Source organism: Pseudocolwellia antarctica, from assembly GCF_049933045.1.
Classification (GTDB): domain Bacteria; phylum Pseudomonadota; class Gammaproteobacteria; order Enterobacterales; family Alteromonadaceae; genus Pseudocolwellia.
In genome coordinates this window covers 2,479,868-2,595,210 of record NZ_CP187926.1, presented here as the reverse complement: position 1 = coordinate 2,595,210, position 115,343 = coordinate 2,479,868, and the positions used below count along the sequence as shown (strand labels likewise).

Sequence of the window (115,343 nt, the reverse complement as noted above, 5' to 3'; positions counted from 1 at the left end):
TAAACTACCAGACAGTACTTTGTCCAATATGTTTCCACTTTTTAAAGATACAAAGTCTAAAGATGTAAGTTACGATGCCGTTGTTTTTGATACTTATGACTATTTAGATACAGTAATTTCTTTTTCATTATCTGATGTTTTTATGGGGGCATTTTCAATTTACCATAATGTAACTAGAGATAGTAAAGCAATTAGAATGATTGAGTTATTAAAATATGGAACAAATGATAGTGTACATACATTATTGATTCGTTATGGTTTTCCACCAGATGAAGTTAGCGAAATATCAGAGTACATAGAGCATATTTCAGAAGAGAGTATTTCATTTAAATCTGATATATTCAAAAGCTCAACGCATATTCAAGAGCTGGTTCAATGGTATTTACCTTAGTACAAATCAATCAAGCTAGATAAGTCAAAAACTAGCTTTTAAAATAGGTGTCAAAAATTAAGAGGGTGTTATGGGAAAAACGTATTCCGGTTATATTAGCTAATGGTAAATTTTTCTTTTCAAAACGAAGCATTAGATTTTTTAAAGGTTCATTAAATAGTTTTAACGTAGGTGACGTTATTTCTCGTGAGCATGCTTCTTTCTCAGATATTTATTCCTTATATATGAGATGCCCAGAACTTGTATTAAAATCTGGTTGTATTGAAAATGTTATTTCGTTTAGCGTAGCTAACAGTCGTCAATTTAATTCAAAGTGTTTTCATAGCCATCATAAAGATGGAAGTATTGCTGATTGGAGTAATTCAGCAGCAGTCAAGAGTAAACTAAAGTCTGTATTCGCGTGTTTTTATGATGGTGCGAGGCATAGCTTAGAAAATAAAAATTACCACTTTCGGGATAATGACTTTACAAATAAATGTATACAGTTCGTAGAAATGATGGGTTACCAATTGAAAGACATTCCAGAATAGCCAGTATGAAAGCCTGTATTGCGCATAAACAAATAAGATTTAGCGTGTAAGCGTTCGCTATTGGTGTTGTAACTGAGTTTTACTTCTGTGTTAGGCAGTGATGCTAAAAATTCTACAGCTTTAGCGTCCGTCGCACCCATATACGAGGTGGTAATTATTTTTAATTGTTTACCACTTCGGGTAAAAGATTCTAATTCCTTTTTAAATATACGAATGCCAGCCCACTTAATAAATGACACTAACCAATAGATTTTGTCAGATGGTTGTATTTCTCTCTTAATTTCAGTCTCTAAAGATATGCCCACGTTACTACCACAAAATAACTCACTTTGTGTGAGCCCTGTGATTGGCATGATGGCATCAATGTATTTTGGAAAATCTGCTGAAATAGGGTTAACTTTATCAAATAGAGCAGTAAGTATTTTACCTTGGCTATCCAACAAGTTTTCACTAATTAGTTCTTCATCTTTAATATGGGTACTTAACCATTTGACGATAGTGTTGGCTAAGTTGATTTGATCATGAATTCGAGTATCACTATTGTAATGATTCCATCGCAATTTCAATAATGCGAGTTAAGAATCGAGATAATAATGTAGCTGCTTCTGATGACTCTAATGTGCGTTCGCCAACATAAAAAGAGTCACGATCTAAGTTTTTTTCAACTAACTGAGTTATCAGTTGTTCGTAAATACCAGTTTGATTCATGAAAATCCTTTTTATGACTTAGCTAATGATGAAAACCTTTGTTCGTTTATAAGTAGATTTAAAACCTAATTTTTCTTATAAATCGTCACTTCTATATTTTTACTATTACCAGCAAACCATTTTTGAACATAAATGCTACCAACGATTGGTGGCATTCCATCTTCTGGTACTTCTTTGTAACGAACGCTGTTTTTGTTTTCTTTTTCGAATTCGAATTTTACTGTTTTTTCAGTCATATATTTTCTTGGCGTAGCCATGCTCATAAGGTTTTTTGTATTGTATAGCCGAAGGTAAGTGTGTTCTATATGTTGCTGAATTTTATTTTTATTAATTAGGTATATGAAGTAGAAGAATATTTTTATCGATGAGTATAAGTTTATAGAGTAGGGGATAGCAGAGTTGAACTGGATACTTCTATAAGCGTAGTTATATTTATTTTGTATTAAGGTTTTTTATTTTTGATAATTTTCATACGGAGTGTATAAAGAATTGGTTGCTGGAGCTGTTTATTTTATGAAGAGTGAACTGACGACTTCTATAAATGTAAGTATATTTGTTTTGTATTAATATTGATGTTTTTAATTTTTATACGAGATGTATAAAGAATTAGTTTTGGGAGCCACTTATTTTGTGAAGAGTGAACTGACTATTTCTATAAGTGTAAGTATAATTGTTTATATTAAAGATATTGATTTTTACAAGAATTGGTTGCTGGAGCCACTTATTTTATGAAGAGTGAACTGATGACTTTTATAAACGTAAATACATTTTTTTTGTATTAATATTGATGTTTTTAATTTTTATACGAGATGTATAAAGAATTGGTTGCTGGAGCCACTTATTTTGTGAAGAGTGAACTGACGACTTCTATAAGTGTATTTTTTGTATTAAAGGTGTTGATTTTTACAAGAATTGGTTGCGGGAGCCAGATTTGAACTGACGACCTTCGGGTTATGAGCCCGACGAGCTACCAGGCTGCTCCATCCCGCGTCCGAATGAACTTCTTAAGATATTAAGAAGAAAGCCCTAAAGGTTTTAATTCTCTTTAGAAGAATATGTTATCAATTTATTTTAATTCTAGTTGATATAAAGAATTGGTTGCGGGAGCCAGATTTGAACTGACGACCTTCGGGTTATGAGCCCGACGAGCTACCAGGCTGCTCCATCCCGCGTCCGAATGGTTTAAGTTAAACTTAAACAAGCCAGTAATTATTTATTTCTATTACTAAAGAAAGTTGTCAAAGTTTGGGTTAAGAACCTGTCCCCTGAGAACGAGGCGTATACTAAGGATTGTTAAACTATATTGCAACTAATTTATGTCATTTTTATGATTAAATAATTTCTTCGTACGTTCTTTAAACAAATCGTAGGTTATTTGAATGCTTTATAAATACTATGCTTAAAAATCAAGCATAGTCGCAGTCGTTTCACCGGTTTTAAAAAGTTGGTTATTAGTAAAGTTTATGGCCCCAGCTTAATTTATTTCGCAAAACGTTGAAGTAGTTGTGATCAAGTGGGTGGATAAGCCTAAGACAATTTTCACTCTTTTTGATAATAACTTCGTCTCCTGGCATTACCGCTAGTATTACATGACCATCGCAACTGACTTGTAGGTTTTCATAATTTTCGTTGGCAAGTACGAGTTTTATTTCACTATTACCGTCTACTACAATTGGTCGGCTGGTTAATGTGTGTGGAAACATTGGCACTAAAGACAGTGCATTTAGGTTAGGCGTAAGTATAGGTCCGCCTGCCGACATCGAATAAGCTGTTGAGCCAGTAGGGGTTGATATAATTAAACCGTCGGAACGTTGGCTGAACATGAAGCTGTTATCTATATACACTTCAAATTCTATCATGTTGGCAACTTTACCTGCATGCAGTACAGCTTCGTTTACTGCGCTGTTGCTGCTTTTTAGTTTTCCGTGGCGATACACTTCGGCTTCTATAATAAAGCGTTGCTCTGAACGAGACTCACCTTTTAATATGGCTTCAAGTGGTTCTATTATGTTGTCGGGCGCTAAATCTGTTAAAAAACCTAGGTTGCCACGGTTAACACCAATAACGCCAATGTTGTAACAAGAAAGTACTCTTGCTGCACCTAACATGTATCCATCGCCGCCAACTACAATCGCAAGGTCTGCTAGTTCACCTATTTCTGTTAATGGGTGAACCGACATATTTTTGATATCAACAGATTGGGCTACCGAATGCTCTACTACCACGTGATAATGGTTTAAGCGCAAATATTCGTGTAATGCCTCGATAGTTGCTTTGGCACCTTCATGATTAGGTTTGCCAATCAGTCCTATTGTTTTATATAGTTGAGTCATAATGATTTTATTACGATCTAATGTCGTTATTAGTTATATTAGGTAAAGTTTCGCTGGTATTTATCTCATTGTAAAGACCACTTTTTTATAATTGATTCACATTAGAGCTTGAATAGCAGAAACAAATCCCCATAATTAGCTGTAATTAGATTTAAATCATATTTTTGTAGTTTCTAGAACTAAGTTTACCCTGGAGTTTTTCATGACTAACGAGTCAACAGATAATAAAAGTGCTGAAGAAGTTTTGGCTGATGAAATCGTTCAACAAGCTGAAGCGCAAGTTGAAGAACAACTTGATAATGCGGCTGAGAATATTAGCCCAGAGCAAGAAAAAATTAATGAGCTTGAATTAGCTTTATCTGCTGCGCAAGCAACGGTAGTAGATCAAAAAGATTCAGTTATTCGTGCTAAAGCAGAAGTAGACAATGTTCGTCGTCGTGCAGCACAAGATGTTGAGAAAGCTCGTAAATTTGCTTTAGAGAAGTTTGCATCTGAGTTATTACCTACAGTTGATAACCTAGAACGTGGTTTAGAAAATATTGATGCCGAAGACGAAAAGCAAAAAGTGATTGGCGAAGGTGTTTCTTTAACACTACAAGGCTTAATCGCAGCTTTAGACAAGTTTGGTGTTAAAGCGGTTAATCCACAAGATCAACCTTTTAACCCTGAATTACATCAAGCCATGTCTATGCAAGAAGTTGAGGGTGTAGCACCTAATACGGTTATTGCTGTTATGCAAAAAGGCTATGAGCTAAATGGTCGTTTAGTACGTCCAGCTATGGTTATGGTATCTAAAGCACCAAGTGTTGATACTACTGCTTAATAAATATTAAGTTACAATTAAAAAAGATATAACGATTAAAATTAAACGCAAGTTTGATTTTAATCGTTTTTTTTATCTATTCAATTACGACTTCCTTTTTAGTCTTTTCTTCTCTCTATAGATATTGGTTATTTAAATAGCTGATATATTCTTCAAAAACTCTAGCTCATCACTCTTTCGTTTTATTTTCAGTTAACGTTCGTGCTTTAAAAAAATATAAGTAAATCAATTGGCTTATGCTGCGTGGTTAATCGGTAGGGCTTGTTTTATCTGTTCATTCGGATTTTTATATTACCTTTCTTTGAACTGTGGTTTTGCTTCTTACCTGAAATTTTCATGGTTTGTCCTCAGTATTTTTTGATCTTATTCATTATTTTTATAATACTTTTTATATGCCAGTGCTTAAATCTTATGTGCGATTTTTAAGCTTTTTATTATTGGGTTGATGAATTTATGCTTATTTGTTGATGATGTGAACTTGGCTGAAAACATAAGTGATTGAAATTCAAATCGACTAAAGACAAAATATTAAGATAATAAATGATTGAGATGAATTTTTCTCAACTTACAAACTCATGTTTTATGTGTAAGGTATTCGAATAATTTTACATATATTAATAGTAGTATCCCAAAGGAATTAAGATGGCTCTTTTTTGTTTAAGTAAAGCACGGATTGTTGTTTTGCTCGGTTTTAGTTTAGGTTTTATGGCTTGTTCAGACAATAACGAGGTTGTTAAAAAAGCACCTAAAGCTAAGCCCGCAGCAGCTGTAGTTGTTGGTTATGTTGAACAGCAACGTGTTGCAAACGAAATTGAAGCGGTAGGTACATTAATCGCCAATGAATCTGTTTATATTACGGCGACGGTTACCGACAATATAACCAGCGTTAACTTTGAAGACGGACAAACCGTTAAAAAAGGTGATGTGTTAGTTACGCTAACAAACGATGAACAAAATGCTGAGCTGGCTGAAGCGCAAGCTAATTTAACTGAGTCTATCCGCCAAGTTGAACGTTTAGAAAGTATTGGTGCTTCTTATGCTTCAAAGTCAGGTATTGAAATCGCTAAAGCTAATGTTGAAGTGAACAAAGGGCGATTAGAAATAACTAAAGCACGTTTAACCGACCGTATTATTAGTGCGCCTTTTTCAGGTGTTTTAGGCATAAGAAGAGTAAGTGTTGGTGCGTTAGTTACACCAGGCTCTGAAATTGCACGTCTTGACGATATTAGTGTGCTGAACCTTGATTTTACTGTGCCTGAAATTTTCTCGCATGGGCTTTCAAATAATAGCCGAGTTACTGCGACAAGTTCGTCAATTTCGGGCGAGCAATTTGAAGGTACTGTAAGCTTTTTTGATAAGCGTGTAGATCCTACAACACGCGCTGTTTTAGTTCGTGCAAAAATTCCTAACCCAGATTTAAGTTTATTGCCTGGCATGTTGATGAATGTAACTTTGTATTCAAAAGAATATCTTGCCGCTATTGTTCCTGAAGGCGCATTACAGCAAGTCGGTAATAACTCGGCTGTGTTTGTAGTAAAAGATGATTCAACCGTTGAAAAGCGCAAAGTAATTATTGGCAAACGTTTACCAGGTAAAGTTGTCGTTAACCAAGGTTTAGAGATTGGTGAAACGGTAGTTGTTGATGGCACGTTAACCTTGCGTGATGGCTCTGCTATTAGTATTAAAAATCCTGAGCTTGCGCCTGTCGCTTTATCAAATCTTAATGATGAAAAAACTGCAAAAGATAAGGTTGCTGAACAAGTAACTGCTGAAAGTACTGAGAGGTCTTAACCATGGTACTTTCAGATATATCCATAAAACGTCCTGTTTTTGCTACCGTTATTTCCATTATTATGGCGGTATTTGGTTTATTCGCTTTTCAGGAATTATCAACGCGCGAATATCCTGATATTTCTCCTGCTCAAGTTTCTGTGTCTACAGACTATCCTGGGGCAGCAGCTGATATTGTTGAGAACCGAATAACCCAAGTGCTTGAAGGCGAACTCAGTGGTATTGAAGGCATTAAGTCGATGCGCTCTACTAGTGTTGATGGTCGTTCATCTATCAATATGGAGTTTGTATTAACGCGCGATATTGATGCTGCCGCTAATGATGTACGTGAACGTGTTTCAAGAGTGCGTAGACGTATTCCAGAAGAAGCTTTAGATCCTCGAATTAATAAAGCAGATAGTGATGCTCGTCCTATTATTTATATCAGTTTAGTGTCTGATAGCTGGTCGACAATGGAGCTTACTGATTATGCTGACCGTTATGTAAAAGATCGTTTTGCGGTAATACCAGGTGTGGCGTCAGTAAATGTGCTTGGTGGTGGTGATCCTGCTATGCGTATTTGGCTTGATAAGAAAAAGCTGATTTCGCGAAACCTTACCGTATTAGATGTTCTTACGGCTTTACAGTCTGAAAATATTGAACTGCCTGCAGGTATTATAGAATCTGAAACACGTGAGTTTCCCGTTAGAATATCCAGGGCTTATGGCAGCGCAGAAGACTTTAGAAAACTCGTTATCGCCCAAGGTGATGACGGGCATTTAGTACGCTTGGCTGAAGTGGCTGAGGTGAATGTAGATCGCGCTAATTTCCGTCGAGTATTCCAAGTCAATAATAATGACAGTATGTCGATTGGTATTGTTAAGCAATCAACGGCCAATACGGTAGAAGTGCTTGATGCTATTCATGAAGAAATTAAAGCGCTAGCTGATGCTATGCCGAATGGCGTAAAGGTTACAACATCGGGTGATGCGTCTGAGTTTATTCGTGCGGCCATTGAAAACGTATACGGTACTATTATCGCTACGTTAATTTTAGTGGCGTTAGTGCTGTGGCTATTTTTAGGTAACTGGCGTGCGTTAATTATTCCTATTGTGTGTATTCCTTTATCGTTATTAGGATCTTTTGTTGCCCTGTGGTTTTTTGGTTATTCAGTTAACTTAATTACTTTGCTGGCGATGGTGCTTTCAATTGGTATGGTGGTGGATGATGCCATTGTAGTGCTCGAAAATATTTACCGACGTATTGAAGAAGGTGAGCCTCCGCTGTTAGCTGCATACAATGGTGCTAGGCAAGTTGCCTTTGCTGTTGTTGCAACAACCGTAGTATTGATTGCGGTATTCGTGCCTATTGGTTTGGTAAAAGACAATACGGGGCAAATATTTGCTGAGTTAGCGGTGGCGATTTCTGCTGCTGTTATCTGTTCTACTATCTTAGCCTTAAGTATGGTGCCTATGATGTGCAGTAAGTTATTGCACAAAGGTGATAGCAACAATGTGTTAGTACGTATTGTTGATAAAGGCATGAACGGTTTAAGTCGCTTGTATGAAAGAAGCTTACGCCGTAGCTTGAACTTTTTATTGTTACCTGTATTTCTCGCTATTTTCTCTGGCGGCGGCGCTTATTATATTTTCATGAACTTGAATCAAGAATACGCACCAACTGAAGACCAAGGTACCTTAATGGCACGAATAAGTGCTGAAGAAGGCACGTCTGTTGAGAAAATGCGTAGCCTTATCGAGCAACTTACAACACCTATGTTAGACAAAGTAGAAGATGGCTCGTTAACACGTGTTCTATTTGTCGCGCCTGCTTTTGGTACACAAGCACCAAACTCTGCATTTAGCCGTATTAGTTTTGCTGATTGGGATGAACGCGACATTTCAGTATTTGAGTTGCGTAAAGAGTTGATCACCGAATGGGGTAAAATACCAGGCATACGCACAGGTATATTTATGCCTAACGGTTTAAGCCGAGGTGGTGGTGGCAGCCCAGTTCAATTTGTTATTCAAGGCGATAATTACGAGAACTTATTAGTGTGGCGTGATCTTGTATTGGAAAAAGCCGAAGAGAGTGGTTTATTTACTTCGATCGAGTCTGACTTAAAAGAAACACAGCAACAAATTCATTTAACTATCGATAAAAACCGTGCGGCTTCACTTGGCGTTACCATTAGCGATATTGGTTTAACCTTGCAGGCGTTAATGGCAGAGCAAGAGGTGTCTCAATACATTAATGATGGTTTTGAATATCCAGTAATTCTTGCCCTTGTTGCTGACCAACGTAATACCAGTGAAGATATTCGTAATATTTTTGTGCGCTCACGTTCAAGTGGTGAGTTGGTGTCTTTAGCTAATGTGATCACCGTTGAAGATAAAGCCGATATTGCCTCGTTAGAACGTTACAACCGTTTACGTGCTGTTACTTTAAGTGCAGGTTTGGCTGCTGGCGTGACTTTAGATCAGGCGTTAGATTTTCTCGAAACAACGTCGAAAGAGTTATTACCACAACAAGCTAAAATTGATTACAAAGGCGAGTCGCTTGAGTTCAAAGAATCTTCTGGTGGGTTACTTTTTGTATTTGGCTTTGCGCTTCTCATACTATTTTTAGTGATGGCAGCTCAGTTTGAAAGCTTTGTGCATCCTACGGTTATTCTCTTTACTGTACCCCTTGCTGTTGTAGGTGGGCTTTTAGGTTTATGGCTAACTGACTCTACCTTTAACATATTTAGCCAAATCGGCTTTTTAATGTTGATAGGTATAGCGACTAAAAATGGCATATTGCTCGTTGAGTTTATTAACCAATTACGTGATGAAGGTGTGGAGTTTTCTGAAGCTATTATCGGTGCCTGTAAAATTCGTTTACGCCCAGTGATCATGACAACGGTTTCAACGGTTGTTGGGGCAATTCCTTTAGTATTTGCTGAAGGGCCAGGGCAGGCGAGTAGAAATGTATTAGGTATTGTTATTTTATTTGGTGTAACTATTTCAGCCATATTAACGTTATTTGTTATTCCGGGCTTTTATAAGTTACTTGCCCGTAATACTAAATCGCCAGAAGCCGTGACTAAAGAATTACTTAAATTACAGCAGGCTGTTAAAAAAGATTAAATAACAATATTAGGCATAATTGCTTATCCAGTTTTCAGGTTAAATAATCATTCTTAAATATTTAGGCTTACCTTAACGTTTTAGGGTAAGCCTTTTGTGTTTTTAAGAGAGAGCTTTAGCATTTTTAAGAATTAGCTTTAGCATTTTAAATATGACAGCGTTCTGAGTTTCGTTAAACCTTTACGACGAAATGCCAAATTTATAGGTCAGTTATTCGGGAATTATCAGGAGAATATTAGAAAGTCATGAGAGATTATTAGCAAGTTATGCGGGAATATAGAGAAATCATCCGTAGATTTTATTTGAACGGTACTGATTTCTTGTTTTAAAAACAAAAAAACACGAAAAAAAGTGAATATTATTTCTTAGTCGTACTTTATTTACCTTTGTGACGTTTTTCATCGCAATAATACTGAAACACCTATCTAAAACCCCCATTAATCAACCTACCTTTTATAACGGATTTTCACTTTAAGTTATTGTTAATTAATTGTTATTTGTTTTCTGTTAACTAAATTCAACATCAATAAACCAAACCTAATAGCCTAAATAAACCTGTTTATTGTGTGTGTATTTTTCATTTAGCATAAATTAATGCATTTAAAATATGACTTTTTTTAAATTTTTTGTAAAAAAAACCTTCTTTTTTTACAAATAAGTGTTGAAAACAGTTTTTGCTGCCCCCACTAATTGTTCATCGAAAGATTAAACCATATTTTTTTTATTAGTATTCGGAGATTCCTAAAGATGGGCAAAATAATTGGTATTGACCTAGGGACAACAAACTCTTGTGTTGCTGTACTAGATGGCGACAAAGTTCGCGTAATTGAAAATGCAGAAGGCGATCGTACAACTCCTTCTATTGTTGCTTACACAGAAGAAGGCGAAATTTTAGTAGGTCAGCCTGCTAAGCGTCAATCTGTTACAAACCCTAAAAACACATTATTCGCTATTAAGCGTTTAATCGGTCGTCGTTTTGAAGATAAAGAAGTTCAACGTGACATCGACATCATGCCTTTTGGCATTGTAAAAGCTGACAATGGTGATGCTTGGGTTACAGCGCGTGATAAAAACGTTGCTCCACCACAAGTTTCTGCTGAAGTTTTAAAGAAAATGAAAAAAACTGCAGAAGATTACCTAGGTGAAGAAGTTACAGAAGCAGTAATTACTGTTCCTGCATACTTTAACGATTCACAACGTCAAGCAACTAAAGATGCTGGTCGTATCGCTGGTTTAGAAGTTAAGCGTATTATCAACGAACCAACTGCTGCTGCACTTGCTTACGGCATGGACAAGCAAGAAGGCGATAAAGTTGTAGCTGTTTACGATTTAGGTGGTGGTACATTCGATATCTCAATTATTGAAATTGATGAAGTTGAAGGCGAGCACACATTTGAAGTATTAGCGACTAACGGTGATACACATTTAGGTGGTGAAGATTTTGATAACCGTCTAATCAACTACCTAGTAGCTGAATTCAAGAAAGATTCAGGTATGGATTTAACAAAAGATCCACTAGCTATGCAACGTCTTAAAGAAGGCGCAGAAAAAGCTAAGTGTGAACTTTCTTCAGCACAACAAACTGATGTTAACTTACCTTACATCACTGCTGACGCTTCTGGTCCTAAGCACATGAACATCAAAGTTACTCGTGCTAAGTTAGAATCTTTAGTTGAAGACATGGTTAAAGCAACACTAGAACCTCTTAAGCAAGCGCTTAAAGATGCTGACTTATCAATTAGTGATGTTAACGACGTAATTTTAGTGGGTGGTCAAACACGTATGCCACTAGTTCAAAAAACAGTAACTGAGTTTTTTGGCAAAGAACCTCGTAAAGATGTTAACCCTGATGAAGCAGTAGCCGCTGGAGCAGCGATTCAAGGTGGTGTTTTATCTGGTGATGTAACTGACGTTCTTTTATTAGACGTTACGCCATTATCATTAGGTATTGAGACTATGGGTGGTGTGATGACTAAAGTTATCGACAAAAACACAACTATCCCGACTAAACAATCTCAAACATTCTCAACAGCTGATGATAATCAAGCTGCGGTAACTGTACATGTTGTTCAAGGTGAGCGTAAGCAAGCTGCTGCTAACAAATCTTTAGGTCAATTTAACCTTGAAGGTATTGATGCTGCACCACGTGGTACGCCACAAATCGAAGTTACTTTCGATATCGATGCTGATGGTATTTTACATGTTACAGCTAAAGATAAGAACACAGGTAAAGAGCAGAAAATCACAATCAAAGCTTCTTCTGGTTTATCAGATGAAGAAGTAGATCAAATGGTTCGTGACGCAGAAGCTAACGCTGATGAAGATGCTAAATTTGAAGAATTAGTTCAAGTTCGTAACCAAGCAGACGGTATGGTTCATGCTACTCGTACTCAAATTACTGAAGCAGGTGATGATTTACCAGCTGAAGATAAAGAGAAAATCGAAACTGCATTAACTGAACTTGAAACAGCTATCAAAGGCGACAGCAAAGAAGAGATTGAAGCGAAGCAACAAGCTGCAATCGAAGCTTCAGCTAAGCTAATGGAAATTGCTCAAGCTAAGTCACAAGCTGCAGGCGGCGAAGCTCCTGAAGCAACTGATGCTAACCAAGCTGGTGGCGATGATGTTGTTGACGCTGAGTTTGAAGAAGTTAAAGAAGACAAATAAGTTGATTGATTCAGCTGTCGCTGTTTCATTCTAATTTCTTTGTCGAAGGTACTCACTTAGTAAACTAAGCTCTGTGCCTTCTCCTCGAACTTAAAAGAAACAGCTTAATCTGAATTATCAACAGTATTGTTGAACTTTACTAAATTATAAAGCGCCGACATATCGGCGCTTTGTTATGTTAACCGTTTAATATTAATTCTAATTTTCTTAGCCGAATTTAATCAAAAGGGTACAACGACCCGTTTTATCTTTATAGATAAAAGTTGTTAAGAAAATTGGTATTAACTACAAAGTAAGTAAAAGAATTCACTATGTCAAAACGCGATTACTATGAAGTATTAGGTGTATCAAAAGATGCAGCTGAAAGAGATATTAAAAAAGCTTATAAACGCTTAGCTATGAAACTTCACCCTGATAGAAACCAAGGTGATAAAGGCAAAGAAGAAGAGTTTAAAGAAGTTAAAGAAGCTTATGAAATATTAAACGACGATCAAAAGCGTGCAGCTTACGACCAATACGGTCATGCAGCTTTTGAACAAGGCGGTCACGGCGGCGGAGGCCATGGTGGTTTCGGCGGCGGATTTGGCGGTGGTCAAGATTTCGGCGATATTTTTGGTGATATTTTTGGTGGCGGCCGTGGCGGCGGACGTCAACAACGTCAGCAACGTGGTTCAGATTTACGTTACAACTTAGATCTAACACTTGAAGAAGCTGTTAAAGGTAAAACGTTAGAAATTAAAGTACCAACGTATGTTGCATGTGATCCATGTGACGGAAGTGGTGCTAAGAAAGGTACTAGCGCTAAAACGTGTTCGACTTGTCATGGACATGGTCAAGTACAAATGCGTCAAGGTTTATTTGCTGTTCAGCAAGCTTGTCCTACGTGTAATGGTCAAGGTAAAGTTATTTCAGATCCTTGTACTTCATGTCGTGGTCAAGGTCGTGTACAGAAGAACAAAACATTGTCTGTGAAAATTCCTCCAGGAGTTGATACGGGCGATCGCATTCGCTTAACTGGTGAAGGTGAAGCTGGCGAGAATGGAGCACCAGCAGGTGACTTATACGTTCAAGCAAATGTTAAAGCGCATAAGATCTTTGAACGTGATGAGAACGACTTATACTGCGAAATGCCTATTAGTTTCACAACTGCTGCATTAGGTGGAGAAATTGAAGTACCTACACTTGCAGGCAAAGTTAAGCTGAAAATACCTAAAGAAACACAAACAGGTAAAATGTTCCGCTTACGTGGCAAAGGTGTTAAATCTGTACGTAGCCATGTAACAGGCGACTTAATGTGTAAAGTTGTACTAGAAACACCTGTTAGCCTTTCTGGTGACCAAGCTGACTTGTTAAGACAGCTTGAAACTAAGATGGGCACTCACAGCAAACATAGTCCTAAAGAAACTGGTTTTTTTAATAGCGTAAAAAGCTTCTTTGACGATTTAAAAAGCTAGTTTTACTTAGCGAATAGCTTAGATTTAGTGTTCATCTTGAGTGCAAAAGCTTAAGGTTAACCAATAAAAATCCCACTAACTTTAACAAGTTAGTGGGATTTTTTTATGAGGGTTTTTCTGTCCTATGAAATATTGAAAAGGACTTTAATCCGTTTGGTATAAGGTTAACTAGCTCTTACTTTTCTTACAAACAGCATAGCTAAAGTAAATAATAAGAAGAATGTTGATTGGCTACCACCATGCACAACTATCTCTTCAATATATACTTGGTCGTATTCTGCACTTTCTAAAGGTAATGCATATAACGCGTTGTTGTCGTCAGAGCTATATGTTGCCACAATCTCTGTATATCCCACTTCGTATATATCAATAAGTACATCGTAGTTTTGTGTATTGTAGCCTTCAGCTAAGGTGGTGATTACTTCGAATTGATCGTCAGGGTTGTTACCACTAATTAAAAAGTCGTCAGTGCTGTAATAATGTTCCCAATTAACACCATCAGTGCTTAGGTATAGCTCAGCGTAAATAACGCTTTCTTCATCGCCGTTCGGATTGTAAACATCTACATCAAAAACAACACCAAAGGTTCTGTAATAACCGTCACCGTCTATATCATCTTCAAGGAAAGTGGTTGCATCATAAATATTAAATTCAGGTACATAATAACGTGCGGTGCCTGGTGCTAAGCTTTTTTCAAAGCCTTTAGCGCTTTTATCTGTTATCACTATTTGCTTATCAGCGATAACTTGTTCTCGGGTTTGTCTTTTTGCTTTACCAATAATTTGGTCGTAAACACCTGAGTTACTGTTTTGAGCGATAACTAAATTACGTGTTTGATCGTCAATAAAGTCTTTTTTACCACCATAAGAAACACTGGCTTGGCTGTTTAATTCACTTGCAGACACGTTACTAATAGATAAACCTATAAAGCTTAATACAACCAATAAGAAGGCAATACCTTTAATTGTATTCACGCGCTTTATACGCTGTTGCTGCCTAGAAATTGCTGCTTTGTTTTCTGTCATTGAGTGATTATTCATAATAAACATCCTTAATTTATTTAAAGCTCGTATTCTTGATTGCTACGTAAATGCTAAAAGCCGTTTAAAACTTTTAACCTAAGCTCAGAACTCTTGATGATGCTATTAAAACCCATTCAATCTGAACACAAGCTGAACATTGTGATGTTAGGTTTTATTTCATACCTATTAAGATGAATGTGTTTTTATAATTTATTAATTTACAGTAGGTTATATAACTGAAAGAGAGGCTTTGTTTGAAATGTATTGCTATAATTAATCTGTTAAGTTGTATTTCTCGTTCAGGCTTTGTTCAGTTAAATGAAGCTAATATGGCAGCATATAAATGAGAAAGGTAAGTTATTACTTTTTATCTAAGCCTTAGGTTTATTTAGAAAGAGCATTCTTTTACACTGTGCGTAACAGCATTAATTTTCTTTATATCATCAACTAAAACTTTCTTAATATTTTGAGGGTTGTAATGAAAAACATACTAGCCATTTTATTGGTTATATCTATTACTTTATTGTCTTCTTCTCCTGTGTTCGCACGAGGTGGAGAATTTGTACCTTTGTTAAAAGGTAATGGCACGGCGTCTAAGCAAAATAAAGTTCAAAATTCTAGCCAAGCTGCCCGTATTGTTAAAGAAAGGGTAGGCGGTAAAATATTGAAAGTTAAACATAATGGGCGTTCAGGCTATAAAGTCAAAGTGATCAAAGATAATGGTCACATTATTAATGTTACCGTAGATGCTAAATCAGGCAAGGTGAATTGATATGCGTTTACTCTTAGTAGAAGACGATATAGAACTACAAACCAATTTAAAAAAACAACTCGTGCTTGAAAACTATTCTGTCGATGTTGCCAGCGATGGTGAGTCAGGTTTATTTCAAGGTATGGAACATCCATACGACGCTGCAATTATTGATATTGGTTTACCTATTATTGACGGTATAAGCGTAATTAAAACCTTAAGAGATAAGCAATTTACTTTCCCTATTATTGTTTTAACTGCGCGCGATAGCTGGCAAGACAAAGTCGCTGGTTTAGATGCTGGCGCAGACGATTATATGACTAAACCGTTTCAACCTGAAGAATTAGCGGCGCGTTTAAATGCATTGATTAGACGTTCAGTTGGTCAAGCAAGCCCAGTGATTGAAAATGGTCCTATTAGTATCAACACTAAAAGCATGTCGGTCGCTGTAGATGGGATTGATGTTAGTTTAAGTAGCTACGAATATAAGCTGCTTGAATACCTTATGCTGCATATTAATGAAGTAAAATCTAAGTCGGTATTAACTGAGCATATTTATGATCAAGACTTTGATTTAGATTCTAATGTGATTGAAGTATTTATTAGACGATTACGTAAAAAATTAGATCCTGACAGCCAACATGGTTTTATTGAAACCTTACGTGGCCAAGGTTATAAAATGAAACAGTTTAGTTAAGCATTTGAAAAAAACTCATTCGCTAACGCACTGGATAACTCAATCACTTAAAGCGCGCCTAATGTTAAGCGCAATGTTTATGGTGATGGTTATGCTACCTATTATTGGCATAACCTTAAGTAATGCTTTTAACGAGCAATTACAAAGTGCTTTAGAGAATGAGTTAAGAGCTTACAGTTTTTCAATTTTCTCGGTCGCAGAAGTTGAGAACAACCAGTTACTCATGCCAGAGCAACTATTAGAAAATCAATTCAATGTTATTCAGTCAGGTCTTTACGCCGAAATCACCACAATAAAACCTGTTTTTGCTGAAAACCAAGTCATTCAATATCCTTTAGACTTAAGTACTTTGTGGCAGTCAACATCATTAATGGGCGTTGATTTAACTAAAGACTTACCTTCGCCTAAAATTGGTGAGTCTTTATTTACTGAAGTCATGATAGAAGACAAACCTCATATGGTTTACAGCATTAGTGTGAGCTTTGGCGAGTCGGAAGCCTCATTTCCTGTAACCTTGCATATTTTTAAAGATGAAGCTGAATTTTTAGCTATTACCAATGGCTTTAAACAACAGCTTTGGATATGGCTAGTGCTACTGATCGTTGTGTTTATTATTGCGCAATTTATATGGTTGAAATGGACTTTAAAGCCGTTAAACACCTTAACCCTTGAACTAGAGAATGTTGAGCAGGGCAAGCAGAATTCGTTAGAGCAAACTTATCCTATCGAGCTTGAGCAGGTAACCACGCAACTGAATACGTTACTGAGTACAGAGCAAAATCAGCGTAAACGTTATCGCAATGCTTTGTCAGATCTAGCTCATAGTTTAAAAACACCTTTAGCTGTTATTCAAAGCCAACCCGCTTTAGCACAAGACACAAAAGAGCAAATTACCAATATTAGTAACATGGTTGAGCATCAACTTAAACGCGCTCAAAGTGCTGGCGAATCGTCTTGGCATTTAGGTGTTTCAATTGAAGAAACCGCTAATAAGCTCGTTAATACCTTAAATAAAATTTACAGAGATAAGCTACTTAAGCTTTCTGTTAACATTCAAGAAAAAGCCTTATTCAAAGGTGATGAAGCCGATTTAATGGAAATACTAGGTAACTTGCTCGACAACGCTTGTAAGGCGGCTAAGTCGAAAATTGATTTTAGCGTAAGTTTTAATGCTGACAGCTTACGTATTGCTATTGCTGACGATGGGCAGGGTATTGAGGAGTCGCAAAGAAAAGCTATTTTAGAACGCGGTACTCGTGCTGATACTTACAAAAAAGGTCACGGTATTGGTTTAGCTATTGTTAGAGATTTAGTCAGTAGTTATAACGGCGAGCTTACTATTAAAAACTCATCAAGTTTAGGCGGTGCGCTTTTTGTGCTTACGTTTAACTTAGGTAAAATTAAAACACTCCCCCAGACTTGATCTAATCACCACCTGATTTTTTAGACGGTTATCGAAAAACTGAATATAAAAATCAATCTAAACATGAAATAATTTTATGTTATTAAATTTACTTTTTTGTATGCGGTTCTGTTCTTTTAGAAATAAATATGATTGAACCAGGGGCAGAGTAGTTAGTGTTGACGTGTATCATAATTATATTATTACTTGGTGATAGTTTAATATGCGAACCTGGAAAATAAAACGAATTTGTAATGTTTTTTATTTTAGGAGTTTCAGAATATACTTTTCGTGATGCCCCCGCCATATATAATGTGTTATGAGTTATGTCTAAAGAAAATATTGAGCCCGTATTGTTAAATAATGCTCCCCAATGTGCACCTGCTGTTTGTTGAATTTTATTAAGTTTATCATCTGATACATCATATACGATAACCCCCCCTTGATTACCTGCAACAAAAAGTGTGTTCCCATCAGGAGAAAATATCATTTGTTTAATATCTGCTGATGTTTTCCAGCTTCCACGATTATTGTACGTAGAATAGTCTGAATCGAGTATTTTTACTTTGTACGAGGTTGATAGATTAGCAAGTATGACGCGAGTGCTATCTGTTCCAACATAAGCTATTTTTTTACTGTCTTTTGACAGGACGATACCATGGTTTCCATTTGTTTGTAATTCAGTGAAAAATTTAGGGAAAGGTGATAATTTAAATATAGTAATATAGTCGCAGTTATTATTGTTAATACAACCTGAAGCGAACAATAATTTGTTATCAGTTGATAAAGCAAGGGAACCATTGCCAATTAATTGAATAGTTTCTTTAAATACAATATTATTAAAATTTGAAATATCATAAACCAATAATCTCCCACCTGTTGTAACAAATAATTGCTTTTCATCTTCTGTCACGGCGAAGTCTAGTATGCTGGAACCTGTAGTAAAGTTAATCAACGTTTTCAAAAATATGGGGTTGTTAATGTCAGATATATCAATAGCATCAAGTGTGTAGGTGTCTTTCGAGGAGTCTCTTAGGTTGTCTCTATCTTGGTGCCTATCAACAAATAATACTACATTGTTTTTGGGCAATAAGAGAGGTTCTCCCTGTATGAAATCAATACCAGTATAGGTACTAATCACCTTGAAATGTTTGTTGGTAACTTTAGTTGGCTCAATTTCAGCATCGTTGGCTTGAGCCGAAGAAAATGAAGCTAAACTCATAAAAAACAGTGTAGAGGCTAGTGCGAAAAACAGAGCAGAAAATAAAAAACGATGAGTAAGATTTTTAATCACCTTAAATTCCTTTTAAATGGTGTGTAAAATATAACACTACATTAACACTTTTTAATTAAAATGGAATGTTTTGTTTATATTCTAAACACCTCTATATTTTTCATGAATTAATACCCAAAGGTTAGTGATATAAAATTAAGATCTTATTTGTAACTATCTAATCGAAACCTGTTTGTTTTTATTATTTTTTTACAAAGGAATATATCTGGTATTTCAAAGTTACTTTAATTTTTAGTGATTGTTATTGACACTACCTATCAATGTGAATGTTATTGCATTCAAGTTAAATTTGTTTAATATTTGTTAATAAGTTGTAACTTGGTAAGTGGAATTAATTACGCTTTTAGATAAAAGCTCACGGAAGATAAATGTTTATAACAACTACTCTATACATTAAGAGAAGTGCTTTTTTGCTTTTTTTAAATACACTCTATACAAAATACACTGCCAATGTGTATACAGTATTTTCAGTAATTCTTCTTTTTATAACAATTATACCTTCGGCTTCGGCATTTTCAGGTAGCAAAACAGACAAAGACCATCCTTTAATCTCTCGTTTTGAAGGCGCTATGTATTTTTCAAATCACAGGTTTGATTACATCCCTTCACATATATTAACCGCTCCGTATGATAAAGAGTCTCCTGAAAATAGTGTGTTAAAGGTAGCCGGTAAAGGGTCGTTTATTACTTATATGTTACCTAATTCAATGTCTTTATTTGAAATGAATGAGTCGTTTAAAAATAAATTAAACACATCAATGTTTACTGATTTTTTTGAATGTGAAAAAACAAATAAAATTAACACCTGTGGTAAAAGTATTGGTGCGTTTAGCCATAAATATGATATTGAAAATGGTTTTCAAAGTTCATGTACAAATTCAGAGGGATTATATATTGCTAGCGCTAAAGTGGTTCGAACAGATGGTAAAAATTCATATGTTTTTATTTGTGTTAACAACCGAAAAGTCAACCAAACTATTATTGAAGAAAAAGACTTTACTGCCAATAAAATTAAGGTTGCTACAGAATATTCACCTACCGATGCTTCGCTTTCAGTGCAGATAAAAAATACTCGAAAAGACATTGAAGGCGCTAAAGACCACCCATTACTTAATCGTTTTCCAAACAGTACAATAGCTGCATACAAAGAAATTGATTTTACTAAAGCTCGACTACCTATAAAAACATTTACAGCACAGCAAGCAGGTGAGTTATCTAAGGGCTACACCATTTCACCTTCAGGAAAAGTTACCTTTATACAGTACCGCGGGCAAGCAGGGCTTAGTCAATATCAAGTATATGAAAATTATATAGCAGGGTTAAAAGCCAGTAAGATAGAAATTCTGTTGGCCTGTCGAGGTAATCGAGAATGTAATACAGGAATGGAATATTTTAGCGGCATATCATCAATAGCCCCTGAATTAAAGATAGGTGATTTTTGTAAAAATATTGATGTTGCTGTTATAACCGCGAAAGTAGAAGTGTCTGCCGCACGCAATGCTTATTTATTTATTTGTATATCTAATTCACCTTATTTAACGGTTTCTCAAACCATTGTTGAAGAAAAACCTTTAAAAACGGGAGTTATACAATTATCAACTGATGAAATGGCAAGTGCAATAGCAGCAAAAGGCAAAGTGGCTTTATACGGCATTCACTTTGCCAGTAACAGCGATAAAATAATGAAAACATCGACACCAGCATTTAAACAACTCGCTAACTTATTTTCCAAACAACCTACATTAAACCTTTACGTAGTTGGTCATACCGACAGCCAAGGAGAAGAGGCTTACAACCAAAAGTTAGCCGAAAATAGAGCTAAAGCGGTGATAAAAGAATTAGTGCAACAATATAATGTTGCACCTGAAAGGCTTCAAGCAAGGGGCGTGGGCGAGTTAGTGCCTGTTTCAACAAACCAAGCAAGTGAAGGGCGTCAGCTTAACCGTAGGGTTGAGTTGGTACAAAAGTAATATTTATTAGTATATTAGACTAGGGCCTGTTGATCTTTCAGGGTTAAATTTTATTCAATTTAAAACGGATTTAATCGCGATGTGAGCTTTGTCTAATAGTTATTCTATTAAAAAAGCGAACAGCAATGAGTAAATTCGTTTTAAATGAACCCAAAGGGCAGCATGTGTTTGAAATTTATACCACGTTATCGTCTGTTCGGGTAGCCAGCTACACATCACATACTCTGTCTTGTCTAAATATCAAACACCTTGCTGTAAAAACAATCTCGAAAGATCAACAGACCCTAATAAATATAATTATTAATAGTAGTAAAAAACTCAATAGTATAAAGGACATAACCATGAGAAATTTAAGAAACATTAGAACTGACAAGCGTATTAAAGGCCAAGGTATGGTTGAATACATTATTATTGTAGCGTTAATTGCAATTTCAGCGATTGCTGCGTTTACCTTTTTTGGTGATGTCGTTCGTGGCCAAGTAGGTACTATGGCATCAGAACTAGGTGGTAAAGAAGCTACTGCATCTAGTGCTGTGGTAACAGCTAAAGCTGCTCTCGCAGACACGCAAGGAGCAACAGATTCTTCATTAGCTGATTACTCTCAAAAGCAAGGAGCTAAGAAAGCTGCTGCCGCATCTTCAAGTAACTAAGTTAGTCATAAACTTTAATTATATTAGTTAAAAATACTAGCCGTAATTTAGGAGGTGAAAGTGAATATTATTAAAAAGCAAGGTGGTTACACAATGGTATTGTTTCTTGCCTTTATTACGGCTATTACACTCAGCGGTTTTTCTTTATACGATAACGGTATTGTAGCTACAGAACGCATAAGAATACAAAACACAGCAGATGCTACAGCATATAGCACCATGACTGTGTTAACTCGAGATATGAATTTTATCGCTTACACGAATCGAGCTATGGTAGGAAACCAAGTTGCGATTGCGCAAATGGTAGGTTTAAGTTCATGGATACATATGCTTGACACCGCAGCAGATAACTTAAATACGTTAGCCCAGCTAACATACGCTTTTCCACCTGTAGGTGTGTGGTTAAATCAAGTAACAAGTGCGATTCAACAGGCGACTAGCGCAGGGAAAACAGGTATAGATTATTTCGCAGAATATTTTATTCTCGCTACTGATAATTTAAACTTTGTTTTATCTAAAGCACAAGATGGTTTTCAATTGGTTACCGCTGATATGGCTTTCGCTACTTATAATAAAGTAGCTAAAGCTAATGATAAAGATATAGAAATAGGCTTAGTTGGATCTACTCTTGCTTTTGGTTCATTGATACAAAGCTGGCAAGACGAAATTAATAATAATAATAGCACTTCAACAAAAAGTTCAAATAATGATGAACTTAACCGTTATAAAGAGTTTGCTGGTGTGGTAAATGATTCTCGCGATCCATTTAGTCGTAACAGAAGTCATGATTGGATCAAAAAAACAACGATTATTGAATTTCCAGGCTATTACACAAAAATTTCTTTAGAAAAAAAAAGGCGGTAGCGACTTTATACAAACAAGTGCAGGAAATAATGAGGTTCAGTGGCAGTGGAGTTCAATGGATACCGTAAGTTTTTGGTTACATCTAAAGTGGCAAAAGTGGGGATGGTCAGGTCCAAAGTCAAAATATTCAAGTACTGAGATACTCCCTGTAGGTTGGGGGGCTGGCCATGCATTAAATGATGATGCTAGTAGCTCTACCAACTTTAACTATAGTAGCTATAAAAATAAAGAACAATTAACTTATTATAAAGATGGATTACACGATTCATCGAATAAAAAATCTGATAATGAACATTGGGGAGATGGATCTTGGAAGAACTCTATTTCATCTAGCTTCGCTACTAGCTATGACCAAAATAATAATCTTAATAACACAGGTGGCTTATATTCATTTTATGATCTTAAAGAAGATACTAAAAAAGATACAGGTCCAAGTATTGTTGCGATGTTAACTAAACCTACGAATAAATTACGAGTGCAAGAAACTTTGGATGATGAAAGTAATACTTATAATCGCAGTGATACTATTGCCATTGAAGAGCAAGGGAGTGTAGCTGGAAATAGCTTATATGGTTTGTCAAAAGCGGAAACCTACTTTTCTAGACCAAAAGATTTATGGGCAAGAGCAGATAATATGCGTGAATATGGGAATTTATATAATCCTTTTTGGCAAACAAGATTGATAGATAATAATGCTACAGAACAGGCAACGGCAGCGGTTTTACAAGCAGTGAATTAGCTTCCTAATTTATTGAAAATATTAATTATAAATGAGAGAAAAATGAAAATATTTAGCAAAATAAGTGTTTGTGTTTTTATGTCTTTAGTGGCTCTTGGAAGTTTTAATGTTTCCGCTGACATGTCAGTGCAAGAGCTAAATGAATTTAACAAACAATACAATATTGCATTCGCACAATTTAATAATGAAAGTTCAGCGTTAACCTACATGGACAATCCTTATAATGTTTTTATAAAAAAGATTACAGGAAATAAAAGTGAGTTAAATGATGAAGAAAAATTATTTTTTGCAAAACGTGATCGTTTTAAAAAGTGTCAAAGCATACTGTCTGGTTTCATTCCAATAGCGAGCCGATCAAAGAATTTTACAGAGAATGGTGGAATGACTAAAGATGAATTTTTGGCATCTCTCTCGAAGCAATATGATTTAGATTATCCTTTTTCTGTTAAAGACAGTAAAGACAGAGATAAAGCTCACAGGCAATTATTTTTTAAAAAAGGCTGGGAATATCGAGGTAAAGGAGAAGATGGAATACGTGATTTTTTTGATACCTGTTTAAATCTTCCAGTTGAAATGTATATAAAAACATATGAATAAAGGGATTTCCAATCGATAATTTTTTGATTTCCAGCTTAAGAAAAAACTACAAATAAATATTTTAGGGATAAAAATGAAATGACTTCATTTAAACCAAGGCTAAATGGAATTTTACCAAACCGAATAGCAGTTACCTCTTGTCAAAAAGGAGCTGTATTAGCAGAGTTTATTGTGATTGTTAGTTTGGTTGTTATACCTTTGTATATTGGACTTACCTTGATTGCAAAATATACAGATAATGCCCAGAAAGTTGAACTAGCAGCTAGGTATAGCGCTTGGGAAAGAACAGTTTGGTATCAAAACTTGCCTTCATCATTAGCAGATGCTGATAATGAAATTAATACTGTGAAAAGTGCTACTGAAATAGGCTATGAACTCGAAAATAGAGTTTTTTCAAATAGGGAAGCAAGTGTTTATATTGCACAACAAAGCGATGAAGTGAATGAAAAAGGCAACTCCATGAGTAAATCGTATTGGCTTGATAACAGTGGTAAATCAATATCTATTTATAAGAGTCATCTCGAAAGTGAGGAAGGGGGAGAAAGTGACGAAAATAGTCAAGAATTTATTCAAGTAACTGATGGCCAAGAAAATAAAATGTATGGTTATACGAGCAGTATACTTGATAGCCTTTTTAGCTTTGTAGGAGGGTTAACAGGTTTTGATGTCGATATGAAAGGGGCTATGTCAACTACCGTTAATTTAACTCTAATTCAACCTGAATTTCTTAAAGAATACATTACAAGCGATATGGAGATAAGTCGTTCACAAACCATTTTAGCTGATGGTTGGAATGCCGCAGGCCCTAAACATGCAGAATTACGTGCAAAAGGTTTAGTACTTTCTTCTGTATTAGATTTTGGTGCTTTTGATACGGTTAGGAATGTTATTGGTTGGTTACCTATGGCCAAAGAAATTAAAACAGATTCATTAAAGTTTGGTCATGTAGTCATTGATGCTGTACCAGAGTCTCGATTAGAAGAGTATTAATAAAAAATAAGGATATAAAGTGAAAGGATTCATTTGTAACGTAATAATTTTTTTAGTGCTATATACCGGTAAAAGTCACGCGAAAGGTATTGATATTAATGAACTATTAGTTCCCGATTTTGTTAAAGCGCAGATCGTAACTGATAATATGAATATGAATGGAACTGATATGATAATCATTCAGTTTTATACTCTAGAGTCGTTCGAAAAAATTGAAGACTTTTATCGAAAATCAATAAAAGAAATAAAAATATCTGAAATTGGTGAATGGAAAATTATTTCATGGATGGAAGATAAAAAGCTCAATACAGTGCAAGTTGCATATAATAAACTTGAAAAAGCACATCATGGTTTTATAGCCATATCTAACCTTCCAGAAGCAATAAGTCAAAAGATTGTCCTAGGTAAAAATTTTCCATCACTAAAAAACTCTGTTTTTCAGAACGATATTAAAGCAACAGATCTTAATAAAAAATCCCGTACTATTTGGTTAAAAAATGAAAGTAGTGTGAAAGATAATATTAATTTTTATAAAAACTATTATGTTAAAAAAGGTTGGGAGGTCGAGAAAGTTTCTTTTGATGAGACAAATAGCAATGCAGCTATAATGTTAGGAAAGCGTGGAGATGAAGTTAATTTAACCGTAAGCAGAAAAAATGGACAGAGTGACATAGTTGCTGTTGTGGTAAGTAAATAATATGAAAAAAAAAGCAATTAGGTTATGGGATGGTTGAGTACATTTTAGGTGTGGCAGTACTTTCAAGTATACTTTTTGTACCTGTTGATGGTAAGTCACTCGCTTCACAGTTGGTTTATGCAGTAAAAAAAGAGCATGCAGCGTATATATCTGTTTCGTCTATGTCGAATGTAAGTGCAGTGTTATGTAGTGCAATAAAGAAAAGTAAGAGCAGTGATAAGAATAAAAAGAGTAGCTGTTAATTATTAGAATCATTATATGGAATATAAAGAACTATTATGAATAGGATTAAAAGGAATAATTTTATAAAAAGCTGGGGCTTATTGATAGTAGCTCTTGTTATATCATGTCTAGCTTTTTGGTTAGCTACAAATTACTTAACCGCTAAAGAAGGCTCTTTACGGGATAAGATTTTAAGCGAGAAAAAACAAAAGATTAGAGTTATTGTTGCGTCTAAAAATTTAATGCCAGGAGACTTTGTTAATTTAGATAATATGGCTCTTGCATTTGTTGACAATGAAAACCTTTCTGGTTTTGCTATGGGACCTGAAGATTTCGGTAAAATTGAAGGGACTATTATTGAGTATCCAATGTTTGCAGGTGAACCTTTATTATCTCATTCTATTTCAGGGCAGGGAATTGAACGTTTTTCAGATTTACTTAAAACAGATGAAAGAGCGATTACTTTGGAGATAGATAGCTTGAATTCTGCATCAGGCATGTTAGTCGCAGGAGACTTTGTTGACGGTAATCCCCCCGAAAAATAATCGAAGTCAAAAGTAGAATTTTCTCGTATGCTTAACCGCAGGAGATCATTCATGAAAAAAGCACATTTTAGTGACAGTCAAATTTTAGCCATTTTAAAGCAAGCCGAAAATGGCGTACCTATTCCCGAACTATGTCGTGAACACGGTATGAGTAACTCATCGTTTTATAAATAGCGCTCTAAGTATGGCGGCATGGATGCCTCACTTATGGCAAGAATGAAAGAGCTAGAAGATGAAAATCGGCGCTTAAAAAAGATGTATGCCGAAGAGCGTTTAAAGGCTGAAATCATTACGGAGGCCATGGCAAAAAAGTGGTAAAGGCTTCTGAGCGCAAAGCGATGGCTAAAGTAGCAATTCAAAGCCATGACGTCAGTATTAGCCAAGCATGCCGTGCATTCTTAATCAGCGAAACCTGTTATCGTTATCAGCCTAAACTTAATGACGATAATGAGCTTATCGCCGACTTGCTGTTAGGTTTAGTGCAGAATCAACGAAACTGGGGGTTTGGCTTATGCTTTTTATATTTGAGAAACGTAAAAGGCTATCACTGGAATCATAAGCGCGTTTATCGTATCTATCGTGAACTCGAACTGAATATGCGAATAAAGCCTCATAAACGGCTGAAACGTGAAGTTCCTGAGCCATTAGCAGTGCCCGAAGCGATGAATGAATGTTGGTCGATGGACTTCATGCATGACCAATTATCAGATGGAAGGAGTTGTCGCTTGTTTAATGTGATTGATGACTTTAACCGGGAAGGTTTGGCAATAGATGCTGATATATCATTGCCCGCAGAACGTGTGATCCAATCACTTGATAGGATCATCGAATGGCGTGGTAAACCTAAACGTATACGTTCTGATAACGGACCCGAATATATTAGTCATAAACTTGCAGCTTGGGCATCAAAACACGATATTGAATTATGTTTCATTCAGCCAGGCAACCCACAGCAAAATGCTTACATTGAACGTTTTAATCGAACGGTGAGATATGATTGGCTAAGCCATTATATTTATCGTGATATTGAAGAATTACAGAACAGGGCCACACAATGGTTATGGACTTATAACCATGAGCGACCTAACATGGGAATTGGTGGTATAACACCAATTCAAAAACGCAAACTAACACAGAGAAAAACGTCTACTTTTGAACTCCATTAAAAATGGGGGGATTACCATACCTCGTTTATATAATTTTTTACATTTGAATTAATACGTTCTCTTTTTTAATCCACCAATCCAATATTCACTTGTATATTGTTGAGGTGCTATTATCTAAGATTAATAAACTAGTATTTGGTTTAATTCTTGAACCATCATTATAGAATAAGCCAGTTAATTTTTTATTTAAAATCTACTATAAAAATAGTAAAGTTTATTCTATTCTCTAACCCATTTTTGATGGATATAATTAAACACTTAATACCTTTCAAACAACCTTTTCGATAGATAGAACGCCTCTATTATAAAACGCACTTCTTAACCTTAGTAACATTAGGTTACTTATGTAGAAAGCCTTTTCTGCAATTAATAATTTGTTTGCAAGGTCTGTATTAATAAGCAAATTAAATAAATATAAGTGTTCAGGAAGCGTTCAGTTTACATCCGTTAATATTGCTCCTGTAATGTATTTATACCTAATCGTTAGATAGTTGTTAAATAAATAAGAATTGTTGGTTAGGTATTCTTCAAAAGGAAAGAAAGATGAAAAAATTAATTTTAAGCATCGGACTATTATCTGTTTTAACGTGTAATACGTTATCTGCACAAGAAATCCTTAATCAAAGTAGCAATACTAATAATCAAACGTTTAATGATGTATCTAGCGACGTTGTGTATAGCCAAGAACAGTTAGCTCAGTTACTTGCGCCTGTTGCTTTGTATCCAGACAGTTTATTAACGCATATTCTTATTGCATCAACTTATCCTCTTGAAGTGGTTGAAGCCGAGCGTTGGATAACAAAAAATAAAAGTTTATCGGCAGCTAAAGTTGCGGATAAGTTAGAAGACAAAGATTGGGAGCCATCAGTTAAAGCCTTGGTTATGTTTCCTGATGTGCTTGAACGTTTAGTTGACGACCTAAGTTGGACTCAACAATTAGGCGATGCCTTCTTACAAAACGAAGAAAGTGTTTTAGGTGCTATTCAAGATTTACGTGTTCAAGCCGACACTGCTGGCAGTTTAGCTAAAATGGAAAATGTAGAAGTTAGTCGTGAAGATAACAACATTATTATTGAGCCAGCCGAGAAAGAAATTGTATATGTACCTTATTATGATTCACGTCATGTATACGGACATTGGCATTCATCACTATACCCACCTGTATATTGGGACTGGGGACAAAGAGTAAGTTATTCAAGTCATAGACCTTTTGGATGGCACAGTGGTGTACATATTTCATTGAACTACTTTTTCAGTGGCTTTCATTGGAGTAATAGACATGTAGTGGTGATTAACCATAGAAATACACGTCATTATCAACCTAAAAAAGTAATTGTTCGTAGTGGTTATTCAAACCGTTGGGCACATAAACCGCAACATAGAAAAGGTGTACGCTACAGTAATAAAAATGTGAGCAAACGCTATGGAAATAATCGCGCTACGGCACATAAAACAGTTGTTAAACGTAATAATCATGCGACAGTTAATGCCAGATTGAATAATAACAAAGCCGTTATTCGTAGTAATAATAGCAATAGAGTTCAAGTTCATCAAAATCGTAAGCATGATGCTGTAGCAAAAAAGCTTAAAGTACAAAAAACGGTTTCTCAACAGAGATTACAGAACAGAATTAAAAACAATGCATCAGATCGTAAACAGTTTAATTCGCAACGTTCTAATGAGTTGAAAAACAAAAGCTATGCTAAAAGCAAAGAAGTGCAAAGAAACAATGTTCAAACAAAAAATGTTCAAACAAAAAACGTTCAAAGAAATAATGTTCAGAAAAGTATAGATAGATCATCGGCACAGCAAGCTAAACAGACTCGACAAGCTAGATCTTCAGAAAGAAGTAAAAGCTATCAGTCAAAACCACAACGTACGCAGAGATCAGAAAGTAAGCAAGTACCTAGATCGAACAGTGGTGGTGAGCGTCAATCTAGACGAGGTGAAAACTAATCTGAACTAGCTTACTAAATATATTGTTTATAAAAGCAAAAGCCCAATAACTAAAAGTTATTGGGCTTTTTTATGTTTGGATGCTTTTTGAGAGAAGCTGAGCTACTTTTTCTCGTGTCAGTTTATGATTATAAAACTGCTAGATATAACTTCTTACCTTAAATCCAGATCAGATTAAGCTGTGTTGTATCATCACTATCAACTAACGATGTATTAATCTTCAAATCCGGGTAATACCGTACTTCTGCTATGTTCAAAGACTAAAGAAGTTTCAACTGTTTGAACTTCATCACGTGAAGTTATTGCCTGAAATACGAACTGTCTTAAATGTTCACTGTCTTTTACCGACATATGAATATAATAATCGTAGTTACCACCCATGTGATACAAACTAATTATTTCAGGTAGTTTCAGTAAATCATCACGCAGTTTATTAACTATTTCTTCAGAGTAGGGCTGTAAACGTATCGCGGCTATCGCTTCAATATTACCGCCAATATTCTTAAGGTTAACTTCGATAAAAGCACCTTTAATTATACCGCTAGTTTTAAGACGTTTTACACGTTCTAAACATGTTGAAGGGGCAATACCTATTTTTGCAGCTAAGTCTTTATTGTTGATATCTGCATTATCATAAAGAAGCGTTAAAATTCGCAGATCAATATCGTCTAGTTTTTTCAAAAAATTATTTCCCTATAACAGTGAAGTCACATTATTAAGTTTACATATAGTCATCTCACTATACTTATTAAATACAGAAATATCATAATAAAGTTCAAAAAAAATGAATTATTCTCGCTTTATTATATTTAATCCGAATTTTTAATTGAAATTTGACTAGTGAACTTATTAAAGGTTAACTTAGTTGTTAAGCGTTTTTATTTTTATAAAATACTTCAATATTTCGAGTGAAATAAGTCAAGTTTTACTCAAAGGGACCGATATAGCTGATTATTATCCATATTTTCTAGATAATTTATAATCCTCAATTACAAATCTTTGTTTAAGTTGATTTATTTTAGCAAAGCGTCTGAATTACAAAGAATTATAATGTCGTGTAGATTAACAGTGTAACTATTTGTTAAGCTAAAAGTTAGCTTAACAAATAGTATCTATAACAAGGCTGTAACGTTATGTTCGATCAAATTTCAACAATTTTTCAGTACCCAGCTGATAATTTACTCATTTACGGTACCTTCAAGCCATGGCTTGTCGCTTTATCTATCACCATTGCCATTTTAGCTTCCTTTATGGGAATGAATGTAGCTTCGCAAGCAAAGTATATTCGTACAGCTTTTTGGCGTCAGTTTATGTTAGTTGTTGGCAGTATCACATTAGGTGGTGGTGTTTGGTCAATGCACTTTATCGGTATGTTGGCATTTGATTTATGTACACCTATTACTTACGGCGTACAACTCACTTTAGTTTCAGTATTACCCAGTATTTTTGCATCCTGGATAACGCTTAATATTATTATCCGTGAAAAAATAACCTGTTGTTTACTCATTATCGGTGGGACTTTAGTTGGTTTAGGTATTGGCACCATGCATTACATAGGTATGGCGGCAATGGAAGTTTCAGCTTCGTTACGTTATGACCTCACTATATTTGGTCTTTCTATTGTTGTTGCGGCTGTTTTAGCTATTCTTTCTTTATGGGTTTATACCCGTTTACGTACTGGTCGGTTTAGCTATGTAGGTAATACAAAAATATCTATGTTAGCCAGTGTTTTCATGGGATTTGCTATTGCTGGTATGCACTATACAGGTATGGCTGCAGCACGATTTGTTCGTCCTCCAGGTCTTGAACTATCAGAGCAAACATCAGACATTTCAATGTATTTAGCTCTGTCTATCACCATTGCTACCATCATTATTATTTTCTTAGTTTTAGGCGCTAATTTACTGATCAAGTATAAAGAAATTTCGGCTAAATCAGCAGATAAAGAAAGTCGTTTACGTGCCATGATGGATACCGCTATGGACGGTATTGTTACGATTAATGATAGAGGCGAGGTTATTAGTTCAAATACGGCTATTGAGCATTTATTAGGTTGGTCGAGTTATTCATTCATCGGTGAAAATATAAACGTTATTATACCTGATGTATTTATTACAGAAGCTAATGGGCAGTTAAGTCGAGATATTGAAACTAAGCATGATAGCAATGTAAGTGGCAGACAAGTTGAAGCATTACATGAGAATGGCGAAACCGTTTCAGTAAAGCTGTCTATCGGGCATGTGAAAATTGATGACGAAAATTTCTATGTTGTGTTTGTAACAGACATACGTAAGCAATTACTTTTAGAGCGCCAAAGACAAGAAGATGAAGAGAAAATTCGTTCGTTAATTACAAACATTCCAGGTATCGCTTATCGTTGTTTAGCTCATGGTAATTGGCCAATGACATTCATTAGTGATGCCGTTGAAGACATTACGGGTTACCCAGCATCAGACTTTATGTTACCTAATCCAAAGCGTTATTTCTCTGATTTGGTTCATCCTGATGATATGCCTGAAATAGCGAGAATAATGCAATTAGCAGAAAAACAATTTAATTTAGAGTACCGCATTATAGACCGCTTCGGTAAAGTGAAATGGATGATGGGGTATGGCAGTTATATCAGTATTAATATCGAGTCAGAGCAAAAGCATTGGTTAGACGGTTTTATTATGGATATTACTGACCGTAAAAATATGGAGCAAGAGCTCGTTGAAGAAAAAAATAGAGCTGAAGATGCGGTAGCTTCTCGAACAGAGTTCTTGGCAAATATGAGCCACGAAATTCGTACACCAATGAACGCTATTATTGGCTTTAGTGACATTATGTTAGACGAAGCAAAAAATATTAATGATGCTAAACATTTAAAAAGTATTAATAACTCGGCCAAATCATTACTCCATTTACTTAATGATATTTTAGACAGTGCGAAAATGGATAAAGGTAAGTTTGATTTAGAGTACCGAGACTTTTCGTTAGTAGAAGAAATTGACACTGTTGTTTCAACATTATGGCTTGAAGTAAGAAAGAAAGGCTTAGATCTTTCTGTTGATATTTCTCCTGATCTCGCTCCTATTTATTATGGTGCGTCAGATAGAATACGCCAAGTTATCACTAACCTAATTGGTAATTCTGTTAAGTTCACAGCCGAGGGTAAAGTGTCGTTATTTGTTACGCCATTATCCAATAGTCATATCCAATTCAGTATAGAAGATACTGGTATTGGGATGACACAAGAGCAAGTTGATAAGATTTTTGAGGCATTTGTACAAGCTGATACATCGATGAGCCGAGTGTATGGTGGTACTGGGTTAGGTACGACTATAAGTAAGCAATTAGTTGAGCTAATGGGCGGTACTATTTCAGCAAGTAGTATTAAAGGCAAAGGTTCTACCTTTATTTTTGAAATTCCGTTAGAAGTATCAAAAAGCAAAGTATTGATTAAAAAATCTAATAAAGTTGAATTACCTAGTTTGAACGTTTTAGTGGTAGATGATATTCCACAAAATGTAGAATTATTAACAAGACTACTTGAACGAGATGGACATATTGTTTGTTCAGCTTTAGATGGCAAAAAAGCTCTTCATTTAATGGAAACTGAAACCTTTGATGGCGTATTGATGGATATTCAAATGCCTATTATGGATGGCTTAACTACAGCTAAAATAAGACGAGAGTTTGAAAGTGCTAATAACCTTAAAGCAATACCCATTATAGCGCTAACAGCGAGTGTGCTTGAAGAAGATCGTAAAGCGGCTAAAAATGCAGGTATGGATGGGTTTGCAAGTAAACCTGTAGATATTGATGAAGTTTACATTGAGCTTGCTAAGGTGTTAGGCGTAACCGTTAGCATTACCGAAACTGCAGAAGTTAGCAGTCAATCTCCTTCAAAATTAGTAGATTGCGATAAAGGTACTAAGTTGTGGGGATCAAAAGAACGATTGTTTGAAGAGCTTGATCTCTTTATGTCAACTTATGCTAATGTTACTAAAGAGCTAAAAGAGTTGTTCTCAAATAAAGAATGGAAGTCTATCAGCCAAGTTTCTCATACACTTAAAGGTTTAACCGGTAATTTAGCATTAACAACACTGCATCGTACTTTCTCTGCTATTGAGCAAGCATCGAACCGTAAAGACGAACTGTTATGTAATGCCCACATAGAAAAGTCAGGAACTATTTTACTAAATTTAGAAGCTTTAATTTTAGAGAGAAAGAAAACTGAAACTGAGGGAAAAACCCAAGATAATAAGGCTTTATTAACAACTGAAGAATGGTTAACCTTATTAGAAGCACTTGATCATATGATAGAATATCAAGGCTTTGATGAGAAATTAATCGCTAAGTTTAATCAGTCTACTCCTCAAGTGGTTAGTGAGTTAAGTCAAAAATTAATACATGCAGTTAATGATTTTGAATATGATAATGCAAAAGTTATAGTGACCCAATTAATCACCTTAGCTAAACAAAATGGGTACGGAAATGAGAGTTGAGAAAGATCATGATTATAAAGTATTAATAGTAGACGATGAGCCTACTAACCTTAGAGTTCTTAAGGAAATACTTGCTAATAGTTATAGATTATCATTCGCCAAAAATGGTGAAGATACGCTGAATATAGTAGAAAAGGATCGACCTGATCTTATTTTACTTGATGTTATGATGCCCGGCATGACAGGCTTTGAAGTATGTAAAAAACTAAAGAGTGAAGAGAAAACCAAAGGTATTCCTATCATTTTTGTTACTGCATTAAGTGACGAAACCGATGAAACCATGGGATTTGAAGTAGGTGCGGTTGACTATATAACTAAACCAGTTTCACCTGCTGTTGTTAAAGCAAGAGTTAAAACTCATTTATCATTAACGCAGGCTGACGAACTAAGAATAACTCGACTGCAAATTATTCAGCGCTTAGGTAAAGCGGCTGAATATAAAGATAATGAGACGGGTATGCATGTAATGCGTATGAGTTATTATTCTCAAGTAATTGCTTTAGCTTATGGTTTAACTAAAAATCAGGCTGAGAATATTCTTAATGCTGCACCTATGCATGATATTGGTAAAATAGGTATACCAGATAACATTATTCTTAAACCCGGTAAATTAACGGATGAGGAGTTCGCTATTATGAAAACTCACCCGCAAATTGGCGCTGAAATTTTAGGTGATACCAATTCTGAATTACTTTGTTTAGCTAAATCAATCTCTTTAACTCATCATGAAAAGTGGGATGGCACAGGTTACCCTAATCAGCTCAAAGGTGAAGAAATACCTATTTCAGGGCGTATTATTGCGTTAGCCGATGTTTTTGATGCTTTAACCAGTAAAAGACCTTATAAAGAAGCTTGGTCTGTTGAGAAAACAATGGAGCATATTCGTAGCCAGAAGGGTAAACATTTTGACCCTGACCTTGTTGATGTTTTAGAAGAAGAGCTTGATAAAATATTGGAAATAAAAAATACATGGGTCGATTAACCATTATGTTTTTTATTTATAGCGTTACAGCTAATCGTTTATTCTAAAGTAAATGAATAAACCATAAGATCAAAAAAAAACGAAGAGGTAATATCTTCGTTTTTTTGTTTCTATTAATGCATAGTTGAGGTGGGAACTAATCAACTTAAGTATGCACTTTCTACTTTTGTGTAAATAAGCTAGTTTTGAATAAGTTATACCAAACGGATTAATTTATTGAGCAACTTAGAGCTACATTAGCAAGCTTAGAACAAGCAAAATTGATTAAACATAGTTATTCTATATTTTTTTAACTAGCGAAGCGTAAATCTCGGGGGCTTGCCCCCGTGCTGGATAGTGTATACTGGGGGGACCCCAGTAAATGCTATTCTTCATATGGAACTTCAAAGAAATACACATCATGTCTTTAGATTAATGTACCACTTTGTGTGGATACCAAAGTATCGACACAAAGTCTTCATTGAACCTTATCGTTCAACAATGAAAGCAATTATTCAAAAAGTAGGATATGACTACGATATTGATATCGTAGAGTTAGAAATTCCGAGTGACCATATTCATATGGTTATTAGAGGGATCCCTAAACAGTCGCCAAGCGATGTTATGCAAATAATTAAAAGTATAACTGCTCGTGAGTTTTTTAGAATTTATCCTGAAATTAAAAAGCAGTATTTCTGGGGCGGTAAATTATGGACACAAAGCTTTTTTGTTGAAACGATTGGTAACGCAACAGAAGAAGTTATCAGGAAATATGTTCAAGAACAGTTAATCGAATTAGATGGTAAAGAAATTAATAGCGATCCACTGAACTTGTTTTGAAACTCGGTCGCTTGCGGCCGAGAATTTTATTTTTGTGATGTTATCAGTTTGCTAATGAGCTCCCGAAGGGCGAGAATTTAAAAGCTCATATGCCGCGTTATTGATTTTGACAAGGTTCCTACATGGATGTAGGACATTAGGGTAACGCAGGAGCAGTTACCGAGAATAACCATTCTCTTCAATCAATGCCTCGCCTACATGGATGTAGGTGCTTAGGTTCAGTCTGGAACTATGAACCTGTGCCTCTAAGCCTTTAAATTCTCGCTAAGTGAGCAATAAATTAATCCGTTTGGTATTAAGCCAAGATCAGGTTAACTATAAAGCTTAGCTTTCAGTAGAAGACTCAGCTTCCATTGCTGCTTTTTTAGCTTTACGTTCTTCACGACGTTCTTTTCTTTCTTCACGAAATTCTTTTTTCTTCTCTTTGATTTGAGCTTGCAAATCTTCGTGAGAATCAATATAGGCTTTAACCTTTTCGTGACGCTCTTCACGGTTATCTTCTACTTCATCTTTCTTCGCTTCAAACCCTTCAGTGTCACCTGAATCTTTAAGTGCTTTTAAAGCTTCACGAGTTGCTTTGTGTTCAGCTTTTTCTAAATCTACTTCGCCTTGCGTAATATCGCCTTGTGCAAGCATATATTCAGTAACAACAGAGCGCATGTCGAATCTCATTTTGTGGCCATGCATCTTTTTTCCGTGCTTGCCATGAGAGCTTTCAGCACATTCAGAACTTTTATCTGAATGGAATGCGTTGGCATTAAAGCCAGCTGTAAGTGCTAAGATCATTGCGATTGAAACTAATTTGATTTTCATAAAAATTCCTTATTTAAATAATTGTAATTACTTACTTTTTTGTAACTACATTTTGTGGTTATGGGTAAGTCGTAAGGTATTTATTCCTTACTTCTTTCATAGTCAGTAACGATAGTTAGGATTGAAAGGTTGCAAAAATAAGGATCAATTATTTTAAGTGATTTAATAATTCGTATAAAAGAAAAGTGATAAACCCAGTAAAATCAGTTGATTGAATGTATATAAAAAAATGTGAAAATAAAGGTAAAAACATTGTTTTTATTGCTCATTTACTGGTTTTTTAAGCAGGTTTCATCAATTTAAGGCTGTTATTCTATGTAGAATAGCTGTGAGTTTTTGAGTGAATAAGTTTAATCCGCATCTAAGCGCTGTGGGTCTACACGTTTACATGCTTTACTTAAATACCAAACAAGTAGGACTATAAAAGTAATCTCGAAAGTTCAACCTACACAAGTTCACATTAAGAAACTTTAACTTACAAAATACGGACTATTTATTAGTCGATTAATCTTCCTTTATCTTCTGTTTTTTTAGTAGTATTCATTGTTATGTTTATTTTTATCAACAGCTAACCTTGCTATAAACTTGTTTAATAAGTAGAGGTTATTTAATTCATTATTTAGGATGACAAGTTATGCCTGAGTCAAAGTTAAATCACATAGAAATCCCTCAAGAAGCCTTTGATTGGTACGATGAATATGCCCATGGTTGTATTGATTGTAGAACATTTTTAACACGTTTAGGTGGCTTAGCTGTCGCGGGGTTAACATTGAGTGTTGTGTCTTCTGCATTACTTCCTAATTATGCACTCGCAGAAACCGTATCGTTTAACGATCCTAGTATCAAAGCTACTTACGCTACGTTTGCTTCAATCAAAGGACATAGAGAAGGGCGCGGTTATTTAGTTGAACCAACGAATGTTAATGCTTCAATGCCTGTGGTACTTGTTGTACATGAAAATCGCGGTCTTAACCCTTATGTGAAAGATGTTGCTAGGCGCTTTGCTCAACAAGGATTTATCGCGTTTGCCCCAGATGCATTACATCCATTAGGAGGTTATCCAGGTAATGATGATGAAGGTCGCGCAATGCAAAAAAGTTTAGATCGCGACAAAATTGAAGCTGACTTTATTGCTGCAGCGGAGTTTTTAAAAGCTCATGCTAAAAGTAATGGTAAGTTAGGTGTGGTTGGTTTTTGCTTTGGTGGTTATATCAGTAATATGCTGGCGGCAGCCATTCCTGATGTTGTTGATGCTGCTGTGCCGTATTACGGTACGCCTGCTAAAGCGGACATAGTTAAAAATATAAAAAGCCCTATATTATTACAATTTGCTGAAAACGATAAACGAGTTAATGCAACATGGCCTGAGTATGAGGCTTTATTAAAAACTAAAGGAATTGACTACCAAGCGCATATTTATAAAGGTACTCAACATGGTTTCCATAATGACTCGACACAACGTTATAACACCGAAGCAGCAGAGCTTTCGTGGCAACGAACTCTTTCATTTTTTAATAAACATTTAACCAGTTAAGCTGAAAATTAACACTCTTATTAGGCTACTTAAATGTTAAGTAGCCTAATAAACACATCAATAAAGCTTATCAGCTTGATGTAGAAAAACTCACTTCGTCTATTAAATAAATAAGTGACTGGTAATCAATTCCACTATTTTTTGATAAACCAATCTCACACGTTCTACTATTGCTATAGCCTTTGCTGCACTTACCTTGTACTTGTGTGGCAAGTGTCGTTAATGCGCTTTCATTGAGTTTTGGCATAAATAAACCTTTATCACCAGCAAAACCACAGCAGGTAATATCTTCAGGCTCAACAACCTCATTCGCACAAGCATTGGCAATGTATCGTAAACTGCCTGCAATTCCTGCTTTTTGACTACTACAAGTAATATGTAATGCAACGGCTTCCTGCTTAGGTACTATTGCTAATTTATCTACTAAAAACTTGGCGCAAAAATCAGTAAGTTCATAAATAGGTAGGGTAGTGCCTATTTCTTTGATCCTTAAATTACATGGGCTTGTATCAAATACGATTGGAATTTCACCATTACAACTTAGTTCGGTAAGCATATGAATAAGTTGTTGGCCTTTATTATTAGCAACTTCTGCAGCACCTTTACTATGAAAAGGCATTCCACAACATAAATCTGAAGGCTTATTTGGTGTAATAACCTGATAGCCAGCTTTGGTGAAAACAGAGTGAGCAACGTCGGTTAAGCTTCGTCTATCCGTGCTATCTATTGCTGGTCCCATGGTACGACTTGCACAACTAGCAAAGAAAATAACTTTGGGAGCATTTTTATCACTAATAGGAGAAATATGAGTAGGGCAACTCTTTGCTTTTGCTGGCCACTTTGAATGCCATAAAGGCAAGCTAGAACCACTTATTTTATGTAATGTTTCACCTAAGTTATTTACAGACTTCTTACCTAATAAATCGGTGAGTTTTCCACTTGCGTTAAAGGCTAAAGCGGTGCCAGTATTTAATACTGAAAAGTGTTCAGCCGACCATTTAGCAATAACCTGACTTGTTTTTCCTAACTTGTTGCCTCTTAGTTGTCTTATTAACTCACCAGTATTTATACCTACTGGGCAACGCTCTGCACATAATCCTGTCGCGGCACAACTATCAATACCTAAATGTTGATAGTTTTTATTTAACTCGACCAACTCAGACTTTTCATCTTGGGATAAAGCGCTTTTGCTGTTCAGTTGTTGTATTCGTCGCCAAATAACAATGCGTTGACGAGGCGTTAAGCTGAATGTTTTAGACGGGCAAACAGGTTCACAAAATCCACACTCAATACATTTATCAACAATAGGATCTGCATGAGGCATTTCTTTTAAATTTTTGATGTGTGAATTTTTATCTTTATTTAAAATAACGCCTGGATTTAAAATCCCTTTTGGATCTATAACCTCTTTAATGCGCTGCATTACTTGGTAAGCGGTTTCTCCCCATTCTAGCTCTACAAATGGCGCCATATTACGACCTGTGCCATGTTCGGCTTTTAATGAACCACCAAATTCAACAGCAACTAATTGAGTCACTTTCTGCATAAAATTATCGTAGCGTTTTATCTCTTCATCATTATTGAAGGTCTGAGTAAATACAAAGTGTAAATTCCCCGCTAAGGCATGACCAAAAATAATTGCTTCATGATAGCCAAACTCATCAAATAAAGTATGTAGTCTTACAATGCCTTCCGCTAAGTTTTCTATTGGAAAAGACACATCTTCGATAATAACCGTTGTACCTGTTTCTCGAACCGCACCTACTGCAGGAAAGGTACCTTTTCGTATTGCCCAAAGTTGCTGAGATAAGGCTGTATCTTGGGTGAAATTGATTGATTGAATAGGTGTAAACGAGTCGATTACTTGTTTAACTTGAGCAATATTTTTAATTAACTCGGCATTTGTTTCGCCACGTATCTCTATCAGCAGAGCTGTTGTTTCATTTGCTTGATCACAAAAACTATCGGGTAAACCTTTTTGACCTTTAACTGAGTTTAATGCGCGCTGATCCATTAATTCAACGGCATCAACAGGGCAGTGACTTAATTGAGTTACTGCTAGGCAAGCTTGTTCAGCCGTTGAAAATGAGAATAATCCGCTGGCCTTGTGCTGATAGTCAGGGTAAGTGCGATAAGTTATATTTGAAATGAAACCTAATGTGCCTTCTGAACCAATCATGAGGTGCATTAAAATATCCAAAGGATCGTTATAGTCGATCAAAGCGTTTATGGCATATCCCGTGGTATTTTTTAAACGATATTTATGAGTGATACGTTGCTTTAATTCTTCATTGTTTTGAACACTTTTTGCTAATTCACTTAAGTTATTTAACATAGCTGAATGACTTTGTTTAAATAGCTCAACATTGAAGGCATCAGCTGTGTTTACTAATGTTCCGTCAGCTAATACTAATGTCATATCGGCAACACTATAGTAGCTATTTTTACTTACGCCACAACACATACCTGAGGCATTGTTAGCGGCAATACCACCAATTTTACAGGTATTAATTGAAGCAGGATCAGGACCGATTTTTCGATGGTATTTGAGTAAATGCTTATTGGCGTCGGCTCCGATAATTCCTGGCTGTAAACTGATCAGATTGCCATTATCTTTAATATGATATTGCGTCCAATTAGTCGTTAATAAAATAAGTACACTATCTGTTATCGCTTGTCCTGAAAGGCTTGTACCTGCTGCCCTAAAGGTAACGGCTACATTAAACTTATGGGCTAAAGCGATCACTTTTTGTATCTGTTTTTCACTTTCTATTTTCAAAACTAATTGAGGTATGAGTTGATAAAAACTCGCATCAGTACCAAAAGCGCGCCTACGCGTAATATCTTCAATAATTTGTTCTGAAGAAAGAGTTTCACGTATGTTTGATAGGAAGTTTGCGTTAATCGTCGCCATTAATTTTTATACCCATACCTTTATTTTTTTGTAGTTAAGATAATTACTTTTTTGATTGTTTAACGAACAACTTTTTAATAAGTATTGCACCTTAAAATCATAGGCGTAAATGTACAATTAATCACACTATTAATGAATTGGAATAAATGATATTGTTTTTTTCTTTTTATCACATAATCAAGAAGTCATTATATGGCAGCTAAAGCTGATGATCTTATATTGTTTGTTCTGGTGGTTGAGGCTGGATCGTTTAGTAAAGTCGCTGAACAGCTTAACTTAACCAACTCTGTGGTAAGTAAACGTATTGGGCGTTTAGAATTACAACTTAATACCCAACTTTTATACAGAACAACCCGTAAGTTGAGCTTAACCGACGCTGGCAGAACGCTTTACGGCAAAGCAAGATTAGCTAAACTTGCTATACAAGAAGCCGAAGACTCTATTACAGGTTATAGCGAAGACATCCGTGGCACCATAAAATTAACTATGCCTATGGTGTCTGCACAACTAGTATTGAATGCAGCATTAGCTAGATTTTGTGATGATTACCCTAGTGTGAATGTAGAGCTATCTATCGATAACAGTGTGGTTGATATTGTTGGGCAGGGCTACGATTTAGCCATAAGAACTGCACAGTTAGAAGACTCTTCACTGGTTGCGCAACGCTTGGTTGATTCTAATTGGGTTGTTTGTGCTAGCCCTCAATACTTGAGCAATGTAGGTACACCTAAAACACCAGAAGACTTATCTACGCATCGCTGTTTAATTTATCAATACGAAGGCACTGGCTCTGAGCAGTGGGCATTTAAAGATGGATCTGGCGAGTACTTTGTTAAAGTGAAAAGTCAGTTTCGTTCTAATAATTTACATTCTTTAAGGCAAGCTGCTTTATCTAATTTAGGGATTGCTTATTTACCTAAGGCGTTAATCCATAATAACTTGATCAATGGTGATCTAGTTTCTATTTTAAATGGATTTACAGCGAAAGATTTAGGTATTTACGCGGTATATCCACGAAGTAGGCAACCCGATAAGAAGCTAAAACTTTTAATTGAATACTTTAGAAAAGCTTATAGTGAGAAAAAAGAATACTTTAGCTGATACTGATTTGAGTGTTAAATAATCATAAAAAATGCCAATCAATAAACTGATTAGCATTTTTATGGAACATAATACTTTTAGGTATTAAGTACCAGCTTTTAAGTATTAGGTTTAAGTACTAGGTATTAAGCGTAAGCGCTAAAGAAGATTAATTACTTACTTCGTTTTCTGCATCTTTTTCTAGATCTTCATCGCTTTCAAATTCTTCAAATGGCTTTTTGTGATGCTTTTTACGTTTTTCATCATCAAATTGATCACCTTCATCATTTTCACCATGTTTACGATCTTTATACATATCGCCTCGGCGTTCGCCTTTACGTTCTCCATCACGCGCGCCATCTTTTTCGCCATGACGCTCTATGTGAGTATCACGTAGAATTTTGTCGAGTTCAGGATGGTTATGAACGTATTCTTTCATTAACTCACGCTTTGCTTCGTGCGCTTGCTTTATTTCGGTTAAGCGAGCTTTAAAGGCATCCATATCGCCAGATTTTTTGAGACGTTTTAATTCAGAACGAAGCGTTCTACGCTCTTCTTTCATGGCATCAAGCTCATCTTGAGTCATGTCACCATTTTTAAGCATGTAATCTGCAATAATTTGATGAGCGCGCATTTGTACACGATGGCCACGCTTAGTTTCTTTTTGCGCGAGCTTCATGGTTACGCCTTCTAAATCTTCTGCAGATATTGCTATGTAAGCATTACCACACAAAATAATAGCTAAAGCGCCTAATAAATAATTTCTAATCTTCATTTTATACTCAGTTCACTTTTATTCGTTAAGCGCGTGTTGTGCTCACACCAGATTCAGACGTTATAGAATTTTCTTGTAAATTCTTCATATCTTGCACGTTAACTTTTATTTCAAATTCACGTTCTTCTGCATAATGATAAAGCTTGGCCATTATGCTTAACGGTTGTTCTAAATTCTGATTTTTGTTTACACGTATCGGTAACGATAAGGTATTAATACCTGCTTTTAAGTCTACAGGCCAACTAAGATCTTGAATGTTGTCGTAACCTTCTAAAGCAATTTGCTGCGGTAAAACAATATTTAAATCAGCATCGTACATATCTTCAGGAGCATCAATCACTAAAACCACTTCTGTTGTAAAATACTCAGGTTCAGCACTCACTATTAGAGGTTGTTGGTCTGGCGAAGGTGTTAAAACATTCCACGCACCAAATATAGATAAAGCTAAAACCGATGCAGCAATAAACCCTTGGAAAAAACTACTGTCATTTTTGGCTGATTTATTAGCATGAATGTTATTGCCAGCTTTATTTACAACCTTATCTAGCATAGCGGTTGCTTGTGTATCACTAAATTCAGGTGTTGTTGATCTCGACATTTTAATTATATATGAATGATGTTCTTGGAGTGTTTTTTCACACGTATCACACGATTCAATATGCGCTTTTAACGTATTGTTTAATACATTTTCTAAGCCTGATCTAAAGTCTACTACCGTAAGTTCATCAATGGCGTTATTAACAAGTTTGCAGTTCATAAGTTTTATCCTCTGTTAATAATGACGAACATTAAGTTCATAAGGTTGTAGGGTAATGTGTTGCTTTAATGTTTTACGAGCGCGATGAAGGCTCGATTTTAACGTACCTAAAGGAACATCCATAATTTCTGAAAGTTCAGGTAGTGTGTAACCATCAATATCGTGTAACGCGACTAGCGCACGTTGATCTTGTGATAACTTATTCATCGCAGTATAAATTTCTTTGTTTTGTTCATCTTGTTGATGATTATCGAAATAGCGAAACAATGGCTGCACTTTATCATCGTCAATATCCTCTAAATTAGGTTGACGTTGTTTCTTGCGATATAAATCGACAAAACGATTATATAAACATCGCATTAGCCAAGGCTTTAATTTTTCTACCTTGCGTAACTCGTTTTCTTTGGTTAATAAAAATTCAAGCAAGTCTTGCAGTAAATCTTCAGCATCATGTTTTGTGCCGGTATATTGATACGCGACTTTAAACAAATTACTCATGTGCGGATGGATTAATGCTTCAAACGATTGCTCTTTTTCTTTCATTCCAAAAAAAGATAAAATTTGACTCATATAAAAAAGGGTCTCAGTAAGTTTCACTCTTCACTAATCATAGTAACGAAATAGACTAGGTAAAGGTTGCAGTTAATTTAATTATTTTATCTATACTTGAATTAAGTACAGAGTATTTAAACAAAATGACAAATGATGTAAGTATAAAATAAGAACTGCAGGTAACAATTTTCTGGCTATTATTACTTTAACTGACCCTCATTTCTTTAATTTAGGTTAAATTCTTATAACCTTTAGTAAAAATTATCGAAGTGATCTTTACTAATACATACAACGTATGACATATTATGTCTGGTTGTTTTTGATATTAATAAAGGAAATCATGGAACTTTCACCGATACAAAATTTTTTAAAGCAAGAAGCTTCAAGCGGTATCATACTGATGTTTGCTGCTGTATTTGCAATGATCTTAGCCAATTCCCCTTGGGCTAATTATTACGATTTATTACTCGATGTACCTGTAGTGGTTGCTATTGGCAGCTTTGAAATAGCTAAACCATTATTATTATGGATAAATGATGGCCTAATGGCATTGTTCTTCTTTTTAGTAGGTTTAGAACTTAAGCGCGAATTTTTAGAGGGCAATTTAGCTCAACCTAGTCAAATAGCCTTACCTGCTATAGCTGCCGTAGGTGGCATGGCGATCCCTGCACTTTTTTATGTTGCATTAAACTATGACAATCCTGCCGCTATTAACGGCTGGGCAATTCCTACCGCAACAGATATAGCGTTCGCTTTAGGTATATTAGCCATTATTGGTAGTAAAGTGCCATTGCAGCTTAAAGTGTTTTTAACATCACTCGCTATTTTTGATGATTTAGGCGCGATTATTATTATCGCTTTATTTTATACCGACCAATTATCGGTACTTTCATTAGTGGTTTCAGCGGTTATATTAACTATTTTATTTGGTTTAAATAAAAAGGGTGTAACCAGCACATCGCCTTATATTTTCTTAGGTATTATATTGTGGATTGCCGTACTTAAATCAGGTGTGCATGCAACACTTGCTGGCGTTGCATTAGCTTTCTTCATTCCTATTAAAGGAGCGGAAGGTGAACCATCTCCACTTAAGTCGTTAGAACATAACTTACATTCAATGGTCGCTTTTATTGTATTGCCGGTATTCGCATTCGCTAATGCGGGTATTAACTTTAGTGGTGTAGGCTTAGATCAAGTACTTTCGCCAGTACCATTAGGCATTATCGCAGGCTTATTTTTTGGTAAACAATTAGGTGTGTTTGGTTTTTGTTTTATCGCGATAAAATTAGGTTTTGCTAAACTGCCTGAAAATGTGAACTGGAAGCTGCTTTACGGTGTGTCTTTACTGTGTGGTGTTGGTTTTACCATGAGTTTATTTATTGGTTCGTTAGCGTTTGAACAATCAGCTGACTCACCATTATTCCAAGACCGTTTAGGTATTGTTATCGGGTCATTAATCTCAGGTATATTAGGTTATATTGTGATTAAAACAGCACTTGATAAAGAGAAGTAATACTGACTTTTTTCAGCGTTAACTTTAAAACGTAAAGGTATAAATCAAAACGGCGATGTAACTATCGCCGTTTTTTGTTAAAGTTGCGGCAAAATTATTTTCACTTACAACAGACGCTTTTGTTCATGCTGTACACATCATCTATTGCTAATACTGCTAACTCATCTGATCAAGTCTTATCTGAAGATCAGCAAACTGATAAGCCGCACAACATCGAAGATTTAATCGAACTGTTCTCCGCCACATTTTTTGCTGACTACAATACAAAATTAATTAAAGGTGATTTACTTACCGGCGATTTACTTTCAGGCGATAATGAACCTGTATATTTACCCGCATCAGAAGCTTGCTCATATCATCAAATTGTTTTTGCTCATGGTTATTTTTCAAGTGGTTTACACGAAATAGCCCACTGGTGTATCGCAGGTAAAGAACGTCGCTTGAAAGAAGACTTCGGTTATTGGTATGAACCTGATGGCCGAAACGAACAACAACAAAAAGTATTTGAGTCGGTAGAAGTTAAACCGCAAGCCATCGAGTGGGCATTTTGTATTGCCGCAAATAAAAAGTTTAATGTATCGGCTGATAATTTAAATGGCGCAGAAGCAGACACGCAAGCATTTAAAGTTGGTGTTTTAAAGCAAGTTGAACATTACCTTGAACATGGGTTTCCACAAAGAGCAGAGCAGTTTATTGATGCACTGAGCGTTTTTTATGGGACATCTTCGTCTGTTTCTTTACCACTATCTGTAACGCTATCACTAGCACAATTTAAATAAGGCTAAGGTTATTTTTATGAAAAAATTCAAACTTGGTTTTGTTATCAATCCTGTTGCTGGTGTCGGTGGAAGTGTCGCGTTAAAAGGTAGTGACGGCGAAAGCACACCAGAAAAAGCTTTAGCTTTAGGTGCTGAATTTAAAGCTAACCAACGTGCAACTACAGCACTTAGTGTGCTTGAACCTTATAAAAGCCAAATCACTATTTACACGGCAAGTGGCTCAATGGGGGAAACTTGCGCTAGTGCTTTAGGTTTTGAAGTGGTTGTAGTAACTCAATCAGCAGAAGCAAGTGTTACCGAAAGCAGTACTACCGAACTCACTGCAGGTGAAGTTAATGCTAGCGAAGTAACGTCTACACCATGCTTAAATACTACAGCACAAGATACTAAAAATGCGGTTACCGCCTTGATGCAAGCTCATGTAGATGTATTACTGTTTGCCGGTGGCGATGGCACAGCACGCGATATTTGCTCAATTGTTGATGACAGGTTTCCCGTACTAGGCATTCCTGCAGGCTGTAAAATTCATTCAGGTGTTTATGCTGTTACACCAAAAGCAGCAGGGCGTGTGGTAGAAATGCTTGTCACTAATCAACTGGTTACACTCACTGATGCTGATGTGATGGACATCGACGAAAGCTTATTTAGGCAGGGCGTGGTTAAAGCGAAACGTTATGGCGAAATGCAAATACCGAGCGAGTTACGTTATGTTCAAGCAGTAAAGTCAGGCGGTAAAGAAACCGATGAACTGGTTTTACAAGACATAGCTGCACACGTTATTGAAACCATGGACGACGAACTTTATATCATGGGATCTGGCTCTACAACGGCATTTATTATGGAAGAACTCGGTGAAGAAAATACCTTGTTAGGCGTTGATGTATTGCACGATCATTCAGTGATCGCCAACGATGTAACTGAGCCACAGCTTTGGGAGTTAATAAATAAGCATTCATTAGAAATACAATCAGCTGAAAATAGAATTGCATCACAGAACGACCAACTTAAATTAGTGATCACCTTAATTGGTGGTCAAGGTCATATCTTTGGTCGAGGTAATCAGCAGCTAAGCCCAAGGATTATCAAGGCTATAGGAAAAAATAACATTATTATTGTAGCGACAAAAACTAAACTTGCCGCTTTAAATAACCGCCCACTTATTATAGATACTGGCGATACAGAGCTTGATCAAACCTTATCAGGATATTTTCCTGTTATTACTGGTTACAAAGATCAGGTATTATATCCAGCTAGTAGCCCTCAATAACGACAATATTTATCAGTACAGGAATACACATGTCAATTCAGAACCTTAACCAACTTTATCAACACTTTGACGATCTTTGTTTAAAAGAAAACAACGACGATGAACTTTTTGCAAGCAGCTATATCAGAGGCTTTATTGCCTTATCTGCAAGTAAGTTTGGCGACGAAACCCAAGCACTATCAGCAGAATTTGCCAACGACATTTCAGCAAAACTAACGGATTCTCGTTCTGAACTAACGCCACAAGATCAACAAATTGTAAGCAACTACTGGGCAGAATTAAAAACCTTCTTCACTGCTTAAGTTTATATATTAAAACGCCCAATGTTAGCGCAATGCTATTGGGCGTGTTTGATTCTATTATTTATCGTCGCTTATCCATCCTTGTTAGCTGGCTAATAATGTTATTAACGATGCGGTAAATCAATTCAACACCACCTTTCTAAATTCCATAATAACTATTCACATTTTTTATATTGTTTTGTGAAAATTATTCACAAAAATAGTTTATTCAACGATATCTAATTCGATTATTATTTCCAAAAAGACCTTTTTGTAAAATATAATTCTGCACACTGTTTTTAAGTGGTTTTATATTTCAATCGGGCTTCTTTTGTTGTTGAATCAACAGGTGCCAGTAGCTATAATCTTGCCACTACTGTTTATTCATTTTTTAGGCGATTGTTATATGAGCAACAAAACTATTTTACATGCAAAACATATTGAAGCTGGCGCTAAAATGGTCGACTTCTATGGTTGGGAAATGCCTATCAACTACGGCTCTCAAATAGAAGAACATCATGCAGTGCGTCAAAACGCAGGTATGTTCGACGTATCTCATATGACTATCGTTGATGTAATAGGCGACCAAGCTCAAGCTTACTTACGTAAATTAGTGATTAACGACGTTGCTAAACTAACGGTTGCTGGCAAAGCTTTGTACACAGGTATGTTAAATGAAGAAGGCGGCGTAATAGACGACCTTATTATTTATTTCTTTAGCGAAACTAGCTACAAATTAGTGGTTAACTCAGCAACACGCGAAAAAGATTTAGCGTGGATGAACAAACAAGCTGAAGGTTTTAACGTAACCATTACTGAACGTCCTGAATTTGGCATGATCGCTGTTCAAGGCCCTGAAGCTAAAGCTAAAGTAGCTACTTTATTAACGGCAGAGCAAACGCTAGCTGTTGATGGAATGAAGCCATTTTTTGGTGTTCAAACGGGCGACTTATTTATTGCGACTACAGGTTACACAGGCGAAAACGGTTACGAAATTGTTGTTCCACAAGACCAAGCAGCAGACTTATGGCAGCAATTACTAGACGCTGGCGTAGCGCCATGTGGTTTAGGTGCTCGCGATACATTACGTTTAGAAGCAGGTATGAACCTATACGGTTTAGACATGGACGAAACAGTTTCGCCGCTAGCCGCTAACATGGCGTGGACTATCAGCTGGGAACCAGCAGAGCGTAACTTTATTGGCCGTTCAGTGCTTGAAGCACAAAAAGCAGCAGGCGACCAACCTAAACTTGTAGGCCTAGTATTCTTAGAAAAAGGTGTACTACGTTCAGGTCTTAAAGTTATCACACCAAATGGCGACGGCATTATTACTTCAGGTACATTTTCTCCAACATTAGGTCACAGTATCGCTATGGCTCGTGTACCGCGTTCAGTTCAGATTGGCGATATCGTACAAGTTGAAATGCGTAAAAAACTAGTTGATGTAGAAGTGATCAAACCAAGTTTCGTACGTAACGGTAAAAAAGTTTTTTAAGCGTTAATGATTAGTCATAATATCGCATAATTTTTAGGCTATAGTAGATTACGGTAGCCAAACACAATTTATAAAAATACATACAGGGTAGGGTTAATAAAATGAGCAACATTCCTTCAGAATTAAGATATGCAGCATCTCATGAGTGGGTTCGTAACGATGGTAACGGTGTAGTAACTGTTGGTATTACTGAACACGCACAAGGATTATTAGGCGATATGGTATTTGTTGAATTACCAGACGTTGATGACGAAATTGGTTCAGGCGATGACGTAGCCGTAGCAGAATCAGTAAAAGCAGCATCAGATATCTACGCACCAATTTCAGGTACTGTAGTTGAAGTGAATGAAAACCTAGAAGACTCTCCAGAATTAGTAAACTCTGACGCATATGGTGACGGTTGGTTGTTTAAAGTTAAAGTTACTGATGAGAGTGATATCGAAGCTTTATTAGATGCAGAGGCTTACGCAGCTTCTATCGCCGAATAGTTAATTCGGTTACATTCTGCATTTATACCGCGTTGATTTCGTTGCTCGACATTATCACTTAGTACACTAAGCTCAAATGTCTCGCAACTTCATCGCCTTGTCTAAAAGCAGACTGTTTACGAATTGTTGCTATGTTAATCAGGTGTGAAAAGCCTCGATTATCTTTGCAAAATATTCGATCTTGTTCTGCATTGTAGATATCTATCTAAAGCAGAGTGATTACGAATTAAAGCATCTAAGCAAAAGAATATTTTAAGCCTCCAACTAAGCAATAAGTTTGAGGCTTTATTTTATTAAATTAGTAAAATCATTTAAGTGAAACTGTTTATGACTACTCAATCTCAAGTAACGTTAAACGAATTAGAACAATCTGAAAATTTTATTAGCCGACACATAGGGCCAAACGCTGAGCAAACTCAAGCGATGTTAAAAGACATTGGTGCTGAGTCTGTTGATGCGCTAATTGACGAAATTGTACCAAGCGATATTCGTTTACCTAACTTACCAGCGATTGAAGAAAGCAAAACAGAAGTTCAGGCATTGTCTGACTTAAAGAAAATAGCTGGCTTAAATAAAGTAAACAACAGCTACATCGGCTTAGGTTACTACCCAACACTTACACCTAACGTAATTTTACGTAACGTGTTAGAAAATCCAGGCTGGTACACAGCTTACACGCCATACCAACCAGAAATTGCACAAGGTCGTTTAACCTCTTTATTAAACTACCAACAAATGTGTTTAGATCTTACGGGACTTGATCTAGCGTCAGCATCATTACTTGATGAAGGTACAGCAGCAGCCGAAGCAATGGCATTGGCTAAACGTGTATCTAAAAACAAAAAATCAAACTTGTTTTTCATCTCAAGCGACGTTTACCCACAAACAATCGATCTTGTTAAGCAACGTGCTGACATGTTCGGATTCGATATCATTGTTGCTCCAGCAAACGAAGCAGCTGATCACGATATCTTTGGTGCTTTATTACAATACCCAAGTGCAACGGGTGAAGTAAGTGACATCAGCGAGTTAATCGAAAAAATTCATGCGAATAAAGGCATAGTAGCAGTAGCAGCCGACATCATGAGTTTGGTTATGTTAAAAGCGCCAGGTCATTTAGGTGCTGATGCTGTAATTGGTTCAACCCAACGTTTTGGTGTTCCAATGGGCTACGGCGGACCACACGCTGCATTCTTCACAACGTCTGACAAATACAAACGTTCATTACCAGGTAGAATTATTGGTGTATCTCGCGATACGCGCGGCAACCCAGCATTACGTATGGCAATGCAGACGCGCGAGCAACATATCCGTCGCGAAAAAGCCAACTCAAACATTTGTACCGCTCAAGTATTATTAGCCAATATGGCTGCATTTTATGCGGTTTATCATGGTCCTAAAGGCTTAAAAGTAATTGCTGAACGTATTCATCGTTTTACTGATATTTTAGCGGCTGGCGTATTAAGCAAAGGTTTAACGCCATTACATAACAACTACTTCGATACATTAAGCTTCAACCTAAATTCATTAGGTAACTCAGGTTTCGACAGTAAAGAAACTATTGTAGCGCGCGCGTTAGAAAATAACGTAAACCTACGTATAGATGTTGAAAACCAAATCAGCATTTCAATTAACGAAACGACTACACGTAGCGATATCGACAGCTTATTCACTATTTTATTAGGTGAAGGGCACAACCTAAGTGTTGCAGAGCTAGACGAGCAAGTAATTGCAAACGGCAGCGATTCAATTCCAGACGGTTTAGTGCGAGACACTGAAATATTAACGCATCCAGTATTCAACTCGTACCACAGCGAAACTGAAATGCTGCGTTATATCAAAAAGCTTGAAAACAAAGATTTAGCGTTAAACCACTCAATGATTTCATTAGGTTCTTGTACCATGAAATTAAACGCGACAGCGCAGATGATACCTGTGTCTTGGCCTGAATTTGCCAACATGCATCCATTTGCTCCTACCGATCAAGCACTGGGTTACAAACACATGATCGACGAACTAGGCGACTGGTTAGTTGAGCTTACGGGCTACGACAATATTTCAATGCAGCCTAACTCAGGTGCACAAGGTGAATACGCAGGTTTAATCGCCATCGTTAAATACCATGAAAGTCGTGGCGAAGCGCATCGTAACGTGTGTTTAATACCAGCTTCAGCGCATGGTACAAACCCAGCGTCGGCACAAATGGTAGGCATGAAAGTTGTTGTAGTAGATTGTGACAAACAAGGTAACGTTGACATGACCGACTTGCGTAACAAAGCAAGCGAAATGGCAGACAACCTTTCTTGTATCATGATCACATACCCATCAACACACGGTGTTTACGAAAGCACAATTGCTGATATTTGTAATATTATTCATGAACATGGCGGCCAAGTTTACCTTGATGGCGCAAACATGAACGCACAAGTTGGCGTAACGTCTCCTGGCTTTATTGGCGCAGATGTTTCACATCTTAACTTACACAAAACTTTCGCTATTCCACATGGTGGCGGAGGTCCAGGTATGGGTCCAATAGGTGTTAAATCTCACCTTGCACCATTCCTACCTGATCATGCTTTAGTTAATGTAAACGAAAGCACAAAAGGTAATGGCGCAGTATCGGCAGCACCTTATGGCAGCGCAGGTATTTTATGTATTTCATACCTTTACATCGCATTGTTAGGTAAAAAAGGTGTAACTGACGCAACTAAATACGCGATAACCAACGCTAACTACTTAGCTAAAAAGTTAAGCCAACATTACCCAATTTTATACTCAGATAAAAACGGCCGTGTAGCACACGAATGTATTATTGATTTACGCCCAATTAAGGCTGAATCAGGTATTACAGAAGTAGATATTGCAAAACGTTTAATGGATTACGGATTCCATGCACCAACCATGTCGTTCCCAGTTGCGGGTACGTTTATGATTGAACCAACAGAGTCTGAATCTAAAGTAGAGCTTGACCGTTTTATTGAAGCCATGACATGTATTCGCGACGAAGTTCGTAAAGTAGAGTCAGGTGAGTGGACGTTAGAAAACAACCCATTACACAACGCTCCACATACGTTAGCTGATATTACTGATACATGGGATCGTGGTTACACTGTTCAAGAAGCGGTATTCCCAGTACCAGCAGCTGCGGCTAATAAATTTTGGCCAACGGTTAATAGAATTGATGACGTTTTTGGGGATAGAAATTTAATATGTTCTTGTCCTCCGGTTGATGCGTATAAAGACTAGTTAACTGTTTGAAATTTAAAATTAAAAAAGCGAGCTGATGCTCGCTTTTTTGTTTTCTTAGCCGTAATATATATTAATCTGAATGAATGACATTATTTAAAAAAAGTTGAGTGAAAATTTAATGATGAATAAAAACTGTAAGTACCCTGAATGGTTAACAGAATACACATTTAAAAACTGTAAACTTAACCGTAAAGAATATGGGGAGTTTCTTGCTAACTATATTACTGGAGAACATGATGGGTTTGTACTTAATTTAAACGGGGCATGGGGTACAGGTAAGACTCAGTTCCTAAGACGAATGTATTCATTATTAACTGAAAGAAATCACCCTACTATTTATATTGATGCTTGGGAAAGTGATTTTTCTGAAGTGCCATTAACTGTTGTTGCAAGTGATCTAATTACTCAACTTTCAAAAATTAATACTGATATTGGAACCGATCTAGATAAAGTATCAGAATGGTTAGGTAAAGCGCTTAAAGGTTCATTAATAGCAGGGGCTGGACTACTTACAAAACATTTAGTTGATGATTCAGCCTCAGGAAGAGAGATAGTAAAAAATTTATATGAAGTATCACCAAAAGATTTTTTATCTAAAATAAAAAATAATCACGAAGAACAAATTGCAGCAATAAAGAATATTAGAAAAGAATTAGGGCTATTAGCCGAAGTACTTAAAACTACACACGGTAAAGAATTGCCAGTAGTTGTTCTAATTGATGAACTAGATAGATGTAGACCTAATTATTCCATTGAAATGTTGGAAGTAATCAAGCACTTTTTCACAACAGATAAATTTGTTTTTTTAGTCGCAACAGACACTGAACAACTCCAAAAATCAATTAAGTCAGTTTATGGTGCAGAGTTTGACTCTGCTGTTTATTTAAAACGCTTTTTTGATCGTGAAGCTCAATTATCTGAGCCTGATATAGAGCATTATATAAATTTAGTAGATTTTGATATTGATAGCTACGAAGAAAAACTAGTTTTGTATCCAGCTCTAGAAATGACGATAGATTCAAATATTAAAAAATATATAACATGGTGTGTTTTAGCTTATGATCTCAGCTTAAGAGATACTGATCAATTAATAGGAAAGTTAAAAGCTTGCCTAAGAACAGCATTAAATTCATTTGAGCAGTCCAAGAAATTACAAATTATTAATATATTTTCTTTAATTGTAGCAATCATTGAATTTGATGAAAAACATGATAATTTTTCGTTAAGAAAAAATAAGAATCCTTTATCAAGCCGAAATTTTAAAAATAATCTTGAAGTGAAAGGAAAATTAAAGTTTCATGACTTTTATGATTTTAATATGCATATTTCAGTAAAGCATGAAATTCAATCACAAAGCTATCACCGTAATTCCAAATTAGTTATTGGTACACATCCTGATGTGAGGGATTTCGATTCTTATGACAGTGTTATTAAAGATGCTGCTTATGACTTTCACAATTATACATACGATACTGATAAATTGTGGTTTTGGGAGGATTATCAGAAAGTAGTTAAACTAGCAGGTAATATTATATAGTTGATTACTAATTACATTTTTCACGGTGGTGGTGACATCCAAAAAGAAAAGAGTGACACTAACGCCGCTCTTTAGCTATTTATCTAGACTCCCATTGTCCTGCTAAAAAACGTACTCTTCCATTCAATAAAAGTGTTTTTGACATAACAGCGCTGAACGCACTACGCTCATTGCCATCCATGGCACCGTGTTTTACCGTTCATCCTGAACATAATCTATGTTTACTTCACTTCGCTGGCGTCCTGCCAGCAATAGCCACACATTAGTATTTTATTCAGCATTTTAAAAGCTGATTAGGCGCTAGCTAATAGTTCTGTTTCATTTCTTGTTTTCATGAGCTGAATATTTGTAGTTATTTGAGATAATAATGTTTATGGATAGGTTTTAGCGATCACCTTTCCCCATCTCAGCTATGAAATATTAATTTTTTATCAGCAGTTTATCGATGACAGCCATGGATGGCTGGAACTGACGTCGCGCAGGGACGAGCATCCGTCAGGTATCGATAACTGCAAAAAAATTATATTTTGTTTTAAGCTGAGTAGGGCGTCGCAGGGGCCGTTCTTAGGCATCCATGCCTTCACGGCATTAGTGCATCCATGCACGTCGTTCCAAGGGGAGGCGCGGCGGTACGTCGCCCCTTGGGTGCCGTCGCCACCGCGACATAAAGCTTATAACTAAAATCAAAGCCAGATATGAATAGTAACTATCAGGTTCTGTTTTTAGAGTCTAAACGAGAAGGGCGTCGTAGTTGTCGTTCTGAGGCATCCATGCCTTCACTGCATTAGGGAAGTACCAAGGGGTCAGCCAACTTGATATTAGCTAAACCTTTTTCCGCAAAATTTAAGCGATCACCATTTCCCATCTCAGCGATTCAATTAGATATTAGCGATAGTAGACCTCGACCCGAGATAGGACGTCGAGGGCTGCCATTGTTCATGGATGATAAGTCGGCAGGTTTTGTGGGTTACAGCTAATGGCTAATTTAATGTTTAGCTGAGTAGGGCACCATGGGGCTGTTCTTAGGCATCCATGCCTTCACGGGATTAGTGCATCCTGCACGTCAGTCCAGAGGGGCTTTTGGCGTACAACGCCCCTCTGGGTGTCGTCGCCATCGCGACAACGAAAGATGAGCGACAACATTTACAGCTTTCAAAACCTGTAACTCCACTAAGAAAGTTTATCTTATGTATCAATTTTTTCGAATACAGTCACTCGTAACTTTCGGTCAATATTATCATCAGGAAAATCACATTCACTAGTAAAACGCTCAGTCATTTTCAACGTATTAGAAGATGATTCAATAATCTCAGCATCCGACTGATCCCATGTTGCGTCATAACGATGAAACAAACAAATTAACCATCCTCCTGGGCTTAACAGTTTTGAACATAGGCTAACTAATTTAGAAAAGTCTTGTCCTCTAGGCTGATGCTCTGAATAAGGTGATTTATAGACTTTAGGTGGGGGATCTAAAATAATACCGTCGAATCGTTGGCCATTTTTTATTGCTTTAGGTAAATGCTTGTAAATATCACCTTGTATAAAACTACGTGTTCCAATATCAAGGCTATTTTTGTCATAACTTTTTTGGATACGGGATAACAAGTCTTTTGACTTATCCAAATGAATAGCAGCTTTTGCACCACCTTTTAAGGCTGCAATACCCAAACTTCCGGTAAATGAAAATAAGTTAAGAACACGGCGACCCTCACTATTATTTGCTAACCATTTACGTACCGGACGTGCATCCAGATATAAACCACAATTATGCATAGTATCAGGCAGTAAGCTGTAATATATGCCATACTCTTGTGCAAATTCAGGAGCATCAGAAAAATCACCATGCAGCGTAAACATTCTATGTTTTAGTCGTAACCCAACAGATTGGTCACCTTTAGCAATAATTAGCGTAAAAGGATAACACTGTAGTAACGCGTCTTTAATCACCTCAAGGTCTTCACGAATATCATCTTTATATTCAACCAAAGCCATCGAGCCAAACTTTTCAATAACAACACCTTTTGCCCCTTCAGTGTAACCATGAAAAACACGCCAAGAATCAAACTCATCAGACTCATGTAAAATTTTTCGATCATTCCACGCTTTTTCGATCAGCTCGCGCCACTGTATTGTCAAATTTATGCCCTACCTGTGGTATATTTTAGTATTAATAATTGCTCTTTGAGAAATATTATCGATGCTTATATTGTGTTGGGCAGTAGCCTCTGGTCACATCATCACTTCGAAGTTTTACATGTTTAGTTGAGCGCCCACTTACTCTTTGTCTCCATAACTTAAAGCTTCTGGGTTTTAAGTGACTACGCATGAATTTAATAACCTCAGTTTCTTGCATATTAAACTGATGTTCTATCGCTTCAAACGGCGTTCTATCTTCCCATGCCATTTCTATAACTCTTGATTCTTCATCTACTAGCAGTTCCATTAAAACGGTCCTAATATTGATACAATAAATACAGTAACATCAATACGAATATACGTTTAATAAAGACCAATATGGTTTAATATTTTTTATAACTTTACTGAACAGAATCAATTCATAAACTGTTTAAAGTATTGTGGCGGCACTGTAAATCTAACTTAAAGTGCATCTAAGTTACTTAAGAGCTTGAGCGGATGTTCTTTAATTTCAACTTTTTTTACTTCGTCCATTTTTACGTATTTAAGAATTGAAAATAATGATATTAAGGGGGCAGCCAACTTGATTTAATAGATCTCTAAAATTAAAGAATAAATGTTCTTTATTGAATACTCTCAATTAGCTCAATCGTATCTTGATAGGACTCTTCGCAAAAACGTATAAAATCTTCAAGTTCGTTTCCAACATGATATAACGCTTCACCTGCTGTAGGAGCTTTATACTTTGCACTATATTTAGAAAGAATAGAGAATATCAAGGGGTCAGAAAACTTGATATTTGCTTAATAAGTAAAAAGATTAGAGTTGTTTAAAATTCTATATAAGTTAAATTATTGTCGCAGTGGCGACGACACCCAAAAAGAAAAAATAAAAGGGGCCGGTGACATTTAACTACAAATGATAACAAGGGTCAGCCAACTTGATTTAATAGATCTCTAAAATTAAAGAATAAATGTTCTTTATTGAATACTCTCAATCAACTCAATCTAGCTGCCCACTGTACAGGTACATGGGACGACTAAGACACCAATGTCATATCATTTGATTGGAAAGCCTGCTCAGAATAGTCGCTTACTTTACTCGCTGATTGGTTTTCGTATTTCTTCCAAACACGCTCGTGAAAATAAAAAACAACGGTATTAACTGCGGGCTCTACAAGGGCTACTAGGCCACCAATAACAGCACTGCCAGTTAATAAATATGTGACTGTAAACGCAACGGTAAAGTGTAAACAAGCAAAGGTAATTGTCTTTTTCATAATGTCCTACTCAATAATAATATCTATTCGTTAATGAGAATTATTATCGATAACTAACAAAAAAGATAATTCATTTTTACGAACTTCATCATCAGTTAATTCAATGATAGAAATCAGCATATAACTTCTATTTAAATTTATAAAAAACACTTATTTTTAAAAAATTGAAATAATTGTTTTTTTCGATAGGTTTCAGCGAACACTACTTTCCATTTTAGCAGCTTAAAAACGATTGGCTAATAATGACACTCGTTCTCCTAAATACTGTGCTGTAAGTAATGCATCAGCGGGTATCTCGTTATCTTGCGTATACGTAATAAGCCCCGATTGTGCTCCTGAGTTATTTTGTATATTTCTTTCTTTTAAGCCTTTTAAATCTAACCCTGCCCATAACATTCCGTGTTGTCCTGCTAGCGTTTGTAGGTATTTAATCGTACTTAATTGGTCACCTGAGTAATAAAAATATCAAGGGGTCAGTAAACTTGATATCTTGAACTGAAAATTTAACCACTATGTAAATCATTGTTAGCAATAAAGTGATCCCAGTTATTAGATGTGTAACGTTTAGAATTGAAGCTCGATAATCTATTTGCTATTTTACGCCCTAACGGAAGGGAAATTTAAGGATTTAAGGATGATTCAACTGCAGCGCTACCCAATGCCAGAACGACCAAGTAACCCTAGCCCTTTAGAAATGGCTATTTATAATTTTGAATTACTAGCCAAAAAACACTATGACGACAAGCGTCGAAAATCTGCTGCATCTAAGGAAAAGCTGCAAAGAGATTACGACCATTTACAAAAAGAACACAAGCGTTTAGAGCACTTGCTTATTGCACAACAAAGCTTAGAGTCTTACCGTGCAGAGAACGAAAGTAAAGGTACCTCTATTAAGGAGCTAGCAGAAGAAGAGCATCATCCAACGGAAAAGCTTGCTAAGTTTTTACGAGCTGCTGGCGAGCCAAAACCGACTTCATATCATGAGGCGCATCACATTGTGTGTGGTAAGGGCCGATATAGACAACGTCTTACATATGCCACACGTTTAAGAATGCACTCGTTTGGTATTGGTATTAATGATCCTACGAATGGGGTATGGCTAAGAAATTTTGAAAAAAACAAGTCAGATGATTGGGCTACGCCTGACACTGTTTCTCATAGAAGGTTGAATCGTCATAATTATGAAGTTTGGGTGCCTACTAGTTTAAGAAGCAAAGTAAATAAACTTGATTTTGTAAATGCATTACGTGGCGTGAAAATAAAAATTAAAAATCATATGATACCAGCCAGCGTTATGATGAGTAAAAATGCTAATTGGGATGGTAAATCATGAAGTTGTTCTCGTTAAAGCCTGTTACTAATTCTTACGACATGGTTGAGTGGGACATACTTTCATTCTCTGAAAGAATACAACCAATGTTGCCATCTAATCAAGATGCTTGCATGTTTCTACTTGATATCCATATGAATAATGACTCATTATTAAAGTATTGGCCTCAAAGTTATGAGTTGTCTTTTTTACCTGGTTACCTAAAAGATAACTACGATATAAGTATCATGGATGGATTTATCGCTCTTAGGATGAATGCTTATGAAGCTTTAAAAGATTTATTAGCGCCTCTAGGTGAGTTTATTGAAACAAAAGCTGATGGTGAGCCTATTGTAATTTTTAATTTGCGTACATTTGGACAAGAAGATGAAGCAAAATGTGAACGCGAATATTTAGATGGTTATCCTCTAGATTATATCAAGATTGCTTTCATAAATGATGATGTAAAAAATAAGCCTGTTTTTAAAAGCAAGTTAACAGGTGGTGCTCGTTTGTTTTGTACTGATAAGTTTAAATCTGCTGTAGAAGGTAATGGATTAACTGGTGTATTTATTGACGAAGATCTTGATAATATTTTTTCTAATTAAGCTAACTTAGATAAAGAAAACATCATTTAGATAACGTTATTAAAGAAACTGTTGCTGTTCAAAAAGCCATGATTGAAGAGTCTAAAGTTTGTAATTAATTGCATTTTTGCAATTATTATATAAGCCGCTATATAGCGGCTTTTTTGATCTAAAAATAAAAGGGGTCGGTAACACTTAATTATAATATATGTAACTCATCGTTTATTTTGTCTCGGTGGTGACTGTATCCAAAAGAAGAGAGTGACGCTAACGCAGCTCTTTACCTTTCCCTCTGAGAATATCAAGGGGTCAGCTAACTTGATTTAAGTAATAACTAAAATCAAAGCCAGATATGAATAATAGCTATCTCGTTATGTTTCAGAGCTAGCCGATACGCTACATTTTACTTTATGTATTCATTTTAGATATTTGGCAAAACACATTAGGAAAATGTAATTGTAAATATAATTTTATCTAATAAATTCATGATGTTAATAACAATGTGTTTACGGTGTTTATATTGCTGAATTATTGTTTTCACGTAGTTTTGTAAATTTAAAACTGATAAGATTTACAAGTATTTTTAGTGATTTATCACTCTTAAGACACAAATGATTTGTGTTTATACCATCTAAATAAAAAGGAATATCATGAAGAACAAATTAATCTCATCTACTATTTTGGCATCATCTTTACTTCTTTCCACTCTATCGTATGCAAATACTGACGATGCTAATCATTGGAGCGTTGGAGCTGGTAGATATGTTTTTACGTTATCAAGTGATAATGACTATGCAAATGATGATACATTTAGTGGCTATAACCTTACTGCAGGTTATGCCCCTAATAACCATTTTCAAATAAGGGCTTCATATTTTTCATTAGAAAGTCGTGACTTTAGTAACCTAGATTCTACTGGTTATGATTTAATGGCATACGGTGGTGTTGGTTTTACGCAAAAAGGCTTCAGAGGTTATGGTGGGGCAGGCTTTTTCTCTGAGGAATGGAAAACTTCATTTGATAGCGAATCTTTTTCAGGTCTTCAACTTGGCGGTGGAGTTGGTTATAACTGGGGGCAAGTGGCTTTGGACTTTGTTATAAGATTCCGCCAAGCTGATAAGTATGAAGATTTAATTTCTAAGCCTGCTACTTATGTTGCTGTATCAGCAAACTTAAACGTATCTTATTTGTTTTAATCGCGTTGTTTTAACATTTACTTCGCGCGTAAACTTCATTGGTTACGCGCTTTATTCCTGCCTCCATAATCAAAATTTAAAATCTGTAAATTGTAGAAGCTCGATGCTATTAAATATATACTACGCCCCATATAACTAGGGTAAACATGAGTTTTTAAATTGAAATTTACAAATAAAGAAGTATTGATATTTGATTTAGACGGAACACTCATCGACAGTGTGCCAGACTTAGCACTCAGCATTAATGAAATGTTAAAAGCTTTGAATATGGCAACTTATTCTACCGACGTTATTCGCAGTTGGGTGGGTAATGGTGCTGAGGTGTTAACTAAAAGAGCCTTATCTGGCAGTATTAATATTTCTCCTGAGCTTAACCCGTTAATGGTTGAAAAAGCCCTTTCAATATTTCTAGATTTTTATGCGCAAAATGTATGCGTTGATACCTGTCTTTATCCAAATGTGAAAAATACATTAGAAACGTTACAAGCTAACGGTTATCGCTTAATGATTGTAACCAATAAGCCTGAACAGTTTGTTTCTCCAATACTTGAAGCATTTGGCTTACATAAGCTATTTGAAATGATAGTGGGAGGCGATAGTTTACCTAAACGTAAACCTGATCCTATGCAGTTAGAGTACGTTTGTGAAACGCTGGGAGTTAATGCTGCTAAATGTGTAATGATTGGCGATTCTAAAAACGACATTTTTGCCGCTACTGCAGCTAATATGGAAAGTATTGGTTTAACCTATGGTTACAACCACGGTGAAAATATTAAAAGCCAAGGGGCAACGTTAGTGTTAGATGACTTTGCCGATATCATTGGCACGTTAACGCCTACAATAATTCCTGCTAATACTGTTGCTAGTTAATATTCAAACTAGTCAATAGTAAACGTCTTTGTAATTTATCCTTATGTAACACCACTTAATATCTTAAATATGTTTTATCAAAATTCTGAAAATTCAAATGTTTGCGTTGGTATTATCGGCGGAGGCATTGGTGGCGCTACTATTGCGTTGCGACTTAGCGAACTTGGTGTAAACGTTGTACTGTTGGAAAAAGAAACCAGCTTAATCAACGGGCCACCTATGTGTCATCTTCATGCAGGTGGTAACTTGTATCGAGAGATTTCAGATCAACAATGTATCGAGTTGTTAAAGCAATCCATCAGCACAGCCAGACTTTATAGAGACGCTATCGATTATCGACCAACTATTGTTGCTGTGCCATTACAGGATAACGGACAGCCAAGTGATGTTATTAAGCGACTAAAAGTACTTCAGCAAGAATATGCAAAGTTAATAGCGTTTGATCCTCTAAATCAAGTGTTGGGCCCAGCCTCACAATATTTCACTTTGTATGAACGCCAAGACATAGAAAAACTTGCTCAACTAGTAACACCTAAACATCCAGAAACGTCTGATGAATGGATGATATCTTTCGCCAAAAACGCCGATTTAAATCAATTAAAGTTTCCGTTGATCTTAGTTCAAGAATTTGGAATTAATGTATTTAGGCTTGCCGCTATTGCCAGTTTGACTCTCGAAAAGAGTGATAACTGTCGTTTATTAACAAATAGTTACGTGACCTCGGTTATTCAAAATAAGACCAGTAATAAATGGATTGTTGAAGCTAAGTGCTCAGAAAAAGATGAAACGTTTGAAGTAGACTACCTAATAAATGCCTGTGGTTTTCAAACGGGAACCATAGATAACATGATTGGATTGCTGCCAAAACGTATGGTGGAATTTAAAGCCGCTTATGTGAGTTATTGGCCTAGCGAGCAGAATAATTGGCCTGAAATTGTTTTTTATGGTGAACGAGGTACAAAGAATGGCATGACTCAACTAACGCCATATCCAAATGGTTACTTTCAGATCCATGCTATGACCCCTGATGTTACTTTGTTTGAAGACGGTTTAGTTTCGTCAGAATTAGAGAGTGCGCAGCCTCAACTAGACAAAAAGTATTTAGCTAAAGTAAATAATCAGTGGGATCCTCAAATCGTTAAAACAAGAACGGCTAAAGCTATTGATAAAGTGGCTGGTTTTATTCCATCGTTTGGTAATGCTACGTTAGGTGGACCTCCTATGTTTGGCGCACAACAAATACCAGGAGCTGATGCTACTTTGCGAGTAGCCAATGTTTCTTTTGAATATGATAACTATGCAAGGTGTGAAATCGTTAAGGCTTCATCTGCATTACCTGCGGCAGACACTATTATTAATAATTTAGTTGAGCATGGCATGCTGTTTAACAACAGTACATCTGATGGCAGTACATCAAATAACAATATATCAGACACCAATGGCTCTGAGAGCACGGTTTCTGTTACCTATAGATTAACTGAACTGGAAATTAGTTTACGTGCAGAATATCTAGCATTAGATAGAAACTTCCCAAAAGATTTGGCTGGACGCACTAACCCAAATTTCATATAAATCAAAAAATCTTTATGAAATAGTTCATGCAAATAGATAAAAAATAACAATACAAAGAAAAAATAAAAGAGGTCAGTGATATTTAATTTACTGACATTTTATTTAAAAGAGAGGGATGAAGTGCTTATTCTCCAACACCTACTCTCCAACATACAATAAGGAGAAGAGATTGATGGTATTTAATTTTATATTCTTGCCTACTAGTCATTATTAACTATTAAAATACACAGTGTTTTCATCAGAAGTTTAGCGCTCGCCATTGCCCATCTCAGTTACTGTTCCTAGGCATCTATACTTTCCTGATATAAGTACATTAGTACAACCATGCACGTCGTTATCGCGATATAAAACGAGTTGACTATTATTGTTTATTTGATTTTTATCTCTAAACCAAGCGATATGATAGTGCCTAATAATGTTGTGATAACTACCGAAACTAACGAACCAATGAATACATACTCTGTCATGCTTCTATCGTTTGACTTGTTTAATTCTCCAAATCTAAATATTGATTTAGCTGCCAATACAAAGCCTACAGCGGCATAACTACCGACGAGTGTAAATGTAAGAATTAATATGCGCTCTAAGTAGCCAATTAACTCGCCGCCAGCAACTAAACCTTTATTATTTGTGTCACCTTCGGGTTCTGTAATCGGGTATTTTTTTAAAACATTTCCAATGATAAGTGAAGTGGGCTTTAGAATAAGTAAGTAGGCAAACACGATCATAATCACATCAGAAAATTTGTCGTGTTTAAGCACGGTTTCAATCGTTAAGCCGTCTATCATATGATACGAAATAAGCGCTATAACAGAGATATGTAAAGCTTGGTCAATAACAAAGTAGGAAAACTTATGACCGTTTGGCGTTGATACTTTCCAAAGGTCTATAAAAAAGTGGCTGATGGCAACAATACTCACTAAGCAGAGTATTGAATAGCCATTAATACCCAAAGCTAAGGCAGGGATGATTAATGCAATTCCGTGTAAAATTGAGTGTAAGTAGAGTTGTGGTGCACGGTAGGTTTTTTGTTTTTTTGCGGCTACCCATGTGCTTGGTTGTAGATAAAAGTCACAGATGATGTGAATAAGTAAAAACGGTATTAATATCTCAAAATAATTAAGCATGTTTCAATCCTTGTACATGATTTATGAATTGGTTGTTCAATTCATTGATTAATGACCAACCTGATGCTTTGAGTGACTTACTTGCTGTAGCATCAGCAACGCCTAATTTTTTAGACAACTCAGTTATTGATAAGCCTCCATTACTTTTGAGCATTGGGAGTAAAACTTCACATTGGCGTGAAGTTAACTCTGTGATCTGTTTATCTAAATATTTAAAGAGTAAGTTAAAATCTGCTTCGAGTTTTTGGTTATCAGAGCTAAATAATAGTTTTTCATTTTTTAGGTTTTTTAATCCACGGCCAGAAAGAATAAATGCTTGTCCCATAGACTCAGATACAGATTCACGTAAATCAGCGTTTGAAGCAATAGCAAAGCTAATACGGCTATCGAATGAGTTGCCTAACGCTTTAATCGCAACGCGATAGATAATAGTGTATCTGAGAGAATTTTCAATATCATGTACTAGAGTTTGAAACTCATCACCTCGCTCAATACTATGTACATTTGATTTATTACTTTCGCTGATCCACTTTTGGATCTCTTTGATCCGTGTAAGTAGTTGTTCAAACTGTTCGGAGCTTAGCTTTGTTGAATTAATGACATCGCCGCTGATCACTGAAATGGGTTTATAAGTAAGTTTCACATTAACACTCCTTGCTATACATACAATCTAATTTAGCCGTTTATGGCTAATAATGCAAATTTAGCCATTTTTGGCTAATTGTGTTGATTTAGCCGTTTATGGCTAATTATGGTGGATTAGTCATTTTTGGCTAATTATGGTGGATTAGTCATTTTTGGCTAATTTTGATGAATTAACCATTTAGATATAGATGGTTTATAAACAAGTGATTAGCCCTTATTTGAGGTTATAGGCAGGTCTTGCTGAATTAAATAGAGGTTACTTAGCTGTTTCTACAACATGACTTTTGTCGCATAAAATAATTTATACGACAATGTTGTGTTTATGCGACATTTTATTTGATAGAAAAAAAATGAATCATTACTCATTCATTCTTTTGTTTAAGCACTTGTTTAAGCACTTGTTTAAGCACTTGTTTAAGTAGTTGTTTAAGCTGGCTAGCGTTATCTGATATTTATGTGTTCTTTAGTGTTTTCATCGTGAAACATCAAACATTATCGTTTTCAAAATATTATCATCCTGATCTACCACCTGGACTTCCCATTGACCAATCATGGTTTCATCAAAGTTTTTACTTGAATAAGTGCGCCATGGGTCATTTCTAATGTTAAGTGTGATTTCAGCTATGAGATTTTTCTTAAATACCCAGCGATGATAAATTTTTTGATTATTCTTATCGTGAATTTCAGTGAATAAATATAACTTATTTTTTTCTTGTAAACTCAGGTGTTCAATATTATCGCTTGGTTCTCTAGATAGTATATTTGATGTTAATTGCGCGCGTTGAACAATCTTGTTTAGGGTTTTATTTGAGGTTAACAAATCAGTACTTTTTTGCTCAACTTTATTCACTATTGCTGGCGTTACATTAATAGTGTTTTGTGCTTCTGATTTTAGTTTTGGTTCTTGCTCTTTTTTTGTTGCTAGTTCTGGTTCGACGCGAGCTATTTTTTGTGCTGGCGAGTCAGAGGTAATCGCTAATGTTGCTTTAGTCGTGCTAGCTTCTGTGGTGCTAGTTTCAGGAATATTAGTTTCAGGCGTTGTATTAGCCGTTTTGGCTTGTGCTGTTACTTCATTACTAGCGACTTTATTTTGAGGTACTTTAGTATGAACTGCATCACTTGCTGCATGATTTTCGGTATTACTTACTGTGTTATTAGTGACTGTGCTGTCGACTATATTAGTTGTTGTATCTTCAGCTAGTGCCGAACTTACCAAAGTTTCTGTGTTTGCCTGAGTTTCTGTATTTGTCGAAATATTTGCTGCTGGTTGTGCGTTTACGATATTTGAAACAGCTATATTTGACACAGCGATATTTGAAGCAGAAGTATATGACGTTGAGGTATCTGTCTCGGAGTTATTAGATACGGAATGCTTTGGAAATGCAGCACTTGATAAAGCAATGCTTGGCGAATTAAGTGTGTCAGGTAAAGAAGGCTCTGATTCTGTAGTCCACAAGCTGTAAACACCAAAACCTATAAGGCTTAGCAAAGTAACGATGAGTAATAGAAAATTTCTAATTTTTACAGGATCAAATGGCGCGGGCTCAGGTGATGATATTGGATCTTTAGATACGTTAAATTGAATTTTTAGCTCCACAAGCTTAACTCCCTTTGTTGTGTGGGCAGCATAATAAAACAGTAGGAACTAAAAAGCGAAGTGAATAAGGGGATTTTTTAAGAAATTATGTTGTTGATGTAACTATTGATATTTCTCTTACACTTGAAATACATTTGCCGTTATAAACAAACTCAAAATGTTTTGTTTGAATAGCTGAATGCACAGTACTTGGAGAGAATAATCCCCAACAAAATGCGCCTTCATTCCTTACCGATTTATAGTAAATACCTAACTCATTATTTTTACGTAATGTATTGCCAAATATTCTAGAGTTGGTGTAATCGTTTGTCACATGAATAGCTTCATTATTAATAGCATTTACTACCTTGCCTGAAAAGCTAACCGCAATACCTCGCATGATTACTGTGTCGTAATGTAACCCTACAATATTTTGAAATGCTTTTTCTTGATGGTATTTGGTTTCAGCAATGGCTGTTTGTATGGTATCGGCAGCATATAACATACCGTATGTGCCATCGCTAAAACGTGAACCATCTGGATTTATATGTGTGAAAGGGGCGGTTGCGTAGTTAACTCCTTGGATACCAAAAGGGATTTCACCTTTAGATAGCAAAGCTATATTGCCACATTCATGCTGTATGCGTGGGTTGGTTAATGCTTGGATCGCATAAATAGCATCGAACTCTTGCTCGTCGGCAACATCGTCGAATAATGACTCTGGTGGAAACTTAGAATTAACTAAACGATACGCTTGTTTGGCGTTCAGTGTTTGGTATTTATGTTTTACCATTGTCCGCCACGCATTATGTCTATACGTTTAAATACTTCATATAGTGCACCAAATGATCCCGTAGCAATAATTGATAAAGGCGTTCTACCATTAAAGTAAGGATTGTTATTTTCCATGCGCATAAAGCCGTAAATATTTTCGCTGTTAGAAAACACCATACGCAATGCCTGATGTATATTTAATATATAACTAATCCGCTCAATCTGGTCGTTGCTTAGCTTGGCATTTAATGGGTCTTTTATATTTCGATGAAAGGTTGAATGAGACATGCCCAAAATTTCTTTCTTTTCTGCGCTAGAGCAATTCCATTTATCAAAAATATTAAGTACAACTTTTAGTGCTGCACCCGCTTGATTATTAATATTAGAGTTTGCTTGAGTCGTTAACATAATAAACCTCTTTAAGTTACATTGTTATGTTAATCCCATTTGGAATGTAATTCAACTTAAAGTTCTATATGGTACTTTTTTAAGATGGTTGGGGTCAATATATAGGCTAATTAAAATTTATATATGCGTTTTTGAATAGCTTTTTTTTTTGAGCTACAAACTAGAAGTGAATAACCAAGTTAGTACAATGTTACTTATTATTTAATTGTTTTGTTTCAAGTGTTTAGTTTGTAATTATATATTTGGAAGAACACATGTTCTAAATGTTTTTTTATAGCTTTGTATACAGTATCCCTTTGTTCTATTAAAAATAGGCATAAGGTCTAAGCTAGAAGCACCCAATATTAATAAATTAGTAAATTAATCAATAACTCAGTGGAAATATTAATTAAACCTATTACGCTTAAGTTTTGTATCTCAGGAGTTATGGGTAGCTGTATTAAAGAGTTAAAGGCAGTGAGTAACTTAGTACATTATAAAGTTTTGTAATAATGGTATTAATTACTATAAAGCTTATTGCTACTCATTAACCCCTGTGGTATTTTTCTTTGTTTTTTAAAGGCTTGCATGCAATGTGCTCTTTTAAAACATAGATAAAAATTAACATTACAATAAAAACAAATGGATATTATTAAAATTAAAGGAATATTATTATGAAAAAAACAATCATTAGTGCCGCTTTATTATCTTTAACCAGTTTTGGTGCTTCAGCACATAACTCAACTCAAAGTTACGATGTAGTACGTGGTTACGCAGAAACACTTTCTATTTCTGAAACAGAACAGCTGGGTCAGTTTAAGGCTGTATTAATGACGAATAGAGGTGGTAGGCATAACAATGGTCATAGAGGATCTAGACATCATCGATTTGGGCTTGTTCTAGACGGTGCTATTAGAGGTATTTTGAACCCTGATTTTACGTTAACTCATACATTTGTTAATAAAAATCGTACAGGTGTTTTGTATACTGCGCATGACTCTATTACTAACATTTTCGCAGGTGATCCTACGTGTGAAAATGGCACAGGTTCTACTCCTTTTGAAGTTGAAGAAATATTAAATATAGTAGGCGGAACAGGTATTTATGCCGATGTTGAAGCAGGAAGCTTTATGGTATTAAGAGGCGTGATCAATAACTGTCCTTCGTTACCTGGATACGGTCAAAATAGCTTTCAAATAACTGATGGTACGGTAACTTTTACTGAATAACTTTATCAAGTATTAGCTTACCATTTAAAGGAGGTCAGCTATGATTTCCTTTCATTTTAGTTTTACATTTTTCTCCTCATTATCAAGTGTAATCAGATCATTTAGCCTCGCTCTACTTAGTATTTATTTATAGAAAAATAAAACGAAAAAATACGTTTATATCATTAAAGGTTTTAAACCATTATCCGATATAAATATTATGTGGGTTTTAGGTTAAGGATAATCATGATGAACAATATTTCGGCGAGTCAAACAGACTTAATAAACTCGCTTGCCCAGCTTAATCAAAACACCACACATACCTTAAGCGACGAACTTAAAAATATTGAACCTGAAATGGTTCAAGCTCTTAATGAACTACAGCTAAAAAATCAGTCACTTGGCGATGAAGAGTTGGATCAACTGCTTCAGCAACAGATCACATCTATTTCTACCCTATCAGACACTACTTCAAACGCGACACTAAACAACGTACAAGCTTTTGATTATAAGTCTTCAACTGAAGAGTTAGCGATACGTAAAGTATTAACCAGCCAACAAGAAGGTTTACTCAATAATGAGAGTAGCGACAAGTTGATGGAACGTTTGAATTATTCAGTTAAAAATGTGCATCAGGCTTATGCTAATACTAGCGATATTTTATCTGATATAGGTCAACTAGGGCATGAACAAAAGTCATTTTTGGCGACTAGCCAACAGCGTGTTGATCATGTTGTAGACGGCTACAAAAATGGCATTATTAATCTAAACAATTCAGATAATAAAAATTATGTTTTTGAATTATCGGTAAAAACTAAAGAAGGCGATGTTATTAATATCACCTTTAATTCATCGCAAGGATATGATGAAAATGTTGATCAATCAGCCAACGCGCTGAATGTTAGTTATCAAGTAGAAGGTGAGTTGTCAGAAGCTGAGCATAAAGCGTTAACTGAAATTATGTCGGGCGTTGGTGCAATGGCAGATGAGTTTTTTAAGGTAAGTGAAAATAGCTTTGATCCGTTGGGTGGTGCCAATCAGGCTGATATGAGTTTAGGATTTTTGTCTGGTATTAATCATCAGCAACTGTCTGACTTTGATTTAACTCTTTCTACAAATTCAGGCAATAACTCATCACCACGAAGTATTGATTTAAGTTATCAGTTTGATCAAGTGGCGCATCAACAAAACTTTGACTTTGAATCAAAGAATGGCTCAAAAGTTGTCGACTTTTCTGTGTCTATGTCTGCTTATGGAGGCAGTGATGTTACGCAAATGCAGCAATACTTAGCGGCACTTGATTCTAATCTTGAAGATAGTCGAAATAATAGTACTGTCGATGGTAAATCGTCGGCATTTGGTAAGACTGACGATACGAATATGCGAGAGGGTTTTGCATTATTTAAAGAGGCTTTTTCGAGTATGTCTTCAGCGGCCGAACGTTATAGCCAAATAGAATCTAGTGCAGCTAATCAATTTCTAAATAGCCGTAATATGGTAGCAGACTTAGTTGATAATATAATCACTAATGACTCACGCTACCAAGGGCTTAAAACGGATGCGAATAGTGAAGCTAACACTGCAGAAAAAAATGAGGTTAGTAGTGATGTAAGAAATACATTAGGTGCTGGTATTTCAAAACTAGCTGACTTTGATTCGACATTTTCTTTTGCTGTTGTCGGAGAAAAAATCAACCCTAAAACTACTATTGATTTAAGCCAAGTGACCGAAGAGCATCAATCAGGGAAGTTACATAAAGTTAATCAAAGTAAGTCAGTAAATACTCACTTTGACTATCAGCTAAGCCGTCCTGATTATTATGATAAGTCTGAGAACTATCAAATCGGTGCTGTGATACAAAGTGAAGAATTGGTTGGTTTAGATCAAAAGCATGAAGTGAATATAGATCAAAAGCTTTATCGAGAAGGAAAAAATCCTGGCCAATATGAGTTGATGATGGAACGAACCGAAAATCAAATGTCTGAAAGTAAAATTAGATTGATTGATGAAATATGGCTTGAAACTAATGAGAACAGCCATGATATGGATAAACGTGAACGAGTTGAAGATGAAGGGGAACCTGAAGACTTTAAAGTAACCAACCATCATTCACACGATAAGTTAATTACCCTTATTGGTGATTTAGATAAGCTTGAAAATAATGAAAAACTAAAGCGCGAATATAATGTTGAATTAAGTAAGGTAAACTTTTTCATGGATAAATAGTTGTAAGCTTTAATACTTCAATCTTAATCCAAAAATCTTAAGACATAAGCACTTATATTTATATAGATTATCTACTTAATAAATATTAGATTTTTAATATCCCCATCTCAAAATGTTATTGATAAAACAGCGCATAAACATTTAAGCCTTTAAGTGCTTTTCTATGTATTTATAAATATTATCCCTCTGTATACATATTAATAGCAATGATTTTCATTCATTTAATTAAATGCTTTTGATAATCATTATCATTTGAGTTATTTGTATGTATAATGCTCTCAAAAATTATTTACACATTATTAACACAAGGGTATTTAAACATGAAGTCTAAGCATTTTTTTGTATTGTCGTCGCTTACTTTGGCTATGGGATTGTCAAGTTCAGCATATGCAATGGAATCAGAAAAAAACATTGAAAAGTCTGATAAAGACGTAGAAGAAATTTTAATTTTAGGTGTTCGTCAAGACCGTGTAAGCCAAGGTGCTACAGGTTTAACACTCGAGTTAAATGAAACACCTCAATCAATCAGTGTTATAAGCTCAGATCAAATTAAAAACTTTGCAGCAACAAGTGTTAATGATGCTATTCAAATGGCGACAGGTATAACAGTAGAACAAGGCGAGACGAATCGTACTCGATATACGTCACGTGGTTTCGATATTAAAAGCACTCAAATAGACGGTATAGGCTTACCTAATGGTTGGGGTCTTGTTACTGGTGCTGTAGAAAGTTACGGCTATGAAGAAATTGAAATAATTCGTGGTGCTAACGGCCAGTTAACAGGTGTAGGTAATTCTGCAGGTACTATTAACTACGTACGTAAACGTCCAACGAATGAAAATGAAGGTGAAGTTGGTGTATCAGTGGGTACATATGGATTAAAGCGCGTTGAAGCTGACTATTCATTTTTACTGACTGACAGTGGTAGCTGGGCAGCACGTGTAGTTGCAGTATTAGAAGATTCAAACTCATACCTTGATGCTTTAGAAGATGATCGCGGTTATATATCTGTTGTGGTTGATGGTCAAATCTCTGATAACTCAACAATAGCGTTTGGCGCATCTCATCAAGATGCAAATAGTGATGGTGTTATGTGGGGCGGTTTACCATTAGCTTATGCTGATGGTACACAAGCTGACTTTGATGTAGGTACGAGCACAACCCAAGATTGGACGATGTGGGACACTATTAATACTAACTTTTTTGCTGAATATACTTATACATTTGATAATGATTGGGAGATTAAAACTACCTACAACAGACAAGATTCAGACGATCAAAGTAAATTGTTTTATGTTTATGATGCTCTTGGCGCTTTTGACAGCCAAACAAACTTAGGTTTAGTTGGTTTACCTGGGCGTTATGATTCTGAATTTAGTGCTAACTTATTTGATTTAACGGTTAAAGGTAAATACGATTTAGCAGGTAAACAACATGAAGTAATGTTCGGTGCGAGTACATCTAAAAGCACAGATACTTCCTACAGTAATGTGGCAGTAGCTGACGCACCTTATATTGACTATGCAGGTAATACCGTATTATTTACTCCTGCTTTTCCCTATTCAACAAGCTCTGATGCTATTCCTGAACCTGAATGGTTAGATAAAGTTAAATACTCTGAACTTGATGTGACGTTAACACGCATATTTGGTTCAACTAAGGTGAACATAACTGACGATTTATTTGTTATTGCTGGCTTTAATGCGATTGACTATACCCGTAAAGGTTATAACGCAGGTGGAGCTGTTGATAATGAAGAAAGCGAAATTAGCCCTTACCTTGCTGCGACTTATTCGATTAATGAAGATGTTAATGTTTACATAGGTTATTCAGACATTTATCAACCGCAAGAGCAAACGGACTTTGACGGACATTTTTTAGATCCGAGTAAAGGCATTAACTATGAAGTGGGTGTAAAAACTCAATGGTTTGATGACAACCTACTTGCTACTTTCTCGGTATTTAGCGCGGAGCAAGAAAACGTATCTGTCTTTGCTGGTTTGAACACTGCGGGTGATTATTATTATGAAGGCACAACAATGGAAACTGAAGGTTTTGAGTTTGAAGTTGTGGGTCATATCACGGATAACTTAAACACTTACTTTGCTTATACTTTCTTAGACATAGAAGATGGGTTTGGTGAAAATACAAGTGCTTGGGAACCAAAAGATCTTGTTAAGTTTTCATTAGATTATAACTTACCAGAAATGTCTGAATTAACCTTTGGTTTAGGTGGTAAGTGGCAATCAAAAGTTGAAAATGCAGCGGCAACCGTTAAGCAAGATTCATATTTATTACTTAATGTTTTTGCTCGTTGGGATATATCAGAGAAGCTGAGCCTACAAGCCAATATTAATAATATCACTGATGAAAAATATATTACCAGCTTAAAGAATGTAGGCTTTTATGGAGCACCAGTTACGGGTAGTGTAAAAGTAACTTACCAGTTTTAATTCTTACTTAAGCAATTGTTAAACATGGCGTAAATAATTGTTTAACGGATAGTTGAGGTTAAATAGATAATTATTAGCCCTAAACTTTACACATAAGGTTTAGGGCTTTTTTACATAAAGTTTATTACTCTTTTTCTTCATCAAGAATAACAACTCTTAATATCGTTATCATTTGCTTAGGCACCGTTGGATAACCTAATTGCTCGCTGTAACCTACTTCAACCTCTGATATGGCTTCAAGTACTTCGTAACCTTCAATAACTTCGCCAAAAACCGCATAACCCCATGATCTTCCAGGATCTAAATTAGTATTATCATTTAAGTTAATAAAAAACTGACTGGTAGCTGAATGAGCATCCGTTAACTGTTTCGCCATAGAAATGGTGGCATCTTTGTTTTTTAAGCCATTACCAGACTCATTAAAAATAGGTGCATCGGGTTCAATTTCAGCATAGTTCGTCATAAAACCACCCGCTTGAATTAAATAACCTTCTTCTACACGATGCACTAATGTTTTATCGTATTGTCCACGTGATACATAACCTAAAAAGTTATCAACGGTAATTTTAGCGCGATAGCGATCTAGTTGAAGCACAATATTTCCCATAGAGGTTTCTATACGTACTTTAGGTGATAGGTTGCTCGGCTGAATGTATTGACCTTTAGTGCCTGCAGCTAGCAGTTGAAAAGACATAATTACCGAAATAATAAAGAGTGAAGTTCTGAACACATTAATACCTTTTACTTAGAATAAAACGAAAAACAAATAAATTGATATTACTTTAACAGATGTTTATTTTAACCTCTTAAAATTTTATTCTGAACATGATGAAAAATGTTTCAATTTGTATAATAACAATCACTGACCAACCGATTATTTTACGCTAGAATACGCGCGTTATTCATTCCACCTAGATACTATGCTTAAACACTATGCCGAATAATTCTCCTCTTAAACAATATCAAGACTTAGTGAGAGCTAATAAAATACGCTTTGACGACTCACAGCAACAAGCCGTTGAGTTACTGCAGCAACTATATGAAGCGCTGCAGCCAAGAAATGTTGAAGCTACACATAGTGCAATCATTAAAGGTGTTTATTTATGGGGGAAAGTAGGGCGCGGTAAAACGTTTTTAATGGATTTGTTTGTAAATAGCTTGCCAAGTAGTTTATGCAAGCGACAACATTTTCATCATTTTATGCAAGACGTGCATCGCCAACTTAAAATACTTTCTGGACAGGCTGAGCCGTTAAAGCTTATTGCTGAAGCATTTAGTCGTGAGTATCGTGTTTTATGTTTTGATGAGTTTTTTGTGTCTGACATTGGTGATGCGATGTTACTTGGTAACTTGATGCAATTTATGTTTGAGTTAAATATTGTCGTGGTAAGTACCAGTAATTGTGCGCCAAACGAGTTGTACAGAAATGGCTTACAACGTGAACGTTTTTTACCTGCTATTAAAGCAATTGAACAACATACCAATACGTTACAGTTAGCTGGCGAGCATGATCATCGTCATCGTGAATTAACTTATGATCAAAATTACTTTGAGTTATCTGAAAAGCAATCTATTGAACAGCAAGTGGTTTTGCATCAAAGCTTGTTAAGTCGATTTGATTTGAAGCAAGCAGTGTCGGTTGAGCGAGATAATACCCAACCTAATATTCATGAAAATATGCAAGATAACACTATCAACATTTTAGGACGTGAAATACCTTATATTGCTCAAAATACACAAGCGGGCGAGAAGGTTATTTGTTTTGATTTCACAGCGTTATGCCAAGGGCCACGTAGCCATTTTGACTACATAGAATTAGCAAAACAGTTCAGCACCATTTTATTGTTTAATGTACCGCCTATGAGTGGACAGTCTTACGAGCGAATAAAAGCCCGAGGTACAGAAGATAATGGTTCGAATATTAATATTTCAGCTGGCAGTACCGGCGAACGTGAAGTTATGCTGGCGCCTATGGATGATGCCGCTAGACGTTTCATTGCGTTAGTTGATGAATGTTACGACGGTAATATGAATTTATTTATTACGGCCTATGTACCGCAAAGTGAGCTTTATAATAGTGGTTCATTAATGTTTGAGTTTGAACGCACTAAAAGTCGATTAATTGAAATGGCGTCGGTAGAATATAGAAATAAACCTCACCTTACGCATTAAGTTGTTTATGTTAGCTTGATGCTAAAGTGTTAATGTAATATTTAGCTTAGTATTATCGTTTATCCCCAAGTTTAAGAAAAATAAGAAAAATAAGAGAAATAGAATGACTTACTTACTGATGTTTGACCTTATCGGATGTGCTGTTTTTGCATTGTCAGGTGCTATTATTGCCTATCAGAAAAAAATGGATGGCATAGGTGTAATTGTTTTAGCTGCGGTTACAGCAATCGGCGGCGGAACGATTAGAGATCTTTTATTAGGTGTGCCTGTGTTTTGGGTAAGTCAGCCAAGTTATATATACGCGATTATTTTTGCAAGTTTAGTCGCCATCTTATGGATCAATAGCTCTAAAAAACTACCTGAAAAAGCCTTAGAGATCGCTGATGCTTTTGGTTTGTCGTTATTTGTTGTTATGGGTACAGCAAAGGCTTTAGGTGTTGGAGTTCCACCACTTACAGCCGTGATTATGGGCACGATAACGGGGTGTTTTGGTGGCATGATACGTGATGTGCTGGCGAATGAAATACCGCTCATATTCAGAAAAGAATTATATGCAGCTTGTACCGTAGCAGGTAGCTCTGCCTATGTGTTATTACTTCCTTATTTGTCACCAATTATAAGTGCATCAATCGCTTTTACTATTATTTTAGTGCTGAGATTAATGGCAATCAAATGGCAATTGGCTTTGCATGTATTCAAGTTTACAGATGAGTAAAAATATATAAAGCTTATAGATAAGATCTAGGTAGGTCGCTATTAATTTTATATTTAAGACAAAAAAAACACTAAGCCTAAAGAACTTAGTGTTTTTATTTCAATTCAATAATTGGTTATTCTAGTATTAATATTTTGATGCTAATTTTCTGGGATTAGCTTTCTAATATTAATGATTACTGCTGTAGCTTACATCAGTTAATGTTATTTTCGAAGTAGTAATACCAATTTCATCAAAACATTCCGCAAAAGATTCCGAATCGCCACGTGAACCACAGTCATCTCTATCGCCACCAGGGTATTGTGATTGTATGTAGTTACCAAATTTGAAATAAGCACTACTATCATCTTCTACTGTTAAGTCTGCAGTTTTACCTAAAGCAGTAACTTTTACACGACCTCTGTCATTTGTCATCGTTAAGTCAAACGACTCACCACTTCTTATTGTACCTAGTGGGAAAACAGTTTCTGAAGAATCGCCTTCACCACGCATACGCACGTACACATCAAATATCCCATTACTTGCTACGCTATCTGTAAGTTTGCTCTCATTAGAATCAGCAATATATACTTTCATTAGTGTAGAGGTATCGCTGCCATGGTGCTGCGCTACTATAGTTTTACCACCGTCAGACATTTCTACTTTATAGTTTGCAGAAAAAGATTCATCAGTATCATGCATAGCTTTGCGTTCGCTAGGCTTGATCTTATATTCATGACGCCACCCGCCGCCATTAGACGTAGTATGTTGAGCTTCTAAAGGTACGAATACTAAAGTTGAATCGTTCACTAATGGATGTGGATCACTACCTTCAAGATCAAATAAGTTACCGTTTGTAATGATACTTGGAATGTCAGCACCGCTATTACCGCCGCCGCCAGAGTTATCATTAGTTGCTACTAGTTCAAAGTTATCAAAACGAACATCACTTGAGCTGTTATTATGTTTTGCGAAAACTTGTAATGTAGTTTCATTTTTGGTGGTAAAAGTCTTAGACACTTTAGTCCAATTACTTTCATTAAATTTTTTGTTTTTGAATAGACCGTTATTATCATTAATACCGATTTGGCCTTTACCTTTAACATAAGCACTTAAGGTATATTCAGTATTCTTTTCTACACTAACAACCTGATGAACACGACCTGGGCTGCCTTTAATTTTTAAAGAACTTGATCCTTGGTATGCGCTACTTGAAATAGCTGCAGGTTCTTTTTCTACCCAACCAGACCAGCCACTTTCTAAGCCAGCGTTATTAATAGTTGCTGCTTGAGTAAGACATGCTGTTGCAGAAAGAGTTGTTACAAGAATTAGTGATTTTTTATTGAACATTATTTTATTTCCCCGACCTAATACATATCAGTAACTACATAAAAAATTAGTGTTTAAATGTAGAACCAACAATATTGGTTTTTTATTGTGTTTATTAATTATGTTAAATGGCTAGCGACTCAGCTTGGTTAAATTATTAACCTATATTTATTTGTATAGCTGGCCGAACCATGTGACAGACTATGCCGTTATAACTTACCAATAGTCAAACGTTTTTTAAGTTTTATATGTTTTTTGGTAAGCTATGTAATTTATTTTGGTAAGTTTTGTTTTTGAAGGTTATTGAATAAAGCTTTTGAAATTGAATATTTATATTTTGGTTCGTTTGATTTTTAAATTGGCCCATCCAATTCAGGGTATCTTTAATTAATTGTTATTATATCAATTACTTGTTACTTTGTTTTTATTTGTTTTTATTTGTTTATAGATGTTTTATACATAGGTATAACCTAAATGTTGATGATGTAATAAACATTTATGGTTAAATGGTTAACCAAAATGCATGTTGAAAATTGATTTTTTTCATTGTTATATTGTTTGTATGCAATGGTTTGTTTGTTTTTGGTCATACAGGTTTGTTGGTGTTTTTTTATGTTGTTATTGATTGTATTGTAGGAATAAAGTGAAAAAGCAAAGGTGTTGAGCATTTAAAATTGATGTTTTGACCCTATATATTATTATGTAAGGTAAGCAGTAAATAAGTCGTTAAAAATAATAATGACGCTTTATTATTAAAATTAACTGAGTATTTTAGTGCTTAGAATGAAACATCCCTTATAATGAATAAATGATAAAAAAACTTGAAGCATCAAGAAGATGCTTATCAATCCATGTTAGCAATGTGATAAAATAATAATCAGACAAAACGTGTTTAATCAAACTAACGCTAAAATCAAGCTCGAGTAGTATGCAGATATTAGAAAAAGATTATCAAATAAACAGTGTTCAAAAGGCAATTACTGCAGGAGCAAACTCGATTATTGCACTGCCGACTGGTGGTGGTAAGAGTATTTGTATACTCAAATTATGCCAAGCAATGTCTGACAAGAAAGTTGTTGTTAGTTTACGTAATGCTGCATTAATTCCCCAACTATTACATACCCTTACCGTTAACGGTGTAACTGTTAGTGTGGTTAAGTCTGGCTACAAATACATTGCTGGCGGTGATGTAACACTTGTAATGGAACAATCATTTACAAGAAGAAAGCACCTAAACATACAGTGTGATGTATTGCTACGCGACGAATATCATGTGGGTTGTATGGGCGGTGTTTACATCGCTATGCGTGAAGAACTCTCTCCAGATTTAATTATAGGTTTAACCGCAACACCAATTGATAGATTAGGCGTTTACATTGATAACTCGATGGAGCTTATTGAAGAAACCACCACTAAACTATTAATAGAGTCAGGCGAATTAGCTAAACCTGTATATAAAGTACCAAGCCTTTCTCAAGAAATAGATTACAGTGCCGTGAAAATGTATCGCGGTGACTTTAGTGTTTCTGGCTTAGATTTAATCCTATTAGAACATTGTTCACTTGTAGCACAACAAACCCTTGATGATGCTTTGTCTCAAGGTCGTAAAGTTATGCTCTTTGCTAACTCGATCAACCACGTAGAAGCATTATCAGATGCCTTTCATTTATTGGGTGTTAAACATGAACGTGTACACTCAAAGCGTTCAAATGCTGATAACGATGAAAGTATCCGCAGATACAAATCTAACGAGGTTAGGTTAATCATTAATATGTCTATGTTAACCATAGGCTTTGATGATCCAGAAACCGATTGTGTTGTATTAGCAAGACCGACCAAAATATTAAGATTGTATCTTCAAATTATCGGACGTTGTTTACGTTCATCAGAAGGTAAAAAAGATGCACTGATACTCGATTTAGCTCAATGTATATCAACTCATGGTTTTGCTGAAGACTACCGTGACTTTACACGTAAAACTGCAAAGTCTGCGGCGATAATGTCAGAACGTTTAAGTGTCACTAACATTGGTCAATTTGTTGATGGTGAGTTTAGCTATAGCGATTCTATAGAACGAAAAGTAATTAAGAAAAAAACACCACGTAAAAAACCTCGTCCAAGAATAGTGATCACTAAAGAGCAAGTTGAAAAGTCAGAAAGTAAACGTGCTGATGCATTACTTAGACTAAGTCCTCGAATGGAAAAACTTGTAAGTACCATTGAGCTAGTAAACAGTGTTTACGAACAGCAGAACGATGAACATAAAATGCTAGAGCAAGCCAATATGGTTAAGCTTGTCGCACTTATTGGCTTTGCTTACAGTGATGCGTTAGTTGATACCGTGACTAAATTAGTGGAAGAACTACACGCACAAAATAATACCATTAAAGGTTTATTAGGCAGAGTGAGTAGTTTAATTACCGCGTTAGCTATGAAGGATATGGTTATTTAGGTAGTTAGAGTGAAATATATAAGATAGCGCTAATGGGTAGATCTACAATAGCGGGCTATTTATAACTTTTTTCAGTAATAAATACTGTTATTTAAATCTCTCTTTTGTAAAGATTGCTAGTTCGTGTTCACATCTTAATTGATCACTGGAAGCATTATTTCGAATAAAAAACTCTGTTTCATTATGCCAGCATGGACTTGAAGCTGCTTTAACCTTCACCATTAGAACTTTCTTATCAATATCAACTTGTTCAAGATCCCATTCAATATTATTAAAAAAGGCACTGCCTATTTTATTTTTAATTGCTTCTTTAAAGTTTAAATTAAACCGATCGTCATTACTTTCACAATAGGACAAGTCTTGTTTCAAACCAAGAATATCGCCATCATCAGCTACCCCAACTAATAAAACACCTCCAGTTGAATTAAGAAAAGAAGCAATAGTTTTTGTGCACTCATTTTTAAGGTTTTTATTTTTCTCATTTTTTTCTATATCGTATGTAACTGATGATTTGTATTCAATATTCTTGCCTTCTTTCATAGTTGATAACTTTAGAATTTCTTTTGCATTAGAGGTAAGTTCTAAAACATCTAACTCAAGAATTATTTTAAGCTTTGTAGTATTATTCATATTAGCAACACCTGTAAGATAAGAGGCATTGTTAGCTAAGTCTAAAATTACTTGTGAACCAAAAGGATATGAGTTGCAAGCCTTGGATAATTTTTGAAAAGCTTTAATACATAATTGATAATAAGGAACTGTAAATTCATCACTAACTCCTTGATCAATTTTAAACTTGAACTGATTGTATGCCAATTTTTCTCCACGATATATACCGAGAGCTAAAACTGACATGTCGTTTATCCAACTTTCTAATCCACTCGGAAAAACTCTATCTTTGTGTTGTTTAAACAATTCTTTTATTGGAAGTAATACATTGTTTAATTGAGGGTATTTATAACATTCATTAAACATAATGGAGATATTTGAGTTATCTAAATCTTTCATTTTATCTAGTATTTTGTATTCATAGTAATAATTTGGATAGTTTTTTTTATTAATTAAAGCCTCATGGTTAGATAACATTTTTTGTACAAGTAAAACTCTTTGTTCTTCTAAAGCTGCGCTCATAAATAATAATCCTTAAAACTTAATGTTTAAGGCATTTTACTCTAACTAAAGTGGACACATAAATGACACTCTTTGTAAGCTATTGTTTTTTATGTTGTATTGCGTTTACTTTTCATGTTTTTCTATGATTTTAATTTTAATTTTTTTACTGATAAATGCTAGGTGTGTTTGATTTTTATACACCTTTTGTTTTCTATATTATTTTTTCGCGTGATTGCTACACCCAAAAATAAAAATAGGAGGCTGGCACCACTCTTGACCTTTATCTAGATTTCCTCGGCGCTGCTTTAAAATGTATTCATCATAAAATATTAATGTTTCGAGCGAGCGTTCAGAACGTACTATACTCTTTGCCATCCATGGCTTGCGTTTTACCGTTCATCTTGAGCATAATCCATATGCTACTTCACTTCTTTGGCGTTCTGCCAATAATATCTGCACATTAGTATTTTATTCGGCATTTTAAAAAGCAGGCTTAGTGCTAACTTCTGGATTTGTATTCTTAGATTAATTAGCTTTAATATTGATCCTTTATAGTTATTTGGGGTGTTATTATTTTTATTAAATTTCAGCGATCGAGCTTCCCATCTCAGTGAGTAAATGTAGATTTTGATTAGCGTTAGTCAAGCTGAGCCAAGGACGGCGAAGACTGCCGCTTTCATGGACGAATTTCGGCAGGTATTGACTGTAAGCTCAAAATAAACATTTATGATTCACTGAGAAGGGCGTCGCAGGGGGTCCAAGGGGAGGCGCGGCGGTACGTCGCCCCTTGGGTGTCGTCGCCACCGCGACAAAGAGTTAAAGGATCTGTAAAATTAACAGTTTATTGAAAAATGATGATGCTATGTATACAGCTTACGTAAGATAATTTAAGCTATTTTTATGATCTCAAAGTCAAAGTAACCGACACAACACCATGATCTGTACTTTCACCATCACGATCAAATATAGGGTTAATTAAATGCCTATCATAAGTATGGTAATCGCTTACCTGATACAGACTATCGTGATAACCGGCGTCAAACTCACAAGATAATAAAATATAATCGAGCACTGAATTGCTAGCACCATAATAATGAGTAGGTGTTCGCGCGGGTGCTAATTGGTTAGCATCAGCTGTTTTGTTAGCAATTAACGGGTTGTCTATTAGATTTGTATCTGAGTCTTCAATAGCAACAGCACTTTCATTCTTATCAATAAGTTTATTACTATCAGTGTTTTCAGCAATTTCTGAAGCTTGAGATTTTTCATCTGTAAGACTATTTGTATCAGTTTCTAGTCTAGAATTTTCACTTGCGTGTTCATTTTGAGTAAAGGCTTCAAACAAATCCCAAGCATCTTTTAAGCAATACTGGGCAAGATAGGCGTCTTTATCTATTGATGAAACAAAGCGTAAATCATCAGTGAGTAGGTGACTTAAAACTCCGTCGCTTAACGTATTATTAAAATCACCCATGAGTACCATAGGATGATCTGTGGCTTCACGACGAGCGATCATTTCAATCATTAATAATGTCGCTTCGCTACCACGTTGAATGGTTGATCCCCAACCACCCGCTATATTCGCTTTTAAGCTTTCGATAATAGTTTTCTCAGGCGACCAATTATTTTCTTGCTCTTCAACACTTAGCATTGAGCGTTTAGATTTAAAATGCACTACATAACAATCACTGTTACCTATGTGTGGTACATCAATTGTTGCTCGAATAACTTGTCGGCTAAAAGAAAACTCGTTAGTTAGTCCTAATGTTTGTGCTAACTCAAGGTTAGGTTTTACTGTGGCTATTTCAACTATCGGAAAGCGTGAGGCGATAGCGACCACTGGGCTACGATAAATAAAGTCATCAATTACTTCAGGTTCATCAACTACTGCAAAATATTTATAACCTTGCTCGGCGACTAAGTCTTTAAGCGATTCAGGGCTAAATACTTCTTGAAAACCAATGATATGTGGTTGGTATTCTTTTAAGTATGCGCTGATCCAATTTTGTTTTTTTGCCCATTGTTCAGCGCTATAAATACGATCAAAATCATAATAAGCATTGGGTGGTTCTAGGTAATTAAATAAATTGAAGGTAGCAATTTTTAGTTGAGTATTTATTTCTGATGCAGGTAAGTGTGAACTTGCACTTTCGATTGAAGTTTCTATTTGATGGTTTTCTTTTGACTCAATATCTTTAATGGTATTAACCTGAATAAACATGGATAAACAATGAGTCATAATTATACCTCATTGTTTATCCATGTTTTTAAATAAAAACGAGCCTTTATTAAACGCTCAATAACTTTATATGAATAAACTCTTAAATCATCATTGCAAATGATAATCATTACCATTAAGATCAGTGCGTAATTTATTTACCCACTTCCACCAACTATCAAACGGATTGATAATGATTAAAACTCGATTGAGCTTGCTTGCACTTCTTATTGCACATAGTGCGAATGCAGAAACACTGACTAATAACGAAAAAATAAATGAAGTTAATATTGAACGAATTGTTGTTTCGGGTAGCAGGATTGTTGAAAGTATTGATGAAGTTCCCGCTTCAATTACTATCATTAATCGCCAACAAATAGAAACTCAACTCAAAGTATCCCACGAATTACAAACACTACTAGCAACGCTAGTTCCAGGTTTAGCTCCAAGTACAGGTACATCGAGTAACTCTAGTCAAACTCTACGTGGTCGCTCTCCTTTAGTCATGATAGATGGAGTGCCACAGTCAACTCCATTACGAAATGGATCTTTAGGTATTAGAACGGTTGATGCCAATGTTATAGAGCGAATTGAAGTCATCAAAGGTGCTACGTCTATTTATGGCAATGGTGCGGCTGGCGGTATTATTAACTACATCACAAAAAAAGCGGCCAGTGATAAAAAGATAAGCGGTAAGTTTAGTGTGTCTAATCGCTTTAGTGCGGTAAAACTAGAAGACAGTTCTGGTCAGCGTGTCGAGGGTATGATCAATGGGCAACTAGACAAGTTTAGTTACGTTGCTAGCGCAAGTTATGAAGAAAATGGTCTGCAAAGAGATGCAGAAGGCGATGTTATTGGTCTGAAATACGGTTTGTCAGAAGCCAAAATGGAAAATTATTTCACGAAATTAGGTTATCAATTTACCGATGATATTTCGCTTCAATTTGTTTATAACTATTACGAATCTAAGCAAGAGAGTGACTTGGTTGATGTGGTTGGTAGTGTAAATACAGGAGTTAAAACTTACGCAATTCGTGCTCCTGAAGGAACTTCGGCTTTAGGTGAGCCACAAGGTCCTAATAACCATAATATGATGATCAAATATACTGATGAGGCTTTGTTTGAAAATACTCAATTAGTGATTGATGCTTATGCTCAAGATGTTGAAAATATCTTTTTCTTTTCGCCTGTTTTAGCGAACCTTGATGATGGTTATGTAGGTGGTCAATCTTTGATCAAATCAGATAAAAAAGGCCTGCGTGTTACGTTAAACAGTCAGTTCGAATGGGATAATGTTGAAGCGACTTTTATTTACGGTATTGATGCGCTTAATGATGTTACTTCTCAACCATTAGTAGATGGACGTTTTTGGGTACCTGAAATGGATATGGAAAACTTAGCTGGTTTTGTACAAAGTAAGTGGGTTATTCAAGATAATCTAATTATTAAAGCGGGTATTAGACATGAAGAAATTGATCTAAAAGTAGATGATTACAGCACGCTAAAATTGTGTGCCGCTGTTGATGTATGTTCAGTTCCTGTTGATGTGGTTGGGGATGTACTGAATTACCGAGCGACAACTTACAATGTAGGTATTCGCTATAATATGGCAGACTACTTTCAACCTTTTGCAAGTTACTCTCAAGGTTCTGATATTTCGGATATAGGGCGATTGTTACGTACGGCTACCGTAACTGACATTGCATTAATACAAACTGAAGCCTCAATTATAGATAACTATGAAATAGGTATTACGTCAGAAATAAATAAACTACGTTTAGAATTTTCAGCCTATCGTAGTACTTCTGAATTAGGTACAACCAATACCTATAATCCTCTAACAGGCATATATGTTCCTGTTAGAGCGCCGCAAGAAATATACGGTTATGAAGTGCTAGCCATTTATAACATGAGTGATGAACTCGATATAACAGCAACTTATGCGTGGGTTGAAGGGAAAGATACAGCCAATGATATTTATTTAGGCGCTCAACAAATTAGTGCTCCTAAAGGAACAGTAAACGTTAATTGGCAACCACTTGAGAATGCCAGCTTATCATTAACTTATTTGTATGTTGGAGATCGTAAAAAATTCACTCCTGAAGATGGTGTTTACTTAGGAACTAATGGTCCTGTAGATAGTTACCATATTTTCAACGTGAGCGGTAACTATGAAATGAACCAAGATTGGTCGGCTTTTATTGGTATAGAAAACTTGTTTAACCAAGACTATTATCCGTCAAAATCACAGGCATATACTTACAGTGGTTATAACGTAAAAGGCTTAGGAACAACCGTTAACTTGGGTGCTAGTTATCAGTTTTAAAATAGGTCTAAGCTAAGAGGTAAGCAATATAAAGAGCAAAGTTATTGAGTTAACTTGGCTCTTTATATAACAAGAAGTGATTGAATAAATGTTAATACTTACGGCGTCGTAACTTCATTTCAGACAGTATTTTTGCTGTGATCTCTTCAACCGAAAATTTAGTGGTATTAATAAATGGAATTTTCTCTTTTTTGTACAGCTTCTCAACTTCTTTCAGCTCCATTCTACATTGACGTGCTGATGCATATTTACTGTTTGATATACGGTTATTCCTAATATCCATTAAACGGTCAGCATCAATGGTTAAACCAAAAATTTTCTTTTTGAACTTTCTTAAAAACTCAGGGATCTTTAAGTGTTCCATATCTTCGTCGATAAAAGGGTAGTTTGCTGCCTTTATGCCATATTGTAAGGCTAAATATAGCGCTGATGGCGTTTTTCCTGAGCGTGATACTCCGACTAAAATAACATCGGCATGTTCGTAGTTACTGATGTTCGTTCCATCGTCATTGGCTAGTGCAAAGTTAACGGCGTCGATTCTATTATCGTAACTTTTCTCATGAATACTGTGTGTTCTGTGAGGTTGAGGATTCGCTTTTATGCCCAATTGTTTTTCAAGAGGCGGTATAAAGTGCTCAAGAAAGTTATAAATTACGGCTTCACAGCCATCAATAATCTCTCTTATCTCAGGATTTACAAAGGTATGAAAAACTAGGGGTAGCTCACCTGCGCGCTTACTTGCCTTGTTAATTTTATCTCTCGCAAGCAAAGCTTGTTCTGTATTTTCAACAAATGAAATAGTGTGATGTTCAAACTCAGTAGGGAAAAGGGATAGCAGCGCATGTCCAAATACTTCTGAAGTTATTGCTGTTCCGTCTGAAATATAAAAAGCCGATCTCATTTTTTGTTCCTATTGATGAAAGTTTACAAAAGGGGTTCCCATTTCTAAATTCACAGTGTAGAATATTTACTCTAGAAACATCAGTCATTATTATTTAAACACGAAACGGTTAAGGTTAGAACAAAAATAACCAATCGTTTGAGAATAAAGTTTATACCTAAGTAACTTGTCGTATGCGACTGTTTTATTTGCATAAAGTTATTTAACTATACACTTTTATTAAATAATTTTGGAGATGTTGTCGTGCAAGAATATGTACTTTGGTATGAAGAACTTGGAATGAATGATGTTGATCGCGTAGGCGGTAAAAATGCATCATTAGGCGAAATGATTTCTAACCTAGCCAATGTTGGCGTGCAGGTACCCGGTGGTTTTGCTACTACTTCGTTTGCTTTTAACGAGTTTTTAGAGCAAAGCGGTTTGAACGACAAAATTTATAAACTTCTAGACACTCTCGATGTAGGCGATCTTAATGCGCTTGGCGAGTGTGGTGCTACTATTCGTCAATGGATTATTGACACTCCTTTCTTACCTCAAATGCAAGCCGACATTGAATTGTCTTACGATAAACTTGCAGGTGAATTCTCAAGCGAAGCTTCTTTTGCTGTTCGATCTTCAGCAACTGCAGAAGATATGCCTGATGCTTCTTTCGCCGGTCAACAAGAGACCTTCTTAAATGTACGTGGTCTTGATGCTGTAATGATTGCTATCAAGCATGTTTTTGCTTCGTTATTCAACGACCGTGCTATTTCATACCGTGTTCACCAAGGCTACGATCACCGTGGTGTGGCGCTTTCAGCTGGTATTCAGCGTATGGTTAGAAGTGATATTGCATCAAGTGGTGTTATGTTCTCTATCGATACTGAGTCTGGTTTTGAAGATGTGGTATTTGTTACTTCAAGCTTAGGTCTGGGTGAAATGGTTGTTCAAGGCGCTGTTAACCCTGACGAATTCTATGTACATAAACCGACGTTAGCTAAAGGAAAACCAGCGGTTGTGCGTCGTAATATTGGTAGTAAAGCTATCAAGATGATTTATGCCGACAATCCTGAACACGGTAAACAAGTTGAGATTGTTGATGTAGATGAAGCACAATCAAATCGTTTCTCATTAACTGATGACGAAGTGATGGAATTGGCTAAACAAGCCGTTATTATTGAAAAACATTACCAACGTCCTATGGATATCGAATGGGCTAAAGATGGCTTAGACGGTAAGTTGTATATTGTTCAAGCTCGTCCTGAAACAGTACGTAGTCGTGAAAATACCAATGTAATAGAACAGTTCCAGTTACAAGAAACAGCGAAAGTTGTGTGTGAAGGTCGTTCTATTGGTCAAAAAATTGGTAGCGGTGAAGCTAAAGTACTTGGTTCATTAGCTGAAATGGACAAGATCCAACCAGGAGATGTATTAGTTACTGACATGACAGACCCTGACTGGGAACCTATCATGAAACGAGCTTCTGCTATTGTTACTAATCGTGGTGGCCGTACGTGCCATGCGGCGATTATAGCTCGCGAAATGGGTATTCCAGCGGTTGTAGGTTGTGGTGATGCAACAAGTAAAATAGCGAATGGCGACAAAATTACTGTGTCGTGTGCTGAAGGTGATACAGGCTTCATTTATGAAGGACAATTAGACTTTAAAGTGAATACTTCTGAAGTTGATAAAATGCCTGAGCTACCATTAAAAGTTATGATGAATGTCGGTAACCCAGACAGAGCATTTGCTTTCGCTCGTTTACCTCATTCAGGTATTGGTTTAGCGCGTTTAGAATTTATTATTAACAAAATGATTGGTGTGCATCCTAAAGCGCTTATTAATTTTGATACGCTATCTGAAGATTTAAAAGAAGAAATTACCGATATTATCGCGGGTTACGATAGCCCTGTAGAATTCTACATTACTAAGTTAACTGAAGGTATTTCTACTTTAGCTGCCGCTTACTCTCCTGAAAAAGTGATTGTTCGTATGTCAGACTTTAAGTCTAACGAATACGCTAATTTAGTCGGCGGAGAAGAATACGAGCCAGAAGAAGAAAACCCAATGATTGGTTACCGTGGAGCAGCACGTTATATCTCTAAAGATTTCCGTGAGTGTTTTGCTTTAGAGTGTGAAGCAATTAAACGTGTACGTAACGACATGGGCTTAACGAACGTTGAAGTGATGATCCCATTTGTTCGTACACTTGAAGAAGCAACACAAGTCATCGAAATTCTTGCTGAACACGGTTTGAAACGTGGCGAAAATGGTTTAAGAATTATTATGATGTGTGAGCTGCCTTCAAACGCTTTGCTTGCTGATCAGTTTTTAGATCACTTTGATGGTTTTTCAATTGGCTCTAACGATTTAACTCAGTTAACACTTGGTTTAGACCGAGATTCAGGTTTAATCGCACATTTATTTGATGAGCGTGACCCTGCAATTAAAGTGTTATTAGCTATGGCAATTAAAGCCTGTAAAGCACGAGGTAAGTACGTGGGTATTTGTGGTCAAGGTCCAAGCGATCACAAAGATTTTGCTGCTTGGTTAGTAGAGCAGGGGATTGATAGCGTATCGTTAAATCCTGATACGGTTATACCTACTTGGTTATATTTGGCTGAAGAACATAATAAAGCCTAATTACATATATTTTGTATTTAGTTTGTACTGCGCTTAACTTGTTTTTTTATATGAGTTAAGCGCTTAGCGATAACAGTGCAAGCTGCATTGTTATTGCACTTATATCAGACTGTTATCGCATGCTTCGTCACTACAATCCTTATAAATTTATGTCGTTCAGTTTACATGGTATTCGCTTCACATAGAGATAAAGTAAATCCACTTATCCAGCTGTTTATTTATCGTACAATCAGCAGTGTTTCCCTTTCAACAAAGACTTTCTTCAATTATTAATATCTTTTGACAATGATAAGTAATCATTTGTTCTTGCTACTTTTAACTATAATTTAGGTTAAATGCTTATACCGTTAATCTTCACTAACTTTCATTCATGTTGTCATATCAAAACTTTATAACACTCATAAGCTTTAATGATTTGTCCTTAGTTCACTAATAGTTATACGATGGTAAAAGATTACCTTTTCCTCATTAGAATAAACTATGTTTTTGTTCGATAGAAATAATAATACGTCAATTTTACTGGCTGGAATACTCGCATTAACCGTAGGTGTGGGCGTTGCACGTTTCGTTTTTACTTCGTTATTACCCCCTATGCTTGATGATTTTATTACAATATCTTTTGCAGGTATTTTAGCGTCCATTAATTATGCAGGGTATTTATCAGGTTCATTGTTTTCTATTTTTATTAAAGATATTCATAGTAAGGTCAGATTTTTCAAAATAGGTTTAGTTTTATGTGTTGTTACTTCGTTGCTTTTAGGTATTAGCGAAAACAATCTAGTTTGGGGTATTTCAAGATATTTAGCTGGTTTTGGTGCGGCTATGGCACTTGTGGTTGGATCAGCCATTGTCATGTTGAAGCTAAAAGACACGAACAAAACTAAAGCGATGGGTATTCATTTTAGTGGTTTGGGTTTTTCAATTGTTATTACCGATTTGCTTATGCGAGCGGTGTTTTATTTCGGTGGGAATTGGCAAGATGCTTGGTTGATATTAGCTTTATTCGGCACTATTTTTTCTGCTTACTCCGCTTATATTTTATCATTCGATAAAGAGCCGAAAGCGAATATTGTAAAGCATAAATTTGATAAAACCTTGTTTTCACCTTTAGTGATTGTACTTATTTTAGCTTACTTTACCGAAGGCGTTGGTATGGTGGTTCAGGCGACTTTCTTACCTGACATTGTAAATTCTCTAGAAGGTTTAGAGGGTTACGGTGGCTACACTTGGTTAGCTGTAGGTATTGCGGGAATTCCCGCTAGTATCCTCTGGATGCGATTGGCTCATAGGTTTGGCAGTATTAATATTATGATAGCCGCTATGTTGCTGCAAATAGTCGGTATATTAATTCCTACGTTCTCAGCAAACATCTATTTCAATTTAGTCAGTGGTATATTATTTGGTGCAACGTTTATAGGTTTAGTTGCTTTGTTTATGAACTACGGTGGGCAATTAGCGAATAAAAATCCAGTATTTATTATGGGCGCAATTACCGCGGCTTATGGCTTAGGACAAATAGTAGCGCCGTTATATTGTATTGCCTTTATTGAATATTTTAACAGTTATAGCCCTGCATTGTACTTAACCGCATTTATTGTTTTTATTGGCATATTATTACTTGTTTTTGCTAACTGTAAATTAAAGCATTTGAAGCCAAATATTTAAAATAGGTATTTAGCTTTCAAAGAACAATACTTAAATTAATACCATATATGCCTAAATTATTACAATAAATCATTAGGCGTTATGGTGTTTTTTATTAACGGTTTTTGTATTGTGTAGGGCAGTAGCCTCGTGTGATCTCTTTACTTCTTAGCTTGAGATGTTTTGTATTACGACCGCTAACTCTTTCTCGCCATGTTTTGAAGCTTCTAGGTTTTAACTTATTGCGCATAAACTTTATAACATCAGGCTCTTGCATTTTAAACTGCAGATCAATCGCTTCAAAGGGCGTTCTATCTTCCCAAGCCATTTCTATAATTCTTGACTCATCTTCTTGGCTTAATAACATAAATACCATCCTATTTTTTAATTCTAATCTAGAGTTTTTCAACGTATTAATGAGAAATACGAAGTGCACAATAATAAAGATCAGTATGAAAATAATAAAAATGCCTAGGGTCTGTTTATCTTTCAGGGTTAAATTTAATTAGGCTTTTACACGAAAGAAGTTTATGTGTTTATAAATGCTCTATGTTATTGAGCAGCTGAGTTGCTTTTTCTTTAATTTCAATCTTTTGATCTTCTTGCATTTTATCCCAGTTACGAACGGGAAAGCTCATTCTTGGATTCGTTGAAAGCTTATCGTAATTTTCGCCAATAAAATTCCAGTACAGGCTATTCAATGGGCAGGCAGAGTCACCTAGTTTTTCCTTTACGTTATAACGGCAGCTTTTACAATAATCACTCATCTTATTGACGTAATTACCACTAGCTGAATAAGGCTTTGTCGCAATCCAACCACCATCGGCAAACAATGCCATACTGCGAGTATTGGGTAGTTCAACCCACTCAATCGCGTCTATGTATATACCTAAATACCATTCATCTACTTGATCTGGTGCTATGCCTGCGAGTAAGGCGAAATTACCTGTGATCATTAATCGTTGAATATGATGAGCATAAGCATGTTCTAGCGACTGAGATATAGCATGCTTTAAACAATTCATGTCTGTCTCGCCATTCCAAAACCAGTTAGGAAGGTTACGTTGAGCATTGAAAAAGTTTTGCTGCGCGTAATTCGGCATATTGATCCAATACATGCCACGAACATATTCTCGCCAACCTAAAATTTGCCTAGCAAAGCCTTCTATTTGGTTAAGGGTTATAGCACCTTCTGATTTTCGGTAAGCAGTTAATGCGGTTTGAATTACTTCTGCAGAGCTTATCATTTTACAATTGAGTGAAAAGCTTAAACGTGAATGATACAAGCTCCAAGAGTAAGGCGATGCTTGTGTCATAGCGTCTTGAAAGTTACCAAAGTTTGGCAATTGATTTTTACAAAAGTAATCGAGCAGTGTTAAAGATTGCTCGCGATTTATAGGATAAGCGACATTAGAAGAAGCCTTGCCCATGGTGTTAATTTTGTGCTTTTCTATTCGTGCTAAATAGCTCTCCGCGGGATTATCAAAGATGAGTGGTTGAGGAATTGACTGTAAATCTGACTTTTTAAAGGATTGACGATTATTGGAATCAAAATTCCAAGCTCCACCTTCAGGTTTAGTGCCTTCCATGAGTATAGAAAAATGCTTACGCATGTAACGATAAAAGCCTTCCATTCTTACATGCGTTTGTACGCCAAAGTGTGTAGGTATTTCATTGAAAGGCAATAAAAAATGTTCAGTGTCTACTTCATACACAGGTAGTGTAAGTTGCTCTGATAATTCAGCTAACTGTACTCGTAGCCTATATTCGTCAGGCTGTTGGTAGGTAAATGTTTCACTAGCATATGTTTTCGTTAACTTATGAATTAGCTGATTAATCGATGTGTATTCTTGTGTATCGTCTAAGGTTAAATAACAAACTTGATGACCTTGTGTCTTCAGGTATTTGGCAAAGTCTTCCATCGCTGCGAAAAAGGCGGTTATTTTCTGAATATGATGTTTAGTGTAAGTAGCTTCTTGGTGAAGTTCGGCGATTACATAAATAACATCATCGCTTATTGTTTCAAACCAAGTATGCATAGGGTTGAGTTGGTCACCTAAAATAAGCCTGAGGTGTTTAGCTTTCATTTATTCACCTTGTTTTTCGCTCGCACTTAAATAGTCATGTTAAAGGGAGGTTAAAGTGCGCATTAATTATTTTACTCAATACTTAAATTGATAACGTTTCGATCAATATAAATATATTTTTATTTTACATTAAGTTTTTATTTCTCATTAATACAGGGGCTTATGATTAAAGAACTTAACTATTTTCGTTTAACTTACAACTTTACTTATCTTTACACTTTGTTTGCACATTCAAGGTTTAGAATTATCACCAATAAGATTAACCACTAAATTATTTTGATATAAAAAAGGTCAATTATGAAATCATCTAAAACCATTAACTTATTATTAATTCTATCTTTTCTAGGATTGTCAGCGTGTAATAGCAGTAGTGAAGATACAGATACTGCGAGTGAAACTGAGGTAGAAGTTGAAGTAGATACTGACACGGATACAGATACTCCATTAACAACAGGAATATTGCATAGTGCTTACTATGAATTTGATAGTGATAATGTTGAAGTTGTCCTTAGTGGTGATAACGTTATTATAGAAACGAATGGTTTACCTAATCATACATCGCCATATTGGTCTTCAGATCATGAGCTATTTGTTGAACCAACGGTTACATCGTACGAAGAAATGGCACCTGGAAATATTGATGATTTTGTAGGAACTTACACGTTAACAGTGGCTAACAGTCCTGAAAAAGCATCATCTAGTTCTGCAACTGGTTTAGGTGCTATTGGTATCGCGGTAAGTGGTTCGGTTATTTACAACGATGAAGAAGGTCCAGGTATCGCATTAGATAACGCCGTAGGAAGTTTAGATTACAATGGCGCACATACAGGTCCACAAAGTTTCCATTACCATTTAGAGCCTATCTCGTTTTCAGAAGATGACAGTAACCTTGTTGGTGTTATTTCTGACGGTTTTTTCCTTTATGGTCGTAAGTGTAATTCGACAGGTGATTACCCAACAGATTTAGATGAATCAGGCGGACATACAAGTACGACTCAATTCACTCAAGATGCTGAATATCATTACCATATTCAAAACGAATTATATTTAAACGCTTATTACATTCTTTTCCCTGGTGATTACCAAGGTACAGCAAGTGCGATTAACTAAAACTTCAGCACTATTTATTACTTTAATAAGTAGTGCTTTTTGTTCGCTTTCTTATGCTTCTTCTTTGCCATTCGTTGTAGAAGACAGTACTCAAGTAACCGCTCTTCAGCCATTACAAACGGGTGTTGTGCGAGTTAATAAAGACGACATTGTACTCTCGAAAAAAACAGGTTTACGGTTATATAAAGGTACGCCTTTTACGGGTGAAGTTGCTGTGTATTATCCTTCGGGTCAATTAGCTAAGCTGTCTAGTTATACGTTAGGACTTCGCCAAGGCTTTTTAAAACAATGGTTTCCTAACGGAAAAATGAGTTTTAGTTCTGAATACTCAAAAGGCATCGTTAACGGTATTACTACAAGTTGGTGGAGTAACGGACATTTACGCTCTGTTAGTCCATTTTTAAACGGGAAAGTACATGGCGATACTCAGCAATGGTATGCCACAGGCGAAATATTTAAGAAAATGCATTACGAGCAAGGTAAAGAAGTGGGCTTACAACAAGCTTGGCGTCGTAATGGTAAGTTATACAGCAATTATGAATATGTGAATGGTCGAATTTTTGGTTTAAAACGATCGAATATGTGTGTGGAGTTAGAAGATGAAAAGTTTGTTAAAAAAAATCAGTCGTAGCAGTATTATTATCACAGGGCTTTTACTTGCATTAAATACGCAGGCGTTTGAACAAGATAAAGTCTTAACCTTACCTTATTATAATTCAGCAAGTTTTTCTCCGCAGTGGTTAACACCCAACAGTGCAGAGCTTAAAGACTTCCATAAAATATCTGATTTTAAATGGCTAAATCAAGATGGAGAATATGTTACCTCAAATACCTTTGATAATAAGATTTATGTTGCTAGCTTCTTCTTTACTTCTTGTCCTGGTATTTGTCCTAAAATGCGTTCTCAGTTGTTTCAGGTTCAGCAGACTTTTATAGATAATGACAATATAGGTATTATCTCTCATTCTATTCAGCCAAGTAACGACACAGTAGAAATATTGAAAGAGTATGCTGATAATCATGAAATAAAATCGGGTAAATGGCATTTAATTACAGGAGATCGTGACGAAATTTATGCTGCTGCTCGTGGCGATTATTTTGCTAATGAAGATTTAGGTGAGTTTGTGAGTAATAATGACTTTTTACATACTGAAAACTTAGTATTAGTGGATTCGCATCGACATATTCGTGGCATTTATAATGGTTTAAATAAAACATCTGTTAATCATTTAATTAGCGATATTAAAGTATTAGATCAAGAACGCTTGAAAGAAAAAAAGTAGAAAAGTTAAAGTATCTATTTATCTGAGTAAGCTCTTTCAGAAGAAGTTATATCAAAAGCCCTTAAATATTGAGTTAAGGGCTTTTGTGTTTTTAAGCTTTAGTAAACCACCAGCAATAAATAATCTCTATCTAACTCAGTATGTTAAAAAAATTAAGAAACAAGGTTTGAATCTTGAGGTTTATTGATGAAGTAGCTGTGTATGTTGTTTATAGTGGTTTGCGCTATTTTGTTTAATGCTTCTTTGGTGAAGAAAGCTTGATGACCTGTGATCATAACGTTAGGGAAGGTTTGTAATCGTGCAAACACATCGTCTTGAATAAAAGTATCTGATAAGTCTTCAAAGAATATTTCACTTTCTTCTTCATAAACATCAATACCTAAATAACCAATTTTCTTCAACTTAAGCCCTTTAATAATCGCTACTGTATCTACTAAAGCACCACGACTGGTATTAATAAGCATAACGTTGGGTTTCATTTTATCGATAGCTTGAGTATCAATAAGATGCTGTGTGCTTGCGGTTAACGGACAGTGCAAAGATATAATGTCTGATTGTGCTAATAGCTCTTCAAGTGTCACTTGTGTGAAATTATCCTCAGCATTAGTTTCGGTTAACATTGGGTCATAGACCAACACGTTACAGCCAAATCCGTTCATTATATTGATGAAGGCACGCCCAATTTTACCAGCGCCCACCACGCCAACAGTTTTACTATGTAAATCAAAACCTAAAAGACCATCCAGAGAATAATCATTTTCTCTGATACGATTATGGGCTCTGTGGATATTTCTGTTTAGATCCAAAATCAAAGCACAAGCATGTTCAGCTACAGCGTAAGGTGAATATTCAGGTACTCTACAAACTGGGAGGTTCAGTTGTTTCGCTGCTTTTAAATCTACATTATTAAAGCCAGCACAACGTAAAGCGACTAGCTGCACGCCTTGCTCTTTCAATGTAGTAAGCACTTTAGCGTTCAAATTATCGTTTACAAAACAACAAACTACATCAAACCCTTCAGCCATGTAGACTGTTTCTTCATTTAAATGAGATGAAAGGTATGAGGTTTCTAATTTTTTTGAAGTGTTTGAGTTATTTAAGCTGAAGAATTTTTCATCATAAGCTTTACTGCTAAACATACATATTTTCATGCTAATTTCCTAAGGTAAATGACTTAAGTATTGTGTCGCTTGGACGTTGCCTAATATGACGCAGGAGTATAATTTTATTGTTATTAAATGAAGCATGTTAAGCGTAGTTTTCATTTGAGCTAATGTAAAATTAAAAAAAAGTGCCAACCTCGATTAAGAGTCTGACACTTTTTACTTTTCTCTTTACTGATGTGAATCAATATTAGCTAATATTTAATACTAAAAATTTAAACATCAAAGCTTCACCATTAAGCTAGAAACCATTAACCGTTACTAACATCTTCAAAATCAGCATCTATAACATCATCGTTGCTCGCACTGTCGTCTGCATTGTAATCTTGCTCTGACTGCTGAGACTGCGCTTGCATCATGTTATTATAAGCTTCTTCTAATGCCGACTTACGCACAGTTATTGCTTCTTTATCACTACCATTAACGGCCATTTTTAGTTGCTCAATTAATGTTTTAAGTTCCGTTTGTTGATCTTCAGCTAAGCTGGTCATCGACGTTTCTACAGTATGAATTAATTGATCTGCTTGGTTACGCTGTTCAACTAGCTCACGTTTTTTCTTGTCTTCAGTGGCATGTTTTTCAGCATCATTCACCATGTTATTAATTTCATCTTCTGTTAAACCGCTCGATGCCGTTATTTTAATGCTCTGCTCTTTACCTGTTGCTTTGTCTTTCGCAGAAACATTTAAAATACCATCAGCATCAATATCAAAAGTTACTTCAACTTGAACTGAACCACGTGGTCCTTGTTTAATATCCGTTAAGTTAAATTGACCTAACGATTTATTATCTGTCGCCATTTCACGTTGACCTTGTAACACATGAACCGTTACTGCAGCTTGGTTGTCTTCAGCTGTAGAGAAAGTTTCAGATGCACGAGTTGGTATCGTGGTGTTTTTCTCAATTAACTTAGTCATTACACCGCCTAAGGTTTCAATACCGAGCGATAATGGCGTTACATCAAGCAATAACACATCATTTACAGCTCCTGATAAAACACCTGACTGTATTGCTGCACCTATGGCCACAGCTTCATCTGGGTTTACATCTTTACGTGGTTCTTTACCAAAGAAGCTTTTAACCGCTTCTTGTACTTTCGGCATACGTGTTTGACCACCGACCAAAATAACTTCGCTAATGTCGCCTTTACTTAAACCTGCATCTTTTAATGCTTGTTCACATGGGGCGATAGTATTTTTAACTAAGTCTTCAACTAACGACTCTAACTTAGCGCGAGTTACTTTTACATTTAAATGCTTAGGTCCGCTCGCATCTGCCGTGATGTACGGTAAGTTCACATCGGTTTGTAACGCTGACGACAATTCAATTTTGGCTTTTTCAGCGGCTTCTTTAATGCGTTGCAACGCTAAAGAATCTTGATGAACATCAATACCACTTTCTTTTTTAAATTCATCAGCAAGATAATTAATTAAGCGTAAATCAAAATCTTCACCACCTAAAAAGGTATCGCCATTGGTTGCTAATACTTCAAATTGTTTTTCGCCATCTACATTAGATATTTCGATAATTGAAACGTCGAATGTACCACCACCTAAATCGTAAACCACAACCTTTTGGTCTGCTTTACTATTTTTATCAACGCCATAAGCAAGTGCAGCTGCTGTTGGTTCGTTAATAATACGTTTAACATTAAGGCCAGCAATTTTACCTGCATCCTTAGTTGCTTGGCGTTGTGAATCATTAAAGTAAGCTGGCACCGTAATAACAGCTTCGGTTACCGTTTCACCTAAATAGGCTTCAGCGTCTTTTTTCAATTTACGTAAAATTTGAGCTGATACTTCTTGTGGTGATAAGGCTTTACCGTCTATTTCAACCCAAGCGTCACCGTTGTCAGCTTTTACTATTTTGTAAGGTGCTAACTTAATGTCTTTTTGTACTTCTTTGTCATCAAACTTGCGACCAATTAAACGTTTTATCGCAAATAATGTGTTTTTAGAGTTTGTTACTGCTTGTCTTTTTGCAGGCTGTCCCGCTAATGTTTCACCGTTAGCGTAAGCAACAATTGAAGGGGTTGTACGGCTACCTTCAGCATTCTCAATAATTCGTGCTTTACCACCTTCCATTACTGCGACACATGAGTTTGTTGTACCTAAATCAATACCAATAATCTTAGTCATAATAATTTCCTATTACTTAACAGAGCTTAATAAAAAGCATTTAATAAAAGTGGAGCGGCTTTATGGTTTTGTCCGTAAAGCTGTTTACTCCGTTAAACAACCTTGTATAAAACTTTTAATTTCTAAGTGCTTTATACAAGGTTGCTTGGTTAGTGGAGCTATAATAGGGGAGGCGGATAAATGCTTCTGTCACAAATATGACAGTTGATGTCATTTAGTTTTATTATTTCGAATTAAATAATTGAAGAGCTAGGTATTAGTGGTGGCTTAGTTATATTTTTTAACTTTTGCTATATAGCGACAACGAGGTAGAATAAAAACACTTGTTTATATTACGGCTCAAACCCTTTTATCTATGAATAAAGATGTTAATCACCTTCCTCAAAAAGCTAGCCCTGTTTTAGTTAAACAAGCGAATATCTTTGCTGACTTACCTGAAAAACTCATAGAAGATTTTCAACAAGAATTCCAGCTGAACGAATGGCATAAAGGCGATTATATTGATTCGAATATTCTAACAAAACGCTTTTTTGTGATGATAGAAGGGCAGTTAGAAATCAAACAAGCTAATCCTGAAACAGGTCGTGAAGCTACATTAGATATGCTTTATGCAGGCGACTGTTTTGATTTAATGGTGTTATTAGATGATCAGCCCCATGACGTGATTATTTCACCGTTAAATACAGTAAAACTGCTTTCGGTAAAGTTATCGACTATGCGTCATTGGTTATGGACTTATCCCGAATTTAATCAGCAGTTTATGCCTTATTTAGCACAAAAGATGCGAGAGAAAGAGCATCAAGCCAGTGATTTGATTTTACATGATGTGCCAACACGTTTAAGTCGAATTATTTTAGAGCATATTAATAAAATTAGGTTTTATGCAGGCGTAAAAGAAGAAGAGCATAAGCACCATTTAGTGAATGGTTTAAATGACGAAACGCTAGCACGAATGACGGGCTCGGTAAGACAAGTTATTAATAAACAATTACAGTTATGGAAGAAGCAAGACACAATAGATAAAAAACGTAATCAACTGATTATTAAAGACTTAGAAGCTTTGGAAAAAGAAGCACAATACACGCAAGTTTTCCCTAAGAAAGTACCTAGTAAACCTCATGAATGAGCCAACAAGTAAGCTAATCAATAAAGCCTAATAACCAATAAACAGATGTTGTGGAGTTTATATATTAAATGCAGAGGTTAAATCCCTATTTATCTCCCATACTTGATGAAATTGATCGTTTGTTAAATGACGCTGCATTAACAAATGAACATCAAATAATTAAGCATTTACAAGATAAGAAAATCGTCCCTTTTGATAACTTCTCATTAGCAGATCCTAAAGGTTTATTTAGCGCTCATTTTCTGTGTATGCATGCTCTTTATCATTTTAAAAAATTCTATCGTGATAATAGAAGTTTTACACTTGATATTCAGTTTGTACGGATACAACGCATACCTGTAGATGAAACCAGCTTATTAAATAATGAAGATAGCACCGCACTAGAAACTAACGACCCACTAGAAAGTTATTATTTAAATTCAAAACATTATTTTGAAACGCAAGAAGATGAAATAAATGATCTGCTTAAATCTTTCTGGCAAAAATATATGGCGCAAGATGAGAAGAAAGAGGCGCTTGATGTATTGAATCTTCCCATCGACGCAGATGCAAAAATGATTAAAACTCAGTACAAACACCTCGCTCAGAAACATCATCCTGATAAAGGTGGTTGCGCTGAAATGTTTACTAAAATTCGCCAAGCTAAAACTTTGTTAGATCAGCTTTTATAAAACCTCTGTAATTCAGAGGTTAAGTTAAATCTAAGTACCTGCTTTTGCTAAGCCTCTACTTTATCCTCTGTAGCTAAGGCTTTTAAAGATTCATACAGGTTTTCTTCTTCTGCTGACAAGCTTTTTGGTAATACTATTTTTAGTTTTACAAAAAAATCACCCGCTACTTTGCAAGGTAAGCCACGGCCTTTTAAGCGCATTTTACTACCACTGTTACTTAATTTAGGTAAGCTTAAATCGATAGCGCCTGTTGGTGTTGGTACTTTTACTTTGTCACCTAAAGCTGCTTGCCATGGGCTAATGTTTACTTCGGTTGTTATATTGGCACCATCAATTTCATATAAAGGGTTTGGATTAAAACCTATCTCTATATACAGATCGCCATTTTCAGCACCACCGACACCAGGACCACCTTGATTTTTCAAGCGGATTTTTTGTCCTGCTTTTATACCTTTAGGGATATTGATTTTTAACGTGCGATCTTTAGGTGGTGATTGTCTATTCTGGTTCACCATTTGATCACTTAAACTAAAGTTTCTGCTAGCACCCGTATAAGAGTCTTGTATATCAATCATTATTTTGGCGTTACTGTCTTGTCCTTTTTTCTGATATGAACCTCTACCTCTTGCAGCGCCTTGATTTCCGCCAAATCCATTACCAAATAACGATTCAAAAAAGTCACTGAAGTCGCCTTGATCTCCTGTAGAAGAACCACCAGAACTGTATCCACCATTACTTCGGCCATATTGATCTTGCCAACTAGGTGGAGGCGTAAAGCCTGATTGTCCTGATTTCCAATTACTACCAAGTTGGTCGTAAGCTGCTCGCTTTTCTTTATCGCGCAGGACTTCGTAAGCTTCGTTTATATCTTTAAAACGACTTTCAGCATCTTTTTCTTTACTCACATCAGGATGAAACTTTCGCGCTAACTTACGATAAGATGTTTTGATTTCATCTTGAGACGCTGTTTTATCAACGTTCATAATTTTGTAGTAATCTTTATAATTCACGATAACCTCCTGCATAACTAGCATTTAGGCTAGGTACTACAGATTTGTATTAATTGATTAAGAAAGTACGTATGGCTATTTACCCAGAAGTAGGGCGACAACATAAGCCAATGGGATGGCGTTATTATAGAACAATTCGAATTAATGAATGTCAGTTATGTGACAGTTATACTTATTTATGGGTTAAATACAAAGAAATTGACGAGGATGTTCTTCATTTTGACGAATGTTTACTTGTATTGATTCATGCTTAACAAACCATTCCGATGTAGGAATATATAGTAACTTTTAGTCGGCAGCTTTTAATTGGTAGGTATTGAGCGGGTTATAAATATTTTATTGATAGTAAATGTAGAGGGTATTGATAATAAGGTCTGTTAATTTTTATAACTGCTTTGTTATTGCTCTTTTGCATAACATTAAACATTAAACATTAAATAGTGAGCAGTGAAACTTAACAGACCTGAGTGTTATTTATTCTTTTCGATTAATCCATGATTAACTGCATATCTAACCATTTCAGCCAAGGTTTCTATTTTTAATTTCGTTTTTATATTGCGGCGGTGAGCATCAACGGTTCTAAAGCTAATATCTAATTTGCGGGCAACTTCTTTACTTGATAAACCACTCGCCACATGTGAAAGAATAACTTGCTCACGCGTAGTTAGTTTTTCATTATCGGCTTTCATTGGGTTTTCAATTAACATTTTAGATATTGAACTACTAAAATGAGTATTGCCTTTAGCTACGGCTTTAATCGCAAAGTATACTTCTTCAGACGAAGTGTCTTTTAGTACATAACCACTTGCACCAGCATCAATTGCACTACGAACAAACTCTGGCCTGTCGTGCATGCTAAATATAAGTACGCGGGTATCAGGTAGTTGTTCCGATATAATCTCTGTCGCATCTATACCATTCATTTTTGGCATACTGACATCCATTATAATTACATCAGGTTTTAACTCTTTTGCTTTACTTAAAGCCTCTGCCCCGTCATCTGTAGCCCCAACTATTTCTATATCGTCATAAAATGCTAAACATGCTGTTAAACCACCTTGTACCATAGGGTGATCATCAACAAGCATGACAGAAATTTTTGAATTATTATCTATCATCGTTTTTCGTTCTTATTGTTGCTTCGTTGAAATGATTTACAAAACTGGCTGTTGGTATTTTAACGGTAATCAGCGTCCCTTTTTTAGATGATTTTATATCAAACTCACCCTTATGATATTGAACTCTTTCAGCTAAATTTCTTAAGCCAATACCTTCATACGAAGTATTGTTGTTCTGAAGTTCAAAGCCTTTACCATCATCTTTTATTGTTAGTGTTAACCAGTGATCCTGTATTGATAAGCTTATAATAACACTTTTGGCCTCAGCATGTTTTTGAATATTCGTTAATGTTTCTTGAACAACTCTAAATAACGTCGTATTGATAAAGTCGGGTAATAATTTTCGTAAAGATGGTTTAAATACTTGAATATCTACACCTGTGCGTTTGGAAAAATCTTGTGCGATAGATTCTATAGCAACAGATAATCCTAATTCATCAAGCACTTGAGGATGCATATGATGAGAAATCCTACGTACTTCGTTTATTGCAAAAGCAAGATTTTTTTCTGCGTGAGTAAGAGGCTCTGGTTTATCTTGCTTGTTTTTAAGAAGCGAAAGTCGGGTTGCCTCTAACGAGTATTTAATCGAAACGAGTATTTGAATAATACCATCGTGTAATTCTCTAGATATATGACGGTTCTCTTCTTCTTGTACATCAATAACACGTTGACTCAGCTCGTTTATTTTCTCTTCAGCCTTTCTTTTATGGCTAAGGTTTACAGCAAAACCAAAGATGAAGATAAAGAAGATAGATGATAGGGCGACCACTAATATAATCTTTTTGGTTCTGTTGATATGGCGGTTAATTTCGTTTTGAGTTTCATTCAGTTGCTTATATACATCATCTAAATAAACGCCTGTACCTATCATCCAATCCCAACGTTCTATCATGGTTGAGTAACCCATTTTTTCTGATGGCTGACCTTCTGATGGTTTTGACCAGTTATATCGGTAAAAATCACCGCCTTTTTGAGCATTTCTAATTAATACCTGAATGATCATTTCGCCGTTGTCATCTCTTAAATCCCACCAGCTTTTTCCTACTCGATTAGGTTGCTTAGGATGAACAACACTGTTGCCGTTTGTGTCATAAATAAAGAAGTATCCGTCGTCTCCGTTATAAAGCATATTTTCAACAATATCTGCCACTACGCCTTTCACTTTATTGTCGTTACTTTTGTCTCGAGGGTACATGTGCTCTACAGAAGTAAGGGCTATTGAGGTGTAGTTTTGAAGCTCTTGCTCTTTCTGTTTGATTAAGAAGGTTTCAAGTGCCTTTACCGTTTTCACAGAAAGCTCTCGGTATTCATTAGAAACTAAATAGTAGGTAATTATTGAGGTTAAAATCACCTGGAAAATTGCAATATAGAGGAGTCGTAGTGGTAGTGTCATGATTTACCTTTGTTAATTAATCAGGGAGCTTTTCTATTGGTTATCATGTTTGAATGAAAATAACCGTTTTTATTTGGTATAGTCTACTATAATCACAAATATTGGGAGACTTTACTATCTACACATACTGCGCACGTACTGTTACCTACGTACTAATACCTAGTATAGATCGTATAAGTAGGTAGGTAAGTAAGTGTTTGTACGAATAGTTAAAATGTCTCCCTTTTGCGACAGTATATAAACTTTAATAAGCGCGATAAGCGCAAAATGGGGAAGGTTACAATGTCAAAATCAATGATTGTAAAAGCTTTGTTAGTTGCATCAGTTGCATTTTCTGGACTGGTAAATGCTGCTGGCGATGAAAAAGTTAGATGGCGATTGGCTGAAACATGGGGTCCTAACTTCCCTATTTTCGGTGATGCACCAAAGAATATGGCTAAGTTAGTTAAAGAATTATCTAACGGTCGTTTTACTATTCGTATCGATTCTGCAAACAAGCATAAATCTGCTTTTGGTATATTCGATTTTGTTAAAAATGGCCAATATCAAATGGGTCATTCAGCATCATATTATTGGAAAGGTAAAGACTTTAACACTATGTTCTTTACTACAGTTCCTTTTGGTATGACTACTGCTGAACAGTACGCGTGGTTCTACCATGGCGGTGGTATGGAGCTAATGAAGTCGGTTTACGACAAGTACGGCATTATGTCGTTCCCAGGTGGTAACACAGGTAACCAAATGGGCGGTTGGTTCCGTAAAGAAATCAACACTGTTGAAGATCTTAAAGGTTTGAAAATGCGTATCCCAGGTTTTGCTGGTGAAGTATTGGCTAAGTTAGGTGCTAAACCTACAAACATCCCATCGGGTGAGCTATACACTGCGTTAGAACGTAATACGATTGATGCTTTAGAGTGGGTTGGTCCTTCATTAGATTTACGTATGGGTTTCCACAAAATAGCTCCTTATTACTACACTGGCTGGCATGAGCCTGCAACTGAACTTCAGTTTATGGTTAACCAGAAAGCGTACGATAAATTACCTGAAGATTTACAAAAAATCTTAACAGCAGCAATGAAGTTAGCGGCATACGATATGTACACGCAATCAACTCATGAAAGCGGTAAAAACTTAGCGACTATCCAAAAAGATTATCCTAACGTTAAAATTCGTACATTCCCTAAACCAGTAATGGACGCAATCCAAGTAGCTAATAGTGAATTACTTGCTGACTTTGCGAGCAAAGACCCTAAAACTCAAGAAATTTTAGACTCTATCAAAAGCTACCAAGAACAAGTACGTGCTTGGACAAACTTCTCTGACCGTGCCTACCTAGACAGCTTTAGCGCTAAGTAGTCCGTCCCTCAAATCTGTAGTTACTTACTTTACTTAAGTAGGTAACTATAGAGGTTATTATTATGCAAACCTTATTAAATATTCTTAGAAAATTTATTGATGCTGTTGGTTCGCTCTGCAGTTTATTAATGATCCTGATGATCCTGAACGTATTTTACGATGTTGTAATGCGTTATTTCTTCAACGATGTAAGTATTGCTATGCAAGAACTTGAATGGCACCTTTACGCAGCTATGTTCATGTTCGGTATTGGCTACACTTTAAAAGAAGATGGCCATGTAAGAGTTGATGTTATTTATGATCAACTATCTAAAAAATCACAAGCTATTATCAATATTGCAGGCTCTTTATTTTTCGCCTTACCATTCACGTTATTAATTTTATATTTCAGCTGGGACTATGCGTTAGAAGCCTACACTATAGGCGAAGGAAGTGCGGATCCAGGTGGATTACCTCATCGCTGGATTATCCGTAGTGTTATTCCTGTTTCATCTATTTATTTACTCGTTTGTCTTTTATATGTAGTGCTTACTCAAATTAAAAGCCTTTCAACTCTTGTTTCAGAAAAAGGAGAGAAATAATGACGGGTTTGATTTTATTTATAGTCGCATTACTGTTTTTATTCTTTGGTTATTCAGTTGCCTTTACCTTTGCTGGTGTATCGGTTTTAGTTGGTGTACTTGCTTTAGGCTTAGATCTATTTTCATTTATGCCATACCGTATTATGGGCGTAATGGAAAACACCACCTTAATGGCAATTCCTATGTTCGTTTTTATGGGGATTGTGCTGCAAAAAACAGGCTTAGCTGAACGCTTACTTGAATCTTCTGCAAAACTATTCGGCAGTATTGCTGGCGGTGTTGCTATTTCAACGATTATTGTAGGTGCTTTATTAGCTGCTTCTACAGGTGTTGTTGGCGCAAGTGTTGTTGCAATGGGTGTTATCTCTTTACCTGTAATGCTTAAAAATAACTACCATGAACCTACGGCTGCTGGTGTTATTTGTGCATCAGGTACGTTAGGTCAAATTATCCCTCCATCAATTATCTTGATCATCCTTGGCGATGTAATGGGTGTTCCTGTTGGCGATTTATTTAAAGCTGCTGTTCTTCCAGGCATGTTATTAATTGTTGTTTACACTATTTATATTTTGGTTTTAGGTAAGTTTAAACCTGAATACTGTCCACCTATGGTGATCACAGAAACTAAAGCTGAATTATTAGTACAAGCAACAAAAGATATTGTTCCACCATTATTACTAATCGTGACTGTTTTAGGCTCAATCTTTTCAGGTATCGCAACCCCTACAGAATCTTCCGCTATTGGTGCTTTAGGATCTGTTGTTTTAGCTGTTTTCTATCGTAGTTTTTCGTTTAAGAAATTGAATGATGTATCTAAAGAAACTGTAAAAGTAACGTCAATGATCTTTGCTGTACTTATTGGTGCAACAGCTTTCTCTATGGTGTTTAGTTACTCAGGTAGCGAATACATTGTTGAAGAGTTTTTCTTAGACTTACCAGGCGATAAATGGACATTCTTGTTGATGTCTATGTTAGCAATATTAATTTTAGGCTTCTTTATTGATTTCATTGAAATAGCGTTTTTAGTTGTACCGATTTTGGTACCTGTCGCTATGGTTTTAGAAATTGACTTAGTGTGGTTTGCTATTTTAATTTCAATGAATTTACAGACGTCCTTCTTAACACCGCCCTTTGGCTTTAGTCTCTTTTATCTGAAAGGCGTAGCACCACCCACACTTAAAACAACAACAATATATAAAGGTGTAATTCCTTTTATCCTAATGCAGATAATGGTTCTAGCACTGGTATTATTTTTGCCTGAATACTTTATCTTCTCATAATGTTTGTTGATCTTTTTAAATCTCTTAGGGTTTTATTCCCCGCCGCTTGCGGCGTAAAATAGATGCATGAGCGAATTTATTCATAAAAGTCACAATGTGACAGTGTTGATTTACCATCTTGTCCTCCCTGCGAAGTATAGAAGGGCGGTTGTCGATGCTGGTGTTGATCGAGTTATTACTTTGACTTGTAGAGAAATAGAGAAACGTTACGAGATAAAGTTTTTAGAAATAGGTTCAGATGAAAACCACATACACTTTCTAGTTCAGTCTGTACCAATGTATAGCATCACTAAACTTGTAACGATAATCAAAAGTTTAACAGCAAGAGAAGTCTTCAAAAAATGCCCACATGTTAAAAAGCAATTATGGGGTGGTGAATTTTGGTCTGATGGGTATTTTGCCAGTACGGTTGGTAAGCATGGAGATGAAACAATGATCAGAAAATATGTGAAAAGCCAAGGTAATAACTACGAACAGTTACACAGTGATAATCAGTTAGCGATATTCTAAATAAAATACCCCGCTCACGAAGTGAGTTCTGCGTAGCAGAAGGGCTTGCCCCGGGGATGTTTACTTAAATTTTACAGTGGTTTGTTGGTTGATTTTATAAGGTACCTTTTTCATGTGATTGCTTAACATGAAAAGTGGTAACCCTTTATATAATCAACAAACCCTGTCTTAAACCCAATTAAAACGCTCTATGCTTTATTGCCTTCATTAATGCAGGTACTAAGCAATTTCTTGCCAAATAAACAGTGAGGTGACTTTATTTGAATCATTTAACAACATTATATTCATGTTATTAAGCGTTTCAATCTCAAAGAAATTTAATGAAAACAAATAAAAATCAATAAAAACACAAATGTAAACATAAACTGGGGAATATAAAAATGAAAAAAACAGCTCTATTTTTAGCACTTGGCAGTACTTTGTTAACAACTACGTCAGCTATGGCCGATGTATCAGTTTACGGACGTATTACTTATAACATGCTTAAAGATGACACATCGAAAGATGTCTATTTTGGTCGTCATGAATTTGCAGAATCAAACTTTGGTTTTAAAGGTACGTTTGATTATGGAAATTTGAAGTTTGGCGCTCAATTAGAAGTGGGTTTAGATGAAGGGGTTTCTAGTATTCTTCATGCTGAAGGTAATTCTCGTACACGTATTCAAGAGTTATCTGTTTCTGGTGATTTTGGTAAAGTAAAATTAGGTACAGGTGCAGGTATTACTTGGATCATTTCTGATGTCGATCAATCGGGCACTTGGTGGTCAGATCCATTAGGTATGAGCCAACGTTTCGGTGCGAGTCGTCGTGGTCCTGATACTGATAGTCAAACACCTTTCGTACAAGCTCAATCTATCTTTAATGAACGCATTATTTATGAATCACCTACTTTTTTAGAAGGTGCTAAATTCTACGCACAAATGAGTGAAGCAAGCGGCTACGAAGTTGCAATTAAATATGTGGCAAATGGCTGGCGTGTAAATGTTTGGAATGTTGATTACGGTGATGTTGATCGTGATGAAGATCCACAAGCAGATATTGATGAAAATGGTACAGCAGGCTTCTTTGGTGCTACTGAAGGAAGAGGTGCTCTTGCCGGTTATAAACATTCATCAGGCGTTAACTTTACTGCAACTTACGGTGAAGCAGACCAAGTTGATGATAGCAAAAGAGAATTTATCAACTGGAAGTTAGGTTATACTAAAGACAAACATGCAGTAAGTATTAGTATGGGTAACTACAGCTCGGAAGATGCTGCTGGTATATCTGGTGCAGATCATACACGTACAACGTTAGCGTATAACTTTAAACCTTTAGCGGGTGTTCAATTATGGGCGCAAGCAACGAAAGGCGATACAGATGATCAAGAATCATTTAATGCTTTAGTGTTAGGTGGTTTAGTTAAGTTTTAATTATTCTTAATGCAAAGATAGCATGAGATATTACATGCTATCTTTTAAGGGCTGTTGAACTTTTATTGAAAAACTAAAAACTAAAAACTAAAAACTAAAAACTAAAAACTAAAAACTAAAAACGAAAGTTCAACAATCCTTAGTTATTTGGAGAAAAAATATGAAACAAACGTTATTTATTGCTATTACATTATTAACAACAAGCTTTGGTGCGTTAGCTGATAATGAAATGGAAAAAGAGCCAGGGCTTTTTACGGGTAAAAAAGGTACATTCACCCTACTAAAAACTGACAATATTAAGACTGAAGAACAAATTAAAGATCAAGTCAAAAATCAAGATCAAGACGTTAACCCATCTAATCCAAAAATATCGAAAAAAGAAGAATTTTCCTTATTTAAAAATTGGAAAAAACATAAAGAAAATAATACCTCGCAATATCAAGAGTTTCTACTATGGTTAGAATATAAAGAAATAAATCAATAATCTCTCTCTCTAAATATTGTCAAAGCCTAAATATATGACCTTTAATATCACGGCGAATTTTCATAAAGCCTTTATTGTATATTATATATCTTGAATGGGTATTTATATTAAGGTTAAAATAAATGTATGAGTTAGAAACTAAGTCGTTAAAGGTTGTAATATCTTATGAAAAAACAGTTAGGATTCACATTAATTGAACTAGTTGTGGTTATTGTTATTTTGGGTATTCTATCTGCGGTCGCCTTACCTAAATTTATAAACTTACAAGATGACGCAAAACAAGCAACCATGAATGGCTTGAAAGCAACTTTAGAAACAGCATCATCATTCACTTTTGCTAAAGCCAAAATTAATCAGCTTGGTGACTTTGCCGATGAAAATCTGCCATCAGGTATAAGGATCAGATATGGCTATCCTTATGCGACTCAAAGCAATTTAAAATTACTGATTGATCTTAATGACGATGACTGGGAACTTTCAGGCTCTAATCCTGCCATTACTTTTACACGAACAAGCGATACTGAAGATATGACATCAACTGAAATAGTCAGTAGTGATGTTTGTAAACTGGTATACACGGGTGCAGTCAAAGGCGAACGCCCAGACTTAACGATATCGGGATGCACAAATTAATTTTTGTAAACTCTAATCAGTGATCTGCATTGAATCATCAGCATTTTAATGTATCATTACATCAATTAACTTATTCTTTGGTGACTTGTGTTCCAACATTTTTCTAAAACATTAATGGTATTGCTTATCTGTTTGACCTTTTTCGGTCAGGCAATGGCGTCTACTGTTATGTCTTATCATATGATGAGTATGGAAAATATGAGTAGCATGCATCAAGAACAAAGTTCAGACCAAAGTACTAGCATGTCAATGATGGATCATAGCCAAAACACTATGGGTAATGATCTTAACAATGAGTCTGAACCTTCAGATGACGATTGCTGCGACAGTTTTTGTAATTGCTTTACGAGCGGTTGTTCACCTTTATTCTCAATACACAGAAATATAAGTAATGATGTAGTTGTTGATATAGCTGCAAAAATTTACGCTTTACCTGTACAAATCCAAAGTCAGATCCCAACCTCTTTATATAGACCTCCTATACTAAGTTAACTACAGAATAAGTGTGTCTAGAATTTGACTCACTTAACTATTTTATCTCTGTATTTGGCTTTTTGAATTCGGTATTACTCTCTATACCTTTTCAAAATAACCTTATGAATTAAACTTTTAATTAGAATCCCTATTGGGGCGGTTATGTTTATCAATAAATTAATGTTAAATGGGCTTTTAGCTTTTACTTTTTTCCATGCTAATGGCATAGAACCATTCAGTAATACAACGCAGAAACCTTTATCTTTCAACAAAGCGATCAGTACCGCGCAAGCTAACGATCCTTGGTTAACTGGTAATGTAAATCAGCAACGTTCTATTGAATATATGAGTCAGGCGGCAACGTCATTACCTGATCCTAAAGTATCTATTAATATGGCGAATTTACCTGTTAATGGTTTTGACTTCTCTCAAGAAGGTATGACCCAAGCGCAAGTGGGTATATCGCAAGTTTTCCCTCGTGGCGATACGTTAAAAATCAAAAGTGAGCAGCTAAAAACTCAAAGTGAAATGTACCCTTATCAAAGAGAAAATAGAAAATCTCAGGTAGCGGTTACTGTAGGTAGCTTGTGGCTAGATGCTTATCGAGTACAAGAGAGCATTACTTTAATAGAAACCAATAGAGCGCTATTTGAGCAGTTAGTACAAATTAGCGAGGCAAGCTACTCTTCAGCGTTAGGTAAAACTAGGCAACAAGATATTGTTAGAGCGCAATTAGAGTTAACACGCTTAGATGATAGGTTAGACATTCTTCAGCAACAGCAAAGTAGTTTTGAAGGCTTGTTATCTCAATGGTTGGTTAACTTATCTCAAGAAAATGATTCAGGTAACTCAAACGACATTACAGATACTTCTTACGATTCAATCATTGCTGACTTAGCTCTGTTTCATTTTAATTTGAGCTCTCAGCTTCCAGATGTCGATTTACTTAATCATGAACTTATTTATCAAAGCAATGAGCTTAAGCCGAATCAACTCGTCGCCTTTTTTATTAATCATCCTTCTATAATTGCTATAGAAAAGAAGGTTGATGCGAGTAAAACAGGTATTTCGTTAGCAAAACAAAAATACAAACCAGAGTGGGGAGTTAACGCAAGTTACGGCTACCGTGCTGATGATTTTGATGGGCGCGGCCGAGCTGATTTATTTTCAGTAGGTGTAACTTTCGATTTACCTTTATTCACCGAGAATAAGCAGGATAAAGAAGTAAAGTCAGCTATTCACCAAACCGAAGCCGTTAAAACAGAAAAACTCTTAATGCTAAAACAATTCATTGGTAGCTTTGCTAGCGCGAAAGGTCGATTACTGCGTCTTAAAAACAGACAACATTTATATAAAACAAAATTACTTCCGCAAATGCATGATCAAGTAGAAGCAGCATTAGTCGCTTATACAAATAATGATGGTGATTTTTCTGAAGTTGTTCGTTCAAGGATTGCTGTATTGAATACTGAAATTGAAGATCTAGCCCTTAATGTAGAAGAGCAAAAAATACATCTTGAGTTAAATTACTTGCTTGTTGGTAGTGTAAAAGTTGCAAGAGTTAAATCGACTCACTACGAAAACCATAAAAGTATGACCAATAGCTCACAATCTACCGCTATTTTGGGAGAAAAATAATGAGTAATAATAAAAATACAGGAATGAGAACTGGCGTTATTGTTGGGCTAGTTTTAGGTAGCATAATAAGTTTTGTTGCTTACCATTTTATAATGCCTACTCAATCAGGTAGTCATGAAATGTCGAGTAAGACTAAAGACACAAAAGAACCTATTTATTGGGTTGCACCAATGGATGCAAACTTTAAAAAAGATAAACCTGGTAAGTCACCGATGGGGATGGATCTTGTTCCTGTTTATGATGACGACGGCGCAGGTCCTGATGAAGGTGCTGGTACAATCCGCATTTCTTCCAATGTTGAAAATAACTTAGGGGTAAGGATCGCTCAAGCAGAAATAAAACCTTTAAATTCGATAATAAATACTGTTGGCTATGTCACTTACAACGAAGAACAACTGGTTAATGTTCATTCTCGTGTGCAAGGCTGGATTGAAAAGCTTTATATCTCAGCTGTAGGCGACCCTGTTACAAAAGGCCAAGCCTTATACGATATTTATTCTCCTGAATTGGTAAATGCACAAGAAGAATTCTTACTGGCATTAGATCGTAAGAATAATCGACTTATTAGTGCAGCTAAAAATCGTTTAGCAGCATTACACTTACCTAATCAAGCGATTGAAAAATTACGTGCTACACGCAAAATTCAACAGAATGTGACTTTCTATGCCATACAAAGTGGTGTTGTTGAAAGCTTAGCGATCAGAGAAGGTGTTTTTGTTAAACCTGAAACCATGATGCTATCAATTATAGATTTGAGCCAAGTGTGGGTAAAAGCAGAAGTATTCGAACGTCAATCTTCGTTACTGGCTATGGGTAATGATGTTGTGATGACGTTAGATTATTTACCTAATAAAGAGTGGCAAGGAAAAGTCGAACACATACATCCCATGCTCAACCCTAAAACTAGAACAGCAATTGCACGTTTACGATTTGATAATACCAACAACGAACTTAAACCTAACATGTTTGGACAAATTACTATTCAAACCTCAGGTAATGAAAGTGCGCTACTTATCCCGAAAGAAGCACTGATCAGAACGGGCACACAAAATCGTGTTGTTCTTGCATTAGGTGAAGGTAATTATAAGTCTATTGAAGTTAAAGTTGGGCGCTATAATCAAAACAGCGTTGAAATATTAGCAGGCTTAGTTGAAGGTGAAAGTGTTGTAAGCTCAGCTCAATTCTTATTGGATTCTGAATCAAGTAAAACATCTGACTTTAAACGTATGGAACCTGAAAACATTGAAGACGAAACTTATGAACCATCATCCGTTTGGGTAAACGCTCAAGTAGAAAGCACGATGGCTGATCATAGAATGTTAACCCTTATTCATGATCCTATTCCTGAATGGAGCTGGCCAGAAATGACTATGGATTTTACGGCTATAGATGCGGTAGATTTTTCTCAGCTAACAGAAGGTCGACATGTTCGCGTTAAAATAAACAAAAAATCTGCGGGCGGTTATCAGATTATAGATATTGAAGTACCTGATACTAAAGTCCTTGATGAGCAAATGTCTAATGGCTTAACGCCTAAAGAGCAAATGCTTAATGACCCAATGTCTAATGACAAGCCTGTCATTGATCATTCACACCACTAATTTAGGAGTTTATATTTATGATTGCTTCTATAATTCGTTGGTCCGTTGGAAATAGATTTTTTGTGTTACTAGCGACCTGTTTATTGGTGGCTGCAGGGTTATATTCTGTTAATAAAACCCCGATTGATGCCTTGCCAGACTTGTCTGATGTGCAAGTAATAATAAAAACAAGTTATCCAGGTCAAGCACCGCAAGTGGTGGAAGAGCAAGTAACTTACCCTATGACTACCGCTATGTTGTCAGTACCTGGTGCTGTTACTGTGCGAGGTTATTCTTTTTTCGGTGATTCGTATGTTTATGTGATTTTTGATGAAGATACCGACTTATATTGGGCTCGTTCACGCGTACTTGAATATTTAAGTCAGGTTGTGCCTAATTTGCCTAGTAATGCTAAATCTCAATTAGGTCCTGATGCCACTGGTGTCGGTTGGGTTTATTTATATGCGCTTATCGATAAAACAGGACAACATGATTTAAGTGAGCTACGCAGTTTACAAGATTGGTTTTTAAAATATGAGTTACAAACCCTTTCAGGTGTATCAGAAGTTACCGCTTTAGGCGGTATGGTTAAGCAATATCAAGTCAATGTTGATCCTGAAAAGCTCCGCGCTTTTGGTATTCCGCTTTCTCTTATTCAAAGGGCTATTCAACAAGGTAATCAAGAAATTGGTGCTTCAGTTATCGAGATGGCTGAAGCCGAATACATGGTGCGAGCGACAGGTTATTTAAAAAGTATTGATGATTTAGAAAATATTCCCTTAGGTG

At 35.8% G+C, this 115,343-nt stretch carries 95 protein-coding genes, 2 tRNA genes and 2 pseudogenes (2 of these 99 running past the window's edge); 65 read left to right on the top strand and 34 right to left on the bottom strand.

Annotation, left to right across the window (positions count from 1 at the left end):
* Positions 1–391 carry the final stretch of a hypothetical protein gene (locus tag ACPUVN_RS11195; protein ID WP_426369115.1) on the top strand. Its footprint begins 422 nt before the window's first position, so the window shows 391 of its 813 coding nt (coding positions 423–813); the start codon falls outside the window, past its left edge; it ends in the stop codon at positions 389–391.
* A gap of 47 nt (positions 392–438) precedes the next feature.
* Positions 439–921: a DUF3223 domain-containing protein gene (locus tag ACPUVN_RS11190; protein WP_426369114.1), complete on the top strand. Its 483-nt coding sequence runs from the start codon at positions 439–441 to the stop codon at positions 919–921.
* On the opposite strand, the pseudogene ACPUVN_RS11185 reads toward ACPUVN_RS11190, so the two are convergent.
* The 5 genes and pseudogenes from ACPUVN_RS11185 to nadK form a co-directional block, all read right to left on the bottom strand.
* Positions 906–1,629, bottom strand: a pseudogene (locus ACPUVN_RS11185) (DUF3427 domain-containing protein); the annotation flags it as partial. The gene ACPUVN_RS11190 and the pseudogene ACPUVN_RS11185 overlap by 16 nt on opposite strands.
* 65 nt (positions 1,630–1,694) lie before the next feature.
* The gene (locus ACPUVN_RS11180; protein WP_426369113.1) at positions 1,695–1,865 is read right to left on the bottom strand and encodes a hypothetical protein; all 171 of its coding nucleotides are present in this window, start codon (positions 1,863–1,865) and stop codon (positions 1,695–1,697) included.
* A gap of 677 nt (positions 1,866–2,542) precedes the next feature.
* Positions 2,543–2,619, bottom strand: a tRNA-Met gene (locus ACPUVN_RS11175).
* A gap of 105 nt (positions 2,620–2,724) precedes the next feature.
* Positions 2,725–2,801, bottom strand: a tRNA-Met gene (locus tag ACPUVN_RS11170).
* A 279-nt stretch (positions 2,802–3,080) separates the two neighbouring features.
* The gene (gene nadK / locus ACPUVN_RS11165) at positions 3,081–3,962 is read right to left on the bottom strand and encodes an NAD(+) kinase (protein ID WP_426369112.1); all 882 of its coding nucleotides are present in this window, start codon (positions 3,960–3,962) and stop codon (positions 3,081–3,083) included.
* 202 nt (positions 3,963–4,164) lie between these two features.
* Between nadK and grpE the strand changes: the two genes are divergently transcribed.
* From grpE to dnaJ, 5 genes are all read left to right on the top strand, one after another.
* The gene (gene grpE, locus ACPUVN_RS11160; RefSeq protein ID WP_426360238.1) at positions 4,165–4,785 is read left to right on the top strand and encodes a nucleotide exchange factor GrpE; all 621 of its coding nucleotides are present in this window, start codon (positions 4,165–4,167) and stop codon (positions 4,783–4,785) included.
* Between the two features lie 642 nt (positions 4,786–5,427).
* A complete protein-coding gene (locus ACPUVN_RS11155) occupies positions 5,428–6,576 on the top strand; it encodes an efflux RND transporter periplasmic adaptor subunit (RefSeq protein WP_426360239.1) in 1,149 nt (382 codons plus the stop codon).
* Between the two features lie 2 nt (positions 6,577–6,578).
* A complete protein-coding gene (locus ACPUVN_RS11150; protein WP_426360240.1) occupies positions 6,579–9,683 on the top strand; it encodes an efflux RND transporter permease subunit in 3,105 nt (1,034 codons plus the stop codon).
* A 747-nt stretch (positions 9,684–10,430) separates the two neighbouring features.
* Complete coding sequence (gene dnaK / locus ACPUVN_RS11145; RefSeq protein WP_426369111.1) at positions 10,431–12,350, top strand: molecular chaperone DnaK; 1,920 nt, start codon at positions 10,431–10,433, stop codon at positions 12,348–12,350.
* A 311-nt stretch (positions 12,351–12,661) separates the two neighbouring features.
* Complete coding sequence (gene dnaJ, locus ACPUVN_RS11140; protein ID WP_426360241.1) at positions 12,662–13,804, top strand: molecular chaperone DnaJ; 1,143 nt, start codon at positions 12,662–12,664, stop codon at positions 13,802–13,804.
* 164 nt (positions 13,805–13,968) lie between these two features.
* Here dnaJ and ACPUVN_RS11135 read toward each other — a convergent pair whose 3' ends face one another.
* A complete protein-coding gene (locus ACPUVN_RS11135) occupies positions 13,969–14,844 on the bottom strand; it encodes a choice-of-anchor H family protein (protein ID WP_426360242.1) in 876 nt (291 codons plus the stop codon).
* Between the two features lie 460 nt (positions 14,845–15,304).
* Here ACPUVN_RS11135 and ACPUVN_RS11130 point away from each other — a divergent pair, with 460 nt between their 5' ends.
* The 3 genes from ACPUVN_RS11130 to ACPUVN_RS11120 all read left to right on the top strand — a co-directional run bounded on the left by ACPUVN_RS11130 (position 15,305) and on the right by ACPUVN_RS11120 (position 17,697).
* The gene (locus ACPUVN_RS11130; protein ID WP_426360243.1) at positions 15,305–15,598 is read left to right on the top strand and encodes a PepSY domain-containing protein; all 294 of its coding nucleotides are present in this window, start codon (positions 15,305–15,307) and stop codon (positions 15,596–15,598) included.
* A gap of 1 nt (position 15,599) precedes the next feature.
* The gene (locus ACPUVN_RS11125; RefSeq protein ID WP_426360244.1) at positions 15,600–16,274 is read left to right on the top strand and encodes a response regulator transcription factor; all 675 of its coding nucleotides are present in this window, start codon (positions 15,600–15,602) and stop codon (positions 16,272–16,274) included.
* A 61-nt stretch (positions 16,275–16,335) separates the two neighbouring features.
* A complete protein-coding gene (locus ACPUVN_RS11120; protein ID WP_426360245.1) occupies positions 16,336–17,697 on the top strand; it encodes an ATP-binding protein in 1,362 nt (453 codons plus the stop codon).
* A gap of 88 nt (positions 17,698–17,785) precedes the next feature.
* Here the strand turns inward: ACPUVN_RS11120 and ACPUVN_RS11115 are convergent, their stop codons facing one another.
* Positions 17,786–18,970 carry a hypothetical protein gene (locus ACPUVN_RS11115; RefSeq protein WP_426369110.1) on the bottom strand — a complete coding sequence of 395 codons (1,185 nt, stop codon included), beginning with the start codon at positions 18,968–18,970 and terminating at the stop codon, positions 17,786–17,788.
* Positions 18,971–19,380: 410 nt separating this feature from the next.
* On the opposite strand from ACPUVN_RS11115, the gene ACPUVN_RS11110 reads away from it, so the two are divergent.
* The 11 genes and pseudogenes from ACPUVN_RS11110 to ACPUVN_RS11060 all read left to right on the top strand — a co-directional run bounded on the left by ACPUVN_RS11110 (position 19,381) and on the right by ACPUVN_RS11060 (position 29,366).
* Positions 19,381–20,940 (top strand): OmpA family protein, encoded by a 1,560-nt coding sequence (locus ACPUVN_RS11110; protein ID WP_426360247.1) that lies wholly within the window; start codon positions 19,381–19,383, stop codon positions 20,938–20,940.
* Positions 20,941–21,281: 341 nt separating this feature from the next.
* Positions 21,282–21,590 (top strand): pilus assembly protein, encoded by a 309-nt coding sequence (locus ACPUVN_RS11105; RefSeq protein WP_426369109.1) that lies wholly within the window; start codon positions 21,282–21,284, stop codon positions 21,588–21,590.
* Positions 21,591–21,650: 60 nt separating this feature from the next.
* Positions 21,651–22,454 carry a hypothetical protein gene (locus ACPUVN_RS11100; RefSeq protein WP_426369108.1) on the top strand — a complete coding sequence of 268 codons (804 nt, stop codon included), beginning with the start codon at positions 21,651–21,653 and terminating at the stop codon, positions 22,452–22,454.
* A gap of 55 nt (positions 22,455–22,509) precedes the next feature.
* Entirely contained in the window at positions 22,510–23,193 is a 684-nt protein-coding gene (locus ACPUVN_RS11095) for a hypothetical protein (RefSeq protein WP_426369107.1), read from the top strand.
* Between the two features lie 42 nt (positions 23,194–23,235).
* Positions 23,236–23,790 (top strand): hypothetical protein, encoded by a 555-nt coding sequence (locus tag ACPUVN_RS11090; RefSeq protein ID WP_426369106.1) that lies wholly within the window; start codon positions 23,236–23,238, stop codon positions 23,788–23,790.
* 78 nt (positions 23,791–23,868) lie between these two features.
* Positions 23,869–24,780, top strand: a complete 912-nt coding sequence (locus ACPUVN_RS11085) for a hypothetical protein (protein ID WP_426369105.1) — start codon at positions 23,869–23,871, stop codon at positions 24,778–24,780.
* A 19-nt stretch (positions 24,781–24,799) separates the two neighbouring features.
* Entirely contained in the window at positions 24,800–25,477 is a 678-nt protein-coding gene (locus ACPUVN_RS11080) for a hypothetical protein (protein ID WP_426369104.1), read from the top strand.
* Positions 25,478–25,506: 29 nt separating this feature from the next.
* Positions 25,507–25,719: a hypothetical protein gene (locus tag ACPUVN_RS11075; RefSeq protein ID WP_426369103.1), complete on the top strand. Its 213-nt coding sequence runs from the start codon at positions 25,507–25,509 to the stop codon at positions 25,717–25,719.
* Between the two features lie 36 nt (positions 25,720–25,755).
* Positions 25,756–26,244, top strand: coding sequence for a Flp pilus assembly protein CpaB (gene cpaB, locus ACPUVN_RS11070; protein WP_426369102.1), 489 nt, complete (start codon positions 25,756–25,758; stop codon positions 26,242–26,244).
* Positions 26,245–26,295: 51 nt separating this feature from the next.
* A pseudogene (locus tag ACPUVN_RS11065) lies at positions 26,296–27,410 on the top strand (IS3 family transposase).
* Positions 27,411–27,953: 543 nt separating this feature from the next.
* Positions 27,954–29,366, top strand: coding sequence for a DUF3300 domain-containing protein (locus tag ACPUVN_RS11060; RefSeq protein ID WP_426360252.1), 1,413 nt, complete (start codon positions 27,954–27,956; stop codon positions 29,364–29,366).
* A 213-nt stretch (positions 29,367–29,579) separates the two neighbouring features.
* Here the strand turns inward: ACPUVN_RS11060 and ACPUVN_RS11055 are convergent, their stop codons facing one another.
* Entirely contained in the window at positions 29,580–30,047 is a 468-nt protein-coding gene (locus ACPUVN_RS11055) for an Lrp/AsnC family transcriptional regulator (protein ID WP_426360253.1), read from the bottom strand.
* Positions 30,048–30,499: 452 nt separating this feature from the next.
* On the opposite strand from ACPUVN_RS11055, the gene ACPUVN_RS11050 reads away from it, so the two are divergent.
* From ACPUVN_RS11050 to tnpA (ACPUVN_RS11040), 3 genes are all read left to right on the top strand, one after another.
* Positions 30,500–33,856, top strand: a complete 3,357-nt coding sequence (locus ACPUVN_RS11050) for an MHYT domain-containing protein (protein WP_426369101.1) — start codon at positions 30,500–30,502, stop codon at positions 33,854–33,856.
* Positions 33,846–34,838: a response regulator gene (locus ACPUVN_RS11045; protein WP_426360256.1), complete on the top strand. Its 993-nt coding sequence runs from the start codon at positions 33,846–33,848 to the stop codon at positions 34,836–34,838. Before ACPUVN_RS11050 ends, ACPUVN_RS11045 begins: the two co-directional genes overlap by 11 nt.
* A gap of 375 nt (positions 34,839–35,213) precedes the next feature.
* Positions 35,214–35,657 (top strand): IS200/IS605 family transposase, encoded by a 444-nt coding sequence (gene tnpA / locus ACPUVN_RS11040; RefSeq protein WP_426357702.1) that lies wholly within the window; start codon positions 35,214–35,216, stop codon positions 35,655–35,657.
* 324 nt (positions 35,658–35,981) lie between these two features.
* On the opposite strand, the gene ACPUVN_RS11035 is transcribed toward tnpA (ACPUVN_RS11040), so the two are convergent.
* Positions 35,982–36,470, bottom strand: coding sequence for a hypothetical protein (locus ACPUVN_RS11035; RefSeq protein WP_426360257.1), 489 nt, complete (start codon positions 36,468–36,470; stop codon positions 35,982–35,984).
* A 634-nt stretch (positions 36,471–37,104) separates the two neighbouring features.
* Between ACPUVN_RS11035 and ACPUVN_RS11030 the strand changes: the two genes are divergently transcribed.
* The gene (locus tag ACPUVN_RS11030) at positions 37,105–38,004 is read left to right on the top strand and encodes a dienelactone hydrolase family protein (protein ID WP_426369100.1); all 900 of its coding nucleotides are present in this window, start codon (positions 37,105–37,107) and stop codon (positions 38,002–38,004) included.
* A gap of 70 nt (positions 38,005–38,074) precedes the next feature.
* On the opposite strand, the gene ACPUVN_RS11025 is transcribed toward ACPUVN_RS11030, so the two are convergent.
* Positions 38,075–40,918 (bottom strand): FAD-binding and (Fe-S)-binding domain-containing protein, encoded by a 2,844-nt coding sequence (locus ACPUVN_RS11025; RefSeq protein WP_426360259.1) that lies wholly within the window; start codon positions 40,916–40,918, stop codon positions 38,075–38,077.
* 192 nt (positions 40,919–41,110) lie between these two features.
* Between ACPUVN_RS11025 and ACPUVN_RS11020 the strand changes: the two genes are divergently transcribed.
* Positions 41,111–42,019 carry a LysR family transcriptional regulator gene (locus ACPUVN_RS11020; RefSeq protein WP_426360260.1) on the top strand — a complete coding sequence of 303 codons (909 nt, stop codon included), beginning with the start codon at positions 41,111–41,113 and terminating at the stop codon, positions 42,017–42,019.
* A gap of 148 nt (positions 42,020–42,167) precedes the next feature.
* Here the strand turns inward: ACPUVN_RS11020 and ACPUVN_RS11015 are convergent, their stop codons facing one another.
* The 3 genes from ACPUVN_RS11015 to ACPUVN_RS11005 are packed head-to-tail and all read right to left on the bottom strand — an operon-like array spanning position 42,168 to position 44,100.
* The gene (locus ACPUVN_RS11015) at positions 42,168–42,773 is read right to left on the bottom strand and encodes a hypothetical protein (RefSeq protein ID WP_426369099.1); all 606 of its coding nucleotides are present in this window, start codon (positions 42,771–42,773) and stop codon (positions 42,168–42,170) included.
* Positions 42,774–42,798: 25 nt separating this feature from the next.
* A complete protein-coding gene (locus tag ACPUVN_RS11010) occupies positions 42,799–43,530 on the bottom strand; it encodes a hypothetical protein (RefSeq protein ID WP_426369098.1) in 732 nt (243 codons plus the stop codon).
* 15 nt (positions 43,531–43,545) lie between these two features.
* Positions 43,546–44,100 (bottom strand): RNA polymerase sigma factor, encoded by a 555-nt coding sequence (locus tag ACPUVN_RS11005; protein ID WP_426360263.1) that lies wholly within the window; start codon positions 44,098–44,100, stop codon positions 43,546–43,548.
* A 322-nt stretch (positions 44,101–44,422) separates the two neighbouring features.
* Between ACPUVN_RS11005 and nhaA the strand changes: the two genes are divergently transcribed.
* The 8 genes from nhaA (at position 44,423) to ACPUVN_RS10965 (ending at position 54,691) form a co-directional block, all read left to right on the top strand.
* Positions 44,423–45,595: a Na+/H+ antiporter NhaA gene (gene nhaA, locus ACPUVN_RS11000; RefSeq protein ID WP_426360264.1), complete on the top strand. Its 1,173-nt coding sequence runs from the start codon at positions 44,423–44,425 to the stop codon at positions 45,593–45,595.
* A 125-nt stretch (positions 45,596–45,720) separates the two neighbouring features.
* The gene (locus tag ACPUVN_RS10995) at positions 45,721–46,374 is read left to right on the top strand and encodes an elongation factor P hydroxylase (protein ID WP_426360265.1); all 654 of its coding nucleotides are present in this window, start codon (positions 45,721–45,723) and stop codon (positions 46,372–46,374) included.
* A 16-nt stretch (positions 46,375–46,390) separates the two neighbouring features.
* Positions 46,391–47,641, top strand: a complete 1,251-nt coding sequence (locus tag ACPUVN_RS10990; RefSeq protein WP_426360266.1) for an ATP-NAD kinase family protein — start codon at positions 46,391–46,393, stop codon at positions 47,639–47,641.
* 29 nt (positions 47,642–47,670) lie between these two features.
* Positions 47,671–47,943 carry a YfcL family protein gene (locus tag ACPUVN_RS10985; protein ID WP_426360267.1) on the top strand — a complete coding sequence of 91 codons (273 nt, stop codon included), beginning with the start codon at positions 47,671–47,673 and terminating at the stop codon, positions 47,941–47,943.
* Between the two features lie 385 nt (positions 47,944–48,328).
* On the top strand, positions 48,329–49,417 hold the full coding sequence (gene gcvT / locus ACPUVN_RS10980) for a glycine cleavage system aminomethyltransferase GcvT (protein ID WP_426360268.1): 1,089 nt from the start codon (positions 48,329–48,331) through the stop codon (positions 49,415–49,417).
* 101 nt (positions 49,418–49,518) lie between these two features.
* Positions 49,519–49,905, top strand: coding sequence for a glycine cleavage system protein GcvH (gene gcvH / locus ACPUVN_RS10975; protein ID WP_426360269.1), 387 nt, complete (start codon positions 49,519–49,521; stop codon positions 49,903–49,905).
* Positions 49,906–50,232: 327 nt separating this feature from the next.
* Positions 50,233–53,151: an aminomethyl-transferring glycine dehydrogenase gene (gcvP, locus tag ACPUVN_RS10970; protein WP_426369097.1), complete on the top strand. Its 2,919-nt coding sequence runs from the start codon at positions 50,233–50,235 to the stop codon at positions 53,149–53,151.
* A gap of 121 nt (positions 53,152–53,272) precedes the next feature.
* Positions 53,273–54,691 carry a KAP family P-loop NTPase fold protein gene (locus ACPUVN_RS10965; protein ID WP_426369096.1) on the top strand — a complete coding sequence of 473 codons (1,419 nt, stop codon included), beginning with the start codon at positions 53,273–53,275 and terminating at the stop codon, positions 54,689–54,691.
* A 1,185-nt stretch (positions 54,692–55,876) separates the two neighbouring features.
* Here the strand turns inward: ACPUVN_RS10965 and ACPUVN_RS10960 are convergent.
* From ACPUVN_RS10960 to ACPUVN_RS10945, 4 genes are all read right to left on the bottom strand, one after another.
* The gene (locus ACPUVN_RS10960) at positions 55,877–56,830 is read right to left on the bottom strand and encodes a class I SAM-dependent methyltransferase (protein ID WP_426369095.1); all 954 of its coding nucleotides are present in this window, start codon (positions 56,828–56,830) and stop codon (positions 55,877–55,879) included.
* A 55-nt stretch (positions 56,831–56,885) separates the two neighbouring features.
* Positions 56,886–57,137, bottom strand: a complete 252-nt coding sequence (locus ACPUVN_RS10955) for a TIGR03643 family protein (RefSeq protein WP_426369094.1) — start codon at positions 57,135–57,137, stop codon at positions 56,886–56,888.
* A 732-nt stretch (positions 57,138–57,869) separates the two neighbouring features.
* Positions 57,870–58,109, bottom strand: coding sequence for a DUF2061 domain-containing protein (locus ACPUVN_RS10950; protein WP_426360274.1), 240 nt, complete (start codon positions 58,107–58,109; stop codon positions 57,870–57,872).
* A 222-nt stretch (positions 58,110–58,331) separates the two neighbouring features.
* Positions 58,332–58,505: a hypothetical protein gene (locus ACPUVN_RS10945; RefSeq protein WP_426369093.1), complete on the bottom strand. Its 174-nt coding sequence runs from the start codon at positions 58,503–58,505 to the stop codon at positions 58,332–58,334.
* A 238-nt stretch (positions 58,506–58,743) separates the two neighbouring features.
* Between ACPUVN_RS10945 and ACPUVN_RS10940 the strand changes: the two genes are divergently transcribed.
* The 5 genes from ACPUVN_RS10940 to ACPUVN_RS10920 all read left to right on the top strand — a co-directional run bounded on the left by ACPUVN_RS10940 (position 58,744) and on the right by ACPUVN_RS10920 (position 63,643).
* Complete coding sequence (locus tag ACPUVN_RS10940) at positions 58,744–59,442, top strand: AHH domain-containing protein (protein ID WP_426369092.1); 699 nt, start codon at positions 58,744–58,746, stop codon at positions 59,440–59,442.
* Positions 59,439–60,026 carry an imm11 family protein gene (locus ACPUVN_RS10935; RefSeq protein ID WP_426369091.1) on the top strand — a complete coding sequence of 196 codons (588 nt, stop codon included), beginning with the start codon at positions 59,439–59,441 and terminating at the stop codon, positions 60,024–60,026. Before ACPUVN_RS10940 ends, ACPUVN_RS10935 begins: the two co-directional genes overlap by 4 nt.
* Before the next feature lie 629 nt (positions 60,027–60,655).
* Positions 60,656–61,201: an outer membrane beta-barrel protein gene (locus tag ACPUVN_RS10930; RefSeq protein WP_426369090.1), complete on the top strand. Its 546-nt coding sequence runs from the start codon at positions 60,656–60,658 to the stop codon at positions 61,199–61,201.
* 159 nt (positions 61,202–61,360) lie between these two features.
* The gene (locus tag ACPUVN_RS10925) at positions 61,361–62,071 is read left to right on the top strand and encodes a phosphoglycolate phosphatase (protein WP_426369089.1); all 711 of its coding nucleotides are present in this window, start codon (positions 61,361–61,363) and stop codon (positions 62,069–62,071) included.
* A 69-nt stretch (positions 62,072–62,140) separates the two neighbouring features.
* Positions 62,141–63,643 carry an NAD(P)-binding protein gene (locus ACPUVN_RS10920; RefSeq protein WP_426369088.1) on the top strand — a complete coding sequence of 501 codons (1,503 nt, stop codon included), beginning with the start codon at positions 62,141–62,143 and terminating at the stop codon, positions 63,641–63,643.
* 368 nt (positions 63,644–64,011) lie between these two features.
* On the opposite strand, the gene ACPUVN_RS10915 is transcribed toward ACPUVN_RS10920, so the two are convergent.
* From ACPUVN_RS10915 to ACPUVN_RS10895, 5 genes are all read right to left on the bottom strand, one after another.
* The gene (locus tag ACPUVN_RS10915; RefSeq protein WP_426360281.1) at positions 64,012–64,770 is read right to left on the bottom strand and encodes a DUF3307 domain-containing protein; all 759 of its coding nucleotides are present in this window, start codon (positions 64,768–64,770) and stop codon (positions 64,012–64,014) included.
* Positions 64,763–65,413: a hypothetical protein gene (locus tag ACPUVN_RS10910; protein WP_426369087.1), complete on the bottom strand. Its 651-nt coding sequence runs from the start codon at positions 65,411–65,413 to the stop codon at positions 64,763–64,765. Before ACPUVN_RS10910 ends, ACPUVN_RS10915 begins: the two co-directional genes overlap by 8 nt.
* A 474-nt stretch (positions 65,414–65,887) precedes the next feature.
* The gene (locus tag ACPUVN_RS10905; RefSeq protein WP_426369086.1) at positions 65,888–67,012 is read right to left on the bottom strand and encodes a DUF2914 domain-containing protein; all 1,125 of its coding nucleotides are present in this window, start codon (positions 67,010–67,012) and stop codon (positions 65,888–65,890) included.
* A gap of 85 nt (positions 67,013–67,097) precedes the next feature.
* Entirely contained in the window at positions 67,098–67,784 is a 687-nt protein-coding gene (locus ACPUVN_RS10900) for an RES family NAD+ phosphorylase (protein ID WP_426360284.1), read from the bottom strand.
* Positions 67,778–68,173 carry an MbcA/ParS/Xre antitoxin family protein gene (locus ACPUVN_RS10895; protein ID WP_426360285.1) on the bottom strand — a complete coding sequence of 132 codons (396 nt, stop codon included), beginning with the start codon at positions 68,171–68,173 and terminating at the stop codon, positions 67,778–67,780. The genes ACPUVN_RS10900 and ACPUVN_RS10895 overlap by 7 nt, the downstream gene beginning before the upstream one ends.
* A gap of 653 nt (positions 68,174–68,826) precedes the next feature.
* Between ACPUVN_RS10895 and ACPUVN_RS10890 the strand changes: the two genes are divergently transcribed.
* From ACPUVN_RS10890 to ACPUVN_RS10880, 3 genes are all read left to right on the top strand, one after another.
* Positions 68,827–69,381, top strand: coding sequence for a hypothetical protein (locus tag ACPUVN_RS10890; protein WP_426369085.1), 555 nt, complete (start codon positions 68,827–68,829; stop codon positions 69,379–69,381).
* Between the two features lie 225 nt (positions 69,382–69,606).
* Positions 69,607–71,586 carry a hypothetical protein gene (locus ACPUVN_RS10885; RefSeq protein ID WP_426369084.1) on the top strand — a complete coding sequence of 660 codons (1,980 nt, stop codon included), beginning with the start codon at positions 69,607–69,609 and terminating at the stop codon, positions 71,584–71,586.
* Between the two features lie 320 nt (positions 71,587–71,906).
* Positions 71,907–74,039, top strand: coding sequence for a TonB-dependent siderophore receptor (locus ACPUVN_RS10880; RefSeq protein WP_426360288.1), 2,133 nt, complete (start codon positions 71,907–71,909; stop codon positions 74,037–74,039).
* Positions 74,040–74,163: 124 nt separating this feature from the next.
* Here ACPUVN_RS10880 and ACPUVN_RS10875 read toward each other — a convergent pair whose 3' ends face one another.
* Positions 74,164–74,769 carry a peptidylprolyl isomerase gene (locus tag ACPUVN_RS10875; protein WP_426360289.1) on the bottom strand — a complete coding sequence of 202 codons (606 nt, stop codon included), beginning with the start codon at positions 74,767–74,769 and terminating at the stop codon, positions 74,164–74,166.
* A 203-nt stretch (positions 74,770–74,972) separates the two neighbouring features.
* On the opposite strand from ACPUVN_RS10875, the gene zapE reads away from it, so the two are divergent.
* On the top strand, positions 74,973–76,211 hold the full coding sequence (gene zapE, locus ACPUVN_RS10870; RefSeq protein ID WP_426369083.1) for a cell division protein ZapE: 1,239 nt from the start codon (positions 74,973–74,975) through the stop codon (positions 76,209–76,211).
* Between the two features lie 103 nt (positions 76,212–76,314).
* Positions 76,315–76,926 (top strand): trimeric intracellular cation channel family protein, encoded by a 612-nt coding sequence (locus tag ACPUVN_RS10865; protein ID WP_426360291.1) that lies wholly within the window; start codon positions 76,315–76,317, stop codon positions 76,924–76,926.
* Positions 76,927–77,094: 168 nt separating this feature from the next.
* Here the strand turns inward: ACPUVN_RS10865 and ACPUVN_RS10860 are convergent, their stop codons facing one another.
* Complete coding sequence (locus ACPUVN_RS10860) at positions 77,095–78,255, bottom strand: polysaccharide lyase family 7 protein (RefSeq protein WP_426360292.1); 1,161 nt, start codon at positions 78,253–78,255, stop codon at positions 77,095–77,097.
* 907 nt (positions 78,256–79,162) lie between these two features.
* Here ACPUVN_RS10860 and ACPUVN_RS10855 point away from each other — a divergent pair.
* Positions 79,163–80,686 (top strand): DEAD/DEAH box helicase, encoded by a 1,524-nt coding sequence (locus ACPUVN_RS10855; RefSeq protein WP_426360294.1) that lies wholly within the window; start codon positions 79,163–79,165, stop codon positions 80,684–80,686.
* An 87-nt stretch (positions 80,687–80,773) separates the two neighbouring features.
* On the opposite strand, the gene ACPUVN_RS10850 is transcribed toward ACPUVN_RS10855, so the two are convergent.
* Positions 80,774–81,817, bottom strand: a complete 1,044-nt coding sequence (locus ACPUVN_RS10850) for a helix-turn-helix domain-containing protein (protein WP_426369082.1) — start codon at positions 81,815–81,817, stop codon at positions 80,774–80,776.
* Positions 81,818–82,697: 880 nt separating this feature from the next.
* Positions 82,698–84,038, bottom strand: a complete 1,341-nt coding sequence (locus ACPUVN_RS10845; RefSeq protein ID WP_426360296.1) for an endonuclease/exonuclease/phosphatase family protein — start codon at positions 84,036–84,038, stop codon at positions 82,698–82,700.
* A gap of 172 nt (positions 84,039–84,210) precedes the next feature.
* Between ACPUVN_RS10845 and ACPUVN_RS10840 the strand changes: the two genes are divergently transcribed.
* Positions 84,211–86,343: a TonB-dependent receptor gene (locus ACPUVN_RS10840; protein WP_426369081.1), complete on the top strand. Its 2,133-nt coding sequence runs from the start codon at positions 84,211–84,213 to the stop codon at positions 86,341–86,343.
* A 91-nt stretch (positions 86,344–86,434) separates the two neighbouring features.
* On the opposite strand, the gene ppsR is transcribed toward ACPUVN_RS10840, so the two are convergent.
* Positions 86,435–87,244, bottom strand: a complete 810-nt coding sequence (ppsR, locus tag ACPUVN_RS10835) for a posphoenolpyruvate synthetase regulatory kinase/phosphorylase PpsR (protein WP_426369080.1) — start codon at positions 87,242–87,244, stop codon at positions 86,435–86,437.
* A gap of 243 nt (positions 87,245–87,487) precedes the next feature.
* Between ppsR and ppsA the strand changes: the two genes are divergently transcribed.
* Both ppsA and ACPUVN_RS10825 read left to right on the top strand, forming a co-directional pair.
* Positions 87,488–89,866 carry a phosphoenolpyruvate synthase gene (gene ppsA / locus ACPUVN_RS10830; protein ID WP_426369079.1) on the top strand — a complete coding sequence of 793 codons (2,379 nt, stop codon included), beginning with the start codon at positions 87,488–87,490 and terminating at the stop codon, positions 89,864–89,866.
* A 480-nt stretch (positions 89,867–90,346) separates the two neighbouring features.
* A complete protein-coding gene (locus tag ACPUVN_RS10825) occupies positions 90,347–91,531 on the top strand; it encodes a YbfB/YjiJ family MFS transporter (RefSeq protein WP_426369078.1) in 1,185 nt (394 codons plus the stop codon).
* Between the two features lie 94 nt (positions 91,532–91,625).
* Here ACPUVN_RS10825 and ACPUVN_RS10820 read toward each other — a convergent pair whose 3' ends face one another.
* Together ACPUVN_RS10820 and ACPUVN_RS10815 are read right to left on the bottom strand one after the other, a co-directional pair.
* Positions 91,626–91,877 carry a TIGR03643 family protein gene (locus ACPUVN_RS10820; protein ID WP_426360301.1) on the bottom strand — a complete coding sequence of 84 codons (252 nt, stop codon included), beginning with the start codon at positions 91,875–91,877 and terminating at the stop codon, positions 91,626–91,628.
* 169 nt (positions 91,878–92,046) lie between these two features.
* Positions 92,047–93,597 carry a cryptochrome/photolyase family protein gene (locus ACPUVN_RS10815; RefSeq protein WP_426369077.1) on the bottom strand — a complete coding sequence of 517 codons (1,551 nt, stop codon included), beginning with the start codon at positions 93,595–93,597 and terminating at the stop codon, positions 92,047–92,049.
* Between the two features lie 297 nt (positions 93,598–93,894).
* Here ACPUVN_RS10815 and ACPUVN_RS10810 point away from each other — a divergent pair, with 297 nt between their 5' ends.
* The 3 genes from ACPUVN_RS10810 to ACPUVN_RS10800 are packed head-to-tail and all read left to right on the top strand — an operon-like array spanning position 93,895 to position 95,990.
* A complete protein-coding gene (locus tag ACPUVN_RS10810; protein WP_426360303.1) occupies positions 93,895–94,707 on the top strand; it encodes a YHYH protein in 813 nt (270 codons plus the stop codon).
* Positions 94,694–95,338 (top strand): toxin-antitoxin system YwqK family antitoxin, encoded by a 645-nt coding sequence (locus tag ACPUVN_RS10805; RefSeq protein ID WP_426360304.1) that lies wholly within the window; start codon positions 94,694–94,696, stop codon positions 95,336–95,338. Before ACPUVN_RS10810 ends, ACPUVN_RS10805 begins: the two co-directional genes overlap by 14 nt.
* Positions 95,307–95,990, top strand: coding sequence for an SCO family protein (locus tag ACPUVN_RS10800; protein ID WP_426360305.1), 684 nt, complete (start codon positions 95,307–95,309; stop codon positions 95,988–95,990). The genes ACPUVN_RS10805 and ACPUVN_RS10800 overlap by 32 nt, the downstream gene beginning before the upstream one ends.
* Before the next feature lie 152 nt (positions 95,991–96,142).
* On the opposite strand, the gene ACPUVN_RS10795 is transcribed toward ACPUVN_RS10800, so the two are convergent.
* Complete coding sequence (locus ACPUVN_RS10795) at positions 96,143–97,141, bottom strand: 2-hydroxyacid dehydrogenase (protein ID WP_426360306.1); 999 nt, start codon at positions 97,139–97,141, stop codon at positions 96,143–96,145.
* 263 nt (positions 97,142–97,404) lie between these two features.
* The gene (gene dnaK, locus ACPUVN_RS10790; RefSeq protein WP_426360307.1) at positions 97,405–99,291 is read right to left on the bottom strand and encodes a molecular chaperone DnaK; all 1,887 of its coding nucleotides are present in this window, start codon (positions 99,289–99,291) and stop codon (positions 97,405–97,407) included.
* 355 nt (positions 99,292–99,646) lie between these two features.
* Between dnaK (ACPUVN_RS10790) and ACPUVN_RS10785 the strand changes: the two genes are divergently transcribed.
* Positions 99,647–100,417 carry a Crp/Fnr family transcriptional regulator gene (locus ACPUVN_RS10785; protein WP_426369076.1) on the top strand — a complete coding sequence of 257 codons (771 nt, stop codon included), beginning with the start codon at positions 99,647–99,649 and terminating at the stop codon, positions 100,415–100,417.
* Between the two features lie 68 nt (positions 100,418–100,485).
* Positions 100,486–101,088 carry a DNA-J related domain-containing protein gene (locus ACPUVN_RS10780; protein WP_426369075.1) on the top strand — a complete coding sequence of 201 codons (603 nt, stop codon included), beginning with the start codon at positions 100,486–100,488 and terminating at the stop codon, positions 101,086–101,088.
* Between the two features lie 47 nt (positions 101,089–101,135).
* Here the strand turns inward: ACPUVN_RS10780 and ACPUVN_RS10775 are convergent, their stop codons facing one another.
* On the bottom strand, positions 101,136–102,098 hold the full coding sequence (locus ACPUVN_RS10775) for a DnaJ C-terminal domain-containing protein (protein ID WP_426360311.1): 963 nt from the start codon (positions 102,096–102,098) through the stop codon (positions 101,136–101,138).
* Between the two features lie 71 nt (positions 102,099–102,169).
* Here ACPUVN_RS10775 and ACPUVN_RS10770 point away from each other — a divergent pair, with 71 nt between their 5' ends.
* Positions 102,170–102,352 (top strand): hypothetical protein, encoded by a 183-nt coding sequence (locus ACPUVN_RS10770; RefSeq protein ID WP_426360312.1) that lies wholly within the window; start codon positions 102,170–102,172, stop codon positions 102,350–102,352.
* A 216-nt stretch (positions 102,353–102,568) separates the two neighbouring features.
* On the opposite strand, the gene ACPUVN_RS10765 is transcribed toward ACPUVN_RS10770, so the two are convergent.
* Both ACPUVN_RS10765 and ACPUVN_RS10760 read right to left on the bottom strand, forming a co-directional pair.
* On the bottom strand, positions 102,569–103,216 hold the full coding sequence (locus ACPUVN_RS10765) for a response regulator (RefSeq protein WP_426360313.1): 648 nt from the start codon (positions 103,214–103,216) through the stop codon (positions 102,569–102,571).
* A complete protein-coding gene (locus ACPUVN_RS10760; RefSeq protein WP_426369074.1) occupies positions 103,206–104,507 on the bottom strand; it encodes a cache domain-containing protein in 1,302 nt (433 codons plus the stop codon). Before ACPUVN_RS10760 ends, ACPUVN_RS10765 begins: the two co-directional genes overlap by 11 nt.
* 384 nt (positions 104,508–104,891) lie before the next feature.
* On the opposite strand from ACPUVN_RS10760, the gene ACPUVN_RS10755 reads away from it, so the two are divergent.
* The 11 genes from ACPUVN_RS10755 to ACPUVN_RS10705 all read left to right on the top strand — a co-directional run.
* On the top strand, positions 104,892–105,965 hold the full coding sequence (locus tag ACPUVN_RS10755) for a TRAP transporter substrate-binding protein (protein WP_426360316.1): 1,074 nt from the start codon (positions 104,892–104,894) through the stop codon (positions 105,963–105,965).
* Positions 105,966–106,027: 62 nt separating this feature from the next.
* Positions 106,028–106,546, top strand: a complete 519-nt coding sequence (locus ACPUVN_RS10750; protein ID WP_426360318.1) for a TRAP transporter small permease subunit — start codon at positions 106,028–106,030, stop codon at positions 106,544–106,546.
* Positions 106,546–107,826: a TRAP transporter large permease gene (locus ACPUVN_RS10745; RefSeq protein WP_426360319.1), complete on the top strand. Its 1,281-nt coding sequence runs from the start codon at positions 106,546–106,548 to the stop codon at positions 107,824–107,826. The genes ACPUVN_RS10750 and ACPUVN_RS10745 overlap by 1 nt, the downstream gene beginning before the upstream one ends.
* 66 nt (positions 107,827–107,892) lie before the next feature.
* Entirely contained in the window at positions 107,893–108,336 is a 444-nt protein-coding gene (tnpA, locus tag ACPUVN_RS10740; RefSeq protein ID WP_426369073.1) for an IS200/IS605 family transposase, read from the top strand.
* 380 nt (positions 108,337–108,716) lie between these two features.
* Positions 108,717–109,748, top strand: a complete 1,032-nt coding sequence (locus ACPUVN_RS10735; protein ID WP_426369072.1) for a porin — start codon at positions 108,717–108,719, stop codon at positions 109,746–109,748.
* 160 nt (positions 109,749–109,908) lie between these two features.
* On the top strand, positions 109,909–110,232 hold the full coding sequence (locus ACPUVN_RS10730; protein ID WP_426360321.1) for a hypothetical protein: 324 nt from the start codon (positions 109,909–109,911) through the stop codon (positions 110,230–110,232).
* Between the two features lie 165 nt (positions 110,233–110,397).
* Complete coding sequence (locus ACPUVN_RS10725) at positions 110,398–110,865, top strand: type II secretion system protein (protein ID WP_426360322.1); 468 nt, start codon at positions 110,398–110,400, stop codon at positions 110,863–110,865.
* An 87-nt stretch (positions 110,866–110,952) separates the two neighbouring features.
* On the top strand, positions 110,953–111,357 hold the full coding sequence (locus ACPUVN_RS10720) for a CopL family metal-binding regulatory protein (RefSeq protein WP_426360323.1): 405 nt from the start codon (positions 110,953–110,955) through the stop codon (positions 111,355–111,357).
* 144 nt (positions 111,358–111,501) lie between these two features.
* A complete protein-coding gene (locus ACPUVN_RS10715) occupies positions 111,502–112,977 on the top strand; it encodes a TolC family protein (protein WP_426369071.1) in 1,476 nt (491 codons plus the stop codon).
* Positions 112,977–114,578 (top strand): efflux RND transporter periplasmic adaptor subunit, encoded by a 1,602-nt coding sequence (locus ACPUVN_RS10710; RefSeq protein WP_426360326.1) that lies wholly within the window; start codon positions 112,977–112,979, stop codon positions 114,576–114,578. The genes ACPUVN_RS10715 and ACPUVN_RS10710 overlap by 1 nt, the downstream gene beginning before the upstream one ends.
* Before the next feature lie 17 nt (positions 114,579–114,595).
* A protein-coding gene (locus ACPUVN_RS10705; RefSeq protein ID WP_426369070.1) for an efflux RND transporter permease subunit crosses the window boundary here: on the top strand, positions 114,596–115,343 show its start. Its footprint extends 2,393 nt past the window's final position; the window shows 748 of its 3,141 coding nt (coding positions 1–748); it begins with the start codon at positions 114,596–114,598; its stop codon lies beyond the right edge, outside the window.

Bases quoted from the DNA above. Each gene is read 5' to 3' on its own strand.
- dnaJ (WP_426360241.1), top strand. From the start codon at position 12,662: ATGTCAAAACGCGATTACTATGAAGTATTAGGTGTATCAAAAGATGCA.
- tnpA (WP_426369073.1), top strand. From the start codon at position 107,893: ATGAGCGAATTTATTCATAAAAGTCACAATGTGACAGTGTTGATTTAC.
- ACPUVN_RS10725 (WP_426360322.1), top strand. From the start codon at position 110,398: ATGAAAAAACAGTTAGGATTCACATTAATTGAACTAGTTGTGGTTATT.
- ACPUVN_RS11035 (WP_426360257.1), bottom strand. From the start codon at position 36,470: ATGAAAATCAAATTAGTTTCAATCGCAATGATCTTAGCACTTACAGCT.
- ACPUVN_RS11125 (WP_426360244.1), top strand. From the start codon at position 15,600: ATGCGTTTACTCTTAGTAGAAGACGATATAGAACTACAAACCAATTTA.
- ACPUVN_RS11155 (WP_426360239.1), top strand. From the start codon at position 5,428: ATGGCTCTTTTTTGTTTAAGTAAAGCACGGATTGTTGTTTTGCTCGGT.
- ACPUVN_RS10955 (WP_426369094.1), bottom strand. From the start codon at position 57,137: ATGGAACTGCTAGTAGATGAAGAATCAAGAGTTATAGAAATGGCATGG.
- ACPUVN_RS10820 (WP_426360301.1), bottom strand. From the start codon at position 91,877: ATGTTATTAAGCCAAGAAGATGAGTCAAGAATTATAGAAATGGCTTGG.
- ACPUVN_RS11130 (WP_426360243.1), top strand. From the start codon at position 15,305: ATGAAAAACATACTAGCCATTTTATTGGTTATATCTATTACTTTATTG.
- ACPUVN_RS10780 (WP_426369075.1), top strand. From the start codon at position 100,486: ATGCAGAGGTTAAATCCCTATTTATCTCCCATACTTGATGAAATTGAT.
- nadK (WP_426369112.1), bottom strand. From the start codon at position 3,962: ATGACTCAACTATATAAAACAATAGGACTGATTGGCAAACCTAATCAT.
- dnaK (WP_426369111.1), top strand. From the start codon at position 10,431: ATGGGCAAAATAATTGGTATTGACCTAGGGACAACAAACTCTTGTGTT.
- ACPUVN_RS10945 (WP_426369093.1), bottom strand. From the start codon at position 58,505: ATGTTATGGGCAGGGTTAGATTTAAAAGGCTTAAAAGAAAGAAATATA.
- ACPUVN_RS10915 (WP_426360281.1), bottom strand. From the start codon at position 64,770: ATGCTTAATTATTTTGAGATATTAATACCGTTTTTACTTATTCACATC.
- ACPUVN_RS10745 (WP_426360319.1), top strand. From the start codon at position 106,546: ATGACGGGTTTGATTTTATTTATAGTCGCATTACTGTTTTTATTCTTT.
- ACPUVN_RS10770 (WP_426360312.1), top strand. From the start codon at position 102,170: ATGGCTATTTACCCAGAAGTAGGGCGACAACATAAGCCAATGGGATGG.
- ACPUVN_RS10755 (WP_426360316.1), top strand. From the start codon at position 104,892: ATGTCAAAATCAATGATTGTAAAAGCTTTGTTAGTTGCATCAGTTGCA.
- ACPUVN_RS10865 (WP_426360291.1), top strand. From the start codon at position 76,315: ATGACTTACTTACTGATGTTTGACCTTATCGGATGTGCTGTTTTTGCA.
- tnpA (WP_426357702.1), top strand. From the start codon at position 35,214: ATGGAACTTCAAAGAAATACACATCATGTCTTTAGATTAATGTACCAC.
- cpaB (WP_426369102.1), top strand. From the start codon at position 25,756: ATGAATAGGATTAAAAGGAATAATTTTATAAAAAGCTGGGGCTTATTG.
- ACPUVN_RS10920 (WP_426369088.1), top strand. From the start codon at position 62,141: ATGTTTTATCAAAATTCTGAAAATTCAAATGTTTGCGTTGGTATTATC.
- ACPUVN_RS10735 (WP_426369072.1), top strand. From the start codon at position 108,717: ATGAAAAAAACAGCTCTATTTTTAGCACTTGGCAGTACTTTGTTAACA.
- ACPUVN_RS11030 (WP_426369100.1), top strand. From the start codon at position 37,105: ATGCCTGAGTCAAAGTTAAATCACATAGAAATCCCTCAAGAAGCCTTT.
- ACPUVN_RS10930 (WP_426369090.1), top strand. From the start codon at position 60,656: ATGAAGAACAAATTAATCTCATCTACTATTTTGGCATCATCTTTACTT.
- ACPUVN_RS11045 (WP_426360256.1), top strand. From the start codon at position 33,846: ATGAGAGTTGAGAAAGATCATGATTATAAAGTATTAATAGTAGACGAT.
- ACPUVN_RS10900 (WP_426360284.1), bottom strand. From the start codon at position 67,784: ATGGTAAAACATAAATACCAAACACTGAACGCCAAACAAGCGTATCGT.
- ACPUVN_RS11005 (WP_426360263.1), bottom strand. From the start codon at position 44,100: ATGAGTCAAATTTTATCTTTTTTTGGAATGAAAGAAAAAGAGCAATCG.
- ACPUVN_RS11090 (WP_426369106.1), top strand. From the start codon at position 23,236: ATGAAAATATTTAGCAAAATAAGTGTTTGTGTTTTTATGTCTTTAGTG.
- ACPUVN_RS10855 (WP_426360294.1), top strand. From the start codon at position 79,163: ATGCAGATATTAGAAAAAGATTATCAAATAAACAGTGTTCAAAAGGCA.
- ACPUVN_RS10800 (WP_426360305.1), top strand. From the start codon at position 95,307: ATGAAAAGTTTGTTAAAAAAAATCAGTCGTAGCAGTATTATTATCACA.
- ACPUVN_RS10795 (WP_426360306.1), bottom strand. From the start codon at position 97,141: ATGAAAATATGTATGTTTAGCAGTAAAGCTTATGATGAAAAATTCTTC.
- ACPUVN_RS11085 (WP_426369105.1), top strand. From the start codon at position 23,869: ATGACTTCATTTAAACCAAGGCTAAATGGAATTTTACCAAACCGAATA.
- ACPUVN_RS10860 (WP_426360292.1), bottom strand. From the start codon at position 78,255: ATGTTCAATAAAAAATCACTAATTCTTGTAACAACTCTTTCTGCAACA.
- ACPUVN_RS11150 (WP_426360240.1), top strand. From the start codon at position 6,579: ATGGTACTTTCAGATATATCCATAAAACGTCCTGTTTTTGCTACCGTT.
- ACPUVN_RS11075 (WP_426369103.1), top strand. From the start codon at position 25,507: ATGGTTGAGTACATTTTAGGTGTGGCAGTACTTTCAAGTATACTTTTT.
- ACPUVN_RS10815 (WP_426369077.1), bottom strand. From the start codon at position 93,597: ATGAAAGCTAAACACCTCAGGCTTATTTTAGGTGACCAACTCAACCCT.
- ACPUVN_RS10965 (WP_426369096.1), top strand. From the start codon at position 53,273: ATGATGAATAAAAACTGTAAGTACCCTGAATGGTTAACAGAATACACA.
- gcvH (WP_426360269.1), top strand. From the start codon at position 49,519: ATGAGCAACATTCCTTCAGAATTAAGATATGCAGCATCTCATGAGTGG.
- ACPUVN_RS11060 (WP_426360252.1), top strand. From the start codon at position 27,954: ATGAAAAAATTAATTTTAAGCATCGGACTATTATCTGTTTTAACGTGT.
- ACPUVN_RS10730 (WP_426360321.1), top strand. From the start codon at position 109,909: ATGAAACAAACGTTATTTATTGCTATTACATTATTAACAACAAGCTTT.
- ACPUVN_RS10810 (WP_426360303.1), top strand. From the start codon at position 93,895: ATGAAATCATCTAAAACCATTAACTTATTATTAATTCTATCTTTTCTA.
- zapE (WP_426369083.1), top strand. From the start codon at position 74,973: ATGCCGAATAATTCTCCTCTTAAACAATATCAAGACTTAGTGAGAGCT.
- ACPUVN_RS10995 (WP_426360265.1), top strand. From the start codon at position 45,721: ATGCTGTACACATCATCTATTGCTAATACTGCTAACTCATCTGATCAA.
- ACPUVN_RS10880 (WP_426360288.1), top strand. From the start codon at position 71,907: ATGAAGTCTAAGCATTTTTTTGTATTGTCGTCGCTTACTTTGGCTATG.
- nhaA (WP_426360264.1), top strand. From the start codon at position 44,423: ATGGAACTTTCACCGATACAAAATTTTTTAAAGCAAGAAGCTTCAAGC.
- ACPUVN_RS11010 (WP_426369098.1), bottom strand. From the start codon at position 43,530: ATGAACTGCAAACTTGTTAATAACGCCATTGATGAACTTACGGTAGTA.
- ACPUVN_RS10710 (WP_426360326.1), top strand. From the start codon at position 112,977: ATGAGTAATAATAAAAATACAGGAATGAGAACTGGCGTTATTGTTGGG.
- ACPUVN_RS11120 (WP_426360245.1), top strand. From the start codon at position 16,336: ATGTTAAGCGCAATGTTTATGGTGATGGTTATGCTACCTATTATTGGC.
- dnaK (WP_426360307.1), bottom strand. From the start codon at position 99,291: ATGACTAAGATTATTGGTATTGATTTAGGTACAACAAACTCATGTGTC.
- gcvT (WP_426360268.1), top strand. From the start codon at position 48,329: ATGAGCAACAAAACTATTTTACATGCAAAACATATTGAAGCTGGCGCT.
- ACPUVN_RS11025 (WP_426360259.1), bottom strand. From the start codon at position 40,918: ATGGCGACGATTAACGCAAACTTCCTATCAAACATACGTGAAACTCTT.
- gcvP (WP_426369097.1), top strand. From the start codon at position 50,233: ATGACTACTCAATCTCAAGTAACGTTAAACGAATTAGAACAATCTGAA.
- ACPUVN_RS11050 (WP_426369101.1), top strand. From the start codon at position 30,500: ATGTTCGATCAAATTTCAACAATTTTTCAGTACCCAGCTGATAATTTA.
- ACPUVN_RS10935 (WP_426369091.1), top strand. From the start codon at position 59,439: ATGAAGTTGTTCTCGTTAAAGCCTGTTACTAATTCTTACGACATGGTT.
- ACPUVN_RS11095 (WP_426369107.1), top strand. From the start codon at position 22,510: ATGGATACCGTAAGTTTTTGGTTACATCTAAAGTGGCAAAAGTGGGGA.
- ACPUVN_RS10750 (WP_426360318.1), top strand. From the start codon at position 106,028: ATGCAAACCTTATTAAATATTCTTAGAAAATTTATTGATGCTGTTGGT.
- ACPUVN_RS10765 (WP_426360313.1), bottom strand. From the start codon at position 103,216: ATGATAGATAATAATTCAAAAATTTCTGTCATGCTTGTTGATGATCAC.
- ACPUVN_RS11020 (WP_426360260.1), top strand. From the start codon at position 41,111: ATGGCAGCTAAAGCTGATGATCTTATATTGTTTGTTCTGGTGGTTGAG.
- ACPUVN_RS10895 (WP_426360285.1), bottom strand. From the start codon at position 68,173: ATGTTAACGACTCAAGCAAACTCTAATATTAATAATCAAGCGGGTGCA.
- ACPUVN_RS10715 (WP_426369071.1), top strand. From the start codon at position 111,502: ATGTTTATCAATAAATTAATGTTAAATGGGCTTTTAGCTTTTACTTTT.
- ACPUVN_RS11105 (WP_426369109.1), top strand. From the start codon at position 21,282: ATGAGAAATTTAAGAAACATTAGAACTGACAAGCGTATTAAAGGCCAA.
- ACPUVN_RS10890 (WP_426369085.1), top strand. From the start codon at position 68,827: ATGAAAAAAACAATCATTAGTGCCGCTTTATTATCTTTAACCAGTTTT.
- ACPUVN_RS10845 (WP_426360296.1), bottom strand. From the start codon at position 84,038: ATGACTCATTGTTTATCCATGTTTATTCAGGTTAATACCATTAAAGAT.
- ACPUVN_RS11015 (WP_426369099.1), bottom strand. From the start codon at position 42,773: ATGAAGATTAGAAATTATTTATTAGGCGCTTTAGCTATTATTTTGTGT.
- ACPUVN_RS10950 (WP_426360274.1), bottom strand. From the start codon at position 58,109: ATGAAAAAGACAATTACCTTTGCTTGTTTACACTTTACCGTTGCGTTT.
- ACPUVN_RS10885 (WP_426369084.1), top strand. From the start codon at position 69,607: ATGATGAACAATATTTCGGCGAGTCAAACAGACTTAATAAACTCGCTT.
- ACPUVN_RS10985 (WP_426360267.1), top strand. From the start codon at position 47,671: ATGTCAATTCAGAACCTTAACCAACTTTATCAACACTTTGACGATCTT.
- ACPUVN_RS10785 (WP_426369076.1), top strand. From the start codon at position 99,647: ATGAATAAAGATGTTAATCACCTTCCTCAAAAAGCTAGCCCTGTTTTA.
- ACPUVN_RS10990 (WP_426360266.1), top strand. From the start codon at position 46,391: ATGAAAAAATTCAAACTTGGTTTTGTTATCAATCCTGTTGCTGGTGTC.
- ACPUVN_RS10850 (WP_426369082.1), bottom strand. From the start codon at position 81,817: ATGAGCGCAGCTTTAGAAGAACAAAGAGTTTTACTTGTACAAAAAATG.
- grpE (WP_426360238.1), top strand. From the start codon at position 4,165: ATGACTAACGAGTCAACAGATAATAAAAGTGCTGAAGAAGTTTTGGCT.
- ACPUVN_RS10825 (WP_426369078.1), top strand. From the start codon at position 90,347: ATGTTTTTGTTCGATAGAAATAATAATACGTCAATTTTACTGGCTGGA.
- ACPUVN_RS11135 (WP_426360242.1), bottom strand. From the start codon at position 14,844: ATGAATAATCACTCAATGACAGAAAACAAAGCAGCAATTTCTAGGCAG.
- ppsR (WP_426369080.1), bottom strand. From the start codon at position 87,244: ATGAGATCGGCTTTTTATATTTCAGACGGAACAGCAATAACTTCAGAA.
- ACPUVN_RS10840 (WP_426369081.1), top strand. From the start codon at position 84,211: ATGATTAAAACTCGATTGAGCTTGCTTGCACTTCTTATTGCACATAGT.
- ACPUVN_RS10940 (WP_426369092.1), top strand. From the start codon at position 58,744: ATGATTCAACTGCAGCGCTACCCAATGCCAGAACGACCAAGTAACCCT.
- ACPUVN_RS11180 (WP_426369113.1), bottom strand. From the start codon at position 1,865: ATGACTGAAAAAACAGTAAAATTCGAATTCGAAAAAGAAAACAAAAAC.